The following is a 112,415-nucleotide window of genomic DNA, read 5'->3' as shown; positions in this document are numbered from 1 at the left end:
GTTGAAGTGGATCTGGAACTCGATACACAGCCCCGGATCATTGAAGTCCCGGATGACCTGGCCGCAGCCATGGCCGCCGAACCGGATGCCCAGGCGTTCTATGCCACCCTGAACTACAGCACCCAGCGCCGTTATGTGGAGCCGCTCGGGGATGCCAAAACGGAGGAAACCAGGGCGAGGCGGATCGCGAAGATCGTAGCCGACCTCAAAGCCGGAAAGAAATAATCCGCCGTCCTGCGGCGTCCGTCTCCACCGAGGCCGTGACCGCGGTGTAATCCGGGATATGAAGCACTCCCGCCGGTAATTCGCCCGTGTTTGGGCCCACCGCCACGGTCCGGATGCCCGCAGCCACTCCGGCCGCGATTCCAGCCGGGGCATCCTCAAAGACCATGGCATCCTCCGGCTCCACGCCCAGCAAGCCGGCAGCGGTCAGGTAGCCTTCCGGATGCGGCTTGCCGCGCGTCACGAGGTCAGCCGTCACGGCAGCGGCAGGCATGGCCAGTCCAGCGGCATCCATGCGGATGTCAGCCAGGATGCGGTCCGCCGACGTCACCAGGGCCACGGCATCCGCGGGCAGGCTCCGGAGCAGTTCGGAGGCACCAGGCAGCGCAACGATGCCGGCAGTCCGCACCCGTTCCATGGCACCAAGTTCTGCAGTGAGCGCAACGACGTCGGCACCGGCAGGCGCGAACCGGCGCACGGTGTCGCCTGCCTGTACACCGTGGGAGGTGCGCAGGATCTCGGCGATATCCAGGCCGTAGCGGGCGGCGAACTCGCCCCACACCTGTTCCACGACCGCTGTGGAGTCCACCAGCGTGCCGTCCATGTCAAAGAGGACGGCGCGGCAGGTCAGTGTTCGTGTGGCGGCAGGAAAGGGCAGGGTCATGAACCCCATTTTGCCCTACGAATTGCCTGAGGCGCCGCGCCCCGGGATGTACTGCACGGCCCACTTGTTCCCGTCCGGGTCCGCAAAGTACACGAAATGTCCCCAGTCCTGGATGTCGATATCACTCACGTCCACGCCGTTGCCCTTGAGGTGGTCATGGGCGGCTTGGATGTCATCGACGACGATCTGCAGGTTGGGTGCGCTGCCCGGAGGGGCATCGGTGAGCCCTTCGCCGATGCTGATCGAGCAGGCCGAGCCGGGCGGCGTCAGTTGGACGAAGCGGATGGAATCGCTGGGCCGCTCGTCGAAATCCGCGTTGAACCCCACCTTGTTGACATAGAAGTCCTTGGCGCGGTCGACGTCGGAGACGGGTACAAAAACGAGTTCAAGTTTCCAGTCCATCCGCACAGGCTAACGGGCCGATGCTGAATCCGGAACCCCGTAACCCCTGTCCAGAGCCGTCCGGCCGCTGCGGGGTCCCCTCGCTCCCGCCCCGGCTATCCCGCGATACCGTAAAGGCGGTCGCCGGCGTCGCCCAGTCCGGGGACGATGTAGGACTTCTCGTTGAGCTTTTCGTCGATGGACGCCAGGACGATGGTCACGTTGGCGTCGGACAGTTCCTCCTCCAGCTTGGCCAGCCCTTCAGGGGCGGCAAGCAGGCAGATGCAGGTGACGTCGGAGGCGCCGCGCTTGAACAGGAACTTGATGGCTTCGCGGAGGGTGCCGCCGGTGGCAAGCATCGGGTCCAGGACGAAGATCTGCCGGTCGGTGAGGTTCTCGGGGAGGCGTTCGGCGTACGTGATGATGTCCAGGGTTTCCTCGTCCCGGGCCATGCCCAGGAAACCTACCTCAGCGGTGGGGACCAGCTTGGTCATGCCTTCAAGCATCCCCAGGCCGGCGCGCAGGATGGGAACCACCAAGGGCGTGGGCTTGGTGAAGGCCGTGCCCACCGTGGTGCTCACGGGTGTCTCGATGGTCACCGGCTGGGTGCGGACATCGCGGGTGGCCTCGTAAGCCAGGAGCGTCACCAGCTCTTCCGTCAACTGCCGGAAGACCGGGGACGGGGTGTTCTTGTCCCTCAGGACAGTGAGCTTATGGGCGACCAGCGGGTGGTCCACAACGAGAGTGCGCATGCGTCAAAACTACCATCCGGGGATGGCGCCCCCGGGCCGGGAATCAGCTCGTATGATCGTCCCGGAGGACGGGGTGCTCGAACGTGGGCGCCGGGCCAACGTGCTCGTGTTTGCGGGTCAGATGGAACAGCCGGTGGGCCAGGATCACCATGGCCACCCAGGCCAGGCCCAGGAACCACCCGGCCATCACGTCCGTCAGCCAGTGATGGCCCAGGAACACCCGGCTCAGGCCCATCGCGATGATAAAAACCGCCCCGGCAGTGATGGCTGTGATCCGCGCCCAGAGGATCTCGAATTGCAGGCACATGATGTACACCAGTACGCCGATCACCACGGTGGTGTTGAGGGTATGGCCGCTGGGGAATGACGGCGAGGTCTCGTACGGCGGGACGGCTTCGGCGTGGTCCGGGCGGGTGCGGCCCACCAGCCGTTTGCCGACAGTGGTTGCGAACGTGGAAACGGCCGCAGCTCCGCCCACCAGGATAATGGGCCGCCAGGTCCTGCTCAGGAAGGTAAGCCAGGCTGTGAGGATGCTGGCCAGGATAGGCATGCCGATGCCGCCGCCGATGTTGGTGAAGGCCGTTACCCCTGCGTCGAGTTCCGGGCTACGCAGGTTCTGTGCCAGTTGCAGCGCGGGCAGGTCCAGGGATGCCAGGCCTTGGTCGTCCACGACGTCGTCGTACACCTCGGCACCCAGCAGTGCCATGATGACGACCAACGCGCCGCCCACCAGCAGCGTGATCCACAGCGCGGCATACGGCTTGAACCATTGGCCCAGGCGTTCCCTCAGGGTGTCCATGTCCACGGTGCCTCCCCGGCGTCGATGCTTTTCAAGGCTGGATATCCCTCGAAACTATCATTGAGCCATGGTCGCCGCAGAAAAAACCCACCACGAGTGGATGGGTCTTGCCTTGGACGAAGCCCGGCGCGCGCTTGCTACTGAGGATGTGCCCATCGGTGCCGTAGTGATAGGGCCCGACGGCGCGGTGCTGGGGGCCGGCCGAAACCAGCGGGAGGAACTGGGAGACCCCACTGCCCACGCGGAGGTGGTGGCCATCCGGGAAGCTGCCGAACGGTTGCGTGCGCGCTCGAAGCTGGGCGGGGGCACTGGGGACGGCTGGAGGCTGGAGGACTGCACGCTTGTGGTCACGCTGGAGCCGTGCGCCATGTGCGCCGGCGCCGTGGTGCTGGCAAGGATTCCGCGGGTGGTATTTGGCGCTTGGGATGAGAAGGCCGGCGCGGCAGGCTCAGTCTTTGACGTTCTCCGCGAGCGCCGCCTCAACCATTGGGTGGAGGTGTACGGCGGTGTCAGGGAAGAGGAATGCGGCGTACTGCTCCGGGATTTCTTCGCCGCGCACCGGAGCCGCGCCTAGGCGTCCAGGCCTGCGGCGTTCCGGCTTTAGGCGTTCTGGCCTGCGGCGTCCAGTGCGTCGATCCGGTCCTGGCGGGAGGCTGGCGAGTCGAGGCTGAAGGAGCGGAAATCGCCCAGTTCATCCCTGATCCAGGCCTCAACTTCGGCGATGCGCTGGGTTGCCGCCGGTGTGGGTCCTTCGAAGAGCCAGTACGCGATCCGCGCGTTGCCGGGATCGTATTGCCACAGTCCGATGATCCGGCCGCGGTCAAGGATGGGGTGGTCGGGAAGGTCGGCCTGAAGGGCCAGGGTGGAGCCGAGTAGTTTCTTGTCCTTATCCTGTTCGGCAATCATGTCCGCGGAGTTCCGCCGGAGCAGCACGAGGGAGTCGGTGCCGGCGAGCAATTGGATCTGTTCTTCCGCCGGTGCGTCGAAAGCAGCGAGGCGTTCGACGTCGTCGGGCAGCATCCACAGCACCTCGCCGTCCGCCGCAGGAACCTCCACAGCTCCGACGGCTGTGAGCCCTGCCTTCGTGTGCGCCATCGTGAACCCCGTGAACCATTGCGACTGTTTGAAGGTGGCGCCACCGGTCCATCCGAGATAGCGCTCCAGGAGGAGGGCGCGGGCTTCGTCGTCGTTCATGGAGGTGGGCGGTAAGCCCCATAGCGTGTAGGCGTACCTTTGCTGATCGAGGCGTCCGTTGACCGGCACGCGCCGGATCCTGCCGTCCGCCTGCAGGAGGCCCAGCGCCGTGGGCAGGGTGGTTGCGGCGCCCTTCTTTTTGCCTTCTTCACCGAGGTTCCTGACCGAATCGCCCAGCAGATCCTTGAGCTGTTTGGGATCCAAAGGGCCTCCTGCCTCGGCCAGCGCGTGAAGGATCTGCTCCTCCAGGAGTGTGATCTCGCCGCGCTCAACGCCCATCCTGGCGAGCACGCGAAAGGGTGCAACCGCGGCGTCCCTGCCGATCTGGAGACCCCAGGCGAAGTCCTCGTGGCCCAGGACATAGGTGCAGCCGCGGGCGGCTGGCAGCTCGTGGATCTTCAGGGAGAGGACGTCGGCGTCAGCCTGTTCGCGGCTGGTTCCGGCGCGGGCAAAGAGAGTTAGGTAGGGGTTGGCACCGCCCACGGAGCGCGCCCAGCCTGCCGTGGCAAAGACGTCGGCGGCTTCCGCGCCCAGGAGTGTGCCGTCGAGGCCTTGTTTGTGCCAGGCCCAGGCGCGCAACAATTCAGGAGTGAGCAGTTCCTGTGGCGGGGCTTGCGGGCTGAGGCTGGCGGCGGAGGACACGTGCGTGGTCATGCCTCATTGTGCACCGCTGGTACCTGCTGCGATAGGCGTTTCGTCAGCGGATCCGCTTGAGGTACTCAATCACGTTGCGGGCGGTGGCGTCCCATTGGGGCAACCTGTCCCGGGCGGCCAGGGCCGCGGCGCGCCAACTGCTGCGGAGCCCAGGTTCCGCCAGCCAACGCCGGATCACGGCGGCCAGCATTGCCGGATGGCTGGTGTCTGGACCGGGAAGCTCGACGGCCGTCCCGGGCAGGGCGGTAGCTTCGCTTCCGGGCTTTCCGTTCCCTTTGGAGGCCAGGCCCAGTGCCTCGACAGCGCCGGTCCCTTCGCGCACGATAACCGGAATCCCATGCGCCAGTGATTCAGTGACCACGAGCCCAAACGTTTCAGCCCGCGACACCAGCAGGCTGAGGTCTGCCCGATTCCATTCGTTTTCCAGTGTCTGTCCGGCGAGCTGACCGGTTAACCGCACCCGCCCTTCCATTCCTTGGGAGGCAATGGCCGTCCTGACCAGCGCTGCATAGCCGGGGTCGGCGTCGTCCGCTCCTACCAGGGAGGCCGTCCAGGCGATGTCTTGGAGCCCGGCGAGTGCGGCCACGGTCAACAACTGGTCCTTATTGGGGAGAAGTGCCGCCACCGCAACGATGTGGGGCGGGTCGGAACCAGCTGCCACTGGGGCGGCGTCGGTACCCGGGAGGGCCACCCGGCTGGAGACGATCCCGTATCTGTCTTTGATGGCGTCCGCCGCCCACGAACTGGTGCAGATGACGCCGGCAGCCGCGCGCAGAGCCCGCTGTTCGCCGTCCGCATGGCTGATCGAGGGCATATGCAGCAGGACGAAAACGTGCTGGCCGGCCGCGGCGGCGTACTCGATTTCATCGGGCACGCCGCAGGCGACGAGGCCGTCCACAATGCTGATCGTGGCCGCCTCGATTGCCGTTTTTTGCTCCCATGCGCCCACAAGGCTGCCCAGCCGGCGCCGTTCCTTGGCGGTGGAGTCCGGCCAGGAACCGTCGACGGCTAGGATTTCGACGTCGACGCCTTGGGCCCTCATGGCATCGGCGAGCTTCGCGTTGTAGACATTGCCGCCCGAATTGTGGTGGATATTGGCGGGGACAAGGAACCGGACGTCCACGGAAGTCAGTCGGTCAGGTCCAGCGAGTACGTGGCCCAGGCATCCGGGTTTTCACGCAAGGTGACGTCGATTCTCGTGAGTTCACGGCCGTCGTCGCTGTCTTTAAGCTTCCTGGCGGCGGCCTGGGCGATGTATTCGGCGAGTGCTTCGGTGGTGGTGAGCTTGCCCTCGAAGTCCGGGTGCTCGTCCAGGTTGCGATAGTTGAGGCCGGCCAGCACGTCCTCGATCATGCCGCCGGCAGCACCGATGTCCAGGACAATTGCGTCCTGGTTCAGTGCACGACGGCGGAACGCCACCTCGGCCACAAAGGTTGCGCCGTGAAGTGCCTGGGCGGGGCCGAAGGCCTCACGGGGAAGGCTGTGGGCGATCATAAAGTGGCGGCGGACGGTCAGGCTGAACACAGGCTACCTCTAGTCTTTGGGGCTGGTTTTGGCGGGATCGGTTGATACGTGGCTGGTTGCTGCGGGGTCAGGGCTGGCGGCGTTGGGGTATTCGATCACGTGGCAGAGGGCTTCGAGGGTCCCGTCGGCCAGGTCCTGGACCACCGCCGGAAGGTCCGTGAACGGAGAGGCGCCGGTCAGGAACACGTCAAAGACCGGATCCTTGAGGAGAGATACGGCGAGGTCCAGCCGGTCTGCGTTGGTGCGCCGGTGCCTGCGGGCCCTGGCCACAACGCCCACTTGGCTGGCACGGATGGAGAGCCGACGGGCGTGGAAGTCCTCGCCGAGTGGCAAGGTGACCTCGCGGTTGGCGTACCAGGACATTTCGATGACGTCCCCCTCGTCGCCCGTTAGCTGCAGGCTGCGCTCCAGGCCCTCTTGGGAGGCGGAGCAGTGGAACACGATGTCGCAGTCCGGCTTCGCATCGTCGGGGTGGGCGAAATCCACTCCGAGCCAGTCTGCAAGTTTCCGGCGCTCCGGATCGAGGTCCACCAACTGAAGGCGGGAAAGCGGGAAGCTTCGCAACAACGTGGCCACCATGCCGCCCACCAGGCCGGACCCCACCACGGCGATCCGGTCCCCCATTCGTGGGCCGGCCTCCCAGAGGGCATTAAGGGCGGTTTCCACGGTTCCGGTGAGCACCGCACGGCGGGCGGGAACGCCGTCGGGGATTCTTGTGAGATCGGCAATGGCACTCACGTAGCGGTCCTGGTGGGGGTTGAGGCAGAAGACCATCTGGCCCAGCCAGTCTTCGGGCCCCTGTTCAACAATGCCGACGGAGAGGTAGCCGAACTTCACGGGAGAAGGAAACGAGCCCTCTTGATGTGGGGCGCGCATCTCCTGGGCCACTCGCGGTGGAACCGAACCTTTATGCACGACAATTTCGGTGCCCTTGCTGATGCCGGAGTAAAGGGTGCGGACCAGGGCTTCGCCTGGCCGCGGCGCGGGCAAGTCCTCGCACCGGAGCTCGCCGTGCTGCGGTCCCGTGGTCCAATAGGCGGTTGCCTGCGCTGCTTTGTCTGGATTAGTCATCTTGCTTATGAATCTAGTCCCCGGAACGCGCGCGGCGAAAGCCACCCCCTCTATGGGACCCGTTGTGGCTCCTCAAGCCGGGCCCACTCCGGCAGGGGATCTTGGGACACGTCGTCTTCAGGCACGGTGCCTTCGGGCGCAGCTGACACCCGTTTCTGATCGTCAGGCTCGTAATTGGGCATGGCGGGGCTGTGTCCTTGGTCCGGGAGCAGACCGAGGATCTGGTGTGGCCATTGGGGTGGTTCCCAGTCTTGGTGTTCGCTTTTGTAGTGGCGTCCGGTGGGTGAGGTCCAGCCGGGTGGTTTGTCGATGCTGGCTTCGGTGGGTGTCCAGGCGGTGGTGTGTTTCAGCCGGTGGTGTTTGGGGCAGGGCTGGCCGAGGTTGCTGATGCCGGTGGTGCCGCCGTCGGCCCAGGCCAGGAGGTGGTCGGCTTCGTTGTCCAGGGACTGGTTTGAGCAGCCGGGGAAGGGGCATTTGCCGTCCCGGAGTCTCAGCCATTGGCGCATCGCGGCGGGGATCCGGTAGCTTTGGCGGCCGATCTCCAGTGGTGCCCCGTTCCGGGGGTCGGTCAGGACGCGGTGGAACGAGCCGGCACCCTCAGCGACGAGCTTCCGGGCCATCGACGCCGGAATCGGCCCGTATCCGTCGAGGGTGGCGGGTTCGTCGGTGAGGCCCATCAGCGCGAACACCGGCACGGTCACGAGGACCTGCGCCGTCGGCGACGGGACCCGGCCCGTCATGAAGTCGTTGCCCGGCAGGACGTCGCTGCCCGCCACGACATCATCCCCCGCCACCATTCCGCCGGCCGGGGTACTGCCTGCGGCGGGGTTGATGGTGGCGGCGCCTGCACCTGCGACCGCGGCGATGCCATGGGTGCTGCCCCCGGCCGGGCTGCCCGTGGGGAATCCTGCGCTCAGGAGCAGTTTGGCGGCGACGTCGGCGCGGAGCTGGGTGATGGTGCGGGTCTCGGCCGGGCCCTGGAGGGTGCGGGCGGTGGCGGTGATGCCGTTCCAGATCCCGGCGGCCCGGTCCGCGGGCAGGTAGGCCGAAAGCCAGGCCATGCCGTCCCGGTCCGGGACGTATTCCAACCGCCGGTCCAACACGCTCCTGGCGTGGCGTTTTTCGATACTCACCGGGTGGTGGCGTTCCCGCCAGGTCCTGGCCTTGTGCCGGAACCGGGACGGGACCAGCTCCCCGGCCGGGCACTCCCGCACCCGGCCCGGAACGTCCGGGCCCAGGAAACGGGCCTCCAACGCCGCCGCCCCGGCAGCATCCAGGCCGGTCGTTTCATCGACCATGACCTTCGCGTGCTGCCACGACAGATCGCCCTCCTGCAGGGCGGCCAGCGTCAGCGGCAGGGCAGTGGTCAGTTCATGGGCCTGCGCCAACAGGGCCGAGGCCGAGCGTTCACTGACCGTCAGGGCACAGGCGACCTCGGAGACGACGGCCATTTCCTGGGCGGTGTGTTCGCCCGGGCTCCTGACCGGGCCGTCCAGGGCCGCAGCCTTCGCGGCATACGCGGCGGCCAGGCGCACCCTGAACGCCGCCACCATCGCGTCCACCCGGACCGAACCGCCCAGCCCGTCCAGGCACGCATCGGCCTGCCCCCGCAAAGGATCACCACCCCCGGAACCGCGGCCACCCAGCCCCCGGCGCATACAGGCAGCAAACTCGGCCGCAGCAGCCTCGAAAGCCTCCACCGCCTCGTCAACACCCGGGATCCCCATACCCCCATCATCCAGCGACCCGCCAACAAAAACAGCCCAGCACATTCCCTATGTGGATAACTCAACGCATACCCTTGGCAGCCAATGATGACCAGTGCCGGGAATCGATGGATGGTCCGCTCCTGCTCGGGCCGGAACCTATGCCGTTTTGGGGATGCACGGCAGGCTCCGGTAACCTATTCAGGTTGGTGACGTGTCCGAGCGGCCGAAGGTGCAACACTCGAAATGTTGTTTGGTGTAAAAGCCAACGTGGGTTCAAATCCCACCGTCACCGCCACGTAGCAAAACCCCTGCTTCCCTTTTGATAAGGGAAGCAGGGGTTTTGCTTTTACACCTGGACAACGGATCTCGGCCCGACTGATTTCGTCACTGACGAAGGCCATCTGCGGGCGTTAGTGCTCGGTGCCTGCCGCAGCAGCCTTCCTGGCGTTCTTCTCGGCGTCCTTCTCGGCGCGCAGGGCCTCGGTCTCATGCTGTTCCTCGGCCTTTTCCTGGTGGATGACCTCTGCGAAAAGCTTCTCCATCTCCTTGGCCACGCCGGCGGCTGAGGCCGGGTTCTGGCCCGTCACCAGCCGCTCGTCAACCACGACCTTCTCCTCAAAGACGTCAGCGAAGACGTGTGTGGCGCCTTGCTCTTCAAGCCGGTCGGCCAAGAAGAACGGGATGACCTTGTCCTTCCCTGCGGCAACCTCCTCGTCGTTGGTGAAGGCAGCAACCTTGCGGCCTTCGACGAGGCGAAGCCCGTTTTTCAGTTCAACGTTAAGCAGTCCGGCCGGTCCGTGGCAGACCGCTCCCACCAAGCCACCGGCGTTGTAGACGCTGGCCACCAGATTTTGCAAGCCTTCGCTGTCCGGGAAGTCCCACATGGTGCCGTGGCCGCCCACTAGGAAGACGGCGTCGTATTGGTCGGGATCTACAACGTCAACGCGGGCAGTGTTATAGAGACCGGCGCGGGTGGTCTCATCCTCCGTGAAGGCCACCTGGATGGGATCTTTTGAGTCCACCTCGTCGCGCGGGGGCTGGCCGCCCTTGATGGACGCAAAGTCGACGAAATGCCCGGAATCCTTGAAGACCTTCCAGGGATGTGCAGCTTCGGCCACGTTGTAGCCGGTCTTCTCTCCGGTATCGCCAATCTCGGAAACGCTGGTCAGTACCATGAGGATTTTCTTCATGAAGTGTTCCTTTCGTCTCACTGCCACCCTACGCCCCGGCCCATGTGCGGCTCTCCCTTCCCGTCCATAGGGGTTCAAACCGCCACCGGCACATGACAAGGCCCCTACTCCCCTGCGAACGCAGGCAAGTAGGGGCCGCGTGCTTGACCGGGTTCGGCCCTGTAGCCGTGCCGGCTAGAGCTTGTCCGTCTTGTCCTCACCCTTATGGCTGCCGCTGCGCAGGTTCTCCTGGACCTTGCCGAAGAGGTCCTTAATGGTGGTCTCGGCGCTGGAAATGGGATCCAACTGGAGGTAGACGTTGTGGGTGAGCGGAAGATCGTACTCGTCCTTCAGGTGCGTTCCGCCTGCCACTCCGTCCAGGGACAGGTAAACCAGCGCCTCTGTTCTGGCGATCCCTGCGATCTTGCCAAAGACGACCGTGAATTCGTTTGACTGAAAGCTGACGGTGTGGCCGATGTGGGTGCGGTCCAATTCACCAGCGGGAACTGCCTTCTCAGATTGGCTTCCGGTGTAGTCCATCACATTCTCCTCAAGGTCGCTCCAACATCTACGCCAGCAGTCTAGCCCTGCCCCAAGTTGCGGTATATAGCCAACTGGAGGCCTGCACAAACACCGGTAGCGAGGCTGGTTACTTCCTCCATTGAGCCTGCAGGACCCTTCGGGTTGTATGAACTGGACCCGCTAATTTGCCGGGCACGCAAAGACTAAAGGAACAACCGTGACTTCAAGGACGAATCGCGTCAAAGCCCCGGGAATTTGGGAGGACGTCCAGGTAGGAGACTATGTGGTGCTCACCCGGAACGGCCACACCGAGTACTCCGGCGAGGTCGACACCAAGACGATGGACGGCGAGACGGTCTGGGTCAAGACGCCCATAGGTGGCCGGAGGCTCTTCCATGTCAGCGACGGCTTCGAACTCACTGGTAGTCAGCCGTGACCGACCCCTGCCCCGACGACTGTCCTTACTGCTCCGGCCCGGAAACGGACTGACTCCCGCGGCCCGTAAGTTGGGACGCGGTCAGCAGCACTGCCACACTGGGTGCTGAAGCCGCCTGCGACCTCAAGGAGCCACGCCATGACGCCCGCCTACGCCACACCCGCCCAGCCACACCGCATCACGGAATTGTTCGGCACGGACGTTCCGGTGGTCCTCGGCCCTTTCGGCGGCGTCTCTTCCGTAGCGCTGACGGCAGCCGTGAGCGACGGCGGCGGGCTGGGTTCCTATGGCCTGTACGGCTACGGCGCGGATGCCATCCGCACTACCGCGGCTGAGCTGAGGAAGGCCACCCCTAAGCCATTTGCCCTAAACCTCTGGGTCCCCACGGGCGACGAAATCACCGATCTCCCCCAAAAGGACTTCAACAATTACGTCGAAACCCTCCGGCCTTACTTCGACGAAGTAGGGCTGCCTGTTCCGGCTATGCCGGACCGCTACCTGGCCGACTACGACGAGCAGGTGGAGGCCACGCTGGAGGCGGCGCCCGCCGTCGTGAGTTTTGTGTTTGGGGTTCCCGCTCCGGACCTTGTCGAGGACGCGCACCGGCGTGGAATCGTGGTGGTGGGCACGGCCACGACCGTTGCGGAGGCCGTTGCCCTGGAGGCCGGCGGCGTGGACGCCGTAGTGGCCAGCGGCATGGAGTCCGGCGGCCACCGGGTCTCTTTCCTGAAGCCCGCAGAGGAGTCCCTCATCGGCACGTTCGCCCTGGTTCCCCTGGTGAGGGACGCCGTCGGAATCCCGGTGATCGCCGCCGGCGGCATCGCTGACCGCCGCGGCTACGCTGCCGCACTGGCTCTCGGCGCCGACGCTGTCCAAGTTGGCTCGGCCTTCCTGGCCACCCGGGAATCGGCTGCCGTGCCGGCGTATCGTGCCGTGTTGCACAGCCCTGCCGCCAGCGAAACCGTCCTCACCCGGGCCCTCAGCGGGCGGCTGGCCCGCGGCATCCCGAACCGCATCATCGCCGACCTCTCCGCGTCCGGCGCAATAGCCCCCTTCCCGGTCCAGAATTGGCTCACCGGCCGCTTCCGGCCGCAAGCAGCGGCCCAGGGCAACACGGAGCTGATGTCATTGTGGGCGGGCCAGGCCGCCTCGCTGATCCGCCACGACACTGCGGCGGACGTCCTGGCAGAGCTCCTCGCTGGCAGTCCGGTCTCCGCAGAGGGCGCCCCGAACCACCGGTAGAATCGGAAAGCCCACGCCTACACGCGCAGCGGCAGCCAAAATGTCACCAAAAACTGAGGGAGGCCCCGTGCGTACGCACCATGCCCGGACTCCCTTCCATCTCCTCCGCGCCGCCGCCGTCTCCGCGGGAATCCTGACGCTCGCTGCCGGGGCCCACGTCCTGGGCGGCGGAGACCTCCCCGCACCGGGAATCCTGCTGGCGGTGCTGACACTGACCGGGCTCGCTGCCACCACGGCCACCCGGTTCAAGCTCAATGGGGCCGCAATGATTGCGCTGCTTGGTGCCGGACAGCTCGCCCTTCACGAAATCTTCACAGCCTTCAGCGCCCCCGGCCTTTCCGACGGCGCCCTTGCCACCGGGCCGGGCGCGGCCGACATTCATCACGCTTCCGGCGCAGTTGCCCCCCTTGTCGGATCCACCACCCACCTTCATGGAACGGATTCCGCCGAAGGACCGCTGATGCTCCTTGCCCACGTGGTGGCAACGGCAGCCTGCGCCCTGCTCCTCGCCAAAGGCGAGGACGCCCTGTGGGGCTTAGCCGCGTGGCTCAGGCCGCTGGTCCGGCTTCCGGAGGCAATAACGCCCGACGTCGGTGCTGCAGCGGCGGTGCCCGGCCCGCCGCCGGTTTCCCCGGCCCGTCCCTGGCGGAACCTCCGGCAAGACTGCCGACGCGGCCCGCCTTCCGCCGTCGTGCTTTCCTGACTCTGCCCGCACCGGACCACAGGTGACGGGCCTCAACCCGTAATTCCGCACGCCCGATTCCGTCGCGTGTGTCCGAAAGGCAAACCCCATGAACACTTCCACCATTCGCCGTACCCTCATCACTGCTGCCGGCACCGCGGCGCTTCTGCTGACGGCCGCAGGCGGGGCGTCGGCGCACGTCGGAGTCACGCCGGACAAGACGGCCGCAAACTCGTACGCCCTTCTGACGTTCGGCATCCCGCACGGCTGCGAAGAATCAGGCACCACCAAGGTAGCCATCACCCTGCCCGCCGAGCTCAACGACGCCCAGCCCACGGTGAACCCCAACTGGACCGTCGAAAAGGTGACCGAACAGCTCGCGGAACCCAGGAAACTGGCCGACGGCACATCCATCACCAAGCGCACCAGCCAGATCGTCTACACCGCCAAGGCGCCCCTCGCCCACGATCTGCGCGACGCCCTGGTGCTATCCATGAAACTGCCCGACGCGGCAGGCACCACGCTCTATTTCCCCACCCTGCAGACCTGCGAAACGGGCCAGACCGACTGGTCGGAAATCGCCAAGGACGGCCAGGACCCGCACTCGCTGAAGGCTCCGGCGCCATCCATCACCATCACAGCGGCGGCCGGCACTGATAACCACGGTGCTGCCGCAACCGCGGCGCACTCCACCGAGCAGGCCTCAGCAGTGACGGACAGCGGCGCCGAGGCACGCAGCTGGGCTGGCCTGGCAGCGGGCGTGGGTGGACTGGCGCTCGGCGGTATTGCACTCGCCCGCAGCGGCGCGAAGCGCAAGCAGGAAGCGGCGACGCCCGGCCAGTAACCGCACAGGCACCTCCCAAACCCGGCGATTTGATGCCCGGATCATCACGATCCGGGCATCAAATCGGCACAGCCCCGCATTGCATCATTGACTCCTGTCACACCAGCCACAATCGTTGTGCCATGAGGTCTCAACTTTTGTCACAGGGGTTCGTCATTACGACGGCGGCTGCCGCAGCGGCACTGCTGCTCACCGCCTGCGGTCCAAGCCAGCCGCAGACGCAGGCAAGCACGGAACCCGGCTCTTCCTCCGCCAGCCCCACCACATCCTCAGCCGCACCCAGCACAACTGCATCGCTGCCGTCGTCAGCCACCCCCACGGCGGCAGGGCCCGCGCTGTGCAAGGCTGCCACCCTGTCCGCCGCCAACGATTCCACGGGAGGCGGGGCGGCTGGCAGCGTCTACATGACGCTCACCCTGACCAACACCGGCGCCGAATCGTGCCTGCTCAAGGGTTTCCCCGGTGTCTCCCTCACGGCCGACGCCAACGGAGCCCCTATCGGGGCGCCCGCAACACGCGACGAGACCACCCCTGCGGTGGACGTCCTGCTTGCCCCCGGCCAAAGCGGGGCGGCCGTTTTGCGCTACACGCAGGCGGGCAACTTCCCGGACTGCACCATGGTGCCTGCCGCCGGATACCGGATTTACCCGCCGGAAGACACTGCGTCCCTATTCCTGGCCCAGCCAACGCAGGCCTGCAGCAACGCCACGGTTGGTTTGCTGACCATCGGGGCTTTCCAGGCTGCCTAAGGAACCCCATCTCCCGGCATCATAAGTACACTTATGATGTTGGGGGTCCTGCCTGTTGCGGGATCCCGTCAGTGGCTGCGTTGACCGGCCAGCACAGCGGAGGCAGGGTGGGCTCAGATGACGTCGATTTGGTTGGACCGCAAAGAATCCTTTAGTCCTGACACCTTCCAGGCTGGCAGCGCATACGACACCGTGGTCGCCGGGGCCGGGCTAACGGGGCTCGTCACCGCGTTATTGCTCGCCAGGTCCGGCCAGCGGGTCCTCGTGCTGGAGGCCCACTACCCCGGCGCGGTGACCACAGGCAATACCACGGCCAAGGTCAGCCTCCTGCAGGGAACAGTGTTGTCCGGGCTGGCCCGCCAATATTCGGCAAAGCAGGTCCAGGCCTATGTGGACGCCAACCGGGAGGGGCAGGCCTGGCTGTTGCGTTACCTTCAGGAGCAGGGCGTGCCCTTCCAGCCCCGGGACGCGTACACCTACGCCACCACGGGCGACGGGCTGGAACGGCTCCGCGAGGAACTCACCGCCGGGACCACCGCAGGCCTGGAGATTGACTACACGGGCGACGCCGGCCTTCCCTTCCCGGTGCAAGGCGCCTTGAAGCTGGCAGGCCAAGCCCAGATCAATCCCATGGACGCCCTGGACGCCCTCATGGTGGACCTCCGCAGCCGTGGCGGAACGATTGTGGGCGGCGTGCGGCTGCGGGATGTCTCCGGGAGCGGCCCACTGACAGTCCGGACGGACCGGGGCGACGTCACAGCCAACCATGTGGTGCTGGCTACCGGAATCCCCGTGCTGGACCGCGGCCTCTACTTCACCAAGCTCAAGCCGCTCCGTTCCTACGCCGCGGCCCTGGAACTGCCCGCGGAGCTGGCGCCCCCACCGGGAATGTACCTTTCGGCCGAGGAACCTACGCATTCGCTGCGCGACTATGAAACGGATGGACGCAGGCACCTGCTGGTGGGCGGACATGGCCATCACGTGGGGCGGACAGCTTCGGAGAAGGCGCACCTGGACGGGCTGCTGGACTGGGCGGGCACCCACTTCCCCGGTGCCACAGCCACCCACACCTGGTCAGCCCAGGATTACCAGGCCACCAACCTCATGCCCTTCTTTGGGACAATGCCGCGGGGACGGGGGCGGATCCTTTTCGGCACGGGCTACAACAAGTGGGGCATGACCAATGCCGTGGCCGCGGCCCTGGGCATTTCCGCCGACATCCTGGGCGGCCAGCTCCCTTGGGCGGACACCATCCACCACCGGGTCACGTCCCCGGCCGGAGCACTCACGGCGGTCAAGCTCAACGCCCAGGTGGCCGTGAAGCTCGCTTCCGGATGGGGCAAGGTGGCCGCTGGGGATCGCAAGGCACCACGGCATGCTGCCGCTGCAACGCCGGCCGACGGCGAAGGGAAGGTTTACCGCGAGGGCGCCCGTCCGGTGGCGGTATCCACTGTGGACGGAACCACGTGCAGGCTCTCTGCGGTCTGCACCCATCTCGGCGGAATAGTCACCTGGAATGACAGCGAACTGACCTGGGACTGCCCGCTGCATGGCTCCCGGTTCAGCAGCGACGGACATCTCCTCGAGGGCCCGGCCACAAAGGATCTCCCGCGGGCAGACAAGGGTTGAACGTCCCGGTGGGAGGGGCCGGAGCCGGCGATTCCGGCCCTGGAATTCACTGGCCCGCCGGGGCTGGCCGTCCTGTCGGTGGGGTAGGGCATGATGGAGGCATGCAGGAGAACCAGCCGCCTGAAACCGGTGCACACGCCGTTTCAGACGCCCCCATGGGCAGGTTCAGCCGCCCCACCCGGGACTGGTTCCTGGGCGCCTTTTCGGAGCCGACTTCTGCCCAGATTGGCGCCTGGAACGCCATCTCCTCCGGCTCGCACGCCCTCGTGGTGGCGCCCACCGGGTCAGGCAAGACCCTCGCGGCCTTCCTGTGGGCCCTGGACCGCCTGCTGTCCTCGGCCCCGGAGCCTGCTCCGGAATTGCCCGGCATCGAAGCGCCTGCAGGAAAGGGCAGGCGCCCCCGGGCTCCCAAGCGTAAAACCCGGGTGCTGTATATCTCGCCGCTGAAGGCCCTGGGCGTCGACGTCGAACGGAACCTCCGCTCACCCCTGATCGGCATAACGCAGACGGCCAAGCGGCTGGAGCTGCCTGCCCCGCTGATCACTGTGGGCGTCAGGTCCGGGGACACCACGACGGCGGACCGCCGCGCGCTGCTCAGCAACCCGCCGGACATCCTCATCACCACGCCCGAATCGCTGTTCCTGATGCTGACGTCCAGGGCCCGCGAAACGCTGACCGAAGTGGACACCATCATCGTTGACGAGGTCCACGCCGTCGCCGGCACCAAGCGGGGGGCGCACCTGGCCGTTTCGCTGGAACGGCTCGATGCCCTGCTGCCCAAACCGGCCCAGCGCATCGGACTTTCGGCCACGGTTGAGCCCCGCGAGCTGGTGGCCCAGTTCCTTGCCGGGTCCGCACCGGTAGAGATCGTGGCGCCGCCATCGCGCAAAAACTGGGACCTCACTGTTTCCGTTCCGGTGGAAGACATGTCCGACCTCCAGGGCGCAGCGGGGGCCCACGACTCCGGGCCGGCTTCCGGGCTCCAGCCACAGGCGTCCATCTGGCCACATGTGGAGGAAAAGATCGTTGACCTGGTGCTGGCCAACCAGTCCACCATCGTCTTCGCCAACTCCCGCCGCCTTGCCGAGCGCCTCACAGCGCGGCTGAACGAGATCTACGCCGAGCGGCAACTCGTGGCCGTGGGCGGCGGTTGGGGGGACGTTGAGCCCGGGGCTGCAACGGACGGGCCTGCGGGTGTTCCGGCGTCAGCTGTACCGGTGTCCACGGCAACACCCGCCCACATGATGGCGCAGGCCGGCAGCACCGCCGGCGCCGATCCTGTGCTGGCCCGCGCCCACCACGGCTCCGTCTCCAAGGACCAGCGTGCCCTGATCGAGGACGACCTCAAGTCCGGCCGGCTGCGGTGCGTCGTTGCCACCTCGTCCCTGGAGCTCGGCATCGACATGGGAGCCGTGGACCTCGTGGTGCAGGTGGAATCCCCGCCCTCCGTGGCCAGCGGCCTGCAAAGGGTGGGCCGGGCCGGTCACCAGGTGGGCGAAATTTCCCAGGGCGTACTCTTCCCCAAGCACCGGGCAGACCTTGTCCACACCGCCATCACCGTTGAGAGGATGCTCGGGGGAAAGATCGAGCGGCTCTTTGTCCCGGCCAATCCCTTGGACATCCTGGCGCAGCAGACTGTTGCAGCCACTGCCTTGGGCAGCATCGATGTGGAGGAGTGGTTCTCCACGGTCCGGCGGTCCGCGCCCTTCGCCTCCCTCCCCCGTTCCGCCTTTGAGGCCACGTTGGATCTCCTGGCCGGCCGTTATCCGTCCGACGAATTCGCGGAGCTCCGCCCCCGGATCATCTGGGACCGCAACGCCGGCACCATCGAAGGCAGGCCGGGCGCCCAACGGCTAGCCGTTACCTCGGGCGGCACCATCCCTGACCGCGGCCTGTTCGGCGTCTACATCATCGGCACCGAGATTGAAGGTTCGGCTTCCCCCTCAGGTGACGGCAAGGCGGCCACACCCTCCCCGGCCAAGGGCGGCCGCCGCGTGGGCGAACTCGACGAGGAGATGGTGTACGAATCCAGGGTGGGCGACATCTTTGCCCTCGGCGCCACGAGCTGGAAGATCGAGGACATCACCCACGACCGCGTCCTCGTATCGCCAGCCTTCGGCCAGCCCGGCAAACTCCCCTTCTGGAAGGGTGACTCGCTGGGCAGGCCCGTGGACCTGGGCCGCGCGCTGGGCGCCTTCGTGCGGGAACTGTCCGCGTCCGACGTCGGGCCTGCCACCGAACGCTGCCAGGCCAGCGGCCTGGATGAATTCGCCGCGAACAACCTGATCCAGTACCTGGCAGAGCAGAAGCTCGCCACTGACGTGGTTCCCAACGACACCACCTTGGTGGTGGAGCGGTTCCATGATGAACTCGGTGACTGGCGTGTGATCCTGCACAGCCCGTTCGGCATGCCAGTGCACGCTCCCTGGGCGCTCGCCGTCGGACAGCGCCTCCACCAGCGGTATGGCGTGGACGGCTCCGCAATGGCCGCCGATGACGGCATTGTGCTGCGCGTCCCGATGATGGAGGACGAGCCGCCCGGGGCTGAGCTTTTCCTTTTTGACCCCGAGGAACTGGAACAGATTGTCACCGCCGAGGTGGGCGGCAGCGCCCTGTTCGCCTCGCGCTTCCGCGAGTGCGCCGCTCGCGCCTTGCTGCTCCCCCGCCAAACTCCGGGCAAGCGGCAGCCCCTGTGGCAGCAGCGCCAGCGGTCCGCCCAACTCCTGGACGTGGCCCGAAAGTACCCCACGTTCCCCATCGTGCTGGAAACGGTCCGCGAGTGCCTGCAGGACGTGTACGACCTCCCTGCACTGAAAGACATTGCGGCGTCCATCGAACGACGCGAACTGCGGATTGTGCAGACCACCACCCAGCAGCCGTCGCCCTTCGCGAAGTCCCTGCTCTTCGGGTACGTGGCGCAGTTCCTGTATGAGGGCGACTCCCCGCTGGCCGAACGCCGTGCCGCCGCCCTGGCACTGGACTCGACGCTCCTGAACGAGCTGCTGGGCCGGGTGGAACTCCGTGAGCTGCTCGATGCCAAAGTCATCGAGGCCACCGAGCTTGAACTGCAGCGCCTGGCCCCGGACCGCCGTGCCCGCGGGCTGGAAGGCGTTGCCGACCTCCTAAGGCTCCTTGGTCCGCTGGCCATCGAAGAGGTCGCGGCGCGGCTGGAACCGGCCACAGTGCCCGATTCCGCCCCCGTGGCTGAACCTGCTCCGGTGGGTGGGCCCGCCGAAACCCTGCACGCCGACGCCGCCCTTGCAACTTCCCACCTGGCCGCACTGCAGCGGGCCAACCGTGCCATCAAAATCAATATCGGCGGAGTGGAGCGGTTCGCCGCCGTCGAGGACGCTGCACGCCTGCGGGATGCGATCGGTGTCCCGCTGCCGATGGGCATGCCGTTGGCCTTCATCGAGCCCGTGGCGGATCCCCTCGGCGATCTTGTGTCCCGGTATGCCCGGACCCACGGCCCCTTCACGGCATCCGAGGCAGCGGCACGGCTGGGCCTTGGCGTCGCCGTTGTCAGCACGGCACTGAAGCGCCTCGCCGCGGACGGGCGTGTGGTGGAAGGCGAGTTCCGGCCCCATGCCACACCGGGCCGGGAAACCCCACCCATTGAAGGTCCCCTGGACGTAGCCTCCGCGGACCTCGTGGACCCGGATGCCAGCCACTCCGATCCGGCGGTGCAGAACCCCACACCGCTGCCAGAATCCACGCAGGTGCACGTGTCCCCGCCCACCAGCGAATGGTGCGACGCCGAGGTGCTCCGGAAGCTGCGGCGCCGGTCGCTGGCGGCACTGCGCGCAGAAGTGGAGCCGGTAGATGCCGCCGCCTACGGGCGGTTCCTGCCCGCGTGGCAGCACGTCAGGACGCCAGGCGCCGGCCGCGGACAGCCTTCCCTGCGCGGGCTGGACGGAATCATTACCGCTATCGACCAGCTGTCCGGGGTTCCGGTCCCGGCATCGGCCTGGGAGCCGCTTGTGCTGGCCAGCCGGGTCTCCAACTACCAGCCCGCCATGCTGGACGAGCTGATGGCCGCCGGGGAAGTCCTCTGGTCCGGCGCCGGCGGGCTTCCCGGGAACGACGGCTGGATCAGCCTGCACTTGGCAGATTCGGCCGAACTGACGCTGAACCCCGCCGTCGAATATGAGCCCGGCGACGCGCAACAACGGCTGCTGGACTACCTCCGGAACAACGGCGGCGGCTACTTCTTCCGCCAGTTGACGGAGGTTGCCGGGGGCATGGACGCAGTGTTGAGCGACCAGGACGTGGTGTCAGCTTTGTGGGACCTCGCGTGGGCCGGGCGGATCACCGGCGACACCTTCGCGCCTGTCCGGGCCCTCATCGCCGGGGGCCACACGGCCCACCGCCAGGTTTCGAAGGCACCACGGCTGCGGGCTCCAAGAATGAGCAGGCTGGGCCGCTCCCACGGCACGGGCCTCTTAGGCTCCCCTGGCCTGGGCTCCTCTGGCTTGGGCGGCGGGCGCTACGGCACAGCATCCGGAGCCGCGGCCACACCGCCAATGGCAGCCGGACGCTGGTCCGCCCTGCCCTCACCGGAGCTGGACCCCACCATCCATGCCCGTGCCACCGCTGAGCTCTTGCTGGACAGGTACGGCGTTGTCACCCGGGGCTCGGTTATGGCCGAGCAGATCCTGGGCGGTTTCGGCCTGATGTACAAGGTCCTGGCCCGGCTGGAAGAGGCTGGGCGTTGCCGCCGCGGGTACTTCATCGAACATCTCGGGGCTGCCCAGTTCGCGGTTCCGGCAACGGTGGACAGGCTGCGCTCCTATTCCGAGGACACCCAGATTGTGAAGCCCGAGCCCATCGCCCTGGCGCTGGCGGCCACCGATCCGGCCAACCCTTATGGGGCTGCCCTGCCCTGGCCCGCCCTCAATGAGGAGGCCGGAACCGGCCACCGGCCCGGACGGAAGGCGGGTGCACTGGTGGTGCTCGTTGACGGCGCGCTGGTCCTTTACGTTGAACGGGGAGGCAAAACACTGCTGGCCTTCAGCGACGACGAACCCGTGCTGTCCGCTGCCGGCTCGGCGCTGGTGGGTGTGGTCACGCGCGGCGCCGTGGACAAGCTCATCATGGAGAAAGTGAACGGCCATGGCATTTTGGACACCCCGGTGGCAGCAGCCCTGGCCGCGGCCGGGGCATACTCCACCCCCAAGGGGCTGAGGATCCGTGCCTGAGGGCGACTCCGTCTGGCGGGCTGCCCACCAGCTGCACCAAGCCCTGGCCGGGCAGACGCTCACCGCGTCGGACTTCCGCGTCCCCCGGTTCGCCACCCTCAACCTCGCAGGCTGGACCGTGGAAGAGGTGGTCCCCCGAGGCAAGCATCTCCTGATGCGCGTCGTGGGGCCGGAGAATCGGAAACTCACCATCCACTCGCACCTGAAAATGGAAGGCAGCTGGCAGGTCTATCCGCCGGGAGGACGCTGGCGGAAGCCGGGTTTCACCGCCCGGTGCGTACTCCGCACGGCCGCGGCAGACGCCGTCGGATTTTCCCTGGGCATCGTGGAGGTGGTCAAGACGGCGGAGGAGGACACCATCGTGGGCCATCTGGGTCCGGACCTGCTGGGTCCGGACTGGGACCCAGCCGAGGCGGAACGGCGGATCCGCGCGGCACCCGACGTGCCCATCGGCGTCGCCCTGCTGGACCAGCGCAACCTGGCAGGCATCGGCAACATCTACCGCTGCGAGGCGTGCTTCCTGTCCGGCGTGCACCCGGCGTCGCCGGTATCGGGCGTGGCGGACCTCCGGACCCTGATGACGGACGCCAAACAGCTGCTTGAAGCCAACCTGGGTCCGGGCCGCCGGGTAACCATCCTGAATCCGCGCGGCATGCCAGTGGGACGGATGGCGGGCCGGCCAGGCTACTGGGTTTACGGGCGCGAACACCAGCCGTGCCTCAAGTGCCGGACCCCCATCCGGCGCGACGTGCTCGGCAAACCCAACGGCGAAGAGGAACGGGACATCTATTTCTGTCCACAGTGCCAGCCGGTCCTGGCTAACGGTTCCTAGGCGTTCCGGGCCAGCGGTTCAGCACCAGCGGGGTCGACGGCGGCCAGTGGACCGGCAGGCAGCTCACTGGCCCCGGGCTCGGGGACAAGTGCCGGTGGAATAGCCGCTGGCACCATAAACCACGGGAGCAGCAGCTGCACCAGCGGTCCGATGGCGAGGGCGTAGACCACCGTGCCCACCCCCACGGAACCGCCCAGTAGCCAGCCAACTGCGAGCACCACAACCTCAATCAGGGTGCGCGAGACCCGAACCGACCAGCCGGTGCGCCGTGCCAGGCCTGTCATCAGGCCGTCCCTGGCCCCTGGACCGAACCGGGCACCGATGTAGCAGGCGGACGCGATGCCGTTCAGCAGCACGGCGCCTGCCAGCAGGCCGATCTGGCCACCCAGATGCGAGAACGTTGGGATCAGGGCCAAGCCAACGTCCGCGAAAACGCCCACCAGCACGGCGTTGCAGAGCGTGCCGAAGCCCGGCCACTGCCGCAGCGGGATCCAGAGGAGCAGTACCAGGAAACTGACAATGATGACCACTACACCGATGCTCAGTCCGGTCCTGCCGGCAACGCCCTGATGGAACACATCCCACGGGTCCAGGCCAAGGCCGGCCCGGATGAACATGGCCAGGGATATGCCGTACATGGCGAGGCCGACAAAGAGCTGGAGGAGTCTGCGGGTCAACATAACGACAACTGTGACAGCTAACTGGCATTGAAACATATAGCCAGTTTGAGATACTGGCATCATGTCCCCTTCACTGAACCCGTCCGCATTGGCCCGTCTCCTGGGCGAGTGGAACCTCGGTGCCGCACCTGCCTACCGCGAACTGGCCGACGTCGTGCGCCTCCTGGTCCTTGACGGCAGGGTGGCCCTGGACACCGCCCTGCCCAGCGAGCGCGGGCTCTCTGAGGCATTGGGTGTCAGCCGGACCACGGTGACAGCGGCGTATGCCCACCTCCGCGAGCAGGGTTTTCTCAGCAGCGGGCAAGGCAGCAGGGGCCGGACCCGGATTCCCCGCCTGACGCCGCTCGGTACGACGGTGCTCAGTCCGGGCGTGACAGGCACAGGGCGGAGCGCCGGAACTGTTTCTCCGCGAGTCGCGACAGCTGGGCTCGCGGCAGCCGGACTCGCTGCCCCCGGGCTGGCGGCACCGGAAGGCCTGATCGACCTCGCCTACGCATCGCTGCCCGCCAGCGGCGAGGTGGTGCACCGCGCGTTCGCGGCAGCACTCACGGAACTTCCCGCGCTGCTGCCAGGATTCGGGTATGACGCCATGGGCCTGCTCCCTTTGCGCGAGGCCGTGGCCGCCCGCTACTCCGCTGCCGGCGCGCCGACCAGCGCCGAACAGATCTTGGTGACGTCGGGCGCCCAGCACGCCCTGAACATCATCATCCGCGCGCTGGCGGGCAGGCAGGACAGGGTACTGGTGGAACATCCCAGCTATCCGAACGCCCTCGATGCTATCCGTGCGGCCGGCTGCCGGGCCGTTCCAGTGGCCTTCACCACGGCCCACGGCGCCAAGACTGACAAAGCCGACGGCGGTCCCCCCGCCTTGGTGTGGGACATGCAAGCACTGCAGGCCACCATGATGCAGCAGCGCCCGAAGGTCGCGTACGTGGTGCCGGACTTCCATAACCCCACGGGTCAGCTGATGCCCGATCTCCAGCGCCGCCAACTGGTCCGGGCAGCCGCAGCCGCGGGAACGGTGCTGGTGGTCGACGAAACCCTCCGGGAACTGAACCTCGACGGCGCGGAGACCACTCCCGTGGCAGCCTTTAGTCCCGAGGTGGTCACCATCGGCTCGCTCAGCAAGTCCCACTGGGGCGGGCTCCGTACGGGCTGGATCCGCGCCTCAGAAGCCATGATCCAACGCTTTGCAGCGGCAAGGACATCCCTGGATCTGGGTGGACCGGTCATGGAACAGTTGGCGGCGGCCCACCTGGTCCGTGCCCTCGAAGAACCCCTCCCCTCACGGCTGACCGCCCTCCGGGACAACCGCACAGCCCTCCTGGAACTCCTCGCAGGGCACCTCCCGGAATGGGAAACGGGGCGCCCGGCCGGCGGACTGTCGGTCTGGTGCCGGCTCCCCGCACCGTTCAGCACCGCTCTGACGGTGATTGCCCCCGACTTCGGCATCCGGCTGGCCGCAGGGCCCCGGTTCGGAATTGGCGGCGCCTTCGAACGGTACCTCCGTGTTCCGTTTACCTTGCCACCGGAGCAACTGGAGATCGCAGTCCTGGCCCTGCGTTCGGCCCAGGAAAGGCTCGACGCGGCCCCGCAGCTTCGCCGGACCCTCAAGAACGCTCCGGCCGTGGCCATCGCCTGACGGTCAGCTCTCGAAGGACCCGGCGCCCTTTCCGGTCAGGGGCCGCTTTCCGGGTCAGGTGGCGCTGGCGCCGCGGCCGGCGGTCCGGCCCATCCGCTGCTTTGCGGTGTTTGTTCCGGCCCCGACCGGGACATGCGCGGTGGCCTTGGCGAGGCCAAACAGCGGCATGCCGTTGTAGACGACCTCAATTCCGCCGGCAGGCACCTGGTAGGTCTCATGCCAGACGCCCACGTCCCCGGTACCGGCGAGTTCTTTCATAAATCTGCGCCAGGGCTCCAGGTGCGGGGATTCTCGGTCGGCGGCGAACTTCTGCAGGTGCTCCGGGCTCTCCCAGTAACTGAGCAGCATGGTGGTGCGGCCGAACCATTGCTCATATCCCAGCATTCCTGCCGCCGGGTCCGCAGCCAGGTGCTGGAGCATCTTGGGCATGGCGGCAGCCACCTTGCCGACGGTTCCGACCTTCCACCACCTGTTTGCCCTCATCCCGATCAAGAAGACCGTCACGGATTCACGTTCCGGGTCAGCGGTGTAGCGGCCCGGAAATACTTTCTGCGCCATGGGAACTCCTTGGGTTCAGGGTCTCATAACCTTGTTTCATAACAACGTTACGAAACAAGGTTATGAAACAATGAACCTCATGGCAAGACCTGTAGTGCACACCGATTCCCTACGGCAGGAGCTGTTGGCCGTCACCGCCGACCTGGTGGACCGGGACGGCCCTGCGCGGGTGACGCTGCGCGATGTGGCAGCGGCTGCCCGTACCTCCACCACGGCCGTCTATTCGCTGTTCGGCGGAAAATCCCAACTCCTGACCGCCGTCGTGGACGACGGATTCCGTTCATTCCATGACTCACAAGTGGCAGCCTCCCCGGGTGGACTGCAGGGATTGGGCACGGCCTACCGGGCCTGGGCGCTGGAGCACCAGGCCCTCTACCGGCTGATGTTCGGTGGCGCCTTGGCTGCGTACGTCGACTGCCAGCCCAGTCCTGATGTAGCCGCCGATGCCATGGTGCCCCTGATCAACGCCGTCGCCACAGCCCAGACGGCTGGAACCCTGCTGCCGGCACCCGCGGAGATGGTCGCCGTCGCTATCTGGGGGCAGGTCCATGGCCTGGTGAGCCTGGAACTGGCGCAGGTGGGGCCGCCGGACGCGGACTGGGCCGCAGTGTACAGCTCCGCCCTCGACGCCATCGCCCGCGGTTGGGCCGCCTGACGCCCTGAATTCGCGAGCACCCGCGTGGACGTTCCCGCCGCGCTGAACCGTCCGCGATGCGCAAAGCCCCCCCTATGCGTAGACCTTTTCCAGGAACAAGCCCCAGGCCTTGGCGGTGGCGTCCGGGTCACCACTGCCACTGAAGTCGTGGACGGTCATGCCCACCGGAGCGCCAAAGGCGTTGCGGCCAAAGAACCGGTAAAGCGTATCCGCCGTCCGCAGCCCCAGGAAGTTCTCATTGGAAAAGTCCACTTCGCCGGAAAGCCGCCCCACGCCGTCGACCTCAAGCTCAACAGTGGCGCCCTGCGCGGCAGTGTCCACGCCCAGCGCCTCCTTCAGCCGTTCGAAACCGTCCGGGGACTGCGACGCCGCCGGAGCCTGGATGTCCGTGAACACCACAGGCTTGCCATCGAAATACTTCAGGTACTGGCCCAGCGTGTGGAGGTAGAACTCCGTGTGCTTGCTCGCGCCGTCGTACTGCTCATCCCAGTTGTCGGCGAAAATCCCGCTGTGGACATAATGCAGCTGTGCGCGGCCGCCGTCGACCGGTTCCAGGACGTGCTCCAACTGGTTGAACCAGCCGTCCGGGCCGTCCATCCGGGAGACGAGGTGCGTGGGGTACTCCTGGACAGTCTTGACGTCCGGCCACTGATCCGTGGGGAACATCCATGCCGGAGTGCCTTTGGTCACGGCTTCCCAAACACGTTCGGGAGTGCCCGGAAGTTCGGTGTCGCAGACGATTTCAAATTCACGCTTGTCAGTCATTGTCCTGCTCCTTCGCTGAAAAGGGTTTGATGGGGGTCTTAAGTACGGGGTGAAGCGCGACGACGAGCCGATGCTTCCGCCCGCTGCCCGCCGGGGTGCCGCTTCGACGAGTGCCGCTGCCGCCGTCGTGATACTTGTCCACCAGCCGGGTCACCGCCACGCCGAGCTCCTCGGCAAATGCGGCGCGGTCTGCTGCGGTGCGGAAGGTTATCTCGCCGTCGATCGCGAACGTTGCGAGCTTTTGCCGGGCGGCGGCGGCACCGGCGATCAGCTTGCCCATTTCCTGGACCATGCGGCCCGCGAGCGCCAACAGCCAGAAGGCCGAAAAGCGGTCCGAGAACCTGTGCGGGTCCGGGGCCACCGAGGCTAGAGCCACCGGCGAAATCAGGTAGGAGGCCGCCGTCGCCTGGAGGACGCGCTCAGTGACGTTCCCCTTGCGCCGCTCCTCCACCAGCTCCACCAGCCCGTGCCGTTCGAGGGCCTTGAGGTGGTAGTTGACCTTCTGCCGGGGCAGTCCCACTTTGGCGGCGAGCTGCGTGGCCGACCCCGGCTTAGAGAGCTCCCGGAGGATACGCGTCCGGATCGGGTCCAGCGACGCCTCCGCCGCAGCGGGGTCCTCGATCACTTCGATCTCCAACATGCTTAAAGTATGGCTACCGACAACTTTTATTGTCAAGAACTTTTTTACCGTCGGTAACAGGACGCGCGGGGACCTAGGAGCCGGCAAAGTAGAATGGACCGGTGATGCAATCCCCCCTCCCTGTGCGCGACGGCGTCAACGCCACCCGCCTGCGCCTCCCGGACGAGGGGCCGTGGGACACCGCGCTGGACTACATGATGCACCGCTGGGGCCACATTGATCCGCAGGGCATCGAGGACAGGTTCGACGCCGGGGAGATCGTTGGCGAGGGCGGCATCCCCCTGGACCGGGCCACCAGGCTGGCGGACCACACCTTCATTTGGTACTACCGCACGCTGCCGCCCGAGACCCGTATCCCGGTGGAGCTGGACATTCTGCACCAGGACGAACACCTCCTCGTGGTGGACAAGCCGCATTTCCTGCCCACCACCCCCGGCGGCACCTACATCCAGGAGTCGGCCCTGGTCCGGCTCCGGAACCAGCTGGACCTTCCGGACCTGATCCCCATGCACCGCCTGGACCGGATGACCGCAGGCGTGCTGCTGCTGTCCACTAATCCCGAAACCCGCGGCAGGTACCAGGTGCTCTTCGAGAAGCGCCAGGTACAAAAGGAGTACGAATGCGTCTCCGCCGCTGAGCCAGGGCCGGGTTACCCCGCCGTCGATTTCCCAGTTGTGGTGCGGAACCGGATGACCAAGTCCCGCAGCTACCTGCTGGCCGAAGTGATCGACGGCGAACCCAACGCGGAGACCCGGATCGAGCGCCTGGAAACGTTCGACGGCGGCACTCCCGGAGGTGCCGCGGGCACCCACACCCCCGGCACCCATTCCGCGGGCGCCCCCGCCACTGGCAACGGTCCGCAGCGCCTGGCGCGCTACCGGCTGGAGCCGCACTCCGGCAAAACCCACCAGCTTCGGGTACATATGGCGTCGCTGGGCCTGGGCATCGTCAACGACGCCTTTTATCCCGACCTGCTGGACAAAGCCCCCGACGACTACACCAAGCCCTTGCAGCTCCTGGCACGCGGCATCAGGTTCGTGGACCCCATCAGCCAAAAACCAGTGGAGTACCGCAGCCGGCTGGAGCTCAGCGAGGTTGCCAGAACACGGCCTTGAAGTCCTCCTCCATCTCGGAGCTGAACAGCACAAATTCCACCAACTCGAGCGCGCTGGCCGGATGTGAGGCACCAAACCCGCTGACAGCGTCGTACGCAGCTGCGGCCACGTCGCTACCCCGCCAGCCGTAGACCCCGCCGCCCACGGCCGGGAACGCGATGGAGCCGGCACCTACTGAATCCGCGACCCGCAGGCTTTCACTGAAGCACGACACCAGCAGCGCCCGGTTGGTCTGCCCGGCATGGCGGTTCGGCCCCACGGTGTGGATGACCCAGCGCGCCGCGAGTCCGAAACCCGGAGTCGCGACGGCGGCACCCACGGCCAGTCCATGCGGCAGGTCAGTGTCGCGCAGAGCCCGGCAGGCAGCCAGTAACTCGGGCCCCGCGGCCCGGTGGATGGCCCCGTCCACGCCCCCGCCGCCCAGCAGCGAGGAATTCGCCGCGTTCACGATCGCGTCCACGGAGCGGGCGGTGATGTCGCCTTGGAGAACCTGGATGCGCATGCGGCCAGTGTCCCATCGGAACCCTCTGGATGACAGGCCGGAGCAGGAATATCCTGTGTGCAGGGTTCGCGCAAAGGTGGGAGAACCATGGATACGCTCAGTGAGATCCCCGGGGACCGGACGGCCGCCACATTCGCCTACGCCGCTGCAGGCCTCGGTGTAGTGGGCGTGGCAACCCTTGGCGCCATGTACGCCATCGAGGTGCCCAAGAATGGGCCTTTCATCTTCGGCACCATCAACGACGCCACCGGAGGCGTCTTCAACCTGGTGATCATCCCCGTGGTGGTCCAGGTTCACCGCCGCCTTCGCCGAACGCCGGGTTCAGAGACGGCCAAATGGGTAGTCATCATTGCCTCAGGTGCCGGCGCCGCGAGCTCTTTCCTGCTCGTTTTCAAGAAACTCGATTTCACGGTGTCCACCGGTATCTCCGTCGGGGCCATGACCGTCCAGGCTGCCTGGTTCCTGCTGGCCAACCGTGCACTGCTCAAAGCAGGAGGCTACCCCCGGGACCTCGCGAGGCTGGGACAGTTCATCGGCGGGGCCTTGCTGGCGGCCCTCCCGGTGGCGGGGGTCGCCGTCGTCGGGCGGGCACCGAAATGGTTCCGCTGGGGCATCGGGGGCGCCGGAATAGCGGTGGGAGCCGCAGCGTGGGCCGCCTGGCCATACTGGTACTTCCTGGCTGCGCGGCACCTCAGCCACCGGCAGTCGGGGTAAGCGCCCACACCGCCCCGGCCGATAGTGCGGTACTTTGTGGCCATGGACTTTGGCAACGCGGACAACTGGGGGGCTGCGATCTACTTCTGGATCATCCCCGTGGTCCTCGGCGATGCCATCTTCCCTCCCATCCCGTCCGAAATGGTGGTCATCACTGGCGGAGCGCTCTCGGCCGACGGCCGGGCCAACGTCTTCCTTGTGGGAGCTCTGTCCGCTGTGGCGTCCTGGATTGGCGATATGGTGGTTTTCCAGCTTTTCAAACGCCGGCTGAGCCATGTGCTTGATCGCTGGCGCTGGGGCAGGAAAGTCCACCACGGCATCCACGAGGCCATCGCCAAAGCCGGCCGCTCCTCCACCTACGGGACCATCATCGGAGCGCGCTTCATCCCGGGTGGACGCTTGGCGACGTCGGCTGCCGCCGGAATTGCCGACGTCTCGGTCCGCGGGTTCAGCCTCTGCGCGGGCCTCGGCGCAATCCTCTGGGCGTGCTGGCTCGTAGGCCTGGGCTACTTCACCGGTTCCGCCACGAAGCTGCCGTTCTGGGCCAGCTCCCTGATCGGGGTGGCCCTCGGCCTGGTGATCGGCGTCGTCGTCGGAATAATTGCGACCCGGCGCCGCGGCACCCGCTCCCCCGTGGACGAGCCGCCCCCTGCGGCTGAGGCCCCGGGAGCGTAAGGCCCCTCGGCAGCTGAGCTAGATCGGCGCCCAGCGGCCGCGGTTACGGCGGAGCACCATCAGCGAGCCTGTCAGCGCAACGCGTTCGACGGCGTCGCGCATCATGGCTGCCGACTCCCGCGCCTGCTGGTTCTCACCGTTGTATTCCGTGGCTTCGACCAGGAAGCGGAGGTTCAACTGCGGGACGCCGCCGGCAATGTCGAGTTGGTTGGACTCCACATGGTGGCGGGTCTCCAGCGCTTCTACGGCGGCCGCCATCACGGCTTCCGGCGGGTTGCCGGGCTTCAAGCCGGTGATCTTCAGGCGCGTCTGGAACGAAGGCATGCCGTCAACCTTACCTAGACCCCGTGTTGCCCTATCACTTATGGTCCTTATCCGGGCCGAATGAGGACCACAAGTGATAGCGCAAGCGGTGGTTAGCCGGTGTTGCGGAGGCCCGCTGCCACACCGTTGACCGTGATCAGCATGGCCCGCTGGAGGCGTTCGTCGATCTCAGCCCCGCTGATGCTTTCACCCTCGGCGCCCTGGCCAGCCCGCACGCGGCGAAGCAGTTCCACCTGCAGGTAGCTGATGGGGTCAAGGTACTGGTCGCGGATCTCCAGGGAGCGTTTAAGCGTGGGCTGGGCATCCAGGAGCACGTTTTCGCCGGTCAGGTTCTGGATCTCGGTGACCGTGAGGTCGTACTCCTCGCGGATGGCCCGGAAAAGGTGGTGCAGGTCTTCCGGGACCAGGGTGGCCACGTAGTAACCGGCGATGTCCAGGTCCGTCTTGGCCAGCGTCATTTCCACGTTCGAGAGAACCGAGCGGAAGAAGTGCCAGTTCTCCATCATCTCCACCAGCTGGGCGGAGCTCCCGGCCTCACGGGCAGCCTTCAGGCCCGAGCCCACGCCGAACCAGCCCGGCACGATCTGCCGGGACTGGGTCCAGCCGAAGACCCAGGGGATGGCTCGCAGGCCGCCGAGGCCGGCGCCGGAGTCCGGGCGCTTCGACGGGCGCGAACCGATGTTCAGGGAGCCGAGCTGCTCCACGGGTGTCGAAGCCATGAAGTACGCGGGGAGGTCCGGATGGTCGATCAGCTTCCGGTACCGGTCGAAGGCGGCGTCGGAGATGGTTTCCATGACGTGCCCGTACCGCTCGCGCTGGTCATCGGACGTCCGCGGATCGCGGTGCAGCGCCGAGCCTTGGAGCACGGCGGCCAAGGAAAGTTCGAGGTTTTCGCGGGCCAGTTCAGGCAACGAGTACTTGTCCGAGATGACCTCACCTTGTTCGGTGAATTTGATCTCGCCTTCAAGTACGCCGTTGGGCTGGGCCATGATGGCGTCGTAGGTGGGCCCGCCGCCACGGCCCACGGAACCTCCGCGGCCGTGGAACAGGCGCACCCTGACACCGTGCTTCGCGGCGACGTCGCGGAGTTTCCGCTGCGTCTTGTGGATCTCCCACTGGCTGGTCATCACACCGGATTCCTTGTTGGAGTCCGAGTAGCCGAGCATGATTTCCTGGACGTCGCCGCGGAGCCGTACCAGTTCGCGGTAGGACGGATCGGAAAGCAACTGGTCCACGATCTCCGCAGAGGCCCGGAGTTCCTCCACCGTTTCCAGGAGCGGTGCGAACCCGATCTTGGCGTGCGGGTTTTCACCGAAGAGGTTCACCAGGCCTGCTTCGCGGGCCAGGACGGCTGCAGCAAGGACATCGTCCGCGCCGCGGGTCATGGAAATGATGTACGTCTCGATGACGTCCGGGCCGTAGATGCGCAGGGCGCGGCGGATCTCGCGGAAGACGTCGTACGTGCCATCGGCCACGCCGTCGAGCTTAATGGGGTGCCCGGAGAGCGGGCGGCGCGAGGCCAGCTCCGATCCCAGCACCTCGAAGCGCTCCTCCCGGCTGAGCTCCGCATAGCGCAGGCCCGGGCCGCCGAGCCGGTCCATCAGCTGGCCGACGGCATCATGGTGGTGGTCGGCGTGCTCCCGGATGTCCAGGGTGGCAAGGTGCAGGCCGAAGGACGCCACGGCCCGGCGGACGCGTGCCAGCGCACCGTCGGCAGCGAGCGACGCCGAGTGGTTCCGGAGCGACAGTTCCAGCAGTTCGAGGTCGGCCAGGAGCTCGTCCGTGGCGCTGTAGTCACGGCCGTGCTCGTGCACCGCGCCGGTAGCCACGCGCTTGCCCGTGTTGATCAGCTTGGCCTTGATGCAGGTGAGCTTGAGCCGGTAGGGCTCCTGGGCATTGAGCTCCAGCACGCGTCGGTCCAGGCCCGGAAGCTTTTTCAGGTCTGCGTCGATGGATTCCAGCAGCTCCTTGTCCGCGCCGGCAAGGGCGGTGGAGTTGGAGAGGATGGAGATCAGTTCATCGATCATGCCGATGCTGATGCGCACTGCGTGCTGGTTCTGGATCTGGAGGATTTCGCGGGTGACGGACGCCGTGACGTTGGGGTTGCCGTCCCTGTCGCCGCCGATCCAGGACCCGAAGCGGATGGGCGCGTTCTGGTTGGCCAGGGTGACGCCGTGTTCGCCGAGCAGTTCGGAGAGTTCGGTGAGCATCTCGGGCATGGCGTCGGTCAGGATGCCGCCGAGGTAGTAAATAGCATTGCGGGCCTCATCCACCGGAGTGGGCCGGACCTGGCGGAGTTCGTCCGTCTGCCACATCTGGTCAATGATTTCGGCCAGCTGGCGGTCCTGCCGGCGCCGGGCCGTGGTGCCCTCGTGGGTGGGCTGGGCCAGCACGTCGGAGAGCTTGCGGATTTTGTCCAGCACCGAGCGGCGCGAGGCCTCGGTGGGGTGGGCTGTGAAGATGGGCCGGACATCCAGCCCGTTGACCACTTCCTGGAGCACGGCCGGGCCGGCTTGGTCGGCGATGTCGGACACGGCCTTGGCCAGCCAGCCGTCCTTTTCCGCCCGGGTCCGCAGGCCGCGGACGCGGTGGACCTGTTCGGCGGCGTTGGCGAGGTGGAAGTAGAAGGCGAAGGCGCGCACCAGGTCAGTGGCCTGCTCGATGGGCAGGGAGCCGAGCAGTTCGCGGACCTGGGCGACGACGTCGTGGGCGCTCCACGGGCCGGTGGCATCCGCGCCGCCGCGGGCAGCTTCCTTGGATTCCTTAGTCAGGAGGCGTACCTGCTCCACCAGGTCCAGGAGTTCGGGTCCGTGCTGGCGAACCAGCGATTCACCCAGCAGCGTGGAAACACGCCGGACATCAGCCCTCAGCTCTGCGGCAAGGTCAGTTTCGGAATTTATTGCAGTGTCAGCCATGGAAACTATCTTTCGAGGGTTCGGACTTGGCTCGTACACTGCGCTGGATACCTGTGAGCCACGTTACTAGCTAAAGATGCTACCCGCAGGTGGCCGCCTCCGGGGAATCCGTCTCAGATAGTGTCGCTGCCTTTTCCGATGTTTCAGCGCACGATCTTGAAATTGAAATCGAGGGTGCCGAGCACACTGTAGAGGCGCAGCCACACAGGCATCATCATTTCAGCTCCGCGAGCTGTGGTGATGTCACCGAGGTCGACGATGTCCCGGTGCCCCAGCTCCTGCAGCAGCCCTGTGACCGTCTCCTTCGCTTCTGCGTCGTCGCCGGAGACAAACACGGAATGGTCCCCGCCGGCCAACCGGCCGGGGTCCACCATCAGGCCCGCGTTCATCGTATTCAGGGTCTTGACCACGCGGGCATCCGGGAAAGAGCGCTGGATCCTCTCGCCGAGGCTGTCGGTGTTGACCGGATTCAAGACCGGCGGCATGCCCTGGGAAAAATCAAGCGCGTTGGATACGTCCACCAGCACTTTGCGGTAGAGGTTGGCGGAGCCGGCAAAGCCCAAGGCGCTCAGGGCACCCGCCCCGTTGGTGGCGTTGACCACCAGCTCGCTGGCAGCGGCCGCCTCGGCGAACGTTTCCAGCGGAATCTCCTGGTTGGCGGCGTGCCACTCGCTGAACGGCGGGGCGCCCATGGCATCCGGGCCGGAGCGGGCGAACGTTTCCTGGGGATCACGCGTGCCGAGCACCACGCTATGCCCCAGCCCGGCCAGTCCACCGGCCAGGGTCCGGCCAACAGTACCCGTCCCAAGGACCGCAATCTTCATAGTTCCTCCGTTTAGCGTAGGTGCAGTGCCACAGTCCGGTTCCGACGTTACTCCCCAGGAACTTCAAGGCAAGGGCAACCGAACAGTGGTGGAATGAACCGTACGCCGCCGGGGTTGTAGCCGGGGCCACCACGTCCAGGAGGAACCATGAACACCACACCTGCGGCCCAGCTGGAACGCTGGCAGCGTTTCCGCACCAACCGCAACAAGGCACTCGCAGCACCCCACGGCTGGCTGACCCTCACCTCGTTCCAGTGGCTCGAAAACCAGCCCGCCGCCGTCGACCTCGTCCCCGGGCTGTGGTCAACAGACGGTACGACGGCGGCACTCACCGCCTCCGCGGAAGACGGACTGACGCTCGTGGAGACCGGGCAGCCTGTTGAAGGAACGGTGACGGCGGCGCTGGTCGATGAAGAGTCGCTGATGTGGGTGCAGTTCGGGGGTGACGACGGCAGGCAGGTGGTGGTGGAGCTCGCCATGCGTGCCGGGAAGTATGCCATCCGCACCCGGGATGCAGGCTCGCCGGTCTTTACGGAGTTCGACGGCGTGCCCACCTTTGATTACCGGCCCGACCTTGTGGTGGAGGCCAGCTTCCGGCCCTACCCGGAGCCGGTGGACGTCCCCATCGGAACCGCGAATCCGCTGGTGGATGGCGTGCACCGGTCGGTGGGCGAACTGGTGTTCCGCCTGCCCGGCAAGGATCACGAGTTCCACCTGCAGGCCGAAGAAGAGAAGCTCGGCGCCCTCACGGTCACGTTCCATGACGAAACCAATGGAGACTCCACGGACGAATGGCGGAAGGTGTCCACCACCCGGCCCCGCGTCGACCCCTCCGGAAACCCCACCGTGGTCCTGGACTTCAACCGGGCCATCAACTACCCCAGCGCCTTCACCCCCTACGGGACCTGCCCCATGCCGGTGAAGAACAACAGCCTGGACTACCGGATCGAGGCCGGCGAGAAGGATCCTATGCTCGCCGAATGAGCGTGGCGTCAGACGATGGCGGAGACCCCGGTAATGGCCCGGCCCACGATGAGGGTGTTGATTTCGAACGAGCCCTCATACGTGTAAATGGCTTCGGCGTCCGCGAAGATCTTGGCCATCCGGTAATCGGTGACAATGCCGTTTCCGCCCAGGATGGACCTGCCCAGCGCAACGGTCTCCCGCATCCGGGCACTGCAGTACGACTTCGCCAGTGCCACCTGGGCCATGTCCGCGCCGCCGTCCTCCTGGAGCTGGGCGAGCCGTGCCATCATGCCCATGCTGGCCACGGCGTTGCCCAACATGGTGACCAACTGCTGCTGGATGAGCTGGAACTTCGCCAGTGGCCGGCCGAACTGCTGGCGTTCGACGGCGTACTGCCGGGCAACGTCGAAGGCTGCCAGCTGCTGCCCCACGGCTTGCCAGGCCACCATGATCCGTGAGCCTTTCAGGAGCTGGTTGGTGTCCTCGAAGCTTGTGATTCCGGCAAAGCGGTCAGCCTCGGAAACGCGGACATCCTCGAAGACAATGTCGGCATTCTGGACGGTCCGCAGGGCAATCTTGTGCTCAATCCGGCTCCGGCTCACGCCCGGCAGTGACGCGTCCACGACGAAGCCCCGCACGCTGCCGTCGGCCTCGTCGCGGGCCCACACCAGCATGTAGTCGCAGAACGTCCCGTTGCCGATCCAGCGCTTGGCGCCGTTGAGCACCCAAGTGTCGCCGCCGTCGTCGGGCATTCCTGTGGCACCGGAAATGCGCCGCGCCCGGGTTTCCATGCCGCCCGCGACGTCGGAGCCGTGGGCGGGCTCGGTGAGTGCAAACGCCCCCGTGGTGCGGAGGCTTGCCGCGTCCGCGAGCAGCCTGTCTCGCTGCGCCTGCGAACCGAATGCATACAGCGACTCCACAAAGAGGTCGTGGTGGACCAGGAAAAATGTGGCGATTGAGGTGTCCACCCGGGTCATTTCGGCAATGACCAGCCCTGCGAACAGGTGGCTGTAGCCGCGCTGGGCCGGCGTGCTCAGTTCCAGGGCCGCCAGTTTGGGGAGGATGTGGTCCGGGAATTCGGCGTTGTTCCACCAGTCGGTTGCGTGGGGTGCGATTTCCGCGGCCAGGAACTCCCGCAGCTCCGCCAGTTTGCGCCGCTCATGCGGGACCAGCAGGGATTCGAACAGGAAAAAGTCGGCCGTGGGCAGGGATTCGGGCCCGGGCAGCTGCGCGGCGGCAGGAGCGGGACTCATTTTGGGCCCATCCTGATGGCGCCGTCCAGGCGGATCGTCTCACCGTTGAGCATCGCATTTTCCACGATGTGGGCCACGAGGGCCGCGTATTCGGCCGGTTTGCCCAGCCGGGAGGGATGCGGCACCTGCCGACCCAGTGAATCCTGGGCATCCTGCGGCAGACCGGCCATCATGGGGGTTTCGAAGATGCCCGGGGCGATAGTGACCACACGCACCAGCGAGCGCGCCAGTTCCCGCGCGATGGGCAGGGTCATGGCGGCGACGGCTCCCTTGGACGCGGCGTACGCGGGCTGGCCGATCTGCCCGTCGAAGGCCGCAACCGACGCCGTGTTGATAATGACGCCGCGCTCGGGTCCGCCAAGTTCGGTGCTGGCGGGTTCCGTGGCGGCCATGGCTTCGGCAGCCAGCCGCAGCACGTTGAACGTCCCGATCAGGTTCACCTGGATGACCCGGCTGAATGCGTCCAACGGGAGGACACCCTCGCGCCCCAGCACCTTGCCGGGCGTGGCTATGCCGGCACAGTTCACCACGATCCGCAGGGGTCCCAGGGCGACGGCGGTATCGACGGCGGCCTGGACCTCCGCTTCGTTGGTCACGTCTGCGGGGGCAAAGACGGCGGCCTGGCCAGCAGGTTCCGCAGCAGCAGCGGCCCCGGTCCCGGTCGCCTCGGCCCGGGTAGAACTGTTCAGCTCTGCAGCGAACGCTTCGCCGGCGGAGGACGGCAGGTCGATCAGCACCACAGAAGCGCCGGCGCCGAACAACCGCCTCGCCGTGGCCGCACCCAGCCCGGACGCCCCACCCGTGATCAGTGCGACAGAACCGTTGATGTCCATCCATCCTCCTTGATGTGAGCCCGGCGTTGGACGCACAAGCGCGGAACATTAGTTAGTGAATGTTAACTGAAATTGTGACCCGGCGCACCATGCCCGCGGCTTTCCTGGATGCGAAGGGCGCACCGCTAGGCTGGAGCGCATGACGTCGCAGGAAGCCGAACTGCCGCCCGCAGACGGGCCCATCGCCCGTGCCGCCCGGGCCACTGAGGCTGCCCGCTCGGTCACCGCCGTCTTTGGCCAACGCCTGTTTTTCCTCCCGGGCACGCACATCGCGGCCGTCCAGCGGCCCTCAAAGCGCGTGGAGAACCTATTCCGACCCTGGCATTACTGGTGGCAGGCGCACTACGTTGACTGCCTGGTGGACACCGGACTCCGCGAACTGGGCAACGGTGCCACGCCGGCTGCACGCTTTAACGGGCCGGACCGCCCCAGCGCCGGCAGGCTGGCCTCACGGCTCGTGACAGGCATCCGGCTGCGGAACCTGCTGACGTTCGTCAACAACTACTACGACGACATGGCTTGGCTGGCGCTGTCCACACTGCGGCTGGAGAAACTCGCCGAGGAGTCGCGCAGGACCGGCCGGCGTCGAAACGCCCGGATCCGGAAAACCCTTACGCTGCAGTTCGATTCCGCTTCCACGGACGACCTCGGCGGCGGCACGTTCTGGAGCAAGAAACGGGACTTCAAGAACACCCCCGCCACCGCCCCCGTGGCCCTGTACTACGCCCGGACCGGGAACCTTGCCAAAGCCCAGGCCCTGCTGGACTGGCTGGACGCCCGGCTGTTTGATCCGGACCAGGGACTCTATCTGGACGGCATCCGGATCAACGCCGCCGGAGAGGCCGTGGTTGAGAGCGCCATCTACACCTATAACCAGGGTCCGGTCCTGGGCGCGTTGCTGGAGCTTGGCGGCGCGGCAAACCTGGCCAGGGCCACCACCGTGGTGGAGGCGGTGGGCCGCAGCCTGACCCGTGAGCGCGGGGACACGCCCGGCACCCGGGTGCTCCGCTGTGACGGAACGGGCGACGGCGGACTCTTCACCGGGATCCTGTCCCGCTACCTGGCGCTCGCGGCAGCCGACGCCCGCCTCCCCGGGACCGTCCGGAACACTGCCGCCCGGCTAGTCCTGGACACCGCGGATGCATTCTGGGACGGCCGCCGTCCGATCACCCCCGCGGAGCCCTTGGCCCGGCACAGGGGCAAACTGCTCTTTTCAGCCCTCCCGGAGAAACCGGCGGCCAGCACGTATCCGCCAGGTGCCGCCGTCGAACTCTCCACCCAGCTGCAGGCGTGGACGGTGCTCGAAGCCGCCGCAGCCGTTGAGCGGGCATCCACACCGTAAATCATGCACGCCGTGATCCCGAACGGCGGTGGGCGACTGGCCGCAGGATTCCGCCAGGCGGGAGGGCCCCGGGCGTAAGGTGGGGCGCATGAGTGTTCGGCCCGGGCTCCATCGCCAGCACTGCACCGTGGCCGCACCCACGCAGCTCTGGCTCGATGCCAACGGCCGGCTGGCACGGGATGGCTTCAGCGGCCTCCTCCATGGCGACACGCGGATGCTGTGCCAGGCCACGGTGACTGTCAACGGATTCGCTCCCGAGGAGGTGACCGTGGAGTCGGCTCCCGGCGGCGTCCTCCGCGTCCGGGGACTTATCCGCGGCATCGAAGGGCACAGCTTTGATCCCGCCGTCGAGGTCTTCCAGACCTGGACAGTGACGCCAGGGGTGGTCCGCCACTCGCTGAAGGTGGGCACGTCGCTGCCCTCCCTGGACGTCGAGTTGGCAGTGACCCTGGCGGCCGACTTCACCGACATGGCAGCGATCCGCCTGAGCCAGTTTGCGACGCCTCAGCCCCCGGAGTCCGCCGATGACCACTCCCTGCGCTGGCACAATGATGGCCGCACGCTCTCCATTTCCGCGCCGGGCACCAACGGTGGCGGTGTGGCTGCCGGGGGCTTGACCGCAGATGCTTCCGCGGGTCATGAGGGCAGCAACCTCCCACGGCTCCTGTGGCACGGCACCGCCGGGCGCGGGCGGACGTTCGACGCCGAATGGCAGGCCGTGCTGGACGAGACAGAGAGCGCAGTAGTTGCGGCCGCGCCGTCGTCCCTTGCCGTGCCTGCGATGGCCCTGCCGGCGGGGCCGCTGCGGACGCTGCTGGAGAATTCGCTCGACGAGCTCGACGGCCTCCGTATGGCAACCCGCCAACTGCCGGATGCCCCGTTCATGGCGGCCGGCGCTCCCTGGTATTTCACGTTGTTCGGCCGGGATTCCCTGTGGGCGGCGCGGTTCCTGCTGCCCCTGGACCCTGGCCTCGCCACCGGGACCCTGCGCGCCCTCGCGACACTCCAGGGCTCCGATACCGATCCGGACTCGGACGAAGAGCCTGGCCGGATGCTTCATGAGCTCCGGGCCAAGGAATTGGTCCTCGAAAACGACGGGCTGCACCTGCCGCCGGTCTATTTCGGCGCCGCTGACTCCACCTCGCTCTGGCTGTGTCTCCTGGGCGAGCTGTGGCAATCCGGGAAGGCGGACGATGCCGTCCGTGCCCTCCTGCCCGCAGCTCGGCGGGCAGGGCAGTGGCTACTGGCGTCCACCGGCCGGGCGGACGGTGACGGCCTGCTGAGGTACGGGAATGTCAGCGGGCATGGGGTGGGCCACCAAGGCTGGAAGGACTCCGCCGATGCCCTGCAATTCAGGGATGGGCGGCCGGCGGAGGGTCCCGTCGCGGTCGCCGAAGCCCAAGGCTACGCCCACCAGGCGGCCACTGCGACGGCGGAACTGCTGGACGCGCTTGGCGAACCGGGGGCCGCTGAGCTGAGGGACTTCGCCTCTGCCTTGGCGCAACGGTTCCGCGAGCGCTTCTGGGTGGAGGACGCCCAAGGCCCCTTCCCGGCGATGGCAGTGGACGGCACCGGCGCGCCCTTGGATGTGCCCGGCTCGAATATGGGCCACCTGCTGGGCACCGGCATCCTTGACCCCGCCGAGGCCCGCCACGTTGCCGCCCGGCTGCTGGGCCCCGAATTGTTTTCCGGATTCGGCCTCCACACCCTCTCGCACAGGGCACCGGGTTTCTGGCCCTTCAGCTATCACTGCGGTTCAGTGTGGAGCCACGACACCGCCATTGCCGTCCGCGGCCTGCTGTCCGAAGGCTTCACGTCTGAAGCCAAAGCCCTCGCCGAAGGCCTGCTCGACGCGTCTGCCGCTTTCGGGTACAGGCTGCCGCAGCTTTTTGCGGGCGTCACCGCCGCCGAATCAAGCCTGGCTGTGCCCTACCCGGCGTCCTGCCATCCCCAGGCGTGGTCCTCGGCGTCAGCCGTTGTGCTGGCCCAGGCGTTGGGCGGGCTGCGGTAGCTGGCTGCGGTAGCTGGAGCGCTGCCTTGGCCGCGGGTATGCCGGCTTCTATTTGGTTGCGGCAAGCGGCGTGACGGTCGCGGCGTTCAGGGAAACAGCTCCGCCGGTGCGGGCAACCGAGGCGCCAAAGGCACCCTCTTGCGGGAAGACGAGCGAGGTCAGGCTCTGCCCGCCGCCGGTGAAGACCTCCACGGAGGACCGGTCAACGTAGATGGTCAGCCTGACTTTCCCGTCGACGGCGGGACTCGCCACGGATCGGGCCTGCCGGTAGGCGTCGTCCACCCGTTCCTGGGCGTTTCCGCCTGCGGCTGCATTCGGACGCTCCGGCCGTTTCGCACGCTCCCCCTTGGACGCAGCATCCCCGTCCCGGACCACAAAGGCCGTTCCATTCCGGAAGTCGTAGCCCACGGTGGCGTAGGTCTCCTGGCCGCTGTGCAGCAGGACCCGCGCCTCGGCGTCGGCTCCGCCATTCTCAAGCTCGACGTCGATTTTGAAGGCCCCGCTCCCGGGAACCGGAAGCGGCGTGCCGGCGCCCTCGCGCAACTCTTGGGCGGGGACCTGCTGAGGGGGTCCTTCCAAAGATTCCAGGGCCGGCGTCGGGGTTGATACCAGGGTGGGCCGGCCGCCGCCGGACTGCAGGCGGATGTCCCGCACCACCGAATCGGCGCCGTGCCAGCCTTCGGTGGGCAGTTGGCGGGCGTAGGCCCAGTTGTTCATCCAGCCGATGGCCTGCCGGGAGGCCTTGCGCTGCCCGTCCGTCAGCCTCGGATCGTCCCAGGTCACTGCCGCGTAGAAGTCCGCGCCGCCGTCGAGCCACTGATGCTGGTCATCCGAGGCGGTGAAAGCCTTGCCGTCCCAGGACCCGGTCCAGTAGGCCGTTCCGGTGGTCCGCCCCTCCGCGGAACCGTTGGCCCCCGCGGCCAGCACCCACGTGCGTTGGTCGGGGTCGCCGTCGACATCCAGCTGGAAGAAGTCCGGGCATTCGAGGACCCCCAGCCCGTCCCGTTCGAAGCTGGAGGCGTAGGTCCAGTCCTTGAGGTCAGTGGAGGTGTAGAACCCGATCTTGTGGCCCTCCGCGAGAAGCATGACCCACTGATTGTGGGCCTCGTCCCGCAGGATGCGGGGATCACGCCAGTGCTCCTGGCCCGGGTTGTCCATGACCGGGTTCTGGCTGTAGCTGGTGAACGTGTGTCCCTTGTCCGTGGAGTAGAACATGGACTGCCGTTGGACGCCGTCGTCCTGTTGGGTGAGGACAGCGATGACCGCCCCTTTGCCAAAACCGGCGGTGCCATCGGTGTCCACTACGGCGGTGCCGGTTTCGATGTCGCCGAGGCCGTTCCTGAACTTCTCAATAGCCACGCCCTCGTTTTTCCAGTGCACCAGGTCGGTGCTGGTGGCGTGGAACCACTCGGTGCCGTTCCCCTCCGGGTAGTCGGCGTTGTAGAGGTAGTAGTAATGCCACACGCCGTCGAGGAAAAACGGCCGCTGGGGATCGTTCATCCAGCGCTGCTCGGGGGTCAGATGGTAGGCGGGACGGTACCCGGGATCCTCCGCGGGCGCCGCCAGCCGCGCCGCGTCCGCCTCGGGCCATTCGCGCGGCACGCCCAGGTCGGCGAGCAGCGCATCGCGGGCCTCGGCGCTGATGCACTCCGGCAGCCGGGCCTTTCCGTGGTCCTGTTCGACGGCGTCGGTTGCCTCGCTGCTGCGGAGGAAAACCTTCCCGTCCACGCGGGCCCCGGCCAGCCAGCCGGCACCGCACTCGATGATCCGGACGTCCTCGGCGCCTCCAGTCCGGAGGGCCCCAACCTGCTGTTCGAGCGTCCGGTCGTTGCCCTTCAGCCACAAGGACGCGTACGTGCCGTGTTCCTTGTGTGCTGTCTCCTGGGCTGCCGAGACCTCATCGAGGACGCGGTCAGCCGCGGCTGCGGAACCTGTCCTGGTGTTGCCGGCAACCACCAGCGAAACCACCAGGGCCAAGGCGGCCACGGCGGCAGCGACCAGCCAGGGAAGCGGATGGCGAAGGTTGAGGCGGGGGCTGATCTTGGGGAACATGCGGACCATGTTGAGCCAATCGGTCGGTAAACGCACAAGTGCCGTCCCCCATGTCGGGAGACGGCACCAGCGCTACGGAACCATCAATTCTACAGGGTTGCACGGGGCACCCTAAACCGGCCGCCGCATCCGGAACGGATCCAGGAGCCCCAACCCGCGGGGATCAGGGGGTGGCGGCGGGACGCTTTTTCTGCGGATACAGTGTTTCGCCGCGGGCCAGCATGTCCACAAAACCAGCGATCCGTCCCGCCCGCGTCTCGGGGCGCTTGGCCGAGTTCGTCCGGTAGATCATGGCGTACCGGTTCACGGACGTAAGGACGTCGAACATGGCCTGTGCCTCCGGAACGGCGGCGATTGCGGCGGCCAGGTCGGGCGGAACCTCTGCCGTCGCCTGGCCGCCGTAAGCTGCATCCCAGCGGCCGTCCGCCTTGGCGCTGTCGACGGCGGCCCTGCCAGCGTCTGTCATCCTGCCTGCGGCCTCCAGCCGGGCGATGTGCCCCACGTTCCGGGCGGACCAGGGGCTCTTGGAAAGCCGGCGGGTCATCCGCTGGAAGTAGCTGCCGCCGTCGCGCTTCCTGACCTGGCCGTCGATCCAGCCGAAGCAGAGCGCCTCATCAAGGGCGGCGTCGTAATCCAGTTCGGTGACGTCGCCGCCCTTCTTGTGCAGCACCAGCCACACACCGGGGCTGTCCGCATGGTTGGCTTCCAGCCAGGACCGCCACGCTGCAGCATCCGGCACCAGCAGTTCCTCCAGTTCAATGGCCATGGACCCATTCTGCCCCCGGTGCCACGTGAAGCAAGTCATGGCATGATGGCCCTATCTGCGCCGTTCCCCGCCGTCGAGGAGAATCACATGCTGCGTTCGCGCCCTGTCCACTTCACATCCCGGCTCGACGCCTGGGAACGGCTGCTGACCGGGCTGGGGCTGGTCAAGACCGTGGATGAGGGCTCCTGGCGCGAGTTTGACGCCGGTTCCGGACGGCTGGCGCTCCACGCGGCCGAGCCAGGTTCTGCGGAGGACGGGACCACCACCTTCGGCGTGGAGGTAGGCAACCTCGCCGAATTTGCCCGGCGCACCAACTTGGCTGGAGAAGAAGGCGGCACCACCCCCGCCGAGCTCGTCCAGGCAGACCACGGCGAATCCTGCCGCATCACCGGTCCGGATGGGTTCAGCTTCCTGGCCGATCCTGCCGCCAAGGCCGCCGATGGCACCTGGACGACCTCTGCCGAGGCGGATCCGGGCCTCGCCGTCGTCGAGGTCTGGTTCACGGAGGATCCTGGGTCCGCGGCGCAGACCCTACGCGATATCGGCGCCCGCTTCCGTCCCTTCCCAGATGACGACGAAACCGCTGACTTCGCGGCCAAGAATGGCGGCGTGCTGATGGTGCGGCCCGCCGAGGGAGCACCGCGGGCGGGCCTGGGCTTCGAGTACGACGGCGACCTTGCCGCCTTGGAGGCCCGCCTCGCCGACGCGGGGCATGAGGTCCGGGTGACGGAGGAGGCGTTCGGGCGCACGCTGCACGTGGCCAACCCCGACGCCGGGTCCGATGCGTCAGCTGGAGGCGGCGGTCCCGTCGGGGCGCCGCACGTTCCAGCCACCCTCTGGGTCTCGAAGCGCTGAATCGAGGGGTGGGGTTTCGCCGCTATGGACGACGCTTTACGCCGACAGCTCACTCCTCGACGGTCCGCAGCCGTCCTATGGGGTAGAACTTAACCATGAACGTTCGTACACCTGACCCCAATCCCGGCTGGCTCTCCGAAGAGGACCTCTTTGAAGCGCGCGGGAGGCTCCCCATGGTTTACGTGGAGGCTGTTCCGGTCAGGCTGGATCCGCTCGGATTCGTGAACGAAGTGGGCACGCTGCTGCAGGCTGACGAGGACGGCACCATGATCCGGTCCCTCGTCTCCGGCCGCGTGATCTACCGTGAAACCATCCGCGCAGCACTCCTGCGCCACATGGAAAAGGACCTCGGCCCGCTGGCCTTCCCGCAGCTGCCCATCAGCCCGGTCCCTTTCACCGTGGCCGAATACTTCCCGGCACCGTCCCAGACCGGGTTCACCGACGACCGCCAACACGCCGTGTCGCTGGCCTACGTCATCCCTGTGACCGGCGAATGCGAGCCCCGGCAGGACGCCCTGGAACTGACTTGGATGACCCCCGAGGAAGTGCTGAGCCCCGGTGTGCAGCTGGAATTCAGCGGTGGCCGCGGCGCCCTGATCCGCCAGGCTCTCGCGTTCGCCGGCGTGGGCTTCTGACCCTCGCGGATAACCCGGCGTCCCCGACTTCCGGCGCCCGCCTTTGTAGACTGTTGGGCGGACCGCAAGAGAACTTAAGGACTCCCATGACCGAAACCCCAGCCGCCCGGCACTACAGCGAACAGCAGGCTGGATCCCTGACCACCGGTGATGAGCTCCTGCTGCCCGACGGCGAACGCACCGCCGAGATCCAGCATGTGGAGGTCGAGTCCGACGACTTCGGCACCCCTGCAATCGTCCTCGCCAACCTCTCCGGCGGTGGAACAGTGCGTATCGCCGCCGGTTCCTCGGTCCAGGTGCTGGACGCAGCGCCCGACGCCGTCGCACAGCTTCCCGTAGCCGCCAACCCCGCAGCGGAGGCGGAGGCAGCCGTGGAGGCTCCCGCCGTCGTCGTTCCTCCCCAGCCCGCCGTCCCGCCAGCGGCGACCGGCCCCTCAGAGGAGGAGTTGGCGCTGATTCCCGCTCCGCAAGGAACGCCGGAAGCCGTGGTGGAGGCCGCGGCCGAATCCCACGCGGACGCCGAGGGCGTGATGTTGCTGGCCGACAGGCTGGCCAAGGGAATCAACGTCAAATCGGGAAGCTGCCTGAAGGACCTCAGCGACCTCGCCCACGAACTGTTCATCACGCTCAAGGACCCTGAAGGCGCCCTGGCCGTGGCGGACCTGCTGAACGTCCTGCCCTATGACGGCAACCCTGGCCGGTGGGGATCCGTGGAGGCGTCGCTGGCGCTGTCCAGCTACATCTGCCGCGAGGACGGCCAGGTGGACCGCGCCAAAGTGTACGAAAAGCTGCTCCGCACGCCGGAGGCGCAGGAGACGGACCCGTTCAAGGCCCGGATGAACGCCAAAGTCCGGCAGCGGTCCCTGAATGAGCCCAACCTCTACGACAAAGAGATCTTCCGCTCGATCGACAACTCCAATCACGAGGCCGAACGCGAATGGCGGCTGCTGCGGCTCGAATCGCTGTTGTTCCTGCGGGCCCATGGAGGCTCGGAAACCATCGGCGCAAGCGAGCTGCAGCGCCGGATCAGCAACGAGCTCGAGGCCGTCCGCGCCTGACGCCGGCCACTCCGCGGACAGGGGAAAATTCCCCCTACCCGGCACTGCCCGTCAGTTGTACATTCGGGCTATGACGAACAATCTGAGCGTGGTAATAAATGCCGACGCGCCGCAGGTCTGGACCATGCTGCGCGAACCGTCCAAGGTAGCCCAGTGGCACGGCTGGGACGCCGATGACCTGGCCAAGGAGATCAATGAAATCTACTTTGGCGACAACGTGGCCGAGGCCCCGGACCACACCAGCCTGACCACCGACGGCGGGGACGTCTTTGAACTCAAACCCGTGCCCACGGGGACCCTGGTCAGCGTCACCCGGGCCGCGATGGACCACAACTCCGAATGGGCCGCGTGGGACGAGGACATCACCCAGGGCTGGCTGACCTTCCTGCAGCAGCTCCGCTTCGCGCTGGAACGGCACCCCCATGGGAAACGGCATACGACGTTCTTCCAGGTCCCCGGTGAGTCCGGTTCCGCCATCGAGAAGCTGGGCCTGTCCAACGTGCCCAAACCCGGAGAGAACTACGAGCTGACCCTCGGCACGGGTGAGGAGATCGCCGGCAAAGTCTGGTACCGGAGCAACCATCAGGTGGGGCTCACGGTCCATGGCTACGCGGAGCACGGTGACGGGCTCCTGATTGTGGCCGACCAGCCGGTTATCGAAGACGTCCGGCCCAAGGGCGGTTCCCTGGTGATCATCTCCACGTACGACCTCGGCGCGTCCAAGCTGGAGTCCATCCGGGCCCTGTGGGACGGCTGGCGGGCTGAGAACTACCCCACATCAGAAGCGCTGCGCTAAGGCAACGGGGCGGACAGCTGGCACACTGGAACCGTGCCAGCCAACCCCGCCTCCGCCACTCCCCCAACAGTCCTGCCCGCTTCCGCGGCGCACGCCTCAGCCTTGCCCGCTGACCAGTCGCAGTTCTCCTTCACGGTGGGCACCCGCCTTGCCGACAGCTGCCCGCCGGCTGCCGCCCAGATCCTCGACAACGGAGGCGAATTCCTCGGCCGGACCGGCACCATCACCACTCCGCACGGTGAGATCCAGACACCGGCGTTCATCGCCGTCGGGACCAAGGCCACCGTGAAGTCGGTGCTGCCCGAGTCCATGGCGGAGCTCGGCGCCCAAGCCCTCCTGGCCAACGCCTACCACCTGTACCTCCAGCCCGGCGCCGACATCCTTGACGAGGCCGGCGGGCTGGGCGCGTTCATGAACTGGTCCGGGCCGACGTTCACGGACTCAGGCGGGTTCCAGGTGATGAGCCTGGGCTCGGGGTTCAAGAAGGTCATCGACATGAAGTCGGTGGACACCTCAGGTCCCGATGATGCCGTCGCTCCCGGCAAGGAGCGCCTGGCACACATTGACGACGACGGCGTCTGGTTCAAATCGCATCTCAACGGCGACCGGCACCGCTTCTCGCCGGAAATCTCCATGCAGGTCCAACACCAGATCGGCGCGGACATCATGTTCGCCTTCGATGAGCTGACCACGCTGCAGAACTCCCGCGGCTACCAGGAGGAGTCGCTGGAGCGGACCCGGCTGTGGGCGCTGCGCTGCATCGATGAGCACGTCCGGCTGACCTCTGCGCGGGTGGGAAAGCCGTACCAGGCACTGTTTGGCGTGATCCAGGGAGCCCAATACGAGGACCTGCGCCGGAAGGCCTGCCGGGACCTCGGCGCCATGGACTTCGACGGTTACGGAATCGGCGGGGCACTCGAAAAGGAAAACCTCGGCACGATCGTGCGCTGGTGCAACGAGGAGTTGCCCGAGGACAAGCCGCGGCACCTTCTGGGCATCTCCGAGCCGGACGACATCTTCACCGCCATCGAGAACGGTGCGGACACCTTTGACTGCGTCTCTCCCACCCGCGTGGCCCGGAACTCCGCGTTCTACACGCCAACCGGCCGGTACAACCTCTCCGGCGCCAAGTACAAGCGCGATTTCGGGCCGCTGCAGGACGGTTGCGACTGCTATGCCTGTGCCAATTACTCCCGGGCCTACATCCACCATCTGTTCAAGGCCAAGGAGATGCTGTCCGCCACCCTGATCTCCATCCACAACGAACGCTTTGTGGTGAAGATGGTGGACGACGCCAGGCTTGCCATCGAATCGGGCCGGTTCTTCGAGTTCAAGGCCGAGACTTTGGCGCAGTACTACTCCTGACGCCTGCCGAGTTCGGGGGAGCCGCCCCAATTAGCTGTAACGCTCCAGCGAATTGGGTCTTCCTCCCGCGAACCCACGGTTTTCCACATAACGACGGCGGGGTCTTCAGCCGATCGCGACCGGCAGCGATGCTTGTTCGCATGGCAGCCATACGCACCCACTCCCTGCCGACTCAAGGCAGTCTCTGGCGAACGCAGGAACTCCTGGACCTCGGAGTGGGGAAACGCTCAATCGCCGCACTGGTGGCGGCTGGCACCCTGGTCCGGCTCCGCCAGGGCTGCTACATCAGGGGCAGCGTCTGGATGAAGCAGTCGCCCCGCGTCCGGAACCTCCAGCTGATCCACGCCCACGCGCATGGAACGCGCACGACGTCGAGTGGCGGCGCCCGCTACAGCCACACCTCGGGTGCACGGCTCCGCGGACTCTATCTCTGGAACGTTGACAACCGGATCCACTTGACGCAGCGTACGCGGCCCTCCGGGGACTGCCACGGTGGGGACGTCGTCTGCCACACGGCGGACGTAGCCGATGCTGACCGGGCCATTGTCAGCGGCCTGCCGACCACCACCCTGGAGCGGACCACCGTCGATTGCGGTCTGCTGCTCCCATACCGGCAGGCACTGATCCTCGTGGACCACGCGCTCCGGCTGGGTGCGGACAGGACCACTCTGGATGCTGCGGCAGCCGGGTTGGACGGTCGCCGGGGCATCAGAAACCTCCGGCGAGTGCTCGCAGCCGCCGATCCGAGCTCGGAGTCACCCGGCGAAACCCTAACCAGGGACCTCATCGCCCGGCTGAGAATCCCTGCTCCGGAGCCCCAGGTTGAAGTGATGACGCGCCGCGGCCGTTATCGGATGGACTTTGCCTGGAAGCAAAGGAAGGTGGCCCTCGAGTTCGACGGGAAGAACAAGTACTTCGACTACCGGCCAACGGACCAGGTGCTCTTCGAGGAAAGGCAACGGGAGAAGGCCCTCACGGAGGACGGTTGGACTGTGATCCGGATCGAATGGAAAGACCTGTTTCGGGAACAGGAGTTCAGGAACCGCCTGCTGCAGGCCCTGGGCGACTGACCGCCGCTGAGTTCGCGGGACCAGTCCCGGGATCGCTGTCGCGTTACAGCGAACCGGCACCGTTCCCGCGATCTCGGGAACAGGCCTACGCCGCCCCGTAACTCGGTTCCCGCTTCTTGATCCAGCCGATCACCAGGGTGGTCACGGGCACAAACAGGAACTCCACCAGGGTCTTGTACACAAAGCCCACCACCACGTAGTTCACGAACGTGCCGAAGTCGGTGATGCCAATCACGGACGCCGCGATACTGCAGAAGATCAGCGTGTCCACGAATTCGCCGGCTACCGAGGAACCCATGATGCGCGCCCACAGGGACTTCTCCCCCGAGCGGGCCTTCATTTTGACCAGGATCCAGGAGTTGATGGTCTGTCCGGCCAGGAACGCCAGCAGCGAGGCCAGGACAATCTGCGGGACGGGGCCAAGGGCGCCTTCCAGGGCTGCCTGCTTGGACGTGCCGAACTCGTCATCGAAGCCGGGCAGCGCAATGATCACCCAGTAGCAGAGCGAGGCGAACACGGACAACGCAAAGGTCGTGAAGATGGCCTTGCGCGCTACTTTGAAGCCGTATACCTCGCTGATGACGTCGCCCAGGATGTACGCCAGCGGGAAAAGGAAGAAGCCGCCGTCGGTGATGATCGGGCCGATCGCCACGCCCTTGGAGGCACCGATGTTGGACAGGATCAGGACCACGGCCATAAAAGCCAGCATGATGCCGAAATACGGCGAACCGATGGAAGCGAATTTTGGCGCTGTGCCGGAGTTGGTCAGGGGCAGGGCGTCAGGGCCTGAGGGGGATGGCATGGGGTGTCCGTTCGTAGTGGTTCGCTCGGCGTCCGCTGCCTCAAGGACAAGTTCATGGGACGCCGGCTGTATTAGCACTGTCACCGCAAATTCTCCCATGGGTTGTGGGCCTGACCTCTGCCCGGTCGCTTCCACTGTCCAGGCAAACAAAGCGGACGGACGACGCCGGATGGCAGGATAGTGCCATGACTCCCGTTGCAGCCGATGTCCAGTCCCCCGCAGCCGCTCCCGCCGTTGTCCTGACAATCGCCGGCTCCGAGGCCACGGGCGGAGCCGGCGCCCAGGCCGACCTGAAAACGTTCCAGGAACTCGGCGTCTTTGGCATCGCCAACCTCACGTGCATCGTCTCGTTCGACCCGAACGACAGCTGGAACCACCGCTTTGTGCCGGTTGACCAGCAGGTGATCGCGGACCAGCTCGAAGCCACGACGGCGGCGTATGGTTCCGTATTGGGCGCGGCGGATGAGGTCACGGCTCCCTCGGGCCGGCCCGTCCTGGACACCGTGAAGATCGGCATGCTGGGGAGCCCGGCAACCATCGGCACGGTGGCCGCAGCCCTGAAAAACGGCAACTTCCGCAACGTCGTGCTGGACCCCGTCCTCATCTGCAAGGGCCAGGAGCCGGGCCACGCCCTGGACACCGACCAGGCCCTGAAGTCGCAGATCCTGCCGCTGGCCACTTTCGTCACGCCCAACCACTTCGAGGCGGAGTCGTTGTCCGGCCTGGAGATCACCGATGTCGAATCGCTCAAGGCTGCCGCAATCCGCATCCATGAGCTCAGCGGCGCAGCGGTCCTTGCCAAAGGCGGGGTGCGGCTGGAAGGCCCGGACGCCGTCGACGTTTACTACGACGGCGGGACCCTCGAAGTCCTGAGCGCTCCCAAAGTGGGCGAGGTGGCGGTGTCGGGCGCCGGCTGCTCGCTCGCCGCGGCCGTAACGGCGGAGTTGGCCAAGGGCGCTACGCCGCTTGAGGCTGCCCGGGCAGCCAAAGACTTCGTCACCGCGGGGATCCGCAACAGGGTGGCCTCGGGGGCTCCGTTCGACGCCCTCTGGCAGGGCGGGCCGCGCTAGCTACCGGATTCCGCTGGCAGCTTCGTCCACCCGAGCCTCTTCCAGCAGCGCCTCAGCTAACAGCGTGGCCGTTCGCACGATAAAAGCCCGACGACGGTCCAGGCGGTCCGGAGCGGAACCAGCCAACAGTGCATCGATCTGGGGCAGGACCGTCCAGCCATCGCACAGGGTCACGATGGTGATGATGAGGTCGGCTGCATCCGTGCGGTCGATCCCGGGCAGGACTGCCAGCATCTGGCCCACTTTTACGGCGCAATGGTCCGCGCGCGTGGCCCGGTCCACGGTGTTTTTTCCGCGTTCCAGGCCTTCCCAGAACAGGAGACGGGCCAGGGCGCCGTCCTTCGTGTGACGGTCAAAAAGTTTCCCAGCGTATTCTCCGACGGCCGCTGCGCCGTGCCCCTGAATCGGCACGTCCGTCATCACCCGGACCAGTTCAGCGGCCAGCACGGCATCAAACAGCTCGTCCTTCTTGCCGAAATACTGGTAGATACGCTCCTTGTTCACACCAGCCGCTGCGGCGATGCGGTCTACCCGCGCGCCGGCGAGGCCCTTCTCGCTGAACTCCTCGGTGGCGGCAGTCAGCAGCAGGGCTTTGGTGCGGTCAGTGTTCCAGGCCATGCCACAATCCTACCCGTTTCCAACTAAGTAGTTGCACTTTCCGGCCACACGGGGTTAGTCTCTTTTTTATCAAAAGCAACTAACTAGTTGGAGTTAGCCATGAATGCCAATCTCACGCCCGCAACTGCTGAACCCTCCACTGAGCCAGCCCACGTCTCGGCTCCGCTTCCGGTTCCGCCCGCCCCGTCCATCCACGTCCGCGCCGTCATCACCTGGCTGGCCATCTTCCCGCTGGTGGCCCTAGGCATGATGGCGGTGGCACCCCTGACGGAGGGCTGGCACCCGGTGCTCCGCGCGCTGGTCCTGACGCTCGTGGTTGTTCCAGCGGCCGTGTACCTCGTCCTGCCGCGGCTTTTCGCGGGCTACGGCGCCGTGATGCGCCGACGCAATAACCGCAAGGCCGGTCAGTAGGCTCGGCCGGACCTCGGCTACCGCGGGTCCGCGACCTTTCCCATAAACAGCGGCAGGCCGGTCCCGACATGCACAATCTGGTAGTGGAACGGCCTGTCGAAGCTGATGGACCGTGCCGGCTCGGGCGGGACACTGGTGGCCATGCCGTTGATCTGCGTCACAGCCGCAGCCACCGTCCCCTTTTCTGCCACGGTGATGTTGGCGTCCTGTGCGGCCTGGGTGATCATCAACCCCTGCTGGATCGCGTCAAAATCGCGGGTGGTGTTCAAGGTCTTCTCCAGCCCCAACTGTTCCAGGATGGCCCGCACGTCAAAGTGGCTCTTGTGGTCCCAGGTAGGAAGCGCAAGGTCAACGTCCTCAGGGTTCGCAGCATCGAGGGCACGTGCCACTTCCGCCAGCCGGTCCGCCTTGAGGGCGCCAGCACCGCCGTCGGAATCCTCGGCCGGAAGCACCAGCCGCATCACGAAACCCTCACCGTAGGGCAAGTCCACTGCTTGCCAGCCGGGGCCCTCGGCATAGGCCATTTCCTGCATGTTGTGCATCATGGGGACGTCAATGGTTCCCCCGGCTGCAGTGGTGAATGGTTCGTCTGAGGTACCTTCAGCGTCGAACGGGATGTCCCAGGCGGCCGCGAAGTAGACGGTGTTGAGCAGGCTGAAGGTGTTGTTGGGGTCGTAGGGGGCCGGTGCTTTCTCGATCCGGCCGCCGGTGTTTTTGTTCACCCACGCGTCGATCGCCGGCTTGGTGACCGCCTCGTCGCGGAAGTCCACGGGATGCACGCCGGTCCCGTAGTGCTCGGCAAGGGCATCAAGATAACCCTGGCCGGTGGAAACGTTCTTATCCACAAACAGGCCGTTGGCAGTATGGACCAGTGGTTTGGCAGGCGGGTTCTCTTCGTCCACTGAGCCGGGGTCGCCGTCGTACTCTTCCAGGGAGGCGAGCAGCGCGTTCATGGCCTGATCCCGGTCCGCCACGGGAAGTCCCAGCAGGGCGTCCATTTCTGCGGCGGCCTCTCCGGACGCGCCGGCCCGCAGCATGGCAAGGGCAATCAGCAGGCTTCCCGGCGATGCGATGACGTTCCCTTCGCCGCTGGCCAGGAGGGCGTCCCCCAGTCTCAAGGCGGAATCCCGGAACGTGGCCAATTCCTCCGGGAAGGCCTCACGGTCCACCGAGGCCCGTTCTACGCCGTCGGCCGTAAGCAACTCCGGCGGCGCCGGTGCTGCACACGCCGCCAGTCCCATCACGGCACCCAACGCGATTGCCCGCTGAAATCGAAACATCCCTGTAGCCTCCCCCGGCACACCATGGCGGGAATCCGCCTGCTCCCAGTGAACCAGCGACGGCGGCGGCAGGCGATGCCTGTAGGGTCACGCTTTGCATTCATTATGGTCTCGCGCGAGCCCCGTACGGTGCGCCAGCCCGTGAACGCTAGCTGCGCGGAATGTTCCGCAGGTTGCTCCGTGCCATGCTGACAGCTTCGCCGGCGCCCCGGTTCAGGACCACCTTGGACATGGCCGTGGCGAAGCCGACGACCTGGGATCCGGAGATCTTCGGCGGCAGGGACAGTGCGTGGGGATCGGTGATCAGTTCCACCAGCGAAGGGCCCGGGTGCGCGAACGCCTCGCGGTACGCCGCCTCGATCCTGGCGGGGTCGGTGACGCGGACTGCGTGGAAACCCAAGGCCCGGGCGACGGCGGCATAGTTCGCATCGGGTACGTCAACGCCGAAATCGGGCAGGCCGTCCACGAGCATCTCCAGCTTGACCATGCCCAGCGTTGAATTATTGAAGACCACCACGTTGACGGGCAGTTTGTGGGCCGCCACGGTGATGAGCTCGCCCAGCAGCATGGACAGTCCGCCGTCGCCGGAGACTGACACCACTTGGCGGCCGGGGAAGGCGAGTTGCGCGCCGATGGCGTGGGGAAGGGCATTGGCCAAGGAGCCGTGCAGGAACGAGCCGATCAGACGCCTCGTCCCCAAGGGGTTGATGTACCGCGCGGTCCACACATTGCACATCCCCGTGTCCGCAGTGAAAACCGCATCCTCGGCAGCCACCTGGTCGAGCAGCGACGCCGCGTATTCCGGATGGATCGGCTGTTTCTTCTCCACCTTGCGCGTGTTGGCGCCCACGGACTTGTTCATCAGCCGGTCATGCTTCTTGAGCATCTTCTCGAGGAAGCGGCGGTTCTTTTTCGGCGCCAGCAGCGGCATCAGGGCAGCCAACGTGGGCAGGACGTCGCCATGGACCGCTATATCCACGTCTGTCCGGCGGCCCAGTTTGTGGGCGGCACGGTCCACCTGTGCGGTGCGGGTTTCGGGCAGGAACTGGTCATAGGGGAAGTCGGTGCCCAACAGGATCAACAGGTCAGCGTCCTCGATCCCCTCCGCAGCGGCGCCGTACCCCAGCAGGCCGGTCATGCCGATGTCGTACGGGTTGTTGTACTGCACGAAGTCCTTGCCGCGGAGGGTGTGACCAATCGGTGCCTTGATCAGTTCGGCCAGGGCCACCACTTCGTTGTGTGCCCCTTCAACGCCGGCGCCGGCGAAGATGGCCACTTTCCCGGCCGCATTGATCGCGTCCGCCAGGTCCCGGACACTCGCGGGATCGGGGGTTAGCGCGGCGCGCCGGAACGTTGCGGGCAGCGGCGTCGTGGCGGTAGCTTCCAGGCCCGCGATGTCGCCGGGAAGGGTGACGACGGCGACTCCCCCGAGGCCCACGGCGTGCTGGATGGCGCTGTGCACCACCCGCGGCGCCTGGTCCGTGGTGCTGACAAGCTCCGAGTACACCGAGCATTCGTTGAAGAGCCTGTCCGGGTGGGTTTCCTGGAAGAACCCGCTACCGATCTGCTTGCTGGGAATGTGGGAAGCGATGGCCAGAACGGGGGCGCCGGACCGGTTCGCGTCGTAGAGTCCGTTGATCAGGTGAAGGTTGCCAGGCCCGCACGATCCAGCGCAGACCGCGAGCTTCCCCGTCAGTTGGGCTTCGGCAGCCGCGGCGAAGGCAGCAGCCTCCTCATGCCTGACGTGAACCCAGTCGATCCCGCCCTGCCGCGAGCCGCCCGTTTGACGGACGGCATCAACAATTGGGTTGAGGCTGTCCCCCACAATTCCGTAGATTCTCTGCACACCGGCAGCCTGGAGCTGTTCGATGAGCTGGGTTGCAAGTTCCTTGGCCATGAGTGCACACTCCCGCGAACGGCTGGATCAGCTGTCAGGTTGAGCAGCCGACAAGGCCCAATATAGTCCGGCCGCCTGGGCGAAACGGCGGCTGCGCAAGCCCCGCCCGGACCGTGCCCCTCCCGGACCGCTCACTCACTTAACGCCGGAACTGAGAGAGCGTCCCGGGTGGTGGGGGACGACGCCGGGTGCCGGCACAGTCCCGGAAGGAACCGCTGTGCCGGCCACCCGCCGTCGAACCTCCTGCGTGTTGAAGCTAAGGCGCTAGGCGTCCACGAGGTCCTTGTCCTTGTCATCGTCCTTGCGGGCTTCGGACCAGGCATCGCCCTGTTCCCGGTCCAGGTGCGTGGCCTTCTTGTTCCGCAGCGCGAAGATGTAGACCACCAGGGAGATGGCGATGGCAACGGTGACATAGGTGAAGAACAGGTCCACGCGTTCGGCCTTCTGGAACGCGGCACCGAGCAGCGGGACTGTGCCGCCGAACAGCGAGTTGGCAATCGCGTAACCCAGGCCGACGCCGAGGGCTCGGATGGAGGCGGGGAACAGCTCAGCCTTCACCAGGGCGTTGATGGAGGTGTAGCCGCCAACGATCAACAGGCCGCCCATCATCAGCAGGAACGCGGTGAACGGGTCCTTGGTGTTGGACAGTGTGGAGAGCAGCGGCCAGGTGAACAGGACGCCGGTGATGCCGAACCACAGCAGCAGCGGCTTGCGGCCCACCTTGTCCGAGATCAGGCCATACACGGGCTGGAGCAGCATAAAGATGAACAGCGCCCAGAAGTTGATAACCGAGGTATCCGTCTTGGCGATGCCGGACGTATCGTTCATGAACTTCAGGATGAAGTTGGTGTACGTGTAGAACGCCACCGTGCCGCCGAGCGTGACACCGATGCAGATCAGCAGCGGCTTCCAGTACTGCGTGAACAGCAACTTCATGGTGCCGGGCTGCGCAACGCCGGCCACCGCGGGTACCTTCGCGGCTTCAACCTGCTCCGCGGAGACTGTTTCCTCCATGGAGCGCCGCAGCCAGAGGACAACCAGCGCGGCCACACCGCCGATGGCGAACGGGATACGCCAGCCCCACTCGGTCAGGTCGTCCTTGGGCATGACGTTCTGGAGGATGACCAGAACCAGCAGGGCCATCATCTGGCCGCCGATCAGGGTCACATACTGGAAGCTGGAGAAGAAACCGCGGCGCTTGGACGTGGCAGCCTCGGACATGTACGTGGCGCTGGTGCCGTATTCACCGCCCACTGAGAAGCCCTGGACCAGGCGGATGAGGATCAGCAGCACCAAGGCCCAGACGCCCACCTGTTGGGTTGTGGGCAAAAGCGCGATGGCGAAGGAGCCCGCGGACATCAGCGTGACACTCAACGTCAGCGCGGCCTTGCGGCCCTTGCGGTCGGCGTAGCGGCCGAAGAACCAGGCGCCGATGGGACGCATCAGGAACGACGTCGAGAACACGGCCATCGCCTCCAGGCCAGCCTGGAGCTCGTCCTTGGAGTTGAAGAAGTGGGACTGGAAGTAGGCGGCGAAGACCGTGTAGACGTAGAGGTCGTACCACTCCACGAGGTTGCCCGCTGAGCCTTTGAGGATGTTGCTGACTGCCCGCCGGGTCTGGGCTGACTCACTTTGGATCCCGGTTTGCTGGGTACTCATCGCTGGACCTTCCTTGCCGGCTTCGCCACAGGTCCCCGTTTTACTTTCTTGCTGTCCACGGCAACGTTGCCCATGGTTCCTCCTCGACATTGATGGTCCCGGCGAAGGCCAGGGACCCCATCCAAGCTATGGGTGATCCATCGCACAACCAACGCTGGAGCCGAAGTCCTAACACTTCCTTAGGTTTTGCCCCAATGCCTGGCGCTGAAAGCTGGTCCCGCCCAGTGCAGGGCGGAATATCGGCGAACGGGGTAATCTCCAAAGGCGGACTGGGGAAGAAACGGCCGCTCAAACGGAACAGGATCAGGCAATGGATGTGCTCATCGTCGAGGACGACGACGCCATGGCGTCCGCGCTCGACGCAGCCGTGGTTTCCGCCGGACACACGGCCTCCCGGGTTGCCCGCGGAGCTGACGCGCTCCTGGAGCACCGGCGCTTTGGAGTCATCCTGCTCGATCTGGGCCTGCCGGACATGGACGGACTCGACGTCCTGCGCAAGCTTCGCCAGGTAACACCCGTCCCGATCCTGATTTTGACAGCCCGCGACGACGAACGCAGCGTGGTGCTTGGCCTGCGGTCCGGAGCTGATGACTACCTCGTCAAGCCGGTGAAACTCGTTGAGCTCCTTGCCCGCATCGAAGCAGTCACCCGGCGGGCGGGCCGTGCAAGGGACAGCAGGCAGCGGACCATCGTGCTGGGCGGACTCGAAGTGGACCTCGAACGTCGTGTGGCGGCGATCGGTTCCAGGGTCCTGCCCCTGACCGCCACCGAATTCGACCTGCTTGCGCTCCTGGCGGGCCACGCCGGTTCAGTGGTCACCCGGGAGCAGATCCTGGATGCTCTATGGGGCGACGCGTTCCTTGCCTCCTCACGATCCCTCGACGTGCACCTGACAGGCCTGCGCGCCAAGCTCCAACTGCCCGGCTTCATTATCAACGTCCGGGGCGTGGGCTACCGGGTCGAGGCGGAGCCGGCGTGAGGCTGCGCGTCCTCGGGGTCCTGAGTATCCTGTCCGTCCTCATCGTCATTTTCGCCTCAACGGCGATCCTGACGTCGGCCAGCCGGGAGCTGACCCAGGAACTCCAGATCAACCGGGCAGCCGCCCTGAACCGCCTCGCGCAGGTGGCCTTCGACGCCGCGACCGAGGGAGGGGACCCCACACAGCTGCAGACCGAGATGGACAGATACTCCGAACTGTACGGAGAGGGGGTCCTGATCCGCCTCCAGGCAGGCACCCTGCGCTCGGGCGGACTGAACGAGGAGAGCCCAGGTGTCCGCGATGCACTGGCCCGGGCCAGCCTCAACCTCAACGACACCGCCCTGTCGCCGCTTCAGCCCTTTGGAACAGGCTCCGAGGTGATCTCCCGTTCGTTCGGCAGTGCCAGCCAGGTTCTGGGCGAGGCCGTACTAAAGGTCAACTTGGATGCCGCGCGGCTGAAACTGCGCGAGCGGTGGCTCCTCGTTGGAGTGGCCGCAGCCGCCCTCGCTGCGGTGCTCCTCCTCGGCGCCGCCCGCGTAACCGGCTGGGTGCTGCGCCCTGTGCACCGCCTGAATGCGGCCGTGACGGAGCTTGAGGCAACAGGCCGGACCGGAAATCTTCCTGAGGCCGGACCGCCGGAACTGCGGGAATTGAGCCGTTCCTTCACCAGAATGGCGCGGACGGTCAGCGAGAGCATCGACTCCCAGCGCCAGCTGATTGCCGATACCTCCCACCAGCTACGAAACCCGGTGGGTGCACTGCGGTTGAGGATCGACTTGCTGCAGCTTGAACTGCAGACCGCCCGGGAAAAGAAGGCGTCGGACGGGGTCCTCGCCGAGCTTGAGCGTGTGGAGGACATCCTCGACGGCGTATTGCGCCTCGCTGCAGCGGAACACCGGGCATCCGAAGACTCGGCCGGAGTCCCGCCAAGAGCCGCCTCGCACGTGCTCCCGGCCGTTGTGGACCCTTACGCGGTCCTGCAGGAAGAAACCGAGCGGGCTGGCCCGGCGGCACGGCAAAGCGGGGCCTCGATCCTGCTGGACGGTCCGCCCAAGCCCGCGGTGCACATAGCCTGCAACGCCGCAGAACTGGCCCAGATGGTTGGCGAGCTGATCAACAACGCCATCAAGTACGCGGCCGGTGCCCGCATTACGGTGGCCGTCCGCAGCCTCCCGGACGCAGTCGCCGTCGAAATTTCCGACGACGGTCCCGGGCTTTCCGCCGAAGAGCGGGCTGCTGCCACAAGCCGCTTCTGGCGCTCCCCACAGCACCGCAATATCCGTGGCAACGGTTTGGGCATGACCATTGTGGACAGGCTGGCGCGTGCCAACGGTGGCCGACTGCTGCTGGCCGGGGCTTCCCCGCACGGCCTGATCGCGCGCATTGAATTTCCGCGCGCCGTGGCCGGGCCGAGTGAGGATGGCCCGTCGTGACAGATCTGGCTAACGCCGCCAGTGGCCACAGCGGCCTTCCGCGGAGGCGCGCGGCCCTCAAAGCAGGACTGGCTGCCGGCTTGGCTGGGTTGTTGGGCCCGGCCCTCAGCGGCTGTACGCGCCAAGACCGTCCGGGCAGTGTCACGGTCGCTGGGGGTGAGCCGGGGGGCTTCTACCTTGAGTTCGCCACGCTGCTGGCTGCGTCCCTCCAACAACATGGGGTGGCGGATACAGCTTCGGCTCTGATAACCGGCGGCAGCCTGGACAACCTGGGGAAACTGCTGGCGGGGCAGGCCACGTTCGCGATCGCGCTGGCGGATGCCGCGGCCGAGCAGTTTGGAGCAGATGGCAAGTCGGCCGCCGGAATCAGGGCGCTCGGTCGGGTCTATGAAAATTACGTCCACTGCGTGGTGCGCAAGGACAGCGGCATCCACGATCTCGCCGCCCTGGCCGGCAGGACGGTTGCCGTCGGCGAGCCCGGTTCGGGGACATCGCTGACCACACCCCGTCTCATTGAAGCGGCGGGACTGGCCACCGCAACGGTCGGCACGGCCCCAACGTCCGCCGTCGAAAACTTAGTCACCGTGCAGAACCTCGGGCTCAACGATGGCCTCGCGGCGCTGCAGGCCGGAGCAGTGGATGCGCTGTTCTGGTCCGGTGGCGTGCCTACGGCAGCCATCGCTGGAAGCAACCGGGATGCCGCCCTGGAGCTCCTGGATCTGTCGTCATTGCTTCCGTCCATACGGACGCGCTATGGCCCTTACTACGACCGCGTGCTGATCCCTGGCGGGAGTTACGACGGGATTCCGGCGGTGTGGACCATTGGCGTGGCGAACTTGCTCCTCTGCCGCAACGACCTCGATGACCGGACCGTCAGGAGGACCGTCGAACTGCTGGTGGGGAACGCCGAAGAACTCATCCCGCGCTCCAGCCTGGGGGTCCAGTTCCTGAGTCCGGAGTCGCTGATCAACACTGCCGGCCTGCCGCTGCACCCGGCAGCTGCTGATGCGTACCGGGAACTCCACGGCTGAACCGAACGCTCTCACACATTGAACTGGTCCCCGAAGGTTGGTGGGCTCCTGACACGGTCAAAGCTGCAGCTACGTGGGCTGGGGCAGAATGAGAGCCATGGGGAACAAGATTTCAGAATTGCAGCTAACCCAGCTCGGACCATGGGAGGTTGAGCGCTCCACCCTCCACGAAGTTGGAATGAGCTGGGATGAGATCGTCTCGCGCTGGTTCTCGGAGGAGAACGTGCTCCCGCCCCGGGCATCGGATGATTTCCCTCTTATTGGCTGGAGACGCCTGCAGACTTCCTACCCTTCTTGGGCACTAGAAATGCTTGTGCTTGGCGCACCCGACCAAGCAAGCCCCGGTCGATGGGTTCTCGTGCAGTTGCATCACGACAAGAACGGATGGCAATTTGCTGGTCCCGCGAGCTATCTCCCAATTCCAGTGCAGGAACTCCGCAGGCAGGGGTTACGCCTGGAATGGTCACAACCAAAATTCATGATGACAAAGGGATCACCACCGGAAATTGCCGTCGTCCTAATCAACGACGCCGCAAGCACGTGGAATCCGAGCGAAGAAGACCACAGCCATGTCCAGGGAATCGTCCTCGACTACAAAGGAAACAGAATCGGAAGCGGCTGGTACGCCCACGGCAAGGCAGCTCAACTGCCCCCCTTAGCCCCGGGCCAGCAACTCGTCCTCCCTGCCCTGCTAAACAACCCCGAACTTGATGGGCTCGTGCCCGGCCGTTACCAAATCCGTGCCTCGCTGATTGCCTTAGGACTGCCAACAACGATCCTTGCCAGCCTTACAGTCGCTGATCAACAGGGACAGCGCCTCGCGCCTGAATAGATGGCTCGTTTGGACCTAGGCTGCAAGCAATTGGCCCGATACTGGTGCTCGCGGGATGGGACCGGTCCGATACCTCGTTGCCTAACGCGTCGGCGCACTCCTTGCCCATGACTCCTCCACCGCCCAAACAGGAGCAGTTAACGTTCGCCAAGAGAGTGAGAGAACGTCCTGGTCAGGTACCGGAGTGCGCCTGGAGGAAGCTGTACACCTCGGTCTCGTCGACGCCGGGAAACGCCCCGGGCGGCATGGCCGCCAGCAGGTGCGAATGGGCCCGCGCGGACGGCCAGGCGTTGCCAGCCCATTCCGAGGCCAGCTCCGCCGGCGGACGTTTGCAACAGCTTTCGTCCGGGCACGTGGACTTGGACCGTTCTGTGGTGTCCCTTCCGCGGAACCACTTCACGTGCGCGTATGGCACGCCGACGGAGAGCGAAAACTCACCGTTTGCGGAGCGCTCGGTTCGCGCGGTGCACCAGTACGTCCCTGCGGGAGTGTCCGTGTACTGGTTGTAGGCACGGAACTTGTCGGCGACGTCGAACACCACGCGGGACGTCCATTGTTTGCACGACGGCTGGCCCTCAATGGCGCCGGTGTGGTCCTGCGGGAACGTCACGCCGTCGTTCTCGTAGGCCTTGTAGATGATGCCGCTCTGGTGCGTTTTCTGGAAGTGCGTGCGGATGTCCAGGTGCTCCGTGGCGAGGTTGGTGAAGCGGTGCGCGGCTGTTTCGTAGGAGACTGCGAAGGCGTCGCGGATGTCCTCCACGGCGATTTCCTTCGCCTGTTTGGCTTGCTGCAGGAACTCCACGGTGGCCTTCTCCGGGAGCATCAGCGCCGCGGCGAAATAGTTGGTGGCCACGCGCTGCATCAGGAAATCACCATAGTTTTTGGGCGTTTGGTGGCCCAGGACGTAGTGGCCCAGGGCCTGCAGCAGCACCGAGCGGGGATCGTGGTCCGTGCGCTGGTTCTGCGTGAGATAAATTCTGTGGTTCTTGAGATCAGTGACGGATCGGGTTGAATGCGGCAGGTCACCCACGTGATGGAGGCTGAATCCCAGGTGCGCGGCAATGTCTGCGATCACGTGCTGGGACAGCGGACCGGTGGTGTGCCCGACGCTCGCCAGCACCTTCTGGGCTTCGGCCTCATACTCGGGAAAGTAGTTGTTCCGCTCACGCATCATGGCACGCAGCTCACCGTTGGCGCGCCGGGCCTCCTCCGGCGTGGCGATCTGCTCATTGAGCTTGCGCTCCAGCTCGTGCTGCAGGCCCACCATCGACTCGAGCACGTCCATCGGAAGCCGCGAGCTGATGCGGATTTTGGGCAGGTTCAGTGACTCGTAGATGGGGCTGCGCTGGTATCGTTCCAGCTCGATTTCCAAGGCTGCCCTGCGGTTGGGCGGCTCGGCGCCCAACAGTTGATCGATGCCCACATTCAGCGCCGCTGCGAGCTGCTGTAGCAGCCCCAGCTTGGGCTCGCGCTTGCCGTTCTCAATCAGGCTCAGCTGGCTTGGGGCGGTACCGACGGCGGCGCTCAGGTCATCGAGCGTCATGCCGGCCGCCTTGCGCAGGTGGCGGACGCGGCGGCCGAGGCTGATGACGTCCAGTTCCGGTGCGGCAGTGGACGACGGCGGTGCAGCGGCTTTGCGGTTCCAGCTTGAAGGGGGCATTTCTTGAGGATACGCGAAGAAGTGCATTTCTTTCCATGATTTTCCCCTAGAGAAGTGTTGGGAAGTGCTGAAAAGTAGTGATCACGGAAAGAAACACCGCACCGGGATAGCCGGCCGGGACTGCAAGGACGCAGTCCTGGCCGGCGGATCACCACCCCGGAGCTCAATCAAGGAGACAACGATGACTGCAGCATTTGAGCCCACCCAGCAGACGCCCGAACAGCAGGCCGCCGCCCTGGAGCTTGAGTGGGCCGCCAACCCCCGCTGGGAAGGTGTGACCCGTGACTACTCAGCTTCCGACGTCGTCCGCCTCCGCGGCCGCGTCTCCGAGGAACACACGCTGGCCCGCCGCGGTTCGGAAAAGCTGTGGAAGCAGCTCACCGAAGAGCACAAGACCGGCGGATACACCAACGCCTTGGGCGCCCTGACCGGCAACCAGGCCGTGCAGCAGGTCAAGGCCGGCCTGCGCGCCATCTACCTTTCAGGCTGGCAGGTTGCCGCGGACGCCAACAACTCCGGCCACACCTACCCGGACCAGTCGCTCTACCCGGCCAACTCGGTCCCCACGGTGGTGCGCCGCATCAACAACGCGCTCCTCCGGGCAGACCAGATCGAGTTCTCCGAGGGCATCCAGACTGTTGATGACTGGATGGTCCCGATCGTGGCCGACGCCGAGGCCGGCTTCGGTGGCCCGCTGAACGCCTACGAGCTCATGAAATCCATGATCCAGGCCGGCGCGTCAGGCGTTCACTGGGAGGACCAGCTCGCCTCCGAGAAGAAGTGCGGCCACCTGGGCGGCAAGGTCCTCATCCCCACCCAGCAGCACGTCCGCACCCTGAACGCAGCCCGCCTGGCGGCCGACGTCGCTGGCACCCCGTCGGTGGTCATCGCCCGCACCGACGCCGAGGCAGCAACCCTGATCACCTCCGACGTCGACCCCCGCGACCAGGAATTCGTTACCGGCGAGCGGACCCCGGAGGGCTTCTACAAGGTCCGCAACGGCATCGAACCCTGCATCGCCCGCGCCAAGGCCTACGCCCCGTACTCCGATCTCATCTGGATGGAAACGGGCACCCCGGACCTTGAGCTGGCCCGCAAGTTCGCCGAAGCGGTCAAGGCCGAGTTCCCGGACCAGATGCTGTCCTACAACTGCTCGCCGTCGTTCAACTGGCGCAAGCACCTGGACGACGCCACCATCGCGAAGTTCCAGCGTGAACTCGGCGCCATGGGCTTCACCTTCCAGTTCATCACCCTGGCCGGCTTCCACGCCCTGAACTACTCGATGTTCGACCTCGCCCACGGCTACGCCCGTGAAGGCATGAGCGCTTACGTCGAACTCCAGGAGAAGGAATTCGCCTCCGAATCCCGCGGCTACACCGCGACCAAGCACCAGCGCGAAGTCGGCACCGGCTACTTCGACGACATCGCTACCGCGCTCAACCCGAACGCATCCACCCTCGCACTGGTCGGATCGACCGAAGAGGGCCAGTTCCACTAAATTCTTCCCCCTTCCTCGTTGCCCTATCACTTAGAGTCCTCATTCGCCGCTTTTGGGGACCACAAGTGATAGGGCAACGGCGGACTTTTAAGGAGTCACTCCCATGAACAGCTTCACTGACAACTTCACCATCAACGGCATTACGTTGACCGCGCAGCCTATTTGCCGGCAGAACGAGGTTCTGACTCCCGACGCTCTGGAGTTTGTGGCCAAGTTGCACCGGGCGACGGCGGCGCGGCGCCAGGAATTGCTGCAGGCACGCCGGACCCGGCGGGCTGACATCGCCGGCGGCCAGGACCCGCGGTTCCTGCGGGAGACCGAGGACATCCGCAATGACCCGTCGTGGCGCGTCGCTCCCCCGGCACCTGGCCTGGAAGACCGCCGCGTTGAGATCACCGGGCCCGTGGACAAGAAAATGACCATCAACGCCCTGAACTCCGGCGCGAAGGTCTGGCTCGCGGACATGGAGGACTCCTCCACCCCCACGTGGCGGAACGTGATCAAGGGCCAGCTGAACCTCACCGATGCGCTGGAACGTCGGATCGACTTCACCACCCCTGAGGGCAAGGAGTACAAGCTGCGCCCGGCCGGGGAACTGCCCACCATCGTGGTCCGTCCCCGCGGCTGGCACCTGCCGGAGAAGCACATGCTCATCGACGGCACCCCGGTGGCCGGCGGGATCGTTGACTTCGGCCTGTTCTTCTTCCACAACGCCCGCCGCCTGCTGGCCCAGGGCAAAGGCCCGTACTTCTACCTGCCCAAGATCGAGAACCACCTCGAAGCCCGGCTCTGGAACGACATCTTCATCCTCGCCCAGGACCTCCTCGGCATCCCGCAGGGCACCATCCGCGCCACCGTGCTGATCGAAACCATCACCGCAGCCTTCGAAATGGAAGAAATCCTCTACGAACTCCGGGACCACGCATCAGGCCTGAACGCCGGGCGCTGGGACTACATCTTCTCCCTGATCAAGAACTTCCGCACCCGCGGCCCCCGGTTCGTCCTCCCGGACCGCGCCCAGGTGACCATGACCCAGCCCTTCATGCGCGCCTACACCGAACAGCTGGTTCGGGCCTGCCACAAGCGCGGCGCCATGGCCATCGGCGGGATGGCAGCAGCCGTGCCCAACCGCAAGGACGAAGCAGCCAACACCAACGCCTTCGAAAAGGTCCGCGCCGACAAGACCCGCGAGGCCAACGACGGCTTCGACGGCTCCTGGGTAGCCCACCCGGACCTGGTGCCGGTGTGCCGCGAAGTGTTCGACAGCATCCTCGGCGAGCACCCCAACCAGCTCGGGAAGCTCCGCGAGGACGTGATCCCCGATGACCGCGCCCTGATCAACGTAGCCGCCACTGAGGGCACCATCACCGAACAGGGCATCCGGAACAACATCGAAGTAGGCATCCGCTATATCGAGTCCTGGCTGCGGGGGAACGGCGCCGTCGCCATCCACAACCTCATGGAAGACGCCGCCACCGCCGAGATCTCCCGCTCCCAGCTGTGGCAGTGGATGTACGCGTCCGCCATCACCGACCACGGCGAAATCATCACCCACCGCTGGATCGAGGAACTCCTCGACGAAGAGTTCGCACGCCTGGAACGCTTCGACGGAGACCGCTTCGAAGACGCCCGCGACATCTTCGAAGAAGTCACCCTCGCCCAGGACTTCCCGTCCTTCCTGACGCTCCCCGCCTACGCGAGGTACCTGACGGAGGCCCGTGAAAAGGCCACGGTTGAGGAGCTGGCCGCGGCCTGACCGATTTCCGTTCGCCGGGCTGGCATGCCGTTCGCAACAGGCACCCCGAGATCCGGGGGCCGGCCCGGCGACGGAACACCCCATAAGAAGGCGCGCACGGCCAGCCCACACCGTGTGCCCCCGGACGCTCTCTCACTTTTTTCAAGAAAGTGAGAGAGCGTTGCTGCATTTGTTGCAGGATCTGAGAGCGTTTCGAAAGTCTGGGCAGGGGAAGAACGACGACGGCGGGACCCGTCAGCGGCCCTTGGGCACCAGCCGCACGGCGAGGGTGGTGCAGAGGAAGAACGTCAGCACGGACGCCAGGACTACCAGCAGCGCCGGGGTCCACGAACCTGCGGCGTCGTGCACGAACCCCACGAGCGGCGGGGCTACCGCCGCGAAGCAGTAGCCCACGCCCTGGACGATGGCGGACATCCGGCCCGCTGACGCCTGATCGCGGGCCAGCTTGATGATGGCGATAAAAATCAGCGTGATCCCGCCGCCTTGGGCAATCCCGCCGCACACGGACCAGAGCCACCACAGCCCCGGCGCGAGCAGCAGCCCGGCCGGCACGGCCGTCCACAGGACGCCCAAGGTGAGGGCCGCCGTCGTCGTGCTGGAGTATTTTGCCGCAAACGGTACGCCAAGGGCGCCCACAATGGCGAGGATCTGGAAGATGGACGATCCGGCGCCGGCCGCGGAGGCTGACATGCTGAGTTCATCGCTGAGGTAGCTCGGGAGCCACGCGGTCACGGCGTAATAGGAGAAGGCCTGTCCCGCGAATCCGGCGGTCAGTCCTGCGGTGATCCAGCCGGAGCCCCTGACGGCGGGCCGCGCCTGGCCGCCCGGCGCTTCAACACTTGTGGGGACAAAGGCGCTGCGGGCGCCGACGGCGGCAGTCCAGAAGGCGATCGCCGCCACTGCCAGGATCCCCACCGCAGCGAGCGCCGCCCGCCACCCGGCCAGCTCGGCCAGCGGCGCGGTGACTACGGAGGTCAGGAATGAGCCAATGTTCAGCGCCGCCGTGTACACGCCCATTGCCGTCCCTTGCCGCAGCGGCGAAAAGTCCCGCCGGATAATCAGCGGAACCGCAATATTTCCCACCGTGATGGCAAGACCGATCAGCACAGTGCCTGCAACAACAAGGGCAGGGCCGCCTGCAGAGCGGACCACCACGCCGGCAAGCACGCCGAGGATGGTGAGCGTCACAGCGAACTCAGCCCCGAACCTGCGCGCAGCCAGCGACGCCACCGGCGCGAACAGGGAGAAGCAGAGTACCGGGATGCTGGTCAGGAGCCCCAGCACCACCGGTGACAAGCCCAGCTCTGCCTGCATGACGTCCACAACCGGGGCGACCGCCACAAACGGACCCCGCAGATTGAGCGCCAGGAGGCCGATGCAGGCAAGCAGGATCCAGCCGTTCGGAACACGGGCCAGGAGCCGGCCGTTCACTGGGCAGCTACTGGCATTAAAAATGATTTCATCACTTCCATTGCTATCACGCCGCGCGGCCCCCGGACGTCCGCGGCGGGAAGCGCCAAAGCTACGATAAGCCCAGGCCCTCGAGCACCAAGCTCTGACTACGTGACGAAGGAAACAGACATGCAGCACCGGCTTGCCATCCTCGACGACTACCAGGGTGTTGCCCACGGCTTCGCCGACTGGGCTGCCCTCGAACAGGACGGGGTGTCCGTCACCGTTTTTCGGGAACCCTTCACCAGTGAAGATGCCCTGGTGGCGGCCCTCGCGGACGTCGGGATCGTCATCGCCATGCGGGAGCGGACGCCCTTTCCCCGTTCGGTCCTTGAAAGGCTGCCCGCGCTCAAGCTACTGGTCACCACGGGCATGGCGAACGCGTCCATCGACGTCGGTGCCGCGGCGGAATCGGGCATCACCGTGTGCGGGACCGCCGGCTCCCCCGCCGCAGCACCGGAAATGACTTGGGCCCTGCTGCTGGCGGCCGCCCGGCACATCCCCGCCGAAGAAAACTCGCTGCGCGCCGGCACGTGGCAAACCACTGTGGGGTTCGAGCTGGCCGGCAAGACCCTCGGCATCGTGGGGCTGGGCAAGATTGGCCGCAGGATCGCCACCTATGGCCAGGCTTTTGGGATGGAAGTGCTCGCCTGGAGCCAAAACCTCACCGCCGAAAGTGCCTCCGAGGCTGGTGTCCAGCTCGTCAGCAAGGAGGACCTGTTCAGAAATTCCGACGTCGCCACGCTCCACCTGCGGCTGTCTCCCCGTTCCGAGGGAATAGTGGGTGAACCCGAACTGCGGCTCCTTGGCCCTGAAGGCATCCTGGTGAACACCGCCCGGGGGCCACTAGTGGACCAGGACGCGCTGGTACGCGCGCTGGCCGGGGGCTGGATCCGCGGCGCCGCCCTGGATGTCTTCGACGAAGAACCCCTGCCCGCGGGCCACCCCCTCCTGTCGGCCCCCAACACGGTGCTCTCCCCGCACCTGGGCTACGTGACAGCGGAAAGCTACCGGCAGTTCTATGGCGGCGCGTTCGAGGACGTAAGGGCGTGGCTTGCCGGCTCACCAGTGCGGGTGCTCACCCCGTAGTAATTCGCTAGCCAGCTGCCTGGAGTGTCGCTTCGATTGCTGCAGGGGACAGCACAAACTGCGTGACCAGCTGGCTGGCACCGAGGATGGCGGCCTGGTCTCCGGCCACCGTCAGCGCTATCCCCAAGTGCGAGGTCGCCAGCGGCAGGGACCGCCGGTACACCACTTCGCGGACGCCTGCCATCAGGTGTTCGCCCGCCTGGCCCAGGCTGCCGCCAATGACAATGACGGAGGGGTTAAGCAGGTTCACCACGGTGGCCAGCACGTCGCCCACGTCCCGTCCGGCCTGGCGCAGGGCCTGGACGGCCTGCACATTTCCGCCGGCCACGAGCCGCAGGACGTCGCTGCCTTTCGATGCCGGCACTCCTTGGCGCGTGAGTTCCGCGGCGATGGCCGGCCCGGAAGCGAGCGCTTCCAGGCAACCGTAGTTCCCGCACCGGCAGAGAACGTCGTCGCCGCGCGGGACCCGGACGTGGCCCAGGTCGCCCGCTGTGCCGTTCGCGCCACGCTGCAGCTCGCCGCTGCTGATGATCCCGGAGCCGATGCCGGTGGCTACCTTGATGAACAGGAAATTCTCGTGATCGGGCCAGTGCGCTGCCCGCTCGCCCAAGGCCATGATGTTGACGTCGTTGTCCACCAGTACCGGCACGGGCAGCGACCGCTGAACGTAACGGACGACGTCGAACCCGTCCCAGCCAGGCATGATGGGCGGCTTGACGGGCCTTCCGGTGGCATGTTCCACCGGACCCGGGAGTCCGATGCCCACGCCGGCGACATCGCCCACGTCCCGGCCGGCCTGCTGCAGCAGGGCCAGTCCTTCCTGTACTACCCTGCCGAGCACGGGTTCGGGCCCTTCGGCAACGTCCTGCGCGAGGCGCCGCTCCGCCAGGATTCGTCCGCTGAGGTCCGTGACGGCAACAATCACGTGGGTGGCCCCGACGTCGACGGCCAGGACGGCGCGTGCGGCGGGGTTGAAGGCAAAGCGCGACGGCGGCCTGCCGCCACTGGAGTTCGCCTCCCCCGCTGCCCCCACCAGGCCGGACGAGATCAGGGCGTCGATGCGTGCGGCGACGGTGGAACGGGCAAGGCCCGTGGTCAGGGCCAGCTCGGCCCGGGTTCGTGCCTTGCCGTCCCGCAAGAGCTGAAAGAGGTCACCAGCGCGCGCCAGATTGCCGCCGCCATCAGGGCTGGCGGGCGCAGTTCCGGGCATGAGACTCATGGTTCATGAATAACACACCCTCTTCTGCGTGTCACGCTGAGAAAAGGTTGACGCCTAACATTCAACTTTTGCTTGACCCTCGTCAAAAGTAGTTCTAGCTTTAGGGGAAAGCGTCTCGAGGTCAGGAGAACCCATGAACTATTCAATCCAGCTATACACCCTGCGCAATGCGATGCAGGAGGATCTGCCCGGCACGATCCGCAAGGTAGCGGAGATCGGCTTCACCCAGGTGGAGCCCTACAACTTTGTTGCCACCGCCAAGGAACTCGGGGTTGCGCTGACGGAAAACGGCCTGACCGCACCGTCCGGACACGCACCGCTGCTCAGCCAGGACCAGGACCAGATCTTCGCCGCCGCCAGGGAACTGGGTATCACCACCGTGATCGACCCGTTCATCGCGGCAGACCGCTGGCAATCCACGGAGGACATCCAGGCCACGGCCGCCCGGCTCAACGCCGCTGCCAAGAAGGGCGCCGAATACGGGATCCGCGTGGGCTACCACAATCACGCCTGGGAATTGGAGTCCACCATCGAGGGACGCACTGCCCTGGAGTACTTCGCAGATCTTCTGGACCCCGAGGTTGTCCTCGAGGTGGACACCTACTGGGTGGCCGTGGGCGGACAGGACCCCGTGGACATCCTGACCAAACTCGGTGACCGGGTAAAGCTCATCCACATCAAGGACGGCCCGCTGAACACCGACACCAAAGCCCAGTTGCCTGCGGGCAAGGGCAAGGTGGCTGTCCTCGACGTCGTCGCGGCCGCCAAGTCCCTCGAAGTCGGCGTGGTGGAGTTCGACGACTACTCCGGGGACATTTTCGAAGGCATCGCCGAAAGCCTCGCGTACCTTAAGGCAGCCGAAGGCGCCAAGGCATGAGCGGCGCAGCAGGCACGGACGCAGAAGCCACGGGCCGGGGTCCGGTGGGCGTTGCCGTCATCGGCGCGGGCAACATCTCCAAGGCCTACCTGGACAACCTCACGATCTTCCCGGACCTCAAGGTCCACGTCATCGCCGACCTCTTCGAGGAGGCCGCCGAAGCCCGCGCCAAGGAATACGGCATCGCCCAGTGGGGCGGCGTGGACGCGGCCCTGAACCATCCCGACGTCGAGATTATCGTGAACCTGACTATCCCCGCGGCCCACGTGGAGGTGGCCACGGCGGCTGTCAACGCCGGCAAGCACGTCTGGACCGAGAAGCCCTTCTCCCTGGACCGCGAATCCGGGCTGGGCCTGCTTAAGACCGCCGACGCCGCCGGCATTCGTCTGGGCTGCGCGCCGGACACGTTCCTGGGCGCTGGCCTGCAGACGGCCCGCCGGATCATCGAACGGGGCGACATCGGCGTCCCGCTTACCGCCATGACCACGTTCCAGACCCCTGGCCCGGAGTCGTGGCACCCCAATCCGGCGTTCCTCTTCCAGCACGGCGCCGGCCCGCTCTTCGACATGGGCCCCTACTACCTCACCGCCCTGGTCCAGACCTTCGGCTCCATACGGAAGGTCGCCGCCGTCGGGTCCAAGGCCAAGGACGTCCGCGTCATCGGCTCCGGACCCAAGGCCGGTGAGGAATTTACCGTCGAGGTACCTACGCACGTGTCCGCGATGGCCCAGTTCGAGTCAGGCGCCTCCTCCCACAGCGTCTTCTCGTTCGAATCGCCGCGCGCCCGGATGGGCTTCGTGGAGATCACCGGAACCGAGGCCACCCTCAGCCTGCCGGACCCCAACAATTTCGACGGCGACCTCAAGCTCTGGCGGGCCGGCGACGAGGAGTGGACCACCATTCCGGCCACCGGGCCTGCCAACGGCCGCGGCATGGGCGTCCTGGACATGGCCCGGTCCATCCGGGCCGGCGTGCCGCACCGCGCCACGGGAAATCTGGCCTACCACGTCCTGGACAGCATGGTCTCGATCTCCGAATCCATGGAAACCGGCACGTTCGTGGACGTCGCCAGTTCCGCGCCCGCTTCCCCGGCCCTCCCCGAGGACTGGGCCCCCGAAACCGCCACTCTCCAGGACGCATGATCATGACCCCAGCAACGAACAACCAGCGCCCGCTCGGGGTTGCCATGATTGGCTATGCCTTTATGGGCAAGGCCCACTCAAATGCGTGGCGGAATGTGGCCAGCTTCTTCGATGTGCCGGCCTTTGAGCAGAAGCTCCTGGTGGGCCGGGACACCGCCGGCGTCCGCGAAGCCGCCGCAAAGTACGGCTGGGCGGAGACTGCCACGGACTGGCGCGCTGTCCTGGATCGGGACGACATCCACATCGTGGATATCTGCGCGCCGGGGTGGATGCACGCCGAAATCGCTACCGCCGCCCTCGCAGCGGGCAAGCATGTGCTCCTGGAAAAGCCGCTGGCCAACACCCTGGCCGAGGCCGAAGCTATGACCCAAGCCGCCCAGGCGGCAAGGGCGAAGGGCGTGCAGTCGATGGTGGGGTTCAACTACCGCCGCGTCCCGGCCCTGGCCCTGGCCCGGGAACTCATCGCCGAAGGCCGCGTCGGGGCCGTCCGGCACGTCCGCGCAGCCTATCTGCAGGACTGGCTCGCGGACGAAACAGCGCCCATGACCTGGCGCCTGACCAAGGAAACCGCCGGGTCCGGGGCCCTGGGCGACATCGCCTCACACGCGATCGACCAGGTCCTGTTCCTCCTCGAGGACAAGGTCACCGAGGTCTCCGGCCGCACGCACACGTTCACCACCCGCCGCCCCGGCGCGGCAGGACTGGAGGAGGTCACGGTCGACGACGCCGCCTGGGCCACCCTGTCCCTCGCCTCCGGCGCGATCGCCTCAGTGGAAGCCTCCCGGGTGGCCACCGGCCGGAAGAACTCCCTGCAACTGGAAATCTACGGCGATCAGGGCTCCATCCTCTTCGACCTGGAAAACCTGAACGAACTCCGCTTCCTCGACGCCACCGCACCGGCGCGCGAACAGGGCTACCGCCGGATCCTGGTCAGCGAACCCGACCACCCGTATCTGGACGCGTGGTGGCCGCAGGGCCACATCATCGGCTGGGAGCACACGTTCACGCACGAGATCCGCGACTTCCTCCTCGCGGTGGACGGCGGGACCCCACCCACGCCGTCGTTCGAAGACGGCTTGGAAGTCCAGCGGATCCTGAACGCCATCGAAGAATCCGCCGCCGCAAAAAGCACCACGATTTACCTCGACACCAGCACCCCCGTCGCCGTCCCTGAAGGAGCCTGACATGCCCCGCCCCTACACCCTGTTCACCGGCCAGTGGGCCGACCTCCCCTTCGAGGAAGTCGCCAAGCTCGCTTCCGGCTGGGGATACGACGGCCTGGAAATCGCCGTGTCCGGGGACCACCTGGATGCCTGGCGCTGGGACGAACCCGGCTATGTCGAGTCCAAACTCGCCGTCCTGGAAAAGTACAACCTCAAGGTCTGGGCCATCTCCAACCACCTCAAGGGCCAGGCCGTCTGCGATGACCCCATCGACTTCCGTCACGAAGCCATCGTGGGATCCAAGGTCTGGGGCGACGGCGACCCCGAAGGTGTCCGCCAACGCGCCGCGGAGGAAATGAAGCACACCGCCCGGCTAGCGAAGGCACTGGGCGTGGATACCGTCGTCGGCTTTACCGGCTCATCCATCTGGCAGTACGTGGCCATGTTCCCGCCCGTCCCGGAAAAGGTCATCGACGCCGGCTACCAGGACTTCGCGGACCGTTGGAACCCCATCCTGGACGTCTTTGACGAATGCGGCGTCCGTTTCGCGCACGAAGTCCACCCCTCCGAAATCGCTTACGACTACTGGACCACCGTCCGCACCCTCGAAGCGATCGGCCACCGGCCCGCGTTCGGCCTGAACTGGGACCCCTCCCACATGATGTGGCAGGGCATCGACCCCGTCTCGTTCATCTGGGACTTCAAGGACCGGATCTACCACGTGGACTGCAAGGACACTAAGCTCCGCCCCACGGGCCGTAACACCGTCATGGGCTCCCACCTGGCCTGGGGCGACCCGCGCCGGGGCTGGGACTTCGTCTCCGCCGGCCGCGGCGACGTACCCTGGGAAGCCTCCTTCCGCGCCCTCACCGCCATCGGCTACACCGGGCCCATCTCCGTTGAATGGGAAGACGCCGGCATGGACCGCCTCCACGGCGCCCCCGAAGCCCTCGCCGCGCTGAAGAAATTCGACTTCCCGGCGTCGAGCACCTCCTTCGACGCCGCCTTCAAGCAGTAGGCAAATAGAATCCCTGCATGAGCCCCACCATTCGAAAAGCAACAGCGGACGACGCCGGCAGGCTCGCCGCGCTGGCGGCCGTCACCTTCCCGCTGGCGTGCCCGCCGTCGTCGTCCCCGGAGGACATTGCCACACACGTGGCCAACACACTGAGCGAAAGCCACTTCCAGGCGTACCTCACCGACCCTGACGTCACCGTGCTGGTGATCGACGACGACGGGTCCCTCCGCGGCTACAGCCTGCTGGTGAATGGACAGGCCCAGGATCCGGATGTGGTGGCAGCCTTGACGCTGGCACCGTCGGTGGAGTTGAGCAAGTGCTACGTCCATCCGGAGCACCACGGACTCGGCGCCGCGGCGGAACTGATGCACGCCAGCCTTCAGGCTGCCGCGGCGGCAGGAGGGGCAGGGGTATGGCTTGGCGTCAACAGCCAGAACGCACGGGCAATCCGTTTCTACGAGAAGTCGGGCTTCCGGAAGGTCGGCTCCAAGTCATTCAGGCTGGGGACCACGGTGGAACACGACTTTGTGCTGGAACGCGCCGTCCCATAGAAACGGAGGATCGGCAGTATCCAGCGTTGTGGGCCCTCGGAAGCTACCACTATAGGGGCAGAGTCAGGGCGGTGCGGCAGGATGCCGCACCGCCCTATCTATCGTGTGATGGCGGTCAGAGGCGTTCGATGCTCTCGCCGCGCAGGCGGTTGCGGGTGTCGAAGACCGGCACACCGCTCGCCTCGAGAACCTCGTAGTCGACGTCGTCGTGGTCGGTGATGAGCACGACGACGTCGTATGCGTGGAAATCGACGGCCGCGGCGGCGACCCTCTCGACCGTGCGAGGCCAGTGATGCTCCTCGACGTGCGAGTCGACGGCATGCACGACTGAGGACTGGTCCTGCAGCAGTTCGATGAGCGGAAGCGCCGGGGACTCGCGGATGTCGCCGGTGTTCTTCTTGTAGGCGAGCCCGAGGAGGAGAACGCGAGCGCCGTTGAGCGCGCTGCCCTCTTCGTTCAGGCGGCGGCTCACACGCTGGAGCACGTACTCGGGCATGTGGTCGTTCACGTCGTTGGCGAGCTCCACGAACCGGAAGCTCTTGCCCAGCTTGCGACGCACCTGCCACGACAGGTAGCTCGGGTCGACCGGCAGGCAGTGGCCACCGACCCCCGGACCGGGCGTGAACTTCATGAAGCCGAACGGCTTGGTCGCTGCGGCGTCGATCGACTCCCACACGTTCACACCCAGGGCGTGAGCGAAGACCGCGAGCTCGTTGACGAGCGCGATGTTCACGTGACGGAAGGTGTTTTCGAGGAGCTTGGCCATCTCGGCCTCCTTCGGAGAACTCACCGGTACGATCGTGTCGACGATCGCGGAGTAGAACTCCGACACCTTCGCCAGCGACTCCTCGTCGATGCCCGAGACGATCTTCGGGGTCTCCTGCAGGCCCCAGGTCGGGTTGCCCGGGTCGATCCGCTCCGGGCTGTAGCCGGCGAAGAAGTCCGCGCCCGCGGTCAGGCCGGAGCCCTCCTCGAGCAGCGGGATGAGCAGCTCCTGCGTGGTGCCCGGATAAGTCGTGGACTCGAGGACCACAAGCGCTCCGCGTGTCAGCTGCGGCGCGAGAGATACCGCGGCGCTCTCGATGAACGAGAGATCCGGGAGCGTCTCGCGAAGCGGCGTCGGCACCGAGATCACGGCGACATCGAAGCCGGCGGCGTCCGCGTAGTCGGATGACACGCGGTAGCGCCCGGAGTCGAGGGCAGCGCGCAGCACGTCATCGGAGATGTCATCGACGTGCGAGCTTCCGGCTCCGAGGCTGTCGATGCGGCGCGGATCGAGGTCGAGCCCCACGACATCATGACCGATGGCGACCGACCGCATCGCGACCGGCAGGCCGACGTACCCCTGCCCGATGACGACGACTTTCTTTGCCTCTCGGCGGTTCTCCTCAGTCATCTTTCTTCCCCTTTATCGTTTGAACCAGATTCCCTTCACCGGCGAGCCGGAGGTCAAGGCCTGCGCGAGGCTGCGCGCGTGTAGTCCCCGTTCGCGGTACGCGGCGAGTATGCGGGTCGCGAGGGCGCTTCGGTCCACCGCCGGTGGCGAATCGCTGCGCCCGCCGTCGGCGATTCCCGCATATGAATCGTGTGACAGCAGGATCGCCCCGGGTTCGGCGCCGCGGAGCGCGCGGGCGACTCGCTGTTCCGTCGTCGCCTCGCGAGAGTCCCATGCCGTGGGCCCCCAGAGCACGGGTTCGAGGCCTGTCGCCTTGATCGCCCGGAAGCTGGTGAGAGACTGCAGTCCATACGGCGGGCGGTACCACCGCACCGCTGCGCCGGAGATGTCCTCGAGCTCGGCCTTCGCCGACGCGGTCCGGTCGCGGACTTCGCGATAGCCGAGGCGCGAGATCGGCCGGTGGTCGGGCCCGTGCAACGCCACTTCATGCCCGCTGGCGAGGATCTCGGAGATCAGCGACCGATGCTCGCGAGCCCTCGTCATCAGCACGAAGAAGGTCGCCGACGCGGATTCATCACGGAGAACCTCGAGAACGCGCTCGGTCTCGACAGGATCCGGGCCGTCATCGTAGGTGAGCACGAACTCGGGAAGGCTCGTCCGTACGCGCACGATCGACCCGAGGGGGCCGCCATGGCTGCGAAGCCATCTCCGTGCGCCTGCCGGAACGAATCGGCTCATGCCGGCGTACCCGGCCGGGAATACGCCGAGTACGTCTGACCGACGCTCGCCGAGATCATGCCTGCTCCTCGGTATGCGAGCCGCAGGCCCTTGGCATCGTGGCGGATCGACCGGGTCGCACGCCCGAACAGGTGCCGCGCGTACCCTGCGACGACGCGAGCGGCTCCGCCCGCGATCCCCTTGGCCCGGATCAGCAGACGGCGTGCGGGTCTCGACTCCAACCGCAGCTGCACGAGGACCGAGACGTTGCCGTGGCTGAACGACCTCTTCAGCGCCCAGGGTCGAGTCTGACGTTCGGGCTCGACGGTGTCTTCTGCGACGGACTCGTTGCACCATACGAGGCGCGCGCCCGTCTTCTTCAAACCCATGCTGAACAGGGTGTCGGAGCCGCCGCCCAGCCCGATCCGCTGGTCGAAGCGCACTCCGCTGCTGCGGACCTGGTTCAGGTCCAGGAGCAGATTTCCGGTCGCTGCGACGCCGATCTCGGTGCCGGTCGGGCGTTGCGGGCGACGGAAGAGACCGCTCTCGAGCACCCAGGGGTCGGCGTCGGGGTCGAAGAGCGACACCACGCGACCCATCACGGCGGCCGGCCGACCGGAGTTCGACCATGTGACCAGAAGCGACGAGATCCAGCCTTCGAGCGGAACCTCGTCGTCGTCGATGAACGACAGGAGGTCGACATCGGCCGATTCGTCGAGAGCGCGATTGCGAACCGCGGGGATGCCGGGTGTCGCCTCGGCTACATAGCGGGTGGCCACGCCGGCGTATTCGTCTGCGACGACTGAGCGAGCCGACTCGGCGGGATCGTTGTCGATGACAAGGATCGACACGGCCCCCGCCTGTCGGGCGTCGATGAGCGGCGCGAGCTGCTCTCCCACGAGCTGCAAGGTCTGGACCAGACGCTCGGGGCGCTTGAAAGTCGGAATGGCGACGACGAGTGATACATCGTCACTCTTCCGCGATTGCGCCGTACGGTCGTGTGCTGCCTGCATGTGGTTCTCCCTCGGAGCCGACGCGCGTGAATCAGTTGTGTACGGTGAACCGGACGGACGGTGATCGTCGATCGACGGCACACAGAATCACGTGACCGCAGGGCGCATGTGTCGCTGCTGCCGCGGGTGCGCCAGAAATCACTGACATCCCCAAACTCCTTCCAGCCATGCCGTCCCCACGGTCATGACTGTGGATCAGCTTACACATTTCCTCCGCCGTCGCCACCCGTCGATGCCTGTCGGGCGCGAATGACCTTCGCCGGACTCCCTGCGGCGATGCTGAAGTCGGCGAACAGCTAGTCCCCTGGCCGGCCGCCCAGTCGATCATCGAGGGGTGGGCGGGGTTCCTTCAGCAGCTTCAGCCCTGGTGGAAGGCCTTCGATGCTGCCCTCGCGTCCGTGCGAGCTGATGGTCACCCGGGAATGTCCCAGCAGGACGTTCTCGGCCCGGAAGTCTCCGATGTCCTCCGGGAGGATCGGGGCCAGATGGACCACGTTGCGCGTGAAGTCCGGGTCGAAGCGCAGCAGTATCCGGGCCAGCTGGATGGGTGTTGCCGCCGCCCAGGCCTGCGGGGAGCAGGCTGTGGGATACGGCACCGGGCCGTGGAACTCGGACCGGTCGAAGCCGCAGAACAGTTCGGGCAGTTGCCCGTCGAAATGTTCTGCCGCGTCCAGGATCCCACTGGCGATCCGTTTGGCTTCGTCAACGAAGCCGTACCGCATCAGGCCAGTGGCCACGAGGGCCGTGTCATGTGGCCAGACTGAGCCGTTGTGATAGCTCACCGGGTTGTAGGCACCCATGTCGGTAGCCAGTGTCCGGATCCCCCAGCCCGTGAACATTTTGGGCGACATCAGATGGTCCACCACCGACGGCGCTTTATCCTCATCCACTATGCCCACCCATAAGCAGTGGCCCATGTTCGATGTGCATGCGTCGACCGGGTTCTTGTCCTTGTCCAGCGCAACGGCGAAATATCCCCGGTCCGGCAGCCAGAACTTCTCGTTGAACGCTTCCTTCAATGCGGCTGCACGCTCTGCCCAGTGCTGCTCCAGGGCGCTGTCCCCGTCTGAGCGCGCCAGCAGGGACCGGGCAACATACGCGGAATAGACGTAGGCCTGGACCTCGCACAAGGCAATCGGAGGCTCCGCCATTTGTCCGTTGGCGAAGTTGATCCCGTCCCAGGAGTCCTTCCAGCCCTGGTTGACGAGGCCATGGGTGTTGGGCCTCAAGTACTCCACAAAGCCGTCGCCGTCGAGGTCCCCGTACTGTTCAATCCATTCAAGTGCGCGGTCCGCGTGGGGGATCAGCGAATCGATGATGTCATCCGACAGTCCCCAGCGGCTCAGCTCCCCCAGCAAGCTGACAAAGAGTGGTGTGGCATCCGCGGTGCCGTAGTAGGCGGTTCCACCCAGTGACAGGCCGGCAGTGACGCCCAACCTCACTTCGTGCGGAATGCGGCCCGGCTGCTCCTCCGAATCGGTATCCACTTTGGTTCCCTGGATGGTTGCCAGGGTCTGCAGGGTTCCGGCCGCCAGAGTGGGGTCCACCAGGAGGGACATATATGAAGACAGCAGCGAATCCCGCCCGAACAGGGCCATGAACCACGGCGCACCTGCCGCTACTGCTGCACGTTCCGGGTGTTCGGCGTCGAAAATGCGCAACGACCCCAGATCGCTTTGGCTGCGGCGCAGGGTTTCCTCAACGTTGCCATTCGCCACGTCGATGCGCGGTGCGTTCTCCTCCCACGCCAGATGTCGCTGGACACCCGTGCGGTGGCGGGGCAAGCCGCCTTCAGTGAAGGGCTCGCTGGGAGCCACACCGTTGATCAGCGGTACCACGATGACGCTCGTGGACCACTTGCCGCGCGCGGGAATGGTGGCCCGGAACCGCAGCATGCCGTCTGAGATCTCAGCCCCGGCCGCGCGGATCGCTGTGCCGCGGCGCTGTCCGTTGCGGACCGCCTCGATCACCAGCTCACTGCCCTTCACGCTCCGGGTCATGGTGGCGTCCTTGGTGGACCGTCCGCCTTTGACGTCAAAAAGATCCGCTTGGTCTGCGTCCACCAGGAGTTCGATGTCGCAGTCGACCGGTTCCGCGGAATAGTTCTCAAGGGTGATGTCGTCCTGGAGTCCGGGCCCGATGTGCCTTTCCTGCCGCACCACGAGCGGACTGTCGTACCGGCCATCGGGCCACTTGGCACGGCCCACGAAGGTAGCTTCGTAAGCGTCGGGCCGCTGCGCCACCAAAGGCTCCCGCAGCGCACCGTTGATGCGGAGGATCCACCGGGACACCACACGCGTGTCCTGGTAGAACGCACCGTTTGTTCCGCCGTCGGGGCTGATATCGCCGCTATGGGAAGAAATGCAAAAGGACGATCCCTCCACCACCGTTACGGTGTCGGCACCACCTACGTCCGCCTCCGTGTCCGCATTCCATGCAGTCATGGACGCACTCCTCCCTTAAGGCCTCAGCGTTGGTAATGGGCTCGTTTCCTGCGCCCGAATCATGGATGACCGTATTCGATTCTGGTGCATTTGGGTGCCTTCGGGAACCCCCGCGGCCTGAGGCTCTTCGAGCAGTTTTGCGTAGAGGTCCAGATGGTTGGCCACCATCCTTTCAGTGCTAAAGAGCTGCAGCGCCCGCTCCCTGCAATGCGACCTGTCCAGCGATGCGGAGAGGGGAATGAAGCGGTGCAATTCCTCGGTCCGCCCCAGGTAGCCGGTCTTTCCGTGGTCCACGATCTCAGGCGCGGATCCGACCTGTGTTCCCACCACGGGGGTTCCAGTCGAAAGGGACTCGATCATCACCAGCCCGAAGGGCTCGGACCATTGGATGGGATTCAGGAATGCTATCGCTTCACCCATAAGCCGATACTTCTCGGCGTCCCCGAGCTCGCCAAGGAACTCCTCGTTCGTGTCCAAAAGCGGCTCGATGACTGAACGGAAATACCCGATCTCGTCAGGCTCATGCATCTTGGCTGCGATGCGAAGGGGGATGCCTGCCTTGCGTGCGATGTGGATTGCTTCAAGCAAGCCCTTGTCCGGGCATACCCTGCCGACAAAGCAGACGTAGCCGCCTTTCCCCGACCCGGCCGGGACGCCGGCGACGTCCATTCCATGATGAATGACCCGGGTCACCGGTACATCAGGGACATGGGAGGTCTGGTCCCGTGAGATTCCAATGATGGCCGTATCCAGAGCCATGGCCCGGTACAAATCAGCCGACGCCGGGATCAGCGGGCCGTGAATGGTGGTCACCACGGGGACCCCGGCGGGCCTACGGCCTACCAGCGGCCCGGCCAAGGTGTGGTCATGGATGATGTCCACGCCGTCCATGCCGTCATACGCCCGGATGACATGGCTGAGTTCGGAGAGTGTAGAGCCGAGTCCACCCCGCTCAGAAGGCCTCATGCCTGGTACCAAAGGCGCCGGACAAGTACTGTCCGCCGCCGCGGCCAGCAGGACGTCGTGCCCCGCCGCGATGAATCCCCTGGCCAAGGAGTCGACAACCCGTTCTATGCCCCCGTAGCCAACGGGGGGAATGGGAATCCAAGGTGCTGCAATAAGTCCTATTCGCATGCTGTGGCCTCCGCGAGGATGGCAGGCCAGGTCCCCCCGCACCGGCAACTGGGTGTGTTCCGAAAGGCTTCTGCTTAACCTGTTGTTCCGACTATCGCCCCGCAGGGCTGCACATTTCAAGACCTCGGTGTGATAAATCCGACAGCGCCTGCGGGGAATGGCCGCGGGACGGGCAGGGTTGTGGCAAGCATGAAGATTGAGATCTGGTCAGACGTTGCGTGCCCGTGGTGCTACATCGGCAAACGCCGATTCGAGGCCGCCCTGGCCGATTTCCCACACCGCGATGCCGTGGAGGTGAAGTGGCGCAGCTACCAGCTGGATCCTACGCTTCCGGAACACTATGACGGCACGGAACTGGACTACCTGAGCACGCGCAAGGGCCTGGCCCCGCAGCAGGTCTCCCAGATGTTCGAACACGTTGCCACCCAGGCCAAAGGCGAAGGCCTGGACTATCGCTTCGACAAGGTAGTGGTGGCCAACAGCTTCACCGCCCACCGCATGATCCACCTTGCGGCTGCGCACGGAAAACAGGATGCGGCCAAGGAGCGGCTCCTCAGCGACCACTTCGAGCATGGCAAGGACATCGGCAGCCAGGAATACCTCATGGCCTTGGGCCAAGACCTGGGACTGGACTCCACCGAGGTGGCTGAACTGTTTTCCACCGACAAGTACGCCGATGACGTCCGCTTCGACTTCGAGGAAGCGCGTGCCCTCGGCATCACCGGTGTCCCGTTCTTCGTCATTGACCGCAAGTTCGGGCTCTCGGGCGCCCAGCCGTCCGAAACGTTCACCGCGGCATTGAACCAGGCCTGGCAGGAGACCCACCCGCTGGTGCTCGTCAATGCTGCCGACGGCGAAGCCTGCGGACCGGACGGCTGCGCGGTCTGATATGCGCGGTCTGATCTAGCTGCGGGTCAGTACGGCATACGCGCGTTTTACTGACACATCGCGGTAAAGTGTCTGCATGCCCAGGATTTCGGCGGCCAGCAATGCCGCGCAACGCGCAGAGACCCAGCGCCGTGTCCTCACGGCATTCGGCGAGCTGCTGTTTACCCACGGCCTCCCCGGCCTGACCATGACGGACGTTGCCCGGCACGCCGGCGTGGGCCGGACGGCTGTCTATAACTACTACGCCGACATCGAAGAACTCCTCATCTCCTACGCCCTGGACGAGACCGAACGGTTCCTTACCGAACTCAGGGAGTCACTAAACAGGCTGGACAACCCGGTGGAGCGGCTGGCACTGTACGTGCGTGCACAGGTGGAGGACCTCAGCCGCCGCCATCTCCCCCCGGGACCGGCGATGGCTGCGGTGTTGTCGCCGTCGTCCTTTGCCAAACTGGCGGACCACGTGGGCGAGCTCAGCGTCCTGCTCCAGGGCATCCTGCGTGACGGTATGGAGCAGGGTTACCTGCCGGTCGCAGACATCGCACAGCAGGCGCAACTGATCCACGGAACGCTCTCGTCCAGCGCGGCACGGGGAAGTGACGAGCCCGCGGAACTTGAGGCGCGCATTGCCCGCACGGTGCGGTTCATCCAGCTCGGCGCCGGGGCAAGGTTCGACGACGGCGGCAGGCCGGTGCGCGTCAGGCCCCTTCCTGCGGTGGCCAGCTGAGCCTGACCCCACAAAATGCCGCTGAACCGCTCAGGGCGTGGCGCCGGCCGTCGGGATGACTGGCCATTTGTCGTCGTCCGCGATCCGCCTGCTTTCCCGCGGGCAGCTCAGCCGGCCAGGAGTCTGGTCTACGAGCTCGGGCGCTGCGAGGGCCTCATAGTCCCCGGCCAGGATCACGTCCACGCTGGCGTCCGTCCGCCCGTCCTGGAAGTAGTCCGAGCCCGGCAGGTTGCGCTGGACACTGAAGGCAGCGGACTGCCCCGCCGCCCCTGACACCACTGCGGCCACTCCGCGGTACCCGGCGTCGGTATTGGCCACGGCACCCACTATGAACTTCCGGGCAAGGAATTCGTCCGCGACGGTTCTGGCCAGGCCCGGCCGGCTGGTGGAGTTGTAGACGTTGAGGTTGATCTGGTCGTTGGGGGTGTAGTCGAAGGTAGCCGCGGGACAGACTGTTGCCGGTTCGTCGCTGGCCTCCGTCGTCGGAAACCTGATCTGCCCATTGACGATGGCCAGGGCGATGATGATCGCGGCGACGATCATCCCCAACAGCAGGACCAGCACCACCCCATGCACTACGCGGCGGCGCAACCGGACGGGGTCCTCGGGTTCGCCCGCCGCTTCGAACGTGGCCCGCAGCTCGGGGCCGGTAACTACGTGGTGGCCGTGCAGGACGCTGGCGTCCTTGGGTTTCCTAGCCATCGATGACCAGCACGCGGGCGTGGATTGCGGTGCGCTGGTGCAGGGCAGTGCGGACCGCGCGGTGCAGTCCGTCCTCCAGGTACAACGTCCCCTTGTACTGCACCACGTGGGGGAAAAGGTCGCCGAAGAATGTGGAGTCCTCGGCCAGGAGAGCCTCCAGGTCCAGCGTCCGCTTGGTGGTCACCAGCTCGTCGAGGCGCACCGGGCGTGGCGGGAGCGAGGCCCATTCCTTGGGCGTGTTGAAACCATGGTCGGGGTAAGGGCGTCCCTCGCCCACAGCTTTGAATATCACCATGCCACCCTAGGCACCTTGGCAGCACAAGAGAAGTGCCTTGCCCGCGCCATTCCAAGGTTGTAGCCAAACAGTAACCATGTGTCACATGCGGAACACTTCAGCGGCCGTCGCGGGCCCGGCCGGCCCGCCTGACACAATGGAGGCATGACTGCGACAGAATTCCCTGCCGGCTCCACGCCCGGCGTACGCCTGCCGTCCGCGCCGCCCCTGGCCCTCCTGCTCGACGTCGACGGTCCGGTAGCCAGCCCCGTGACCCGGAACGTGCAGCCCGGGATCATTGCCGACCTCGTTGCGCTGGCCGCCGCAGGAATTCCAGTCATCTTCAACACCGGCCGCTCCGACGCCTTCATCCGGGAACAGGTCATGGACCCCATGATCGCCGCCGGAATACCCTCCGGGACCATCATCCACGCCGTTTGCGAGAAGGGCGCCGTCTGGTTCAGCTACACCGCCGCCGGCCCGGGCCCTATCCATGTTGACCATGAGCTGGCGGTTCCCGGGGCCTACGGCGACGACGTCCGCCGGCTGGTGGCCGAGGACTATTCCGCGCATATGTTCTTCGACGAGACCAAGCGTGCCATGGTCTCCGTGGAGCAGCACATCGAGGTGGACAGCGCTGACTACCTCGCCGAACAAAAGCTCTTTGACGCCGACGCCATGGACCTGATGTCCCGCCACGGCCTGGGCGTGGTCCGGCTGGACCACCACGCACCGAATTCCGACGACGAGGTGGACTACCGTGTGGACCCCACCATCATCTCCACGGACATTGAATCGGTGCGGCTGGGCAAGGACCTGGGGGCCAGCCGTGCGGTGGAACTCCTCGCAGCCCAAGGCATTACGCCGCAGGCCTGGCGGACGGTGGGGGATTCCCGCACCGATTACGCCATGGCAGATTGGCTGCACCACAACGATCACGCGGTCATGCACGTGGACGTCCGCCCCGCGGACGGCGTTCCCCAGAAGCCTTACACCGTCCTGACGGCAGCGGACCTGGGCCTTACGGACGACGTCATCCACGACGACGCCGGCGGAGCTTTCCTGCGCAGTTGGCGCGAGGCGCTCGCGGGCTGAGGCTCCGGGACTGATAGGGCTTCCGGTGCCGGGACTTGTCCGGCCCGAAACCTGCCGTTTCAATGGCAGGGCTATTATGCAAGTAAGAACGCTTACCACTTAGCTGCGGAGAAAACCATTACAGAAACACCGGTTCAGGATGAAATCTACTACGGCGGCCAGGCGTCCGTAGAAACAGGTGCCCATCCGGAGGTGACATCGCCTGCCGCTGAAGCGCGCCTCAAGCACCGTCCCGACGTCGTCCGGCACAAGGGCAGGTATGCCCTGATCAACCACAACCGGACGCCCTACCAGGCGATGGTGGAGGACCTGCTGTTCCTGCGCAATGTACTGGCCGGAGCCGGGCTGGACTACCTCCTGGTCCGTGGCAACAGCGACCGCCCAGTCATTGCGCTGGATTGGAAGGACAGGAAAAAGCTGCGGGCCGCCCTGGTGGAGGCCTGCCGCAATGAACCGGTCTATTCCATGACCGTGGACGCGAAAAAGAAATCCTCGGTGCTGGTGGCCGACGGCGAGCTCTCCCCCAACCGCCAGGCCCGGATCTTCCGCCTGTACCGTCCCCGTGTCGAACCGGATGGCGGCTTCGAGTTCGGTTCCTCCGCGGGGGTCCAGATTGAGCTGTGGAGCTTCGGGGGCGACCAGCTGATCCTGCCCATCGAGAATTCCCTGACACGCCGTACCATGCTGACCCAGGACGCCGTCCGTGGAACGGTGGAACGGTACGGGCACACCTGGCCGACGATCGAGAACATGTTCGCTGACCACGCCAGCGACATCAGCTTCGACATTGACCTGGTGTTCTCCTGGGTGGACGGCAGCTCCCCCGAATACATCGCTGCACGCCGTGCCCAGCAGCAAGGCGTTGTTCTCGGCGAAGGCGATGACCATGAGGCCCGCTTCCGGCAAATCAACGAACTCAAGTACGCCCTGCGCTCGGTCTACATGTTCGCGCCTTGGATCCGCCGCATCTTCATCGCCACCGACTCCCCCGCGCCTGAGTGGCTCGCCGAGCACCCGTCGGTGACCATTGTCCGCAGCGAAGAGTTCTTCTCCGATCCCTCGGTCCTGCCCACGCACAACTCGCAGGCCGTGGAATGCCAACTCCACAACATCGACGGGCTCTCAGAGCACTTCCTGTACTCCAATGACGACATGTTCTTCGGCCGCCCGGTCGGTCCGGACATGTTCTTCACTCCCGGCGGCATCACCAAATTCATTGAAGCCGAAACGCGGATCGGACTCGGCGAGAACGCCGCCGAACGCAGCGGGTTCGAAAACGCCGCACGCGTAAACCGGAAGCTGCTGTGGAACCGCTTCGGACGGATCACCACGCGCCACCTTGAGCACACGGCTGCCCCGCTGCGTCGCAGCGTGGTGGCCCGTATGGAGCGGGAGTTCCCGGAGGAGTTCCGCAAGACGGCGGCCAGCAGGTTCCGCGCCGCGGACAACATTTCGGTGACCAATTCCTTCTACCACTACTACGCCTTGCTCACGGGCCGGGCGGTCACCCAGACGGCAGCCAGGGTGCGCTACGTGGACACCACCATGCGGGCCGGGTTGAACTACCTGCCCAAGCTGCTGGCCAAGCGCAATATGGACTTCTTCTGCCTGAATGACGGCAGTTTCCCGGAAGTCCCAGCCGACGAGCGGGCGGAACTGGTGACCGATTTCCTGGAGAAGTACTACCCCATCAAGGCGCCCTGGGAGATCTGAGGCCGCCCGTGGCCCAGGCCTGCGGCTCCCGCTAGCTCCTGGATCCGAGTCCGACCTTGAGGGTTCCGGCGGTCTTTGCTTTCTCGGGGATGCGGACTCCCGCGGCGGCCAGGCGCGCTGCCGTCATTTCAGGCGCAACGTACTCGCCCACAGTGGGCGTGCTGCCCAGCGGGACCACCGAGTGGACAATGGTGTGCTCGTAGACGTGGACCAGGTTGAACGCCTGGCCGCCGTCCCGGCCCCGTGTTCCGCCGGCCGCCACGTTAAGGTCCTGGGTGTAGCAGGTCGCCGAAGCCACCGAGACGGGAATTCCGGCGAAGCTTGCAGTGGTTGAGTAATGCAAATGCCCGGCGAGGATGGTGCGGACGTCGGAGTTTCGGACCACTGCCTCCAGGCTCGCTTGGTCGCGCAGTTCCACCAGCACTGAGAGATCCAGGACGGACGGGACCGGCGGGTGGTGGAGCGCCAGGATGGTGCCGTCCGGCGCGGGGGTGTCCAACTGGCTGGCCAGCCAGTCCAGCTGGGATTCGCTCAGCTCCCCGTGGTGGTATCCCGGCACGGACGTATCCATGGTGATCACGCGCAGGCCGTTGATGAAGTAGCTGTGGTCCACGGGGGCGTCGTTCGCTGGCTGGTCCAGCAGCCCCGCCCGGAAGTTGGCACGGTTGTCGTGGTTTCCCATGGCCCAGATGACCTTGGCGCCCATGTCTTCGCAGGCAGGATCAACGATTGCACGCAATTTTGCGTAGGCGTCAGGGTCGCCCTTGTCCGCGAGGTCACCTGTGAAGATGACGGCCTCCGGCCGTGCCCCGGATGCCCGGACCTCGTCGAAAAGCTGGATGAGCTTGGCTTCGCTGTCTACTGCGCCATATAGGGGGTCTGGACCTCCCATCAGGTGGGGGTCGCTCAGGTGGAGTAGGAAGTGGCGTGGCCGGGGGTGCTCGGCCTCGATGTGCTCCATTGCTGCCTTTGTGGTCGGTGGGAAACGGCGTTTCCCTTCTACCCATCAGTAATCTTTATCCAACCAGACATTCGGCAAATTTTGGGTAAATTGCCGAGGCCATCTTGGAAAAAGATCAAAGAATTACGTTCCGTAATGCCCGCTCGGGTCTTCTTGAACATTAGAGGCCACCAATGCCGATTCAATGGCATCAATGATTTCTGCGGAGTCCGGCTCGACGGTCGGTGCCAAGCGTGCCACTACCTCGCCGTCGCGGTTCACCAGGAACTTCTCGAAGTTCCATTTCACCAGTCCGGGCAGCACGCTGGTCTTGAATTTTGTCAGTTCCGCGTACAGCGGATGCTGGTCCTTGCCCCGGACGTTGGCCTTGGCCGTGAGCGGGAAGGTCACACCGAAGTTCCGCTCGCAGAACTCGGCGATCTCGCCGTCGGTGCCGGGTTCCTGGCCGGCGAACTGGTTGCACGGGACTCCGAGGATCTCGAAGCCGCGGTCCCGAAACTTCTCGTAAACCGTCTCAAGTCCGGCGTATTGGGGCGTGAAACCGCAATGTGACGCCACGTTCACCACCAGGACTACGTTTCCCTTGAACCGGCCGAAGCGGGTCTCGGTACCGTCGTTGAGCGTGAGGGGAATGGTGTGGAGGGAAGTCACAGCGCCGTCCTTGAAGGGTTGGTCATGCGGGTGATTCGTTGCCAACCATCAAGGGTACGGGTGGAATCTGGGAGTTCTCTGGGTCTCTACGGCGCAGGCTTCGTCACCGTGGGCGTTGGAGCCGTGGCCGTAGATGCAGTGGGCGTTATCTTCGGCGCCGTTGGCTCAGTTGGGGTGGGTGCCTCAGCCGAGGATTCGATCGCCGTTGGCTCGGCCGGGGTTGCCGTGGCTTTCAGCGTTGGCCAGGACGGACTCGGGGTCGAGGAGGTGGGCGTCGGGGACGAAGGAACGGTCGCCGCAGGGGTGGTTCCTGTGGGCACCGGCGTCGGTGATGTCCCCGTGGGAGCGGGCGACGAGGTGCCCGTCGTCGTTGGCGTGGGCGAGGCGCTGCCGGTGCCGGACGGGGAGGACGACGTCGGCGAGGTTGGCACGGACGGTGAGGGAGCCGCCGTCGTGGTTGGCGTAGCCGTGGTTGTGTTTGTCGGTGTCGCCGTGGGCGACCCTGACGGTGCCGGCGTCGATGTTGGCGACGCAGTGGCTGTGTTTGCAGTTCCCGGGGTGGACCCTGCCGCGGGTTCCGGTTCCGGCGCCTCAGCCAGTTCCTGTTCACCGTTGAGGACGGTGTGGGAGTGGTCCGCGGCGACCGGGATGGCCCAGCGCTGACCCTCCGAAGCACTCGATGCCTTGCCGTCGTAACTGACCATCGCGATGTCCTCCAGCGCGTCCACCTGGCGGGTGGGCAGCAGCGTCCAGTTCAGGGGGCTGGTGTGCTTGCCGCGAAGGATTGTTTCGAAATGCAGGTGGCAGCCCGTGGACCATCCGGTAGTACCCACCCGCGCAATGACCTGGCCCACCTGGACGGAGTCCCCTGCCCGGACCGCGATCGCCTCCAAATGGTTGTACGTGGTGATCAGCCCGTTGCCGTGGTCGATCTCCACCCGGTTGCCGCCGCCCCACGGATGCCAGCCGGCGGCGCGGACAACACCGGCGTCGGCCGCATAGACCCTGGTGCCACAGCCTGCCGCATAGTCCTGGCCGAGGTGGAAGTCCCCTGCCGCTCCAGAGAGGGGGCTGATCCGGTAGCCAAAGGGCGAACTCTGCCTGAGGACTTCAAGGGGCGCCATCAGGGACCCCTCCGGAGGTCGTTTGAGCCCGGCGGAGGCAACGTTCAGCTCGGCGCGTCCATCCTTGGCGACAGTAGTGATAATCGTCCGGCTGAACGGGACCAGGGCCCTGCTGTCCGTGAGGAAACCACCTCCGAGCCCGGGAAGGCTGACACTGCCGGCCGGTGACGCCGGCTTCCCCGCTTGGAGAGGGGCGCCAGGAAATCCCAAGGCAAAAAAGGACACGGCAACAACAACACTCGCGGCCATTGCGCGAACCGCCACAGCGCAGGGGCCCGCAGACTCCTTGTCGCGGCCGGATCCCCAATGATTGCCCACTCGTTGACTCCCGGGTTGGCCCGTCAGACCCCAGATCTCCGAACGGGCTTACCCCATCATGGGACCACAAAGCCCGGAGCCTGTGAACCCCGGCACGGCAGACTGCGGATTTTTTGTGGATATGCGCGTGCATCCGCTGCCCGACGGGCTGTGAGTAAGAATGGTGATATGCGCAATCTCCTCAGGGAATGGCAGGGGGAACTCAAACGCGTGTTCACCGGCAGCCCTGACGTACTGCCCGCCTGGGTTCCGCGGTTGGCGGAGGGAAACGACGCCGGCTATCACCTGCCCGGCTCGGCTGTCTGGGCGGTGCATGGCTCCATGACACCCATCGTGGCCGGCATCCGCGCGCTCCTGATGCAGGCTCTGCACCCGGCCGCGTTGGCGGGAATCCTCGAGCACTCCGACTTCCGCGAAGATCCGTTGCGCCGGCTGGCCCGCACCATCCGGTGGATTTTCACCGTCACCTACGGCTCAAGGGCCGCCGCAGACGAAGCCACCGCCCGTGTCCGCCAACTGCACGAGCCCGTCCACGGAAACTACATGGACGGGCGCGGTACGGAGCGACATTACTCAGCGAATGATCCGGAGGCTGCCCGCTGGGTCCACCTGGCATTCGTCGATGCCTTCCTCACGGCCCACAAGATCTGGGGACGCGAAATCCCCGGCGGCCCTGATGCCTACGTCCGCGAGTGGGCCCAGGCCGGGCGGCTGATGGGGGTTGAGGATCCACCGCTCACGGAAGCCGACATGCACCGGCAGCTGGACCGTTGGTATGAAAGCGGGGAGTTGCTGTCTGACAGCAGGGTCGCCGAGACTGTCGAATTCATTCGCCACCCGCCCCTGCACCCGCTCCTGCGCCCGGGCTATCAAGTGGTGTTTGCCGGCGCCGTCTACAGCCTCGACCCCAGGTACCGGCAGATGCTGGGGCTCCGGAAGGCGCGGCTGGGCCCGTTCCCCCTGCCAGTAAAGCTGGCAACCGGGGTGACTCTCGGCGTCGTGCATCTGGCCCTGGGGCGCGGGCCGGGACCAAGCGAGCAGGCGGCCCGGCAGCGGCTCCGAAGGCTGGGCCACACCCCCGGCTGACGGGGCAAGGCTGGTAGTCCCGACACTCATGGGGCGAAGTGACTGCAGTTCTCGGGAATGCAAAAACCCGGCCCTGACATGGTCAGGACCGGGTTTTTGGCTGGCGGAGAATGGGGGATTTGAACCCCCGAGGGCGTTAACCCAACACGCGTTCCAGGCGTGCGCCATAGGCCGCTAGGCGAATTCTCCAGCTGCTTCTGAATCAAAAGCAGACACTAGACTACCTGAACTTTTCAGCAACGCCCAATTGGCCTCAGGTGGGTGCCCGTTAACGTCAAAATGGACGCCCCCAATGCGCCCATTCCTCCGGAACACCGTTGAGCTGCCGGGTCCGGCCCTCCAGCCAGGCCCCGCAGCTCACAATCTTGAGATTGCCCCAATCGGTGTACATACCCATACTCGGGCCTGCCCGCCGGATAAGCAATGAATTATGCCTCCCATTACCTTCGGCGCCTTTGGCACGATGGAGCCATGACACAGCTCCACACCCTGGTTGCCTACGTTCCCCGGACCCATACGCACGCAGTCCTGGCCGCGATCGGCGACGCCGGGGCAGGCCGGATCGGAAACTACTCCCACTGCTCTTTCGTCACGGCCGGGACCGGGCGCTTCACGCCGCGGGCAGGGGCCACACCCTTTCTTGGAGACCTGGACCGGCCCACCGAGGTCGCTGAGGACAGGATCGAATGCGTGGTCGAGGCCGCCGTGCTGGACGCGGTGGTGTTGGCCCTGCGCGCCGCCCACCCCTATGAGGAGCCCGCCCTCATGAGCTGGCCGGTGGACGGGTGGCCTAGCGAATAAGGCCGGTTCGAGGCACGCGAAAAGTTCGGGTAAACTGATCTGCGGCCCCTCATGTGGCGTCATCCTGTTGAACTCCCCCAGGACCGGAAGGTAGCAAGGGTAGACGGGCTCTGGCGGGTGCATGGGGGGTCTTTACTATTCCCCCGCTGGGTGGCCGCCCAGGATCATGATTGTCAGCCCGGATTGGTAGGGTTTTCTCTGTGACTGTTACAACCGCCCTATACCGCAGATACCGTCCGGATTCCTTCGCTGACGTTATCGGGCAGGAACATGTCACGGAGCCGCTGATGACGGCCCTGCGGAAGAACCGGGTCAACCACGCCTACCTCTTCTCAGGTCCCCGCGGTTGCGGAAAAACCACGTCCGCCCGCATCCTCGCCCGCTGCCTCAACTGTGCCCAGGGCCCCACTGACACCCCGTGCGGCGTCTGCCCCAGCTGTATTGAACTGGCCCGCGGCGGCTCCGGCTCCCTTGACGTCATCGAGATCGACGCCGCCAGCCACGGTGGCGTCGATGACGCCCGCGACCTCCGCGAACGGGCCACCTACGCCCCGGTCCGGGACCGCTACAAAATCTTCATCATCGACGAGGCCCACATGGTCACCTCGGCGGGGTTCAACGCCCTGCTCAAGATCGTGGAAGAGCCTCCGGAGCACATCAAGTTCATCTTCGCCACCACCGAGCCTGACAAAGTCATCGGCACTATCCGGTCCCGCACCCACCACTATCCTTTCCGGCTGGTTCCCCCGGAGCCGCTCATGGCCTACCTGGAACTGCTGTGCCGGCAGGAAAACGTCCCGGTGGCTCCGGGGGTCCTGTCCTTGGTGATCCGGGCCGGCGCAGGCTCGGTCCGGGACTCGCTCTCCGTCCTGGACCAGCTGATGGCCGGAGCCGGGCAGAACGGCCTTGACTACGAGCTCGCCGTCGCCCTCCTGGGCTACACCCATGCCTCACTGCTGGATGACGTCGTCGAGGCAGTGGCTGCCGCCGACGCCGCAACGGTCTTCCGCGCCGTGGACCGCGTGATCCAGACCGGCCACGATCCCCGCCGCTTCGTCGAAGACCTGCTCGAACGCTTCCGCGACCTCATCATTGTCCAGGCCATGCCCGAAAGCGCCCAGACCATCCTGCGAGGCATGCCGGCGGACCAGATCGCACGGCTGCAGAACCAGGCGCACAACCTGGGAGCAGCTGAACTCTCACGCGCCGCGGATGTCACCAACACCGCACTGACCGAGATGACAGGTGCCACGTCCCCGCGGCTCCACCTCGAACTGCTGTGCGCGCGCATTCTGCTGCCCAGCTCAGAACAGACCGAACGCGGCATTGCCGCCCGGATCGACCGCGTGGAGCGGCGCCTCAGCTACGCCGGGAACGACGTCGGTGCTCCCGCGCCCGCAGGATCCGCCCAACCGGTGGCCGGGGCTGCTTCTACAGCCACCGCTCCCGCTGCACCGGCGCCCACCCGCTCAGCGGAGGGCGTGCCGGCCGCCGCTGCTTCCCAGGAAATGCCCCCTCAGCAGGTGCAGCGGCCGCAAGCAGCCGAAGCCCGCCAGCCCCTGACGGCACCCCGGGTCAGCACTGGCGACTGGCCCGTGGATGAGCCCTCCAGCGGCCGGACCTCTACAGGCCCCGCAGCAGAAGCCCCCCGCACACCGGTGCAGGAAATACCGGCGCAGCAACCGCCCGTCCAGGAAATACCGGCGCAGCAACCGCCCGTCCAGGAAATGCCAGCGCAGCAGCCGCGGGCGCAGCAGGCTCCCATGCAGCAATCCCCCGCCGCCGCCCCTGTGGCGGAAGCCCGGCCAGCGGAAGCCCCCGCTGCCACCGGACGGCCCGGCGCCGACGTCGAAGTCCTTCGCCGTGCGTGGCCCGAAATCCTCCAGACGTTGTCGAAAATCAAGCGCAGCACCTGGGCGCTGGTGGAACCCAACGCCCAGGTGGCAGCTTTCGACGGCCAGGGACTCACCCTCGCCTTCACCACGTTGGGCCTGGCGGGAGCATTCGGCCGTGCCGACCATTCGGAAAACCTGCGCCAGGCGATCCACAAAACCGTGGGCATTGACTGCCAGATCACCGCCGTCGCGGGCGGCACCAACAGCCCAGCGAGCTCTGAGCCAAACCCAAAAGCGCCCGCTAGCCGGGCAACCCCGGCAACGTCCGCAGATGTCGCCTGGGGGCTCGCCCCCGCAGGCGCTCCCGCCGCCCCGGACAACACCGCGCCCGCACCGGACAATGCCACGTCCAGCGCGGCCGCTGCGCCCACCGCCCAGCCGTCTGCGGTTCCTGCTCCTCCGGCCACGGTTCAGCCGCCGGCGGTTACCGCAGCAACGGTTCCTGCCGCCAAGGTCCCAACGGAACCGGTCCCTTCATCCGCCGAACAGTTTGTTGCTCCGGCGGAAGCTCAGGGAGCACCTATCCGCGCCGCGGCTGCCATGCCAGCGAACGCATCGGTGCAGGCGCCTGGCCCGGTGCCCGCACCGCCGTCGGTGCAGGAGGACGAGGCCGCCGGCACGTACGCCTACTCCGACGACGACTGGGGCCCGCCCCGCGACGAAGATGCCCCGCCCTTGGACGAGGAACCTCCCATGGACTGGGATCCCTCCGCGCCGATGGAACCGCGGCGTACCCCAGCTGGCCCTGCTTCTGACAGCAGTGACCTGCCCGGCGGCAAGCGCGCCCCCAAAACCGCCAAAAAGGCCGGTTCGACGGCGTCAGGCGTCCAGGCCTCTTCAGGTCCGGCTCCCGCAGCCGCCGCGCCTGATCCGTGGACCCGCGCCGTGGAACAGGCGCCGGGTGTCTGGGTTGTTGGCACTGAAACCAACCTCGGCAAGAGCCAGGCTCCTGCCGGAGCGGACACCACGGCTGTCACCACCAGCCCTCCACCTGACTACGAACCCGCCGCGGCACAGATTCCCCAGACGGCTCCAGCTGCCCCGCCTGTGGCCCCAGAGCCTGCAGCGGCCCCGCAAGCGCCCGAAGCAGTGGACGACTGGGGACTTCCAGTGGCCGCATCCGTAGCCGCCCCTTCCTCTCCCGGGCCAGGTGGTTTTGGGCCTTCCACCCCCGGAATCCCCGCCGCTGAACCTGCCGCGGAACCGGTGCGCGAATACGCCATGGCCGCTTCGGCCCCGCAGGCCGCGCCTCCGCAACCCTCTCCTGCAACCACCCCGGCTGCGGCCGCCGCCCGGCAGAGCCTCTACCAGCGGCTGTCCAACAGTCCCGAAGCGGAGGCCGGGCGGGCCAAGGCGCCGTCGCGGGCCGTCGCGGCCGCTGTTCCGGACGTGCAGGATATCCCCAGTGCGGATGACGAAACCATCGAGGAATCGGGTGTCTTCGGGCGCGCCGCCATCGAGCGTATTCTGGGCGGGAAGCTCATCGAGGAGCGCTCCCTGGATGGCAGCCCGCTGCCTCCCCGTTACTGACGGCCCCACAACGGCTCGCCACGTAGCGTGCACCACTGATTCGCCCATCATCCAAGCCAAGCTAAAGAGGAAAACGTGTACGAAGGTGCGGTCCAGGAGCTGATTGATGAGCTTGGACGCCTTCCCGGAGTGGGGCCCAAGTCCGCGCAGCGGCTGGCGTTCCACATCCTCGAAGCCGATCCTCAAGACATGAAACGCCTGGTGGACGCCATCACCACGGTGAAGGAACGCGTGAAATTCTGCACCGTCTGCGGCAACGTGACCGAGCAGGAGCTCTGCAACATCTGCCGGGACGTCCGGCGCGATCCTTCGGTGATTTGCGTGGTCGAGGAGTCCAAGGACGTCCTGGCCGTGGAGCGCACCCGGTCATTCCGCGGCCGCTACCATGTGCTGGGCGGAGCCATCAATCCGATTGCCGGTGTTGGCCCGGAACAGCTCCGGATCCGGGAACTGCTGACCAGGTTGAACGACGGCGCCATCCAGGAGGTCATCATCGCCACCGACCCCAACCTGGAAGGTGAGGCAACGGCCACCTACCTGGCCCGGATGCTGAAGTCCATCGGCATTGTGGTCACCCGCCTCGCATCCGGGCTGCCCGTGGGCGGCGACCTGGAGTACGCGGACGAGGTCACCCTGGGCCGCGCCTTCGAGGGCCGACGCAACGCGCTCAGCTAATGACTGGACAGATGCCATGATCCCGGAAGACATCGTGCCGCTGGTCACCGAGCGGCTCATTCTGCGCTTGGTTGAGGAATCGGATGCCGCTGCCATTCACCGCTTCCGCAGCGACCCGTCCGTCACCCGCTACCTGTCCCACGGTCCCCTCACCGTGGCGGCAAACGGCGAGAGGCTGGCGGAGCTGCTCGCGCTGCGCAAGGCATCCACCGCCGAGTGGTTCAACTACGGCTGGGCCGTCACGCTGCGGGAGTCCGGCGACGTTATTGGTGACGCCCGGACCTGGAACAGCATCGAACTGACCTCCGCCGGGATGCTTTCCCAGGGAAAACTTCCCGCCCGGCACTCGGCTTTGGGTTACGTCCTGCATCCCGACTATCACCGTCAGGGGTACGGCCGCGAGGCTGCCGGGGCATTGGTCGGCTGGCTCTTCTCGGAGCGGAGGATGAACACCATCGTCGCGGGGGCCTATGAACCAAACACTCCATCCATCAAGCTCCTCCAGAGCCTGGGCTTCCAGCAGGACACGGCAGCCCCGGCAGACCGGAAAACGGCCGGCAAGGGCTACCCGCTGCTGAATTTTCGCCTGGACAATCCACAGCAATCAATCGCCTGAACCGCCCCTGCGCCGGGCAGCCAACTGGCCGCCAGCCAGGAAGGCCCCGGCCACGACACCCTGGGTGCCCAGCCCGATCACTTCCAAAGGCATCCGGGCGGTGTCCTTGGTACGCGGCTCGGCGTTGACACAGGGGACTGTCGTACCGTCCGCAGCTTCCTGGAGGGCACCGGGCATCCAGCCCAGACCTTCCTCTCCGGTCTCGCCGCCAGAAGCCAGCATCGCAAACATCACCACGGGGTTGGCCGCCACCAGCCACACGATCCGTTCCGTGTGAAAAACCTCGGCGAGGCCCAGGAGTTCGGTCGAGCACTCATATGCGTCCCGCGTACCGTCGGACCCCCAAACCACATTTATGGCAACCGTGACGGGTTCGTCGGCGCGGACGGCGGGCATCAAGGCCCAAACAGCCACAGCGTTCCCCGCCACAAGGGCTCCAGCCACAGTCCAGCCGACTAGCGCCGCCAACAGTCGGCGGCGGAGCAACGCCGAAACGCCGGCACCGATAGCTCCAAAGACTGCGAACTCCAAGGCGACCACGCCGGCGGACGCGCCAGCCGTGCCGGCAGCTGAGACTCCTGTAATGCCGGCATGCAGCACCAGCACGATCAGTGCGATCGCTGCTACAACGAGCCCCCGCGCGGCGACGGAAAGAAAAGGGGCCAGCGGCCCTGGATCCAGGTCCCCTGGCTGCCTTAGCCCGGACAGCCGCTGGCGTCCCAGGAGTCCCCAATGCACCGCAAGGAGGGCCGAGGACGCGGGCATCAGGGCAGCAGCGAGCAAATGGCTAAACCACCGGGCCTCTTCCGGCTGCATTTCGGCAGGGGCGGCGGCCACGCCAAGGAGCGCCAGGGCGAAAAGAGAAGTGGCAAGCGGCACGGCCACAGCCACCAGCCAGAACCGCACGGCCCGGAAGGATGCCAGCAAGTCCCCTACTGCCAGGCTGAGTGCCACCCGTGCGAGGCCGGCGGGCTGAGGCGCCCAGTCGGCGTCGTCCTCGCTCCCTAGAGTTCCGGAATTCCAGCCGGGACCAATGGCCTCATAGACAGGCTCCTCGCTGGTTCGGTCCGCATGCTGCCGTTCGTCCTCAGCCACAGTTCGAAGCCCCACATCCGATGGACAGCCCCAGCCCCGGCGGACGCCGGCGGGTTCGCCGGCTGATCCCATCCTGATCCGCCGGGCAGGCCCTGTCCAGAGGAGAAGTCAGGCTATGCGGGTTCCCCGCGCCAGCCTGTGGGCCGGTGTCCGCAGCGAACGCCAGCCCAGCCACAGCAGCAGGCCGGCCAGCACCAGTTGCAAGCCGAGCCCAAGCGGCCACAGAGGCGTTTGCTGGGCAAGATAGCGTGACTTCACCTCGCCATTGGCGCAGGGGTAGGTCCCCTCCGGGCCCGCCATGGCGTACCGCGCTCCTTGGCTGACGTTCTCGATGGCTCCGACGGAGGTAAAGCCTTGCTCTCCCGTCCGCACGGGATAAGGAATGGCGTCAGCCACCACCACGTACGGGTTCATTGCCAGGAACCAGGCCACACGCTCGGTACGCGGGGCCGGCTGCTCGCGCAGCGGCCCGGCACAGGTGTATTCCGGCTCCACGGGCCCGTTGCTGAGCGGCTGGTACTGGCGGTACTCCGGCTGGTTGGCCATGATGGTTCCCTGCGTGAGGCCCATTCCCAGCCCGAAGGCGATCAGCGTGCCGATCACCAGTCCCGCCACCGCCAGGTACGTCACCACGATGGAAAACAACGGCCGCCCTGCCAGCGCCGAGATCCCCACGCCGACGGCGCAGACGACTCCCACCTCAACAGCCAGCATCAGCAACGCCACGACGACGTGCCCGGGCGTCATGCCGCCGAGCGCCACCCCGATCACCAGGAACGGCGTGCTGGCAACGAGGAAGGCAAGCGCCGCGAACCACGCCGCGAAGAACTTGCCCCAAAGTATCTGTCCGGGCCGCAGCAGCGTCACCTGCAGGATGGCCAGCGTGCCTCCCGCGCGGTCACCGTTGACGGCATTCGCGGACAGCGCCGGAGCCACCAAAAGCGCGAAGAGCAGCACAAATGCCAGCACGACTTCAAAGATCATGGACCCCGGGCCGGTTTGCTCCGGCACGTAGTCCGAATACGAGCGTTGCGCAGCCTGGGTGGCGTTCCAGCTGGCCCACGTCAGCCACGTCACCAGGCCGGTCAGGAGAAACCAGATGGCCAGCATGATGTACCAACCGCGGGAGCGGAGGCGCTGTTTCAGTTCCAGGACTACTACGTCCTTGATGCCGGCGGCGTAGCCAGCTGCACGGCCGGTTACGGCGGTTTGCTGTTGTGTGTCGGTCACCTGGCTCATCGCCGCTCCCCCTCGAGATTCATGTAGGTCTCTTCCAGGGCACCCGAAGCGGGCGCGAAAGAGCTGACCGGGACGCCGGCGAGCACGAGCTCGCGCAGGAGCCGCGCGGCGTCGTCGTCGTTCAGGAGCAGCAGGCTCACCGCCGGGCGGCGGCCATCCCCTACCCGGAAGGCAAGCCCCAATTCTGTGAGTTTCGCTGCCAGCGCCCCGCCGTCAGTGGCTGAGATCGCGTACCGGCGCCCGGCGGCATGGGCCTCTTCCGTGGTTTGCTGCCTGACGGTGCGGCCCTTATTAACAAAGACGGCGCCGTCGGCAATTTCGTCCAGTTCGCTCAGGACGTGGGAGGAGACCACCACGGCCTTCCCTTCCTGCGCCAGCTGGCGCAGCATGATCCGCAGTTCAACGCGGGACCCCGGATCGAGGCCGGACGCCGGCTCGTCGAGGAGAAGAACCGACGGGTCGTGGATCAGGGCGCGTGCCAGGCTGAGCCGCTGCTGCTGGCCGCGTGAGAGCACGCGGGCCGGCTGGTCGGCGAGGTCGGCCAGCCGCACACGGTCCAGCATCTCCACGACGCGCCCGCCAATTCCTGCGGCGGGAAGCCGGTAGAAACGGGCCATCTGGGTCAGGATCTCGCGCGCAGTCAGGGACTCCCACACGCCAAGCGTGTCAGGCATCCAGCCGATCCTGCTGCGGACCGCGGCCCGGTCCCGCTGCGGGTCGAGGCCGCCCACGCTGACGGTGCCGGAGTCCGGCGCCAGCAGTGATGCCAGCATCAGCAGCAGCGTCGTTTTGCCGGCCCCGTTGGGACCGATCAGCGCGGTCACCTTACCCGCCGGAGCATGGAAGTCCATGTGCTCAACGGCGTGCACCTGCCCGAACTTCCGGCTGACGGCGGTGGCTGTTATGCCGCCCGCGGGCAACTCTTCCGGCAGCGCCGGGCCTCCGGTCGAATCTTCTTCTATTGCCATTTCCTGCGCACCTGTCCCCCAAGTCTCTGCATGCATACTGACTATCTGAGCGTACGCCCGCAGTATTGCTTCCGGTGTCCACCCCAAGGCGGAGATTCGGTCACAATTCAACGCCGGGCGGCGGCGGCGATAAACTGGGCTGAACAAGTCACGCCGTTGCGCCGAAAGGGCGCCTGGCCGCCAGAACTCCGATTGATTCAGTGAAGGTACGCGCATGAGTACGCCCACTACCGAAGTGCACACCGCAGCCCAGCCGCAGGAGCGGTCCGACGGCGGTGCCGTCACCAAGCAGCTGATTGTCCAGAAGTTCGGCGGCTCCTCCGTTGCGGACGCCGAGGGCATCAAGCGGGTAGCCCGGCGCGTGGTTGATGCCCAGCAGGCCGGCAACGAAGTGGTGGTCGTTGTGTCCGCCATGGGCGACACCACCGACGAGCTGCTGGACCTCGCCGGCCAGGTCACCGATTCCGCCCCCGCCCGCGAAATGGACATGCTGCTGTCCGCCGGCGAGCGTATCTCCATGGCCCTGCTGGCGATGGCGATCAACAAGTTTGGTGCTTCGGCCCAGTCCTTCACCGGATCCCAGGCTGGCATGATCACCGACGGCATCCATGGCAAGGCCCGGATCATCGACGTCGACCCGCACCGCATCCGTACGTCGCTGGACAAGGGACACATCGCCATTGTGGCCGGGTTCCAGGGCATGAGCAGGACCACCAACGAGATCACCACCCTGGGCCGCGGCGGCTCGGACACCACTGCGGTGGCCTTGGCCGCAGCACTGGAAGCCGATGTCTGCGAGATCTACACCGATGTCGACGGGATCTACACCGCAGACCCCCGTGTGGTGCCCGCCGCCCAGAAGATCGACACCATTTCCAGCGAGGAAATGTTGGAGCTTGCCGCCTCGGGTGCCAAGATCCTGCACCTGCGCTGCGTCGAGTACGCCCGCAGGTTCGGCGTGCCCCTGCACGTCAGGTCCTCATTCAGCCAGCACGAAGGCACCTGGGTCATCCCCAGCGCCGAAGACAAGATCACCACTCAAGAGGGAGTTGCCTTGGAGCAGCCAATCATCTCCGGCGTTGCGCACGACCGTTCCGAAGCCAAAGTCACCGTGGTGGGTGTTCCGGACATCCCCGGCAAGGCCGCCGCGATCTTCCAGGTCATCGCCGACGCCCACTCCAACATCGACATGATCGTCCAGAACGTCTCGACGCACGGCACCGGACGGACCGACATCTCCTTCACGCTGCCCATCGTTGAAGGCGCGGATGCGCTGGCCGCGCTGAAGGCGGCGCAGGCCGAAATCGGCTTCGAAAACATCGAATACAACGAACAGATCGGCAAGCTGTCGCTGATCGGGGCGGGCATGCGTTCACACCCGGGTGTTTCCGCAACCTTCTTCAAGGCGCTGTCCGCTGCCGGAATCAACATCAATATGATCTCAACCTCCGAGATCCGTATCTCGGTAGTCACGCACGCTGACCTGCTCGACGATGCCGTGCGCGCCATCCACAAGGCGTTCGACCTCGACAGTGAGAGCGAAGCCACCGTGTACGGCGGAACGGGCCGCTAGGCGCGCGCCCTCAGAGGCCCCAAGCGCTCAAAAAGGAGCCGCCCCGCGCAGCATGTGCGGGGCGGCTTTTGAGGTTACAGGCCCGAGCTGGTCACTTATTCAGGTCTTCACGCCGGACCGCATAGTGGTGGCCTTCGGAATCGGTTTCCACTTCGAAGTGGGAAAGATCCTCGTCGGAGGCCTGCTCGAACTCATCATGCTTGTGAACTACCGGCGCGTCCGGATCCAGGCGGGTCGCAGGTCCAAAGACAAACCGTAACCGGTCGGTCACGTTCATAAAGCGGGTGAGTGCATGCGCCATATTTTCCACCCCCTTCCCACGTCCCGGGCGAAAGTCCCCTGGTCCCGCAAGGGGGCCAGTGCCCTTATTTTACGCCCGACAGGCCAAAAAGGCCCCGGAACGGCGGGAGCCTGCGCTCAGCGCAAAGACTTATCCTCCGGGTTCTTGGGAACCACGTAGGTGCTGCCGTCGGGGCGGTGCAGCGTCTCCCACTGCTGGCTCTCCGCTTCACGCTGGGCCAGCAGTTTCCGGTTCTCCTCCGTCATGTCGTGCACCAGGGAGCTGCGGTTGGCCGGCCCGAAGATGGCCCGAAGCTTGCCGGTTGCCCGCATGAACCGCTGTGATGCATTGTCCTTGACCACTGACGTGACTCCTTCGACAGAACCGTATTCGTCATTCCAGTGTACGCTAATAATTAGTGCACTAACTATTGGAGGCAGTGATGACCACCCCCTTGGCCACGGGCTCACCCGAGCAGGACGACCTGCTTCTGGAACACCAGCTCTGTTTCGCCCTGACAGTGGCGTCCAGAAGCGTAGTGGGCGCCTATAAACCGGTATTGGAGAAACTGGGGCTGACCCACCCCCAATACCTGGTCATGCTGTGCCTCTGGGAGGAGAGCCCCCGGACCGTGCGCAACATCAGCGAGGCCCTCGCCCAAGAACCCGCGACCATATCCCCGCTACTGCGGCGCCTCGAAGTCGCGGGACTGCTCACCCGTCGACGCGTAGACGGAAACGAACGGGCCCTTGCCGTGGAACTGACTCCGGCCGGTGCAGCGCTTCGTCAGCAGGCTTTGGCGGTCCCCGGCACCATGATGGAGCGCCTGGGACTGACGCGGGACCAGGTCGCCAAGCTGCATGCGGCCATGATGGGGTTGATCGCAGCCACCGCCGGGACGACCGGCGGTAAGCCAGCGACCTGGCAGTAGAAGGCACGGCAGTAGAATGGGAGCAATCCGAGGAGGCCGGGCGCGTGCGTAAATTGCTGATCCAAATGGTGGCCGTGGCAGTGTCAGCAGGCCTGATGACGGCCTGTTCTGCGGGAGCAGGCGGGGGCCAGCCCACGTCGTCAGCCCCGTCCGCAACGTCGTCAGCCCCGTCCCCCACGTCAACTGGCACGGCCACGCCGTCGGACACAACCGCCCCGGATACCGAGACGTCCGTTCCCGCGCCTGCACCGCCGGCGCCGACCGGGCCCCCGGCCGGGCCCGGGGCAGGAAACGCGGAGCTGGCCATCATGGTCAAGCCTTCGGATACCGAAGCGGCCCTCAATTACACACTTGTGTGCCAGGGCGGCGTGCCGTCGGCCGAGAGCAAGCACCCCGGCCCCGAGGCGGCCTGCAGTGCGCTCAAGGAGAACCCGTCGATCCTGAGTCCAAGTACCAAGAACACAGCACAGGCATGCACTGAACAGTACGGCGGACCGCAAACGGCAACCGTCACCGGAATTGTGGATGATACCCCCGTAGATGCCACGTTTGCCCGGACCAACGGCTGCGAAATCAGCGCCTGGAATGCAGCACAGCCCGTCCTGGGCTCCAGCGGTGGAGCAGCTTAGCCTCCTGGCGGCCGGGGACTGCGAGGCCCGCGAAGCCGCGCACGTCCAGCGCGTCCGCCGTTATTCCGACCCCTACCTTGCCCGCCGGTCGGCTGGCCGGAAGCACCCGGTTGAGGACTTCCTGTTCACCTACTACACCCAGAAGCCAGGCCAGCTGCTGCGCTGGCATCCGGGAGCCGGCGTCGTGCTGGCCGGTGAGGCGGCCGCCCACCGCAGCGGCTGGAAGCACTACAGAACGCTCGACGACGGCGAGCTCGCCGCCGTCGGACTGCCGGCGGGAACTGTTGCGGTCACCTTTGACCGCAGCACCTTCCTGGCCGACCGCCGTGAAGCCGTCGCCTTCGCGGAGATTATTCTTCGAGGAACAGCAGCCCGTCCCGCCCAGTTCGGCTGTTTCGGGCTGCACGAGTGGGCCATGGTCTACCGCCAGGACAAATTCGACCTGCGCCATGAGTACCTTCAGCTGAGGCTCGGACCGGAGGGGACGGACAAGGTGGTGGAGGAGAACCGGATCCGTTGTTCGCATTTTGATGCGTTCCGTTTCTACACACCGGACGCCATCCCGCGCAACGAGCTTGCACCCAGCCGGGAGAACCAGCGGGACATGGAACAACCTGGCTGCCTGCACGCCAACATGGATCTCTACAAGTGGGCCTACAAACTGCTGCCCGCACTGCCCAGTGAACTGGTGATGGACTGCTTCGAGCTGTCCTGGCGGATCAGGGCCATGGACATGCAGGCCTCACCCTACGACCTCGCGGAGTGGGGCTACCCTGCGATCCCGATCGAAACCCCGGATGGGAAGGCCGCCTACGTTGAACACCAGCGGGCCTTTGCGGCAGAGGCCGCTGAGCTGCGTGAACGCCTTGCGCGGGAACTTGCTCCGCTCAGCCTGGCGAGCCCGGCATGAGCCGGCTTGACCTCACCATCAGGCTCCGGGATGACACCGATGCCCCCGAGCACGAGTTCCGGCTGATTGCCCAGGACGGCAGGGTTGCAGGCGGCAGTACCCTGCCTGATCCGGCGGGCGCCCTGGCTGCCGTTGAATCCTTCGGCGAGGACATCTTCTTTCCCCGGCCGGGTCCCCCCAAACTATGTACACAGCAATACGGCGGGCCGCAGGTTGCCGTGGTGACCGGCTCCATCAACGGCCGGCCGGTCAACGTCACCTTCCGGCGCACCGACGGCTGCGAAATTTCCCGCTGGCGTGTCATGGCACCGCTCCTCGGCGGGACCCCGGGTTCCCGCGGCGAGACATAACCCAGCCTGCATCGCTCCCGCAGCAGAGAGCCGCCGGCTCCATCGGAACCGGCGGCGCCCTGGTGTTGTTTACAGGTGGATCAGGTACAGGGGGATCAGAGATCCATGTTGCGGTTGCCGGAGAACTCCGGGACCTCCTGCTTCTTCTTTTCCTTCTTGACCTTGTCCTTCTTGTCCGCGCCGGCGGGCTCGTCGGATGATTCGTCGTCCGGAACCACCACGGCGCCACCCGGGGTGACCGCCACCGAAACGAAGGTGGGCGTGCTGGAGCCAGCGAAGGTAACGCGGCCAATGTAGGAGCCTTCAGCGAGGTCCTTCCACTGGAGGTTCACCATCCCGGATTGGCCGTTGCCCAGCCGCAGCGGGTTGGGCGTCACGGTTGCGTTTCCGACGTTGGCCCCCAGCACAGCGACATCCACCGAAGCCTTGGTGGGCTGCCCGTTCGGGCTTGCATAGAGGTTCACGAAGACCGTGTACACGCCGGCCGCCGGATTGGGTACGGAAATGGACTCGCTGGCGGAGGCCGTCTGGGCCAGGAGTACCTGTCCCGCCGGGTTGAAGACCACCATGTCGAAGTCGGCCGATTCATCCGCTGAGTAAACAGAGAACTTGGCCAATGGCGACCCGGCCGGGACGGTGACCTCCTTGGCGAAGTTCGACTCGTCGGTTTCCAATGCCAGCGGTCCGGGAACCAGTTCGATGGCGGACGAGTCAGCCTTGGATAGGCCGTCCAGCGTGATCTTCACGGGTGCGTTGGTGCCGGAAACAACGGGGATTCCGCCCTGCCCCGTACCGCCCTCTGAGGTGAACGCGAGGTTTGCCGGGGCCACCACGGCCTGGGGGCGTACAGCGATGGGGGATGCCACATTCTTGCCCGCACCCTGCCAGACGAGGCTGCCCATGGCGAACTGCCCCAGGGCCGCAGTGGTGTTCTCAAACTTCACCTTGAACGTGCGCTTCTCGCCGGCGGCGCTGAAACTAAGGATCGACGGCGTAACGGTCACCTTAATACCCGGAACGTCGGCCCTGGCCCGGTAGACACCCGGCGTCAAAGCCGTAACCGTCCGGGTGACCTCCGTCTTGCCAGTGAGGGCTCCCAGCGCGAACGAGGCGACGTTCATGTCCCTGGGCGCAGTGCTGCCGAGGTCAGGAATGCCCAAGTCAAGTCCCGTTCCCTGGATGAACTTCAGGTAGTCCTCCTCGGCGTTGTCGTAGACCAGGCCGGGATCGAGGACCCGGGCCACGTCCACCTGGCCGGCGCCGGTGGCAAAAACGTCGCCGTTGCGGCTACCGTCGGCGTTCTTGACCTCGCCTGCCGTGGTCATCATGGCCGACTTGACGGTGGCCGGAGACCAGTTGGGGTTCCTGGCAAGGATCAGCGCGCCAAAGCCGGCGACGTGCGGCGCGGCCATGGAAGTTCCGGACATCATGCCAAACTGGTCGCCGCCCGAGCCGATCGGTGACACACCGGCCAGCACGGCAACACCGGGCGCTGCCACATCAGGTTTGAGCAGGTCCGAGCCGGTGGCAAGCAGCGGGCCGCGCGAGGAGAACCCTGCAATCTGTGGCTGCGGAGCCACCGGCAGGCCGGTGGTGTCCTTGTTCACGAGGGCAACCTTGATGCTTGGATTGGCTGTGATCTTGTCCTTGATCTGCTGTGTGGCAGGCGGGTTCACATGCACTGTGGGGACCGAGTGGCGGTCCAGGTCCTCCGAGGACGTGGACAGGTTCACGAGGATCATCCCGATGCCGCCGGCACGCTTCACCTCGGCGCTTTTGGCAACGCGGTCAACAACTCCGCGGTCGCAGACCACGATCTTGCCGGCCACTTTGGAGGGGTCCAGTACGTTTGGGGCACACAGTTCAGGGCTGGATGCCCCGGCGGCCGCAGCATTTGCGGCCAGGACCACATTGCTCGCGGGAACAGGGGCTGCCATCAGGCTGGCACCGCGGAACTTGCTTCCGTCCTCGAATTCGACCGTTCCCTGCAGCTCCGTGGAGAAGGAACTTGCAGCCACCGTGGTCAGCCAGGGTGCGCCGTGGTTCACGGTGCTTGCGGTGGGTCCGGAGTTCCCGGCGGATGCCGCCACGAAGATTCCGGCCGAGGCTGCGGAGAGGAAGGCCAGCGCAACGGGATCCGTGGTGGTGGAGGTGCTGCCGGAAATGGAGTAGTTCAGGACGTCCACGCCGTCGAGGATGGCCTGGTTGATTGCAGCCACGGAGGCCGAGCTGTAGCAGCCGCCGGTGTCCGGGTTGTCATCCTCCCAGCAGACTTTGTAGACGGAAACCTTTGCCGCCGGTGCCACGCCGCTGGTGATCCCCATGTCGGTGGCACCCAGGTTGGCGTGGACGTTTGCGTTGCCTGCCGCCGTGCTTGCCGTATGGGTGCCGTGGCTCCCGACGTCCACTGGAGAAATCAGCTCTTCGGGCGCGCGGTTCTGGGGCGCGACGTACTTCAGGAAGTCGTCGGCAAAGTAGCGGGCGCTGAGTACCTTGGAGTTGCAGTCCCTGCCGTCAAAAGTTGCCCCCGATCCCTGGCCCTTCTGGCATTCGCCAACGAACGTGTCGCCGTCGGACTTGAGCATGGCGATTTTGCCGTCCGCAGTGCGGTAGGGGACGCCTACCTGGGGCTCGCCGTTGAGCGGCTGGACGTCGTCGCCGGCAAAGAACGGGTTGGATGGCGTATATCCGGAGTCGATGACACCCACCACAACGCCCTTGCCGGCATTCCCCTGGCCGCCGAAGGTGGTGTTCCAGAGGCCGCTCGCTCCGCTGAGTTTGAGGAAGTCCGTGGTGGAGTAGTCCGGGGCGTTCTCTGTGTCCGGAGCAACCATCAGCACGGCGGGGTCCTTGGCGAGCTTCACGGCCTGCTCTGCAGTGAGATCGGCCGAGAACCCATTGATGGCCGCCGTGTACTTGTGCTTGATCTGGATGTTTTCCGCGCCGGCTACGGACTCTTGCTGGTTTTCGAGGTGGGCCTGGTAGCGCTGGACTTCGGGACGTTCAGCGTCCAGCTTGCGGCCGTTCTGCGGTTTCGTGGCCGCAAGCCCAAGAGTCCCGCCGTCGTAAGTGGCCGCCGGTTTCCCGGCGAGCACCACGATGTAGCGGCCCGCAGGGTAGTCGTTGGGGTTGATGGTCTTCGGGGTAACTACGGTGTTTGGTTCGGCGGGCGCCGCGGTAGCGGGGCTCAACGCCATCGAAGAGAGGAGAAGCGGCAAACCCACAGCCAACGCCGTCGCTTTCCGGAACCCCCCGCCCCGCATGGGGCTCTTTCCAGTTAATTTCACGTTTCGACTACACCTTTCACGAGGCACGGCCCGGCACGCGTCCGGCCCGAGGCAGCTGGAAGACGACAACCGTAATTACAGATCTTGTAACCCGGGGAGACCAGCCGATTCAAACAGTACAGACTGAGAGACGAATATGACATAAGCCACAGATGCCTTTTTTAGACTTGTCAATTTTGTTGTCATGGCAATGGCCGGTGTCCTCGGGCGGGCACAAGAAAGGCGGCCCCCTGAGGAGCCGCCCACTGGCAAAACTGGTGTCACACAAGGAACCGCCTACTGGCGCGGTGTCCGGACGACCTCGCTGATCCACTGCCGGGTCTTTTCGTCGACGGGGCCCGCCACCCGGGATTCCCTGGCGGCCCTGTCCGCTTTGATCTTCTGCAGGACCATGCGGCCCAGCCCGGCGAAAACGGCAACGGCAACCACGGGCAACAGCACGGATTTCGATTTCTCAGCCATTCCGCAATCCTAGTGACGGTCCGCGCGCAGTGCCAGAGCCGCCGTCGTTCCGCCGAATACAGAGTGCGGCCCTATGCCCGGTAGAATGGGCTAGCAAGCTCGCGGAGCGCCCGTCCACACCGTTCAAAGGCCATGCCCAAAAGCACGGTCCCCTCAACACAGCGGAACGGCGTGAGACGGCACCACTCCGCTGCGCCCTTACCCAATGCTCACGCACAGGAGTTGCCGGATGCCCCGGATCGTTGTTGACGTCATGCCCAAGCCCGAGATTCTGGACCCGCAGGGGAAGGCCATCGTGGGTGCACTTCCCCGGCTGGGCTTCACCAGCTTTAGCTCTGTCCGCCAGGGCAAGCGCTTTGAACTGACCGTCGACGGCGAGGTGACCGACGCAATCCTGGCCCAGGCCCGCGAAGCAGCCGAGACCCTGCTGTCCAACCCCGTGATCGAAGACGTCGTCAACGTCGAGGTCGTCGAGGCCTGAGATGACTGAACTTCCCCTGATCGGCGAGGCAGTCGCCGTCGCCGCTGAGCCCCGGCTCGCGGGTGCCCGGATCGGCGTCGTCACCTTCCCCGGCACCCTCGATGACCGCGACGCCGCCCGTGCAGTCCGGCTGGCAGGCGGCACCGCAGTGCCGCTGTGGCACGCCGACACCGCCCTGGCCGACGTTGACGCCGTCGTGATTCCCGGCGGATTCTCCTACGGAGACTACCTGCGGGCCGGTGCCATTGCCCGCTTCGCGCCGCTGATGTCCAAGATCATCGACGCCGCCAACTCCGATGCCAAACTGCCCGTACTGGGCATCTGCAACGGCTTCCAGATCCTGACCGAGTCGCACCTGCTGCCCGGCTCCATGATCAAGAACGACCACCTGAAGTTCATGTGCCGGGACCAGGTCCTGCGGGTTGAAAACAGCAACACCGCCTGGACCCTGGACTACGAGGCCGGTCAGGAAATCACCGTGCCCCTGAAGAACCAGGACGGCCAGTACATCGCGGACGAGAAAGTCCTGGACGCCCTCGAAGCCGAAGGCCGCGTGGTGTTCCGCTACGTGGGCTTCAACCCGAACGGCTCGCGCCGCGACATCGCCGGCATCTCCAACGCCGCCGGCAACGTGGTGGGCCTCATGCCGCACCCCGAGCACGCCGTCGAGGTCGGTTTCGGCCCCGAGTCCCTGGATGGCATCGGCGGCTCGGACACCGACGGCCTCGGTTTCTTCACCTCCGTCCTGAACAAGATTGTGGGAGGCGCCAAGTGACCACGGAAACCACCAAGAAGTTCAACATCGACACCGTCGAGAACGCCGCCAAGACGCCGGACACCGAGCTTCCCTGGGCGGAGCTGGGCCTGAAGCAGAACGAGTTCGACGAAGTCGTGAAGGTCCTCGGCCGCCGTCCGACCGGCGCCGAACTGGCCATGTACTCCGTCATGTGGAGCGAGCACTGCTCCTACAAATCTTCCAAGAACCACCTGCGCCAGTTCGGCGACAAGGTGACCGAGGAAATGAAGAAGGACATGCTGGTGGGCATCGGCGAAAACGCCGGCGTCACCAACCTCGGCGACGGCTGGGCCGTGACGTTCAAGATCGAGTCCCACAACTCGCCGTCGTTCGTGGAGCCCTACCAGGGTGCCGCAACCGGCATTGGCGGCATCGTCCGCGACATCATCTCCATGGGCGCCCGCCCGGTGGCTGTCATGGACCCGCTGCGGTTCGGCGCCATCGACCACCCGGACACCGCGCGGGTCATGCATGGCGCGGTCGCCGGTATCGGCGGCTACGGCAACTCCCTGGGCCTGCCGAACATCGGCGGCGAAATGGTGTTCGACTCCGTGTACCAGGGGAACCCACTGGTGAACGCGCTGGCAGTCGGCGTCATGCGCCATGAGGACATCCGCCTCGCCAACGCCTCCGGCAAGGGCAACAAAGTGGTTCTGTTCGGTGCACGCACCGGCGGCGACGGCATCGGCGGCGCCTCCGTGCTGGCCTCCGAGTCTTTCGACGACACCAAGCCCTCCAAGCGCCCCGCTGTCCAGGTGGGTGACCCGTTCGCCGAGAAGGTGCTGATCGAGTGCTGCCTGGAGCTGTTCAAGGGTTCCCTCGTTGAGGGTATCCAGGATCTCGGCGCCGCAGGCATTTCCTGCGCCACGTCGGAACTCGCCTCCAACGGCGACGGCGGCATGGAAGTTGAACTGACCTCCGTCCTGCTGCGCGACCCCACGCTGACTCCGGGCGAGATCCTGATGTCCGAGTCGCAGGAACGCATGATGGCCGTAGTCACCCCCGAGAACATCGCCGCCTTCGAAGCGGTCATGGACAAGTGGGCCGTGGAGTACTCCTGGCTGGGCGAGGTGACTGACACCGGCCGCCTGATCATCACCTGGGACGGCGAGGTCATCGTCGACGTCGACCCGCGCACCGTGGCCCACGACGGTCCGGTGTACGACCGCCCGTTCGCCCGCCCCGAGTGGCAGGACTCCCTCCAGGCCGACACCTTCACCGGGTCGGTCCAGGATGCTGGCCGCCCCACCACTCCAACAGAACTGGCAGCCGCAGTCACCGAGCTCGTGGCATCGCCGAACATGTGCAGCAAGGACTGGATCACCAACCAGTACGACCGCTACGTCGGCGGCAACACCGCCATGGCGTTCCCGGATGATGCAGGCGTGGTCCGCGTGGACGAAGAAACCGGCCTTGGCGTCGCCCTGGCCACCGACGCCAACGGCCGTTACACGTTCCTGGACCCGTACCACGGTGCACAGCTTGCCCTGGCCGAGGCCTACCGCAACGTGGCCACCTCCGGCGCTGTCCCCATGGCCGTCAGCGACTGCCTGAACTTCGGCTCCCCCGAGGACCCGGATGTCATGTGGCAGCTCGCGGAGTCCATCCGCGGCCTGTCCGACGCCTGCATGGTGCTGGGCATCCCCGTCACTGGCGGCAACGTCTCGCTGTACAACCAGACCGGGACCACCCCGATCCACCCCTCCCCTGTGGTGGCAGTGCTGGGCAAGCTCGACGACGTCGCCCGCCGCACGCCGTCGGGCTGGCGCGAGGACGGCCAGGCCATCTACCTGCTGGGTACGACTGCAGCGGAGCTGGACGGCTCCGAGTGGGCCAACCTGCGTGGCCACCTCGGCGGGCTGCCGCCCAAGGTTGACCTCGCCGCCGAGCGTGCGCTGGGTGAGATCCTGATCAACGCATCCCGCGACGGCATGGTGGACTCCGCGCACGACCTCTCCGAAGGCGGCCTCGCGGCAGCCCTCGTTGAGTCCTCACTGCGCTACGGCGTAGGCGCCCGGATCGCCCTGCAGGACGTCCTGGACCGCGACGGCGTGGACCTCTTCACGGCGCTGTTCTCTGAAACCCAGGGCCGCGCGGTGGTTGGCGTGCCCCGCTCCGAGGAAGTCCGGTTCACCGACATGTGCACCGCCCGCGGTTTCGCCCACGTGCGGATCGGCGTAGTGGACGCGGACAGCAACGCACTGGAGATCAACGGCGTGGACACCATGTCGCTTGACGCGCTCCGCGAAGCGCACGAGGCCACCCTGCCGAAGTACTTCGGCTAGTCCCCACCGCCTCCCTCACGGTGTGGGGCCCCTCCATCGATTGCTCCGTAGCCGCCCTTTTGAACCCTCAAAACGGCGGCTGCGGGGCCCCTCGCCGGTGGGGAGCATTCGATTCTTAACGGCCCTTGCGCCACCCGGCCTGGACCAACGCCGTGCGGATCTTGGCGATCGCAGGCTTGGCGTCGTTCAACATGTGCCGTTTCGAAATGCGGACCTCCGTCCAGCCCAACGCCCCGTACCTTTCAGAACGCGCGATGTCCCGGACGACCTGCCCCTCCTCGCCGTGGTGCTCACCGTCGTACTCGATTCCGATCCGGTACTTCCGGTACGAAAGGTCCGGGTCATGGTGCCTCAGACCGTCGTCGCCGATGATCGGCACATTCAATTCCGGTTCCGGCAGCCCGGCCCTGACCATGGCCAGCCGAAGGAGTGTCTCCTGCGGCGAATCGGAACCCACACGGATCAGTTTGATCGCTTCCTTCGCCTTGCGGAGGCCGCGCTTTCCCTTATGCCGATCGATCATCCGTTGCAGGTCAGCCAGACTGCACAGCGGCATGTCCCTGTCCTCGAACTCCGGCCGTGGCATCCGGACGCAGCTGTCCCCCATGGCCACAAGCTCGTCGACGGTCAGCATTTCCGCCATGTCCA

General features: G+C 66.0%; 104 protein-coding genes, 2 tRNA genes and 1 other RNA gene (2 of these 107 cut by a window edge). 57 read left to right on the top strand and 50 right to left on the bottom strand.

Going from position 1 to position 112,415, the window contains the following annotated elements:
• A protein-coding gene (locus V9L17_RS14385) for a YdeI/OmpD-associated family protein (protein WP_337351922.1) crosses the window boundary here: on the top strand, positions 1 to 225 show its 3' portion. It extends 219 nt beyond the left edge of the window; 225 of the gene's 444 nt are visible here — the last part of the coding sequence; the start codon falls outside the window, past its left edge; its stop codon occupies positions 223 to 225.
• On the opposite strand, the gene V9L17_RS14380 is transcribed toward V9L17_RS14385, so the two are convergent.
• The 4 genes from V9L17_RS14380 to V9L17_RS14365 all read right to left on the bottom strand — a co-directional run bounded on the left by V9L17_RS14380 (position 206) and on the right by V9L17_RS14365 (position 2,818).
• Entirely contained in the window at positions 206 to 895 is a 690-nt protein-coding gene (locus tag V9L17_RS14380) for an HAD-IA family hydrolase (protein WP_443198039.1), read from the bottom strand. The genes V9L17_RS14385 and V9L17_RS14380 overlap by 20 nt on opposite strands.
• A 6-nt stretch (positions 896 to 901) precedes the next feature.
• Entirely contained in the window at positions 902 to 1,288 is a 387-nt protein-coding gene (locus tag V9L17_RS14375; RefSeq protein ID WP_337351920.1) for a glyoxalase superfamily protein, read from the bottom strand.
• Positions 1,289 to 1,383: 95 nt separating this feature from the next.
• On the bottom strand, positions 1,384 to 2,019 hold the full coding sequence (gene upp / locus V9L17_RS14370; RefSeq protein ID WP_078029912.1) for a uracil phosphoribosyltransferase: 636 nt from the start codon (positions 2,017 to 2,019) through the stop codon (positions 1,384 to 1,386).
• Between the two features lie 43 nt (positions 2,020 to 2,062).
• Positions 2,063 to 2,818, bottom strand: coding sequence for a phosphatase PAP2 family protein (locus V9L17_RS14365; RefSeq protein ID WP_337351919.1), 756 nt, complete (start codon positions 2,816 to 2,818; stop codon positions 2,063 to 2,065).
• 67 nt (positions 2,819 to 2,885) lie between these two features.
• Between V9L17_RS14365 and V9L17_RS14360 the strand changes: the two genes are divergently transcribed.
• Positions 2,886 to 3,392 (top strand): nucleoside deaminase, encoded by a 507-nt coding sequence (locus V9L17_RS14360; protein ID WP_337348050.1) that lies wholly within the window; start codon positions 2,886 to 2,888, stop codon positions 3,390 to 3,392.
• Positions 3,393 to 3,418: 26 nt separating this feature from the next.
• Here the strand turns inward: V9L17_RS14360 and V9L17_RS14355 are convergent, their stop codons facing one another.
• From V9L17_RS14355 to V9L17_RS14335, 5 genes are read right to left on the bottom strand one after another with little or no spacing between them, the layout of a single operon-like run.
• A complete protein-coding gene (locus tag V9L17_RS14355; RefSeq protein WP_337351918.1) occupies positions 3,419 to 4,666 on the bottom strand; it encodes a DNA glycosylase AlkZ-like family protein in 1,248 nt (415 codons plus the stop codon).
• A gap of 43 nt (positions 4,667 to 4,709) precedes the next feature.
• Positions 4,710 to 5,789 carry a glycosyltransferase family 4 protein gene (locus V9L17_RS14350; RefSeq protein ID WP_337351917.1) on the bottom strand — a complete coding sequence of 360 codons (1,080 nt, stop codon included), beginning with the start codon at positions 5,787 to 5,789 and terminating at the stop codon, positions 4,710 to 4,712.
• Positions 5,790 to 5,794: 5 nt separating this feature from the next.
• The gene (locus V9L17_RS14345) at positions 5,795 to 6,190 is read right to left on the bottom strand and encodes a 6-pyruvoyl trahydropterin synthase family protein (protein WP_337351916.1); all 396 of its coding nucleotides are present in this window, start codon (positions 6,188 to 6,190) and stop codon (positions 5,795 to 5,797) included.
• Between the two features lie 9 nt (positions 6,191 to 6,199).
• Entirely contained in the window at positions 6,200 to 7,261 is a 1,062-nt protein-coding gene (locus V9L17_RS14340; RefSeq protein ID WP_337351915.1) for a zinc-dependent alcohol dehydrogenase, read from the bottom strand.
• A 50-nt stretch (positions 7,262 to 7,311) separates the two neighbouring features.
• On the bottom strand, positions 7,312 to 8,988 hold the full coding sequence (locus V9L17_RS14335; protein WP_337351914.1) for an HNH endonuclease signature motif containing protein: 1,677 nt from the start codon (positions 8,986 to 8,988) through the stop codon (positions 7,312 to 7,314).
• Between the two features lie 187 nt (positions 8,989 to 9,175).
• Between V9L17_RS14335 and V9L17_RS14330 the strand changes: the two genes are divergently transcribed.
• Positions 9,176 to 9,265 (top strand) — tRNA-Ser (locus V9L17_RS14330).
• Between the two features lie 115 nt (positions 9,266 to 9,380).
• Here V9L17_RS14330 and V9L17_RS14325 read toward each other — a convergent pair.
• Both V9L17_RS14325 and V9L17_RS14320 read right to left on the bottom strand, forming a co-directional pair.
• Positions 9,381 to 10,160 (bottom strand): type 1 glutamine amidotransferase domain-containing protein, encoded by a 780-nt coding sequence (locus V9L17_RS14325; RefSeq protein WP_337351913.1) that lies wholly within the window; start codon positions 10,158 to 10,160, stop codon positions 9,381 to 9,383.
• Between the two features lie 174 nt (positions 10,161 to 10,334).
• On the bottom strand, positions 10,335 to 10,679 hold the full coding sequence (locus V9L17_RS14320) for a hypothetical protein (RefSeq protein WP_337351912.1): 345 nt from the start codon (positions 10,677 to 10,679) through the stop codon (positions 10,335 to 10,337).
• A 199-nt stretch (positions 10,680 to 10,878) separates the two neighbouring features.
• Here V9L17_RS14320 and V9L17_RS14315 point away from each other — a divergent pair, with 199 nt between their 5' ends.
• The 8 genes from V9L17_RS14315 (at position 10,879) to V9L17_RS14280 (ending at position 22,273) form a co-directional block, all read left to right on the top strand.
• Positions 10,879 to 11,097 (top strand): hypothetical protein, encoded by a 219-nt coding sequence (locus tag V9L17_RS14315; RefSeq protein ID WP_337351911.1) that lies wholly within the window; start codon positions 10,879 to 10,881, stop codon positions 11,095 to 11,097.
• Between the two features lie 138 nt (positions 11,098 to 11,235).
• Complete coding sequence (locus V9L17_RS14310) at positions 11,236 to 12,339, top strand: NAD(P)H-dependent flavin oxidoreductase (protein ID WP_337351910.1); 1,104 nt, start codon at positions 11,236 to 11,238, stop codon at positions 12,337 to 12,339.
• A 67-nt stretch (positions 12,340 to 12,406) separates the two neighbouring features.
• The gene (locus V9L17_RS14305; RefSeq protein WP_337351909.1) at positions 12,407 to 13,042 is read left to right on the top strand and encodes a hypothetical protein; all 636 of its coding nucleotides are present in this window, start codon (positions 12,407 to 12,409) and stop codon (positions 13,040 to 13,042) included.
• Positions 13,043 to 13,130: 88 nt separating this feature from the next.
• Positions 13,131 to 13,865, top strand: a complete 735-nt coding sequence (locus V9L17_RS14300) for a YcnI family copper-binding membrane protein (RefSeq protein WP_337351908.1) — start codon at positions 13,131 to 13,133, stop codon at positions 13,863 to 13,865.
• Between the two features lie 122 nt (positions 13,866 to 13,987).
• The gene (locus tag V9L17_RS14295; RefSeq protein WP_337351907.1) at positions 13,988 to 14,614 is read left to right on the top strand and encodes a DUF4232 domain-containing protein; all 627 of its coding nucleotides are present in this window, start codon (positions 13,988 to 13,990) and stop codon (positions 14,612 to 14,614) included.
• A 117-nt stretch (positions 14,615 to 14,731) separates the two neighbouring features.
• Positions 14,732 to 16,243, top strand: coding sequence for an FAD-dependent oxidoreductase (locus V9L17_RS14290; RefSeq protein ID WP_337351906.1), 1,512 nt, complete (start codon positions 14,732 to 14,734; stop codon positions 16,241 to 16,243).
• Between the two features lie 101 nt (positions 16,244 to 16,344).
• Positions 16,345 to 21,441, top strand: a complete 5,097-nt coding sequence (locus V9L17_RS14285; RefSeq protein ID WP_337351905.1) for an ATP-dependent helicase — start codon at positions 16,345 to 16,347, stop codon at positions 21,439 to 21,441.
• Positions 21,434 to 22,273 carry an Fpg/Nei family DNA glycosylase gene (locus V9L17_RS14280; protein WP_337351904.1) on the top strand — a complete coding sequence of 280 codons (840 nt, stop codon included), beginning with the start codon at positions 21,434 to 21,436 and terminating at the stop codon, positions 22,271 to 22,273. The genes V9L17_RS14285 and V9L17_RS14280 overlap by 8 nt, the downstream gene beginning before the upstream one ends.
• Here the strand turns inward: V9L17_RS14280 and yczE are convergent.
• Positions 22,270 to 22,953, bottom strand: a complete 684-nt coding sequence (yczE, locus tag V9L17_RS14275) for a membrane protein YczE (RefSeq protein WP_337348034.1) — start codon at positions 22,951 to 22,953, stop codon at positions 22,270 to 22,272. The genes V9L17_RS14280 and yczE overlap by 4 nt on opposite strands.
• 61 nt (positions 22,954 to 23,014) lie before the next feature.
• On the opposite strand from yczE, the gene yczR reads away from it, so the two are divergent.
• The gene (gene yczR, locus V9L17_RS14270; protein ID WP_337351903.1) at positions 23,015 to 24,595 is read left to right on the top strand and encodes a MocR-like transcription factor YczR; all 1,581 of its coding nucleotides are present in this window, start codon (positions 23,015 to 23,017) and stop codon (positions 24,593 to 24,595) included.
• Between the two features lie 54 nt (positions 24,596 to 24,649).
• Here yczR and V9L17_RS14265 read toward each other — a convergent pair whose 3' ends face one another.
• Positions 24,650 to 25,153 carry a DUF4188 domain-containing protein gene (locus tag V9L17_RS14265; protein WP_337351902.1) on the bottom strand — a complete coding sequence of 168 codons (504 nt, stop codon included), beginning with the start codon at positions 25,151 to 25,153 and terminating at the stop codon, positions 24,650 to 24,652.
• A gap of 79 nt (positions 25,154 to 25,232) precedes the next feature.
• Between V9L17_RS14265 and V9L17_RS14260 the strand changes: the two genes are divergently transcribed.
• A complete protein-coding gene (locus V9L17_RS14260; protein ID WP_337351901.1) occupies positions 25,233 to 25,808 on the top strand; it encodes a TetR-like C-terminal domain-containing protein in 576 nt (191 codons plus the stop codon).
• A gap of 72 nt (positions 25,809 to 25,880) precedes the next feature.
• On the opposite strand, the gene V9L17_RS14255 is transcribed toward V9L17_RS14260, so the two are convergent.
• A complete protein-coding gene (locus V9L17_RS14255) occupies positions 25,881 to 26,573 on the bottom strand; it encodes an SRPBCC domain-containing protein (protein WP_337351900.1) in 693 nt (230 codons plus the stop codon).
• A complete protein-coding gene (locus V9L17_RS14250; protein ID WP_337351899.1) occupies positions 26,566 to 27,213 on the bottom strand; it encodes a helix-turn-helix domain-containing protein in 648 nt (215 codons plus the stop codon). The genes V9L17_RS14255 and V9L17_RS14250 overlap by 8 nt, the downstream gene beginning before the upstream one ends.
• A 104-nt stretch (positions 27,214 to 27,317) precedes the next feature.
• Between V9L17_RS14250 and V9L17_RS14245 the strand changes: the two genes are divergently transcribed.
• Positions 27,318 to 28,328, top strand: a complete 1,011-nt coding sequence (locus V9L17_RS14245; RefSeq protein ID WP_337348110.1) for an RluA family pseudouridine synthase — start codon at positions 27,318 to 27,320, stop codon at positions 28,326 to 28,328.
• Here V9L17_RS14245 and V9L17_RS14240 read toward each other — a convergent pair.
• Positions 28,300 to 28,830, bottom strand: coding sequence for an O-acetyl-ADP-ribose deacetylase (locus V9L17_RS14240; RefSeq protein ID WP_337348028.1), 531 nt, complete (start codon positions 28,828 to 28,830; stop codon positions 28,300 to 28,302). The two genes, V9L17_RS14245 and V9L17_RS14240, sit on opposite strands and share 29 nt — an antisense overlap.
• Before the next feature lie 87 nt (positions 28,831 to 28,917).
• Here V9L17_RS14240 and V9L17_RS14235 point away from each other — a divergent pair, with 87 nt between their 5' ends.
• The gene (locus V9L17_RS14235; RefSeq protein ID WP_337351898.1) at positions 28,918 to 29,544 is read left to right on the top strand and encodes a hypothetical protein; all 627 of its coding nucleotides are present in this window, start codon (positions 28,918 to 28,920) and stop codon (positions 29,542 to 29,544) included.
• 42 nt (positions 29,545 to 29,586) lie between these two features.
• On the top strand, positions 29,587 to 30,219 hold the full coding sequence (locus tag V9L17_RS14230; RefSeq protein ID WP_337351897.1) for a DedA family protein: 633 nt from the start codon (positions 29,587 to 29,589) through the stop codon (positions 30,217 to 30,219).
• An 18-nt stretch (positions 30,220 to 30,237) separates the two neighbouring features.
• Here V9L17_RS14230 and V9L17_RS14225 read toward each other — a convergent pair whose 3' ends face one another.
• The 3 genes from V9L17_RS14225 to V9L17_RS14215 all read right to left on the bottom strand — a co-directional run bounded on the left by V9L17_RS14225 (position 30,238) and on the right by V9L17_RS14215 (position 34,282).
• Entirely contained in the window at positions 30,238 to 30,543 is a 306-nt protein-coding gene (locus V9L17_RS14225) for a hypothetical protein (protein WP_337348025.1), read from the bottom strand.
• Positions 30,544 to 30,635: 92 nt separating this feature from the next.
• Complete coding sequence (gene ppc / locus V9L17_RS14220) at positions 30,636 to 33,458, bottom strand: phosphoenolpyruvate carboxylase (RefSeq protein WP_337348024.1); 2,823 nt, start codon at positions 33,456 to 33,458, stop codon at positions 30,636 to 30,638.
• Between the two features lie 143 nt (positions 33,459 to 33,601).
• Positions 33,602 to 34,282: an NADPH-dependent F420 reductase gene (locus tag V9L17_RS14215; protein ID WP_337351896.1), complete on the bottom strand. Its 681-nt coding sequence runs from the start codon at positions 34,280 to 34,282 to the stop codon at positions 33,602 to 33,604.
• A gap of 147 nt (positions 34,283 to 34,429) precedes the next feature.
• On the opposite strand from V9L17_RS14215, the gene V9L17_RS14210 reads away from it, so the two are divergent.
• The gene (locus tag V9L17_RS14210) at positions 34,430 to 35,266 is read left to right on the top strand and encodes a DUF1684 domain-containing protein (RefSeq protein WP_337351895.1); all 837 of its coding nucleotides are present in this window, start codon (positions 34,430 to 34,432) and stop codon (positions 35,264 to 35,266) included.
• A gap of 8 nt (positions 35,267 to 35,274) precedes the next feature.
• Here the strand turns inward: V9L17_RS14210 and V9L17_RS14205 are convergent, their stop codons facing one another.
• Both V9L17_RS14205 and V9L17_RS14200 read right to left on the bottom strand, forming a co-directional pair.
• A complete protein-coding gene (locus V9L17_RS14205; RefSeq protein ID WP_337351894.1) occupies positions 35,275 to 36,501 on the bottom strand; it encodes an acyl-CoA dehydrogenase family protein in 1,227 nt (408 codons plus the stop codon).
• Positions 36,498 to 37,334, bottom strand: a complete 837-nt coding sequence (locus V9L17_RS14200; RefSeq protein WP_337351893.1) for an SDR family NAD(P)-dependent oxidoreductase — start codon at positions 37,332 to 37,334, stop codon at positions 36,498 to 36,500. The genes V9L17_RS14205 and V9L17_RS14200 overlap by 4 nt, the downstream gene beginning before the upstream one ends.
• Before the next feature lie 139 nt (positions 37,335 to 37,473).
• On the opposite strand from V9L17_RS14200, the gene V9L17_RS14195 reads away from it, so the two are divergent.
• Together V9L17_RS14195 and V9L17_RS14190 are read left to right on the top strand one after the other, a co-directional pair.
• Positions 37,474 to 38,676, top strand: a complete 1,203-nt coding sequence (locus tag V9L17_RS14195; protein WP_337351892.1) for a glycoside hydrolase family 76 protein — start codon at positions 37,474 to 37,476, stop codon at positions 38,674 to 38,676.
• A gap of 88 nt (positions 38,677 to 38,764) precedes the next feature.
• Positions 38,765 to 40,687: a glycogen debranching N-terminal domain-containing protein gene (locus V9L17_RS14190; protein WP_337351891.1), complete on the top strand. Its 1,923-nt coding sequence runs from the start codon at positions 38,765 to 38,767 to the stop codon at positions 40,685 to 40,687.
• A gap of 48 nt (positions 40,688 to 40,735) precedes the next feature.
• Here the strand turns inward: V9L17_RS14190 and V9L17_RS14185 are convergent, their stop codons facing one another.
• Positions 40,736 to 42,739 carry a glycoside hydrolase family 32 protein gene (locus V9L17_RS14185; RefSeq protein ID WP_337351890.1) on the bottom strand — a complete coding sequence of 668 codons (2,004 nt, stop codon included), beginning with the start codon at positions 42,737 to 42,739 and terminating at the stop codon, positions 40,736 to 40,738.
• Positions 42,740 to 42,902: 163 nt separating this feature from the next.
• Positions 42,903 to 43,505, bottom strand: coding sequence for a YdeI/OmpD-associated family protein (locus tag V9L17_RS14180; protein WP_337348016.1), 603 nt, complete (start codon positions 43,503 to 43,505; stop codon positions 42,903 to 42,905).
• 87 nt (positions 43,506 to 43,592) lie between these two features.
• Between V9L17_RS14180 and V9L17_RS14175 the strand changes: the two genes are divergently transcribed.
• The 6 genes from V9L17_RS14175 (at position 43,593) to V9L17_RS14150 (ending at position 49,284) form a co-directional block, all read left to right on the top strand.
• Positions 43,593 to 44,360, top strand: a complete 768-nt coding sequence (locus V9L17_RS14175) for a VOC family protein (RefSeq protein WP_337351889.1) — start codon at positions 43,593 to 43,595, stop codon at positions 44,358 to 44,360.
• A gap of 95 nt (positions 44,361 to 44,455) precedes the next feature.
• Positions 44,456 to 44,995: an NUDIX hydrolase family protein gene (locus V9L17_RS14170; RefSeq protein ID WP_131133519.1), complete on the top strand. Its 540-nt coding sequence runs from the start codon at positions 44,456 to 44,458 to the stop codon at positions 44,993 to 44,995.
• Between the two features lie 86 nt (positions 44,996 to 45,081).
• A complete protein-coding gene (locus V9L17_RS14165) occupies positions 45,082 to 46,053 on the top strand; it encodes a DUF6707 family protein (protein ID WP_337351888.1) in 972 nt (323 codons plus the stop codon).
• Between the two features lie 70 nt (positions 46,054 to 46,123).
• Positions 46,124 to 46,849, top strand: coding sequence for an SRPBCC domain-containing protein (locus V9L17_RS14160; protein ID WP_337351887.1), 726 nt, complete (start codon positions 46,124 to 46,126; stop codon positions 46,847 to 46,849).
• A gap of 33 nt (positions 46,850 to 46,882) precedes the next feature.
• Positions 46,883 to 48,214 carry a tRNA guanosine(34) transglycosylase Tgt gene (gene tgt, locus V9L17_RS14155; protein ID WP_443198038.1) on the top strand — a complete coding sequence of 444 codons (1,332 nt, stop codon included), beginning with the start codon at positions 46,883 to 46,885 and terminating at the stop codon, positions 48,212 to 48,214.
• Positions 48,215 to 48,354: 140 nt separating this feature from the next.
• The gene (locus tag V9L17_RS14150) at positions 48,355 to 49,284 is read left to right on the top strand and encodes a hypothetical protein (protein WP_337351886.1); all 930 of its coding nucleotides are present in this window, start codon (positions 48,355 to 48,357) and stop codon (positions 49,282 to 49,284) included.
• An 85-nt stretch (positions 49,285 to 49,369) separates the two neighbouring features.
• On the opposite strand, the gene V9L17_RS14145 is transcribed toward V9L17_RS14150, so the two are convergent.
• Positions 49,370 to 50,086, bottom strand: a complete 717-nt coding sequence (locus tag V9L17_RS14145) for a queuosine precursor transporter (protein ID WP_337351968.1) — start codon at positions 50,084 to 50,086, stop codon at positions 49,370 to 49,372.
• Positions 50,087 to 50,271: 185 nt separating this feature from the next.
• Between V9L17_RS14145 and V9L17_RS14140 the strand changes: the two genes are divergently transcribed.
• On the top strand, positions 50,272 to 51,156 hold the full coding sequence (locus tag V9L17_RS14140) for a hydroxymethylpyrimidine/phosphomethylpyrimidine kinase (RefSeq protein WP_337351885.1): 885 nt from the start codon (positions 50,272 to 50,274) through the stop codon (positions 51,154 to 51,156).
• Here V9L17_RS14140 and V9L17_RS14135 read toward each other — a convergent pair whose 3' ends face one another.
• A complete protein-coding gene (locus V9L17_RS14135) occupies positions 51,157 to 51,774 on the bottom strand; it encodes a TetR/AcrR family transcriptional regulator (protein WP_337348010.1) in 618 nt (205 codons plus the stop codon).
• A gap of 99 nt (positions 51,775 to 51,873) precedes the next feature.
• On the opposite strand from V9L17_RS14135, the gene V9L17_RS14130 reads away from it, so the two are divergent.
• Complete coding sequence (locus V9L17_RS14130; protein WP_337351884.1) at positions 51,874 to 52,185, top strand: hypothetical protein; 312 nt, start codon at positions 51,874 to 51,876, stop codon at positions 52,183 to 52,185.
• A gap of 17 nt (positions 52,186 to 52,202) precedes the next feature.
• Here the strand turns inward: V9L17_RS14130 and V9L17_RS14125 are convergent, their stop codons facing one another.
• The 3 genes from V9L17_RS14125 to V9L17_RS14115 all read right to left on the bottom strand — a co-directional run bounded on the left by V9L17_RS14125 (position 52,203) and on the right by V9L17_RS14115 (position 57,021).
• Complete coding sequence (locus V9L17_RS14125; RefSeq protein ID WP_337351883.1) at positions 52,203 to 53,465, bottom strand: serpin family protein; 1,263 nt, start codon at positions 53,463 to 53,465, stop codon at positions 52,203 to 52,205.
• A gap of 148 nt (positions 53,466 to 53,613) precedes the next feature.
• Entirely contained in the window at positions 53,614 to 55,362 is a 1,749-nt protein-coding gene (locus V9L17_RS14120) for a pyruvate dehydrogenase (protein WP_337351882.1), read from the bottom strand.
• A 264-nt stretch (positions 55,363 to 55,626) separates the two neighbouring features.
• Positions 55,627 to 57,021: an MFS transporter gene (locus V9L17_RS14115; RefSeq protein ID WP_337351881.1), complete on the bottom strand. Its 1,395-nt coding sequence runs from the start codon at positions 57,019 to 57,021 to the stop codon at positions 55,627 to 55,629.
• Positions 57,022 to 57,331: 310 nt separating this feature from the next.
• Between V9L17_RS14115 and V9L17_RS14110 the strand changes: the two genes are divergently transcribed.
• From V9L17_RS14110 to V9L17_RS14095, 4 genes are all read left to right on the top strand, one after another.
• Positions 57,332 to 58,000: a response regulator transcription factor gene (locus tag V9L17_RS14110; protein WP_337351880.1), complete on the top strand. Its 669-nt coding sequence runs from the start codon at positions 57,332 to 57,334 to the stop codon at positions 57,998 to 58,000.
• Entirely contained in the window at positions 57,997 to 59,433 is a 1,437-nt protein-coding gene (locus tag V9L17_RS14105) for a sensor histidine kinase (RefSeq protein WP_337351879.1), read from the top strand. Before V9L17_RS14110 ends, V9L17_RS14105 begins: the two co-directional genes overlap by 4 nt.
• Complete coding sequence (locus V9L17_RS14100) at positions 59,430 to 60,464, top strand: TAXI family TRAP transporter solute-binding subunit (protein WP_337351878.1); 1,035 nt, start codon at positions 59,430 to 59,432, stop codon at positions 60,462 to 60,464. The genes V9L17_RS14105 and V9L17_RS14100 overlap by 4 nt, the downstream gene beginning before the upstream one ends.
• 97 nt (positions 60,465 to 60,561) lie before the next feature.
• Positions 60,562 to 61,296 (top strand): hypothetical protein, encoded by a 735-nt coding sequence (locus tag V9L17_RS14095; protein WP_337351877.1) that lies wholly within the window; start codon positions 60,562 to 60,564, stop codon positions 61,294 to 61,296.
• 172 nt (positions 61,297 to 61,468) lie between these two features.
• Here V9L17_RS14095 and V9L17_RS14090 read toward each other — a convergent pair whose 3' ends face one another.
• The gene (locus V9L17_RS14090) at positions 61,469 to 62,983 is read right to left on the bottom strand and encodes a helix-turn-helix domain-containing protein (protein WP_337348000.1); all 1,515 of its coding nucleotides are present in this window, start codon (positions 62,981 to 62,983) and stop codon (positions 61,469 to 61,471) included.
• Positions 62,984 to 63,137: 154 nt separating this feature from the next.
• Here V9L17_RS14090 and aceA point away from each other — a divergent pair, with 154 nt between their 5' ends.
• Both aceA and aceB read left to right on the top strand, forming a co-directional pair.
• Positions 63,138 to 64,454: an isocitrate lyase gene (gene aceA / locus V9L17_RS14085; protein WP_337351876.1), complete on the top strand. Its 1,317-nt coding sequence runs from the start codon at positions 63,138 to 63,140 to the stop codon at positions 64,452 to 64,454.
• Positions 64,455 to 64,557: 103 nt separating this feature from the next.
• Entirely contained in the window at positions 64,558 to 66,210 is a 1,653-nt protein-coding gene (aceB, locus tag V9L17_RS14080; protein ID WP_337351875.1) for a malate synthase A, read from the top strand.
• Between the two features lie 234 nt (positions 66,211 to 66,444).
• On the opposite strand, the gene V9L17_RS14075 is transcribed toward aceB, so the two are convergent.
• Complete coding sequence (locus V9L17_RS14075) at positions 66,445 to 67,641, bottom strand: MFS transporter (RefSeq protein ID WP_337351874.1); 1,197 nt, start codon at positions 67,639 to 67,641, stop codon at positions 66,445 to 66,447.
• Positions 67,642 to 67,791: 150 nt separating this feature from the next.
• Here V9L17_RS14075 and V9L17_RS14070 point away from each other — a divergent pair, with 150 nt between their 5' ends.
• Positions 67,792 to 68,751, top strand: a complete 960-nt coding sequence (locus tag V9L17_RS14070; protein WP_337351873.1) for a D-2-hydroxyacid dehydrogenase family protein — start codon at positions 67,792 to 67,794, stop codon at positions 68,749 to 68,751.
• 7 nt (positions 68,752 to 68,758) lie between these two features.
• Here the strand turns inward: V9L17_RS14070 and V9L17_RS14065 are convergent, their stop codons facing one another.
• Positions 68,759 to 69,970: an ROK family transcriptional regulator gene (locus V9L17_RS14065; protein ID WP_337351872.1), complete on the bottom strand. Its 1,212-nt coding sequence runs from the start codon at positions 69,968 to 69,970 to the stop codon at positions 68,759 to 68,761.
• A gap of 133 nt (positions 69,971 to 70,103) precedes the next feature.
• Here V9L17_RS14065 and V9L17_RS14060 point away from each other — a divergent pair, with 133 nt between their 5' ends.
• The 5 genes from V9L17_RS14060 to V9L17_RS14040 are packed head-to-tail and all read left to right on the top strand — an operon-like array spanning position 70,104 to position 74,721.
• Positions 70,104 to 70,847 (top strand): sugar phosphate isomerase/epimerase family protein, encoded by a 744-nt coding sequence (locus tag V9L17_RS14060; protein ID WP_337351871.1) that lies wholly within the window; start codon positions 70,104 to 70,106, stop codon positions 70,845 to 70,847.
• Complete coding sequence (locus V9L17_RS14055) at positions 70,844 to 71,989, top strand: Gfo/Idh/MocA family protein (RefSeq protein WP_337351870.1); 1,146 nt, start codon at positions 70,844 to 70,846, stop codon at positions 71,987 to 71,989. Before V9L17_RS14060 ends, V9L17_RS14055 begins: the two co-directional genes overlap by 4 nt.
• Complete coding sequence (locus V9L17_RS14050; RefSeq protein WP_337351869.1) at positions 71,986 to 73,173, top strand: Gfo/Idh/MocA family protein; 1,188 nt, start codon at positions 71,986 to 71,988, stop codon at positions 73,171 to 73,173. The genes V9L17_RS14055 and V9L17_RS14050 overlap by 4 nt, the downstream gene beginning before the upstream one ends.
• 1 nt (position 73,174) lies before the next feature.
• Positions 73,175 to 74,170 (top strand): sugar phosphate isomerase/epimerase family protein, encoded by a 996-nt coding sequence (locus tag V9L17_RS14045; protein WP_337346943.1) that lies wholly within the window; start codon positions 73,175 to 73,177, stop codon positions 74,168 to 74,170.
• 17 nt (positions 74,171 to 74,187) lie between these two features.
• Complete coding sequence (locus tag V9L17_RS14040) at positions 74,188 to 74,721, top strand: GNAT family N-acetyltransferase (protein WP_337346944.1); 534 nt, start codon at positions 74,188 to 74,190, stop codon at positions 74,719 to 74,721.
• A 115-nt stretch (positions 74,722 to 74,836) separates the two neighbouring features.
• Here V9L17_RS14040 and V9L17_RS14035 read toward each other — a convergent pair whose 3' ends face one another.
• From V9L17_RS14035 to V9L17_RS14015, 5 genes are all read right to left on the bottom strand, one after another.
• Positions 74,837 to 76,117, bottom strand: coding sequence for a nucleotide sugar dehydrogenase (locus V9L17_RS14035; protein ID WP_337351868.1), 1,281 nt, complete (start codon positions 76,115 to 76,117; stop codon positions 74,837 to 74,839).
• 12 nt (positions 76,118 to 76,129) lie between these two features.
• Entirely contained in the window at positions 76,130 to 76,756 is a 627-nt protein-coding gene (locus tag V9L17_RS14030; protein WP_337351867.1) for a polysaccharide deacetylase family protein, read from the bottom strand.
• 95 nt (positions 76,757 to 76,851) lie between these two features.
• Positions 76,852 to 77,847 carry a glycosyltransferase family 2 protein gene (locus tag V9L17_RS14025; RefSeq protein WP_337351866.1) on the bottom strand — a complete coding sequence of 332 codons (996 nt, stop codon included), beginning with the start codon at positions 77,845 to 77,847 and terminating at the stop codon, positions 76,852 to 76,854.
• A gap of 296 nt (positions 77,848 to 78,143) precedes the next feature.
• Positions 78,144 to 80,291, bottom strand: coding sequence for an amylo-alpha-1,6-glucosidase (locus V9L17_RS14020; RefSeq protein WP_337351865.1), 2,148 nt, complete (start codon positions 80,289 to 80,291; stop codon positions 78,144 to 78,146).
• A 15-nt stretch (positions 80,292 to 80,306) separates the two neighbouring features.
• Complete coding sequence (locus tag V9L17_RS14015; protein ID WP_337351864.1) at positions 80,307 to 81,425, bottom strand: glycosyltransferase family 4 protein; 1,119 nt, start codon at positions 81,423 to 81,425, stop codon at positions 80,307 to 80,309.
• A 189-nt stretch (positions 81,426 to 81,614) separates the two neighbouring features.
• On the opposite strand from V9L17_RS14015, the gene V9L17_RS14010 reads away from it, so the two are divergent.
• A complete protein-coding gene (locus V9L17_RS14010; protein WP_337351863.1) occupies positions 81,615 to 82,313 on the top strand; it encodes a DsbA family oxidoreductase in 699 nt (232 codons plus the stop codon).
• Between the two features lie 76 nt (positions 82,314 to 82,389).
• Complete coding sequence (locus V9L17_RS14005; RefSeq protein WP_337351862.1) at positions 82,390 to 83,040, top strand: TetR/AcrR family transcriptional regulator; 651 nt, start codon at positions 82,390 to 82,392, stop codon at positions 83,038 to 83,040.
• A gap of 30 nt (positions 83,041 to 83,070) precedes the next feature.
• Here V9L17_RS14005 and V9L17_RS14000 read toward each other — a convergent pair whose 3' ends face one another.
• Positions 83,071 to 83,742 (bottom strand): LytR C-terminal domain-containing protein, encoded by a 672-nt coding sequence (locus tag V9L17_RS14000; protein ID WP_337351861.1) that lies wholly within the window; start codon positions 83,740 to 83,742, stop codon positions 83,071 to 83,073.
• Positions 83,735 to 84,034, bottom strand: coding sequence for a type II toxin-antitoxin system VapB family antitoxin (locus V9L17_RS13995; protein WP_337347119.1), 300 nt, complete (start codon positions 84,032 to 84,034; stop codon positions 83,735 to 83,737). Before V9L17_RS13995 ends, V9L17_RS14000 begins: the two co-directional genes overlap by 8 nt.
• Before the next feature lie 147 nt (positions 84,035 to 84,181).
• On the opposite strand from V9L17_RS13995, the gene V9L17_RS13990 reads away from it, so the two are divergent.
• Both V9L17_RS13990 and V9L17_RS13985 read left to right on the top strand, forming a co-directional pair.
• A complete protein-coding gene (locus tag V9L17_RS13990; protein WP_337351860.1) occupies positions 84,182 to 85,111 on the top strand; it encodes a hypothetical protein in 930 nt (309 codons plus the stop codon).
• Between the two features lie 297 nt (positions 85,112 to 85,408).
• On the top strand, positions 85,409 to 86,824 hold the full coding sequence (locus V9L17_RS13985) for a stealth family protein (RefSeq protein ID WP_376044730.1): 1,416 nt from the start codon (positions 85,409 to 85,411) through the stop codon (positions 86,822 to 86,824).
• Between the two features lie 31 nt (positions 86,825 to 86,855).
• Here V9L17_RS13985 and V9L17_RS13980 read toward each other — a convergent pair whose 3' ends face one another.
• From V9L17_RS13980 to V9L17_RS13970, 3 genes are all read right to left on the bottom strand, one after another.
• A complete protein-coding gene (locus tag V9L17_RS13980) occupies positions 86,856 to 87,785 on the bottom strand; it encodes a phosphodiesterase (protein WP_337351858.1) in 930 nt (309 codons plus the stop codon).
• A 123-nt stretch (positions 87,786 to 87,908) separates the two neighbouring features.
• Positions 87,909 to 88,436 carry a glutathione peroxidase gene (locus V9L17_RS13975; protein WP_337351857.1) on the bottom strand — a complete coding sequence of 176 codons (528 nt, stop codon included), beginning with the start codon at positions 88,434 to 88,436 and terminating at the stop codon, positions 87,909 to 87,911.
• An 86-nt stretch (positions 88,437 to 88,522) separates the two neighbouring features.
• Positions 88,523 to 89,809, bottom strand: a complete 1,287-nt coding sequence (locus tag V9L17_RS13970; protein WP_337351856.1) for a M23 family metallopeptidase — start codon at positions 89,807 to 89,809, stop codon at positions 88,523 to 88,525.
• Between the two features lie 237 nt (positions 89,810 to 90,046).
• Between V9L17_RS13970 and V9L17_RS13965 the strand changes: the two genes are divergently transcribed.
• Positions 90,047 to 90,964, top strand: a complete 918-nt coding sequence (locus V9L17_RS13965; RefSeq protein WP_337351855.1) for an oxygenase MpaB family protein — start codon at positions 90,047 to 90,049, stop codon at positions 90,962 to 90,964.
• A 101-nt stretch (positions 90,965 to 91,065) separates the two neighbouring features.
• On the opposite strand, the gene V9L17_RS13960 is transcribed toward V9L17_RS13965, so the two are convergent.
• Positions 91,066 to 91,153 (bottom strand) — tRNA-Ser (locus V9L17_RS13960).
• A 282-nt stretch (positions 91,154 to 91,435) separates the two neighbouring features.
• On the opposite strand from V9L17_RS13960, the gene V9L17_RS13955 reads away from it, so the two are divergent.
• From V9L17_RS13955 to V9L17_RS13935, 5 genes are all read left to right on the top strand, one after another.
• A complete protein-coding gene (locus V9L17_RS13955; RefSeq protein ID WP_337351854.1) occupies positions 91,436 to 91,765 on the top strand; it encodes a hypothetical protein in 330 nt (109 codons plus the stop codon).
• A 40-nt stretch (positions 91,766 to 91,805) separates the two neighbouring features.
• Positions 91,806 to 91,902: signal recognition particle sRNA small type (gene ffs, locus V9L17_RS13950), an RNA gene on the top strand.
• A gap of 63 nt (positions 91,903 to 91,965) precedes the next feature.
• Entirely contained in the window at positions 91,966 to 95,190 is a 3,225-nt protein-coding gene (locus tag V9L17_RS13945) for a DNA polymerase III subunit gamma and tau (RefSeq protein ID WP_337351853.1), read from the top strand.
• Positions 95,191 to 95,265: 75 nt separating this feature from the next.
• Positions 95,266 to 95,865 (top strand): recombination mediator RecR, encoded by a 600-nt coding sequence (recR, locus tag V9L17_RS13940; RefSeq protein ID WP_337351852.1) that lies wholly within the window; start codon positions 95,266 to 95,268, stop codon positions 95,863 to 95,865.
• 16 nt (positions 95,866 to 95,881) lie between these two features.
• Positions 95,882 to 96,481: a GNAT family N-acetyltransferase gene (locus tag V9L17_RS13935; RefSeq protein ID WP_337351851.1), complete on the top strand. Its 600-nt coding sequence runs from the start codon at positions 95,882 to 95,884 to the stop codon at positions 96,479 to 96,481.
• Here V9L17_RS13935 and V9L17_RS13930 read toward each other — a convergent pair.
• The 3 genes from V9L17_RS13930 to V9L17_RS13920 all read right to left on the bottom strand — a co-directional run bounded on the left by V9L17_RS13930 (position 96,470) and on the right by V9L17_RS13920 (position 99,783).
• Positions 96,470 to 97,591, bottom strand: a complete 1,122-nt coding sequence (locus V9L17_RS13930; RefSeq protein ID WP_337351850.1) for a hypothetical protein — start codon at positions 97,589 to 97,591, stop codon at positions 96,470 to 96,472. The two genes, V9L17_RS13935 and V9L17_RS13930, sit on opposite strands and share 12 nt — an antisense overlap.
• A 93-nt stretch (positions 97,592 to 97,684) precedes the next feature.
• The gene (locus V9L17_RS13925; protein WP_337351849.1) at positions 97,685 to 98,815 is read right to left on the bottom strand and encodes an ABC transporter permease; all 1,131 of its coding nucleotides are present in this window, start codon (positions 98,813 to 98,815) and stop codon (positions 97,685 to 97,687) included.
• Entirely contained in the window at positions 98,812 to 99,783 is a 972-nt protein-coding gene (locus V9L17_RS13920) for an ABC transporter ATP-binding protein (protein ID WP_337346965.1), read from the bottom strand. The genes V9L17_RS13925 and V9L17_RS13920 overlap by 4 nt, the downstream gene beginning before the upstream one ends.
• Before the next feature lie 214 nt (positions 99,784 to 99,997).
• Between V9L17_RS13920 and V9L17_RS13915 the strand changes: the two genes are divergently transcribed.
• Positions 99,998 to 101,356, top strand: a complete 1,359-nt coding sequence (locus V9L17_RS13915; protein ID WP_337346966.1) for an aspartate kinase — start codon at positions 99,998 to 100,000, stop codon at positions 101,354 to 101,356.
• Between the two features lie 91 nt (positions 101,357 to 101,447).
• Here V9L17_RS13915 and V9L17_RS13910 read toward each other — a convergent pair whose 3' ends face one another.
• Together V9L17_RS13910 and V9L17_RS13905 are read right to left on the bottom strand one after the other, a co-directional pair.
• A complete protein-coding gene (locus V9L17_RS13910) occupies positions 101,448 to 101,657 on the bottom strand; it encodes a hypothetical protein (protein ID WP_337346967.1) in 210 nt (69 codons plus the stop codon).
• 116 nt (positions 101,658 to 101,773) lie between these two features.
• The gene (locus tag V9L17_RS13905; RefSeq protein WP_376044731.1) at positions 101,774 to 101,968 is read right to left on the bottom strand and encodes a hypothetical protein; all 195 of its coding nucleotides are present in this window, start codon (positions 101,966 to 101,968) and stop codon (positions 101,774 to 101,776) included.
• Positions 101,969 to 102,078: 110 nt separating this feature from the next.
• Here V9L17_RS13905 and V9L17_RS13900 point away from each other — a divergent pair, with 110 nt between their 5' ends.
• The 4 genes from V9L17_RS13900 to V9L17_RS13885 are packed head-to-tail and all read left to right on the top strand — an operon-like array spanning position 102,079 to position 104,456.
• Positions 102,079 to 102,567: a MarR family winged helix-turn-helix transcriptional regulator gene (locus V9L17_RS13900; RefSeq protein WP_337351848.1), complete on the top strand. Its 489-nt coding sequence runs from the start codon at positions 102,079 to 102,081 to the stop codon at positions 102,565 to 102,567.
• Positions 102,568 to 102,611: 44 nt separating this feature from the next.
• Positions 102,612 to 103,196, top strand: coding sequence for a serine protease inhibitor (locus V9L17_RS13895; RefSeq protein WP_337351847.1), 585 nt, complete (start codon positions 102,612 to 102,614; stop codon positions 103,194 to 103,196).
• Positions 103,153 to 104,106, top strand: a complete 954-nt coding sequence (locus V9L17_RS13890) for a 3-methyladenine DNA glycosylase (protein ID WP_337346971.1) — start codon at positions 103,153 to 103,155, stop codon at positions 104,104 to 104,106. Before V9L17_RS13895 ends, V9L17_RS13890 begins: the two co-directional genes overlap by 44 nt.
• Positions 104,103 to 104,456 carry a serine protease inhibitor gene (locus tag V9L17_RS13885; RefSeq protein ID WP_337351846.1) on the top strand — a complete coding sequence of 118 codons (354 nt, stop codon included), beginning with the start codon at positions 104,103 to 104,105 and terminating at the stop codon, positions 104,454 to 104,456. Before V9L17_RS13890 ends, V9L17_RS13885 begins: the two co-directional genes overlap by 4 nt.
• 95 nt (positions 104,457 to 104,551) lie before the next feature.
• Here V9L17_RS13885 and V9L17_RS13880 read toward each other — a convergent pair whose 3' ends face one another.
• Together V9L17_RS13880 and V9L17_RS13875 are read right to left on the bottom strand one after the other, a co-directional pair.
• Positions 104,552 to 107,719 (bottom strand): S8 family serine peptidase, encoded by a 3,168-nt coding sequence (locus V9L17_RS13880; RefSeq protein WP_443198043.1) that lies wholly within the window; start codon positions 107,717 to 107,719, stop codon positions 104,552 to 104,554.
• Between the two features lie 300 nt (positions 107,720 to 108,019).
• Complete coding sequence (locus tag V9L17_RS13875) at positions 108,020 to 108,205, bottom strand: hypothetical protein (RefSeq protein WP_066287203.1); 186 nt, start codon at positions 108,203 to 108,205, stop codon at positions 108,020 to 108,022.
• A 229-nt stretch (positions 108,206 to 108,434) separates the two neighbouring features.
• On the opposite strand from V9L17_RS13875, the gene purS reads away from it, so the two are divergent.
• From purS to purL, 3 genes are read left to right on the top strand one after another with little or no spacing between them, the layout of a single operon-like run.
• Complete coding sequence (gene purS, locus V9L17_RS13870) at positions 108,435 to 108,686, top strand: phosphoribosylformylglycinamidine synthase subunit PurS (RefSeq protein WP_056631212.1); 252 nt, start codon at positions 108,435 to 108,437, stop codon at positions 108,684 to 108,686.
• A gap of 1 nt (position 108,687) precedes the next feature.
• Positions 108,688 to 109,461: a phosphoribosylformylglycinamidine synthase subunit PurQ gene (gene purQ / locus V9L17_RS13865; RefSeq protein ID WP_337351844.1), complete on the top strand. Its 774-nt coding sequence runs from the start codon at positions 108,688 to 108,690 to the stop codon at positions 109,459 to 109,461.
• Complete coding sequence (purL, locus tag V9L17_RS13860) at positions 109,458 to 111,767, top strand: phosphoribosylformylglycinamidine synthase subunit PurL (protein ID WP_337351843.1); 2,310 nt, start codon at positions 109,458 to 109,460, stop codon at positions 111,765 to 111,767. The genes purQ and purL overlap by 4 nt, the downstream gene beginning before the upstream one ends.
• 115 nt (positions 111,768 to 111,882) lie before the next feature.
• On the opposite strand, the gene V9L17_RS13855 is transcribed toward purL, so the two are convergent.
• Positions 111,883 to 112,415 carry the 3' portion of a hypothetical protein gene (locus V9L17_RS13855; protein WP_337351842.1) on the bottom strand. 409 nt of this gene lie beyond the right edge of the window, so 533 of the gene's 942 nt are visible here — the last part of the coding sequence; its start codon lies off the right edge, out of view; the stop codon is at positions 111,883 to 111,885.

This window comes from Pseudarthrobacter sp. CCNWLW207 (assembly GCF_037203945.1).
In the GTDB taxonomy this organism is placed as follows: Bacteria; Actinomycetota; Actinomycetes; order Actinomycetales; family Micrococcaceae; genus Arthrobacter.
Note: the sequence above shows the minus strand (reverse complement) of the source record. Positions and strands in the feature narration are given on the sequence as shown.

Bases quoted from the DNA above. Each gene is read 5' to 3' on its own strand.
- V9L17_RS14070 (WP_337351873.1), top strand. From the start codon at position 67,792: ATGCAGCACCGGCTTGCCATCCTCGACGACTACCAGGGTGTTGCCCAC.
- aceA (WP_337351876.1), top strand. From the start codon at position 63,138: ATGACTGCAGCATTTGAGCCCACCCAGCAGACGCCCGAACAGCAGGCC.
- V9L17_RS14040 (WP_337346944.1), top strand. From the start codon at position 74,188: ATGAGCCCCACCATTCGAAAAGCAACAGCGGACGACGCCGGCAGGCTC.
- V9L17_RS14325 (WP_337351913.1), bottom strand. From the start codon at position 10,160: ATGAAGAAAATCCTCATGGTACTGACCAGCGTTTCCGAGATTGGCGAT.
- V9L17_RS14215 (WP_337351896.1), bottom strand. From the start codon at position 34,282: ATGAAGATTGCGGTCCTTGGGACGGGTACTGTTGGCCGGACCCTGGCC.
- V9L17_RS14055 (WP_337351870.1), top strand. From the start codon at position 70,844: ATGAGCGGCGCAGCAGGCACGGACGCAGAAGCCACGGGCCGGGGTCCG.
- V9L17_RS14160 (WP_337351887.1), top strand. From the start codon at position 46,124: ATGACGAACAATCTGAGCGTGGTAATAAATGCCGACGCGCCGCAGGTC.
- V9L17_RS14245 (WP_337348110.1), top strand. From the start codon at position 27,318: ATGCAATCCCCCCTCCCTGTGCGCGACGGCGTCAACGCCACCCGCCTG.
- V9L17_RS14165 (WP_337351888.1), top strand. From the start codon at position 45,082: ATGACCGAAACCCCAGCCGCCCGGCACTACAGCGAACAGCAGGCTGGA.
- V9L17_RS14285 (WP_337351905.1), top strand. From the start codon at position 16,345: ATGCAGGAGAACCAGCCGCCTGAAACCGGTGCACACGCCGTTTCAGAC.
- V9L17_RS14235 (WP_337351898.1), top strand. From the start codon at position 28,918: ATGGATACGCTCAGTGAGATCCCCGGGGACCGGACGGCCGCCACATTC.
- V9L17_RS14265 (WP_337351902.1), bottom strand. From the start codon at position 25,153: ATGGCGCAGAAAGTATTTCCGGGCCGCTACACCGCTGACCCGGAACGT.
- V9L17_RS13885 (WP_337351846.1), top strand. From the start codon at position 104,103: ATGAGCCGGCTTGACCTCACCATCAGGCTCCGGGATGACACCGATGCC.
- V9L17_RS14000 (WP_337351861.1), bottom strand. From the start codon at position 83,742: ATGGCTAGGAAACCCAAGGACGCCAGCGTCCTGCACGGCCACCACGTA.
- V9L17_RS13920 (WP_337346965.1), bottom strand. From the start codon at position 99,783: ATGGCAATAGAAGAAGATTCGACCGGAGGCCCGGCGCTGCCGGAAGAG.
- V9L17_RS14150 (WP_337351886.1), top strand. From the start codon at position 48,355: ATGGCAGCCATACGCACCCACTCCCTGCCGACTCAAGGCAGTCTCTGG.
- V9L17_RS13915 (WP_337346966.1), top strand. From the start codon at position 99,998: ATGAGTACGCCCACTACCGAAGTGCACACCGCAGCCCAGCCGCAGGAG.
- V9L17_RS14125 (WP_337351883.1), bottom strand. From the start codon at position 53,465: ATGTTTCGATTTCAGCGGGCAATCGCGTTGGGTGCCGTGATGGGACTG.
- V9L17_RS14145 (WP_337351968.1), bottom strand. From the start codon at position 50,086: ATGCCATCCCCCTCAGGCCCTGACGCCCTGCCCCTGACCAACTCCGGC.
- V9L17_RS14190 (WP_337351891.1), top strand. From the start codon at position 38,765: ATGAGTGTTCGGCCCGGGCTCCATCGCCAGCACTGCACCGTGGCCGCA.
- yczE (WP_337348034.1), bottom strand. From the start codon at position 22,953: ATGTTGACCCGCAGACTCCTCCAGCTCTTTGTCGGCCTCGCCATGTAC.
- V9L17_RS14195 (WP_337351892.1), top strand. From the start codon at position 37,474: ATGACGTCGCAGGAAGCCGAACTGCCGCCCGCAGACGGGCCCATCGCC.
- V9L17_RS14225 (WP_337348025.1), bottom strand. From the start codon at position 30,543: ATGCCTTCGTTCCAGACGCGCCTGAAGATCACCGGCTTGAAGCCCGGC.
- V9L17_RS14290 (WP_337351906.1), top strand. From the start codon at position 14,732: ATGACGTCGATTTGGTTGGACCGCAAAGAATCCTTTAGTCCTGACACC.
- V9L17_RS14045 (WP_337346943.1), top strand. From the start codon at position 73,175: ATGCCCCGCCCCTACACCCTGTTCACCGGCCAGTGGGCCGACCTCCCC.
- V9L17_RS13910 (WP_337346967.1), bottom strand. From the start codon at position 101,657: ATGGCGCATGCACTCACCCGCTTTATGAACGTGACCGACCGGTTACGG.
- V9L17_RS14090 (WP_337348000.1), bottom strand. From the start codon at position 62,983: ATGCACTTCTTCGCGTATCCTCAAGAAATGCCCCCTTCAAGCTGGAAC.
- V9L17_RS14320 (WP_337351912.1), bottom strand. From the start codon at position 10,679: ATGGACTACACCGGAAGCCAATCTGAGAAGGCAGTTCCCGCTGGTGAA.
- aceB (WP_337351875.1), top strand. From the start codon at position 64,558: ATGAACAGCTTCACTGACAACTTCACCATCAACGGCATTACGTTGACC.
- V9L17_RS13925 (WP_337351849.1), bottom strand. From the start codon at position 98,815: ATGAGCCAGGTGACCGACACACAACAGCAAACCGCCGTAACCGGCCGT.
- V9L17_RS14140 (WP_337351885.1), top strand. From the start codon at position 50,272: ATGACTCCCGTTGCAGCCGATGTCCAGTCCCCCGCAGCCGCTCCCGCC.
- V9L17_RS13890 (WP_337346971.1), top strand. From the start codon at position 103,153: ATGCAGCACAGCCCGTCCTGGGCTCCAGCGGTGGAGCAGCTTAGCCTC.
- V9L17_RS14200 (WP_337351893.1), bottom strand. From the start codon at position 37,334: ATGGACATCAACGGTTCTGTCGCACTGATCACGGGTGGGGCGTCCGGG.
- V9L17_RS14005 (WP_337351862.1), top strand. From the start codon at position 82,390: ATGCCCAGGATTTCGGCGGCCAGCAATGCCGCGCAACGCGCAGAGACC.
- purS (WP_056631212.1), top strand. From the start codon at position 108,435: ATGCCCCGGATCGTTGTTGACGTCATGCCCAAGCCCGAGATTCTGGAC.
- V9L17_RS14010 (WP_337351863.1), top strand. From the start codon at position 81,615: ATGAAGATTGAGATCTGGTCAGACGTTGCGTGCCCGTGGTGCTACATC.
- V9L17_RS14180 (WP_337348016.1), bottom strand. From the start codon at position 43,505: ATGGCCATTGAACTGGAGGAACTGCTGGTGCCGGATGCTGCAGCGTGG.
- V9L17_RS14095 (WP_337351877.1), top strand. From the start codon at position 60,562: ATGGGGAACAAGATTTCAGAATTGCAGCTAACCCAGCTCGGACCATGG.
- V9L17_RS13880 (WP_443198043.1), bottom strand. From the start codon at position 107,719: ATGCGGGGCGGGGGGTTCCGGAAAGCGACGGCGTTGGCTGTGGGTTTG.
- V9L17_RS14355 (WP_337351918.1), bottom strand. From the start codon at position 4,666: ATGACCACGCACGTGTCCTCCGCCGCCAGCCTCAGCCCGCAAGCCCCG.
- V9L17_RS14120 (WP_337351882.1), bottom strand. From the start codon at position 55,362: ATGGCCAAGGAACTTGCAACCCAGCTCATCGAACAGCTCCAGGCTGCC.
- V9L17_RS14065 (WP_337351872.1), bottom strand. From the start codon at position 69,970: ATGAGTCTCATGCCCGGAACTGCGCCCGCCAGCCCTGATGGCGGCGGC.
- V9L17_RS14375 (WP_337351920.1), bottom strand. From the start codon at position 1,288: ATGGACTGGAAACTTGAACTCGTTTTTGTACCCGTCTCCGACGTCGAC.
- V9L17_RS14205 (WP_337351894.1), bottom strand. From the start codon at position 36,501: ATGAGTCCCGCTCCTGCCGCCGCGCAGCTGCCCGGGCCCGAATCCCTG.
- V9L17_RS13905 (WP_376044731.1), bottom strand. From the start codon at position 101,968: ATGCGGGCAACCGGCAAGCTTCGGGCCATCTTCGGGCCGGCCAACCGC.
- V9L17_RS14240 (WP_337348028.1), bottom strand. From the start codon at position 28,830: ATGCGCATCCAGGTTCTCCAAGGCGACATCACCGCCCGCTCCGTGGAC.
- V9L17_RS14035 (WP_337351868.1), bottom strand. From the start codon at position 76,117: ATGACTGAGGAGAACCGCCGAGAGGCAAAGAAAGTCGTCGTCATCGGG.
- purQ (WP_337351844.1), top strand. From the start codon at position 108,688: ATGACTGAACTTCCCCTGATCGGCGAGGCAGTCGCCGTCGCCGCTGAG.
- V9L17_RS13990 (WP_337351860.1), top strand. From the start codon at position 84,182: ATGACTGCGACAGAATTCCCTGCCGGCTCCACGCCCGGCGTACGCCTG.
- V9L17_RS14015 (WP_337351864.1), bottom strand. From the start codon at position 81,425: ATGCGAATAGGACTTATTGCAGCACCTTGGATTCCCATTCCCCCCGTT.
- V9L17_RS13875 (WP_066287203.1), bottom strand. From the start codon at position 108,205: ATGGCTGAGAAATCGAAATCCGTGCTGTTGCCCGTGGTTGCCGTTGCC.
- V9L17_RS14360 (WP_337348050.1), top strand. From the start codon at position 2,886: ATGGTCGCCGCAGAAAAAACCCACCACGAGTGGATGGGTCTTGCCTTG.
- V9L17_RS13935 (WP_337351851.1), top strand. From the start codon at position 95,882: ATGATCCCGGAAGACATCGTGCCGCTGGTCACCGAGCGGCTCATTCTG.
- V9L17_RS14185 (WP_337351890.1), bottom strand. From the start codon at position 42,739: ATGTTCCCCAAGATCAGCCCCCGCCTCAACCTTCGCCATCCGCTTCCC.
- V9L17_RS13980 (WP_337351858.1), bottom strand. From the start codon at position 87,785: ATGGAGCACATCGAGGCCGAGCACCCCCGGCCACGCCACTTCCTACTC.
- V9L17_RS14260 (WP_337351901.1), top strand. From the start codon at position 25,233: ATGGCAAGACCTGTAGTGCACACCGATTCCCTACGGCAGGAGCTGTTG.
- V9L17_RS14365 (WP_337351919.1), bottom strand. From the start codon at position 2,818: ATGGACACCCTGAGGGAACGCCTGGGCCAATGGTTCAAGCCGTATGCC.
- V9L17_RS14175 (WP_337351889.1), top strand. From the start codon at position 43,593: ATGCTGCGTTCGCGCCCTGTCCACTTCACATCCCGGCTCGACGCCTGG.
- V9L17_RS14050 (WP_337351869.1), top strand. From the start codon at position 71,986: ATGATCATGACCCCAGCAACGAACAACCAGCGCCCGCTCGGGGTTGCC.
- ppc (WP_337348024.1), bottom strand. From the start codon at position 33,458: ATGGCTGACACTGCAATAAATTCCGAAACTGACCTTGCCGCAGAGCTG.
- V9L17_RS14020 (WP_337351865.1), bottom strand. From the start codon at position 80,291: ATGACTGCATGGAATGCGGACACGGAGGCGGACGTAGGTGGTGCCGAC.
- V9L17_RS14110 (WP_337351880.1), top strand. From the start codon at position 57,332: ATGGATGTGCTCATCGTCGAGGACGACGACGCCATGGCGTCCGCGCTC.
- V9L17_RS14130 (WP_337351884.1), top strand. From the start codon at position 51,874: ATGAATGCCAATCTCACGCCCGCAACTGCTGAACCCTCCACTGAGCCA.
- V9L17_RS13985 (WP_376044730.1), top strand. From the start codon at position 85,409: ATGGTGGAGGACCTGCTGTTCCTGCGCAATGTACTGGCCGGAGCCGGG.
- V9L17_RS13900 (WP_337351848.1), top strand. From the start codon at position 102,079: ATGACCACCCCCTTGGCCACGGGCTCACCCGAGCAGGACGACCTGCTT.
- V9L17_RS13965 (WP_337351855.1), top strand. From the start codon at position 90,047: ATGCGCAATCTCCTCAGGGAATGGCAGGGGGAACTCAAACGCGTGTTC.
- V9L17_RS14060 (WP_337351871.1), top strand. From the start codon at position 70,104: ATGAACTATTCAATCCAGCTATACACCCTGCGCAATGCGATGCAGGAG.
- V9L17_RS14230 (WP_337351897.1), top strand. From the start codon at position 29,587: ATGGACTTTGGCAACGCGGACAACTGGGGGGCTGCGATCTACTTCTGG.
- V9L17_RS13955 (WP_337351854.1), top strand. From the start codon at position 91,436: ATGACACAGCTCCACACCCTGGTTGCCTACGTTCCCCGGACCCATACG.
- V9L17_RS14255 (WP_337351900.1), bottom strand. From the start codon at position 26,573: ATGACTGACAAGCGTGAATTTGAAATCGTCTGCGACACCGAACTTCCG.
- yczR (WP_337351903.1), top strand. From the start codon at position 23,015: ATGTCCCCTTCACTGAACCCGTCCGCATTGGCCCGTCTCCTGGGCGAG.
- V9L17_RS14250 (WP_337351899.1), bottom strand. From the start codon at position 27,213: ATGTTGGAGATCGAAGTGATCGAGGACCCCGCTGCGGCGGAGGCGTCG.
- V9L17_RS13970 (WP_337351856.1), bottom strand. From the start codon at position 89,809: ATGGCCGCGAGTGTTGTTGTTGCCGTGTCCTTTTTTGCCTTGGGATTT.
- V9L17_RS14135 (WP_337348010.1), bottom strand. From the start codon at position 51,774: ATGGCCTGGAACACTGACCGCACCAAAGCCCTGCTGCTGACTGCCGCC.
- V9L17_RS14380 (WP_443198039.1), bottom strand. From the start codon at position 895: ATGGGGTTCATGACCCTGCCCTTTCCTGCCGCCACACGAACACTGACC.
- V9L17_RS14170 (WP_131133519.1), top strand. From the start codon at position 44,456: ATGAACGTTCGTACACCTGACCCCAATCCCGGCTGGCTCTCCGAAGAG.
- V9L17_RS14025 (WP_337351866.1), bottom strand. From the start codon at position 77,847: ATGCAGGCAGCACACGACCGTACGGCGCAATCGCGGAAGAGTGACGAT.
- V9L17_RS14340 (WP_337351915.1), bottom strand. From the start codon at position 7,261: ATGACTAATCCAGACAAAGCAGCGCAGGCAACCGCCTATTGGACCACG.
- V9L17_RS14210 (WP_337351895.1), top strand. From the start codon at position 34,430: ATGAACACCACACCTGCGGCCCAGCTGGAACGCTGGCAGCGTTTCCGC.
- V9L17_RS14310 (WP_337351910.1), top strand. From the start codon at position 11,236: ATGACGCCCGCCTACGCCACACCCGCCCAGCCACACCGCATCACGGAA.
- V9L17_RS14295 (WP_337351907.1), top strand. From the start codon at position 13,988: ATGAGGTCTCAACTTTTGTCACAGGGGTTCGTCATTACGACGGCGGCT.
- V9L17_RS14335 (WP_337351914.1), bottom strand. From the start codon at position 8,988: ATGGGGATCCCGGGTGTTGACGAGGCGGTGGAGGCTTTCGAGGCTGCT.
- upp (WP_078029912.1), bottom strand. From the start codon at position 2,019: ATGCGCACTCTCGTTGTGGACCACCCGCTGGTCGCCCATAAGCTCACT.
- V9L17_RS14300 (WP_337351908.1), top strand. From the start codon at position 13,131: ATGAACACTTCCACCATTCGCCGTACCCTCATCACTGCTGCCGGCACC.
- V9L17_RS14115 (WP_337351881.1), bottom strand. From the start codon at position 57,021: ATGAGTACCCAGCAAACCGGGATCCAAAGTGAGTCAGCCCAGACCCGG.